General features: G+C 49.0%; 121 protein-coding genes, 1 tRNA gene and 1 pseudogene (1 of these 123 running past the window's edge). 52 read left to right on the top strand and 71 right to left on the bottom strand.

Annotated elements, in window-relative coordinates; translation table 11 throughout:
- The 22 genes from BMX14_RS03390 to BMX14_RS03285 all read left to right on the top strand — a co-directional run.
- Positions 1 to 180, top strand: partial view of a tail protein X gene (locus BMX14_RS03390; RefSeq protein WP_092672807.1) — the 3' portion only. The gene continues 24 nt to the left of window position 1, outside the view; only the last 180 of its 204 coding nucleotides appear in the window; its start codon lies off the left edge, out of view; the stop codon is at positions 178 to 180.
- Between the two features lie 4 nt (positions 181 to 184).
- Positions 185 to 397 (top strand): HP1 family phage holin, encoded by a 213-nt coding sequence (locus BMX14_RS03385; RefSeq protein ID WP_071431267.1) that lies wholly within the window; start codon positions 185 to 187, stop codon positions 395 to 397.
- Positions 378 to 890, top strand: a complete 513-nt coding sequence (locus BMX14_RS03380; RefSeq protein WP_092672804.1) for a lysozyme — start codon at positions 378 to 380, stop codon at positions 888 to 890. The genes BMX14_RS03385 and BMX14_RS03380 overlap by 20 nt, the downstream gene beginning before the upstream one ends.
- Positions 890 to 1225 carry a hypothetical protein gene (locus BMX14_RS03375; protein ID WP_092672802.1) on the top strand — a complete coding sequence of 112 codons (336 nt, stop codon included), beginning with the start codon at positions 890 to 892 and terminating at the stop codon, positions 1223 to 1225. The genes BMX14_RS03380 and BMX14_RS03375 overlap by 1 nt, the downstream gene beginning before the upstream one ends.
- Before the next feature lie 43 nt (positions 1226 to 1268).
- On the top strand, positions 1269 to 1679 hold the full coding sequence (lysB, locus tag BMX14_RS03370) for an Rz-like lysis system protein LysB (RefSeq protein WP_092672799.1): 411 nt from the start codon (positions 1269 to 1271) through the stop codon (positions 1677 to 1679).
- Positions 1585 to 1863 (top strand): Rz1-like lysis system protein LysC, encoded by a 279-nt coding sequence (gene lysC, locus BMX14_RS16765; RefSeq protein WP_230527262.1) that lies wholly within the window; start codon positions 1585 to 1587, stop codon positions 1861 to 1863. The genes lysB and lysC overlap by 95 nt, the downstream gene beginning before the upstream one ends.
- Positions 1793 to 2224, top strand: coding sequence for a phage tail protein (locus BMX14_RS03360; protein ID WP_092672796.1), 432 nt, complete (start codon positions 1793 to 1795; stop codon positions 2222 to 2224). The genes lysC and BMX14_RS03360 overlap by 71 nt, the downstream gene beginning before the upstream one ends.
- On the top strand, positions 2217 to 2663 hold the full coding sequence (locus tag BMX14_RS03355) for a phage virion morphogenesis protein (RefSeq protein WP_092672793.1): 447 nt from the start codon (positions 2217 to 2219) through the stop codon (positions 2661 to 2663). Before BMX14_RS03360 ends, BMX14_RS03355 begins: the two co-directional genes overlap by 8 nt.
- 68 nt (positions 2664 to 2731) lie before the next feature.
- Positions 2732 to 3310 carry a phage baseplate assembly protein V gene (locus BMX14_RS03350; protein WP_092672790.1) on the top strand — a complete coding sequence of 193 codons (579 nt, stop codon included), beginning with the start codon at positions 2732 to 2734 and terminating at the stop codon, positions 3308 to 3310.
- The gene (locus BMX14_RS03345) at positions 3307 to 3651 is read left to right on the top strand and encodes a GPW/gp25 family protein (RefSeq protein ID WP_092672787.1); all 345 of its coding nucleotides are present in this window, start codon (positions 3307 to 3309) and stop codon (positions 3649 to 3651) included. The genes BMX14_RS03350 and BMX14_RS03345 overlap by 4 nt, the downstream gene beginning before the upstream one ends.
- 1 nt (position 3652) lies before the next feature.
- Positions 3653 to 4561 carry a baseplate assembly protein gene (locus tag BMX14_RS03340; protein ID WP_092672784.1) on the top strand — a complete coding sequence of 303 codons (909 nt, stop codon included), beginning with the start codon at positions 3653 to 3655 and terminating at the stop codon, positions 4559 to 4561.
- A complete protein-coding gene (locus tag BMX14_RS03335) occupies positions 4554 to 5159 on the top strand; it encodes a phage tail protein I (protein ID WP_092672781.1) in 606 nt (201 codons plus the stop codon). The genes BMX14_RS03340 and BMX14_RS03335 overlap by 8 nt, the downstream gene beginning before the upstream one ends.
- Positions 5156 to 6565, top strand: coding sequence for a phage tail protein (locus BMX14_RS03330; protein WP_092672778.1), 1410 nt, complete (start codon positions 5156 to 5158; stop codon positions 6563 to 6565). Before BMX14_RS03335 ends, BMX14_RS03330 begins: the two co-directional genes overlap by 4 nt.
- Positions 6565 to 7185 (top strand): tail fiber assembly protein, encoded by a 621-nt coding sequence (locus tag BMX14_RS03325; RefSeq protein WP_092672775.1) that lies wholly within the window; start codon positions 6565 to 6567, stop codon positions 7183 to 7185. The genes BMX14_RS03330 and BMX14_RS03325 overlap by 1 nt, the downstream gene beginning before the upstream one ends.
- A 115-nt stretch (positions 7186 to 7300) precedes the next feature.
- Positions 7301 to 8473: a phage tail sheath protein gene (locus BMX14_RS03320; RefSeq protein ID WP_092672772.1), complete on the top strand. Its 1173-nt coding sequence runs from the start codon at positions 7301 to 7303 to the stop codon at positions 8471 to 8473.
- 8 nt (positions 8474 to 8481) lie between these two features.
- The gene (locus BMX14_RS03315) at positions 8482 to 8997 is read left to right on the top strand and encodes a phage major tail tube protein (RefSeq protein WP_071431241.1); all 516 of its coding nucleotides are present in this window, start codon (positions 8482 to 8484) and stop codon (positions 8995 to 8997) included.
- A gap of 42 nt (positions 8998 to 9039) precedes the next feature.
- Positions 9040 to 9342, top strand: coding sequence for a phage tail assembly protein (locus BMX14_RS03310; RefSeq protein ID WP_092672769.1), 303 nt, complete (start codon positions 9040 to 9042; stop codon positions 9340 to 9342).
- Positions 9343 to 9356: 14 nt separating this feature from the next.
- Positions 9357 to 9476, top strand: a complete 120-nt coding sequence (locus BMX14_RS03305; RefSeq protein WP_092672766.1) for a GpE family phage tail protein — start codon at positions 9357 to 9359, stop codon at positions 9474 to 9476.
- Entirely contained in the window at positions 9469 to 12153 is a 2685-nt protein-coding gene (locus BMX14_RS03300; protein ID WP_092672763.1) for a phage tail tape measure protein, read from the top strand. The genes BMX14_RS03305 and BMX14_RS03300 overlap by 8 nt, the downstream gene beginning before the upstream one ends.
- Entirely contained in the window at positions 12150 to 12623 is a 474-nt protein-coding gene (locus tag BMX14_RS03295; RefSeq protein WP_092672760.1) for a phage tail protein, read from the top strand. The genes BMX14_RS03300 and BMX14_RS03295 overlap by 4 nt, the downstream gene beginning before the upstream one ends.
- A complete protein-coding gene (locus BMX14_RS03290; RefSeq protein ID WP_408011856.1) occupies positions 12620 to 13672 on the top strand; it encodes a phage late control D family protein in 1053 nt (350 codons plus the stop codon). The genes BMX14_RS03295 and BMX14_RS03290 overlap by 4 nt, the downstream gene beginning before the upstream one ends.
- Before the next feature lie 70 nt (positions 13673 to 13742).
- Positions 13743 to 13961 carry an ogr/Delta-like zinc finger family protein gene (locus BMX14_RS03285; RefSeq protein ID WP_092672754.1) on the top strand — a complete coding sequence of 73 codons (219 nt, stop codon included), beginning with the start codon at positions 13743 to 13745 and terminating at the stop codon, positions 13959 to 13961.
- A gap of 155 nt (positions 13962 to 14116) precedes the next feature.
- Here the strand turns inward: BMX14_RS03285 and BMX14_RS03280 are convergent.
- A tRNA-Ile gene (locus tag BMX14_RS03280) sits at positions 14117 to 14193 on the bottom strand.
- A 121-nt stretch (positions 14194 to 14314) separates the two neighbouring features.
- A complete protein-coding gene (locus tag BMX14_RS03275; RefSeq protein ID WP_092672751.1) occupies positions 14315 to 14650 on the bottom strand; it encodes a gamma-glutamylcyclotransferase family protein in 336 nt (111 codons plus the stop codon).
- A gap of 158 nt (positions 14651 to 14808) precedes the next feature.
- Here BMX14_RS03275 and BMX14_RS03270 point away from each other — a divergent pair, with 158 nt between their 5' ends.
- The gene (locus BMX14_RS03270) at positions 14809 to 15594 is read left to right on the top strand and encodes a deaminated glutathione amidase (RefSeq protein ID WP_092672748.1); all 786 of its coding nucleotides are present in this window, start codon (positions 14809 to 14811) and stop codon (positions 15592 to 15594) included.
- Positions 15595 to 15603: 9 nt separating this feature from the next.
- Here BMX14_RS03270 and BMX14_RS03265 read toward each other — a convergent pair whose 3' ends face one another.
- On the bottom strand, positions 15604 to 16377 hold the full coding sequence (locus BMX14_RS03265; RefSeq protein WP_092672745.1) for a DUF3472 domain-containing protein: 774 nt from the start codon (positions 16375 to 16377) through the stop codon (positions 15604 to 15606).
- 326 nt (positions 16378 to 16703) lie between these two features.
- Between BMX14_RS03265 and BMX14_RS03260 the strand changes: the two genes are divergently transcribed.
- Genes BMX14_RS03260 through gsiD form a run of 4 tightly spaced genes read left to right on the top strand, consistent with a single transcriptional unit; the run spans position 16704 to position 22028 of the window.
- A complete protein-coding gene (locus BMX14_RS03260) occupies positions 16704 to 18614 on the top strand; it encodes a dipeptide ABC transporter ATP-binding protein (protein WP_092672742.1) in 1911 nt (636 codons plus the stop codon).
- The gene (gene gsiB / locus BMX14_RS03255) at positions 18611 to 20149 is read left to right on the top strand and encodes a glutathione ABC transporter substrate-binding protein GsiB (protein ID WP_092672739.1); all 1539 of its coding nucleotides are present in this window, start codon (positions 18611 to 18613) and stop codon (positions 20147 to 20149) included. Before BMX14_RS03260 ends, gsiB begins: the two co-directional genes overlap by 4 nt.
- Before the next feature lie 43 nt (positions 20150 to 20192).
- Positions 20193 to 21113, top strand: coding sequence for a glutathione ABC transporter permease GsiC (gene gsiC, locus BMX14_RS03250; RefSeq protein WP_092672736.1), 921 nt, complete (start codon positions 20193 to 20195; stop codon positions 21111 to 21113).
- Positions 21114 to 21122: 9 nt separating this feature from the next.
- A complete protein-coding gene (gsiD, locus tag BMX14_RS03245) occupies positions 21123 to 22028 on the top strand; it encodes a glutathione ABC transporter permease GsiD (protein ID WP_092672733.1) in 906 nt (301 codons plus the stop codon).
- Between the two features lie 315 nt (positions 22029 to 22343).
- Here the strand turns inward: gsiD and BMX14_RS03240 are convergent, their stop codons facing one another.
- The 4 genes from BMX14_RS03240 to BMX14_RS03230 form a co-directional block, all read right to left on the bottom strand.
- A complete protein-coding gene (locus tag BMX14_RS03240; protein ID WP_092672730.1) occupies positions 22344 to 22643 on the bottom strand; it encodes a helix-turn-helix domain-containing protein in 300 nt (99 codons plus the stop codon).
- 3 nt (positions 22644 to 22646) lie between these two features.
- The gene (locus tag BMX14_RS03235; protein WP_092672727.1) at positions 22647 to 23000 is read right to left on the bottom strand and encodes a type II toxin-antitoxin system RelE/ParE family toxin; all 354 of its coding nucleotides are present in this window, start codon (positions 22998 to 23000) and stop codon (positions 22647 to 22649) included.
- Positions 23001 to 23106: 106 nt separating this feature from the next.
- Positions 23107 to 23490 carry a phosphatase domain-containing protein gene (locus tag BMX14_RS17240; protein WP_456238912.1) on the bottom strand — a complete coding sequence of 128 codons (384 nt, stop codon included), beginning with the start codon at positions 23488 to 23490 and terminating at the stop codon, positions 23107 to 23109.
- A 98-nt stretch (positions 23491 to 23588) separates the two neighbouring features.
- Positions 23589 to 24377, bottom strand: a complete 789-nt coding sequence (locus BMX14_RS03230) for an HD domain-containing protein (RefSeq protein WP_092672724.1) — start codon at positions 24375 to 24377, stop codon at positions 23589 to 23591.
- Positions 24378 to 24648: 271 nt separating this feature from the next.
- On the opposite strand from BMX14_RS03230, the gene BMX14_RS03225 reads away from it, so the two are divergent.
- Complete coding sequence (locus BMX14_RS03225; protein WP_092672721.1) at positions 24649 to 25110, top strand: hypothetical protein; 462 nt, start codon at positions 24649 to 24651, stop codon at positions 25108 to 25110.
- A 37-nt stretch (positions 25111 to 25147) separates the two neighbouring features.
- Here BMX14_RS03225 and BMX14_RS03220 read toward each other — a convergent pair whose 3' ends face one another.
- The 5 genes and pseudogenes from BMX14_RS03220 to BMX14_RS03200 form a co-directional block, all read right to left on the bottom strand.
- Positions 25148 to 25639, bottom strand: a complete 492-nt coding sequence (locus BMX14_RS03220; RefSeq protein ID WP_092672718.1) for a GNAT family N-acetyltransferase — start codon at positions 25637 to 25639, stop codon at positions 25148 to 25150.
- Between the two features lie 90 nt (positions 25640 to 25729).
- On the bottom strand, positions 25730 to 26653 hold the full coding sequence (gene lpxP / locus BMX14_RS03215) for a kdo(2)-lipid IV(A) palmitoleoyltransferase (protein WP_092672715.1): 924 nt from the start codon (positions 26651 to 26653) through the stop codon (positions 25730 to 25732).
- Positions 26654 to 26795: 142 nt separating this feature from the next.
- Positions 26796 to 27362, bottom strand: coding sequence for a YceI family protein (locus BMX14_RS03210; RefSeq protein WP_092672712.1), 567 nt, complete (start codon positions 27360 to 27362; stop codon positions 26796 to 26798).
- Positions 27363 to 27428: 66 nt separating this feature from the next.
- A complete protein-coding gene (locus BMX14_RS03205) occupies positions 27429 to 28325 on the bottom strand; it encodes a transporter substrate-binding domain-containing protein (protein ID WP_092672710.1) in 897 nt (298 codons plus the stop codon).
- 8 nt (positions 28326 to 28333) lie between these two features.
- Positions 28334 to 28591: pseudogene (locus BMX14_RS03200) on the bottom strand (ectoine/hydroxyectoine ABC transporter ATP-binding protein EhuA); the annotation flags it as partial.
- A gap of 304 nt (positions 28592 to 28895) precedes the next feature.
- Between BMX14_RS03200 and BMX14_RS03195 the strand changes: the two are divergent.
- The 3 genes from BMX14_RS03195 (at position 28896) to BMX14_RS16525 (ending at position 32344) form a co-directional block, all read left to right on the top strand.
- Entirely contained in the window at positions 28896 to 29852 is a 957-nt protein-coding gene (locus tag BMX14_RS03195) for a LysR substrate-binding domain-containing protein (RefSeq protein WP_092672707.1), read from the top strand.
- Between the two features lie 77 nt (positions 29853 to 29929).
- A complete protein-coding gene (locus BMX14_RS03190) occupies positions 29930 to 32083 on the top strand; it encodes a beta-glucosidase family protein (RefSeq protein ID WP_092672704.1) in 2154 nt (717 codons plus the stop codon).
- A 120-nt stretch (positions 32084 to 32203) separates the two neighbouring features.
- Positions 32204 to 32344 carry a hypothetical protein gene (locus BMX14_RS16525; protein WP_177173070.1) on the top strand — a complete coding sequence of 47 codons (141 nt, stop codon included), beginning with the start codon at positions 32204 to 32206 and terminating at the stop codon, positions 32342 to 32344.
- Between the two features lie 4 nt (positions 32345 to 32348).
- On the opposite strand, the gene BMX14_RS03185 is transcribed toward BMX14_RS16525, so the two are convergent.
- Genes BMX14_RS03185 through BMX14_RS03165 form a run of 5 tightly spaced genes read right to left on the bottom strand, consistent with a single transcriptional unit; the run spans position 32349 to position 38369 of the window.
- Positions 32349 to 33128, bottom strand: coding sequence for a heme ABC transporter ATP-binding protein (locus BMX14_RS03185; protein WP_092672702.1), 780 nt, complete (start codon positions 33126 to 33128; stop codon positions 32349 to 32351).
- Positions 33121 to 34131: a FecCD family ABC transporter permease gene (locus tag BMX14_RS03180; RefSeq protein ID WP_092672699.1), complete on the bottom strand. Its 1011-nt coding sequence runs from the start codon at positions 34129 to 34131 to the stop codon at positions 33121 to 33123. The genes BMX14_RS03185 and BMX14_RS03180 overlap by 8 nt, the downstream gene beginning before the upstream one ends.
- Positions 34115 to 34948 carry a heme/hemin ABC transporter substrate-binding protein gene (locus BMX14_RS03175; RefSeq protein WP_092672696.1) on the bottom strand — a complete coding sequence of 278 codons (834 nt, stop codon included), beginning with the start codon at positions 34946 to 34948 and terminating at the stop codon, positions 34115 to 34117. Before BMX14_RS03175 ends, BMX14_RS03180 begins: the two co-directional genes overlap by 17 nt.
- Positions 34948 to 35973, bottom strand: a complete 1026-nt coding sequence (locus BMX14_RS03170; protein ID WP_092672693.1) for a hemin-degrading factor — start codon at positions 35971 to 35973, stop codon at positions 34948 to 34950. The genes BMX14_RS03175 and BMX14_RS03170 overlap by 1 nt, the downstream gene beginning before the upstream one ends.
- A 44-nt stretch (positions 35974 to 36017) precedes the next feature.
- A complete protein-coding gene (locus BMX14_RS03165) occupies positions 36018 to 38369 on the bottom strand; it encodes a TonB-dependent receptor domain-containing protein (protein WP_230527260.1) in 2352 nt (783 codons plus the stop codon).
- 221 nt (positions 38370 to 38590) lie between these two features.
- Here BMX14_RS03165 and BMX14_RS03160 point away from each other — a divergent pair, with 221 nt between their 5' ends.
- From BMX14_RS03160 to BMX14_RS03135, 6 genes are all read left to right on the top strand, one after another.
- Positions 38591 to 39709, top strand: a complete 1119-nt coding sequence (locus BMX14_RS03160) for a metallophosphoesterase (RefSeq protein ID WP_092672690.1) — start codon at positions 38591 to 38593, stop codon at positions 39707 to 39709.
- Between the two features lie 102 nt (positions 39710 to 39811).
- On the top strand, positions 39812 to 40222 hold the full coding sequence (locus tag BMX14_RS03155) for an NUDIX hydrolase (RefSeq protein WP_092672687.1): 411 nt from the start codon (positions 39812 to 39814) through the stop codon (positions 40220 to 40222).
- Positions 40223 to 40646: 424 nt separating this feature from the next.
- The gene (locus BMX14_RS03150; RefSeq protein ID WP_092672684.1) at positions 40647 to 41114 is read left to right on the top strand and encodes a cupin domain-containing protein; all 468 of its coding nucleotides are present in this window, start codon (positions 40647 to 40649) and stop codon (positions 41112 to 41114) included.
- Positions 41115 to 41280: 166 nt separating this feature from the next.
- Positions 41281 to 42132, top strand: coding sequence for a glyoxalase III HchA (gene hchA, locus BMX14_RS03145; RefSeq protein WP_092672681.1), 852 nt, complete (start codon positions 41281 to 41283; stop codon positions 42130 to 42132).
- Between the two features lie 3 nt (positions 42133 to 42135).
- The gene (locus BMX14_RS03140) at positions 42136 to 43113 is read left to right on the top strand and encodes an NAD(P)H-quinone oxidoreductase (protein ID WP_092672678.1); all 978 of its coding nucleotides are present in this window, start codon (positions 42136 to 42138) and stop codon (positions 43111 to 43113) included.
- Positions 43114 to 43708: 595 nt separating this feature from the next.
- Positions 43709 to 44158, top strand: coding sequence for a class I SAM-dependent methyltransferase (locus BMX14_RS03135; RefSeq protein ID WP_092672675.1), 450 nt, complete (start codon positions 43709 to 43711; stop codon positions 44156 to 44158).
- Positions 44159 to 44189: 31 nt separating this feature from the next.
- Here the strand turns inward: BMX14_RS03135 and BMX14_RS03130 are convergent, their stop codons facing one another.
- The 3 genes from BMX14_RS03130 to BMX14_RS03115 all read right to left on the bottom strand — a co-directional run bounded on the left by BMX14_RS03130 (position 44190) and on the right by BMX14_RS03115 (position 47781).
- Positions 44190 to 44504, bottom strand: coding sequence for an ArsR/SmtB family transcription factor (locus BMX14_RS03130; RefSeq protein WP_092672672.1), 315 nt, complete (start codon positions 44502 to 44504; stop codon positions 44190 to 44192).
- Positions 44505 to 44517: 13 nt separating this feature from the next.
- Positions 44518 to 45639 (bottom strand): alkene reductase, encoded by a 1122-nt coding sequence (locus tag BMX14_RS03125; protein ID WP_230527256.1) that lies wholly within the window; start codon positions 45637 to 45639, stop codon positions 44518 to 44520.
- 501 nt (positions 45640 to 46140) lie between these two features.
- A complete protein-coding gene (locus BMX14_RS03115) occupies positions 46141 to 47781 on the bottom strand; it encodes a dihydroxyacetone kinase subunit DhaK (RefSeq protein ID WP_092672663.1) in 1641 nt (546 codons plus the stop codon).
- Positions 47782 to 47961: 180 nt separating this feature from the next.
- On the opposite strand from BMX14_RS03115, the gene BMX14_RS03110 reads away from it, so the two are divergent.
- Positions 47962 to 48840: an SDR family oxidoreductase gene (locus tag BMX14_RS03110; protein ID WP_371316081.1), complete on the top strand. Its 879-nt coding sequence runs from the start codon at positions 47962 to 47964 to the stop codon at positions 48838 to 48840.
- A gap of 65 nt (positions 48841 to 48905) precedes the next feature.
- Here BMX14_RS03110 and BMX14_RS03105 read toward each other — a convergent pair whose 3' ends face one another.
- Entirely contained in the window at positions 48906 to 49586 is a 681-nt protein-coding gene (locus BMX14_RS03105; protein ID WP_092672659.1) for a TerC family protein, read from the bottom strand.
- Positions 49587 to 49790: 204 nt separating this feature from the next.
- On the opposite strand from BMX14_RS03105, the gene dalD reads away from it, so the two are divergent.
- The 4 genes from dalD (at position 49791) to BMX14_RS03085 (ending at position 53576) form a co-directional block, all read left to right on the top strand.
- Positions 49791 to 51203, top strand: coding sequence for a D-arabinitol 4-dehydrogenase (gene dalD / locus BMX14_RS03100; RefSeq protein WP_092672656.1), 1413 nt, complete (start codon positions 49791 to 49793; stop codon positions 51201 to 51203).
- Positions 51200 to 51682, top strand: coding sequence for a SemiSWEET family sugar transporter (locus BMX14_RS03095; RefSeq protein WP_092672653.1), 483 nt, complete (start codon positions 51200 to 51202; stop codon positions 51680 to 51682). The genes dalD and BMX14_RS03095 overlap by 4 nt, the downstream gene beginning before the upstream one ends.
- 67 nt (positions 51683 to 51749) lie before the next feature.
- Positions 51750 to 52502, top strand: a complete 753-nt coding sequence (locus BMX14_RS03090; protein ID WP_092672650.1) for a YoaK family protein — start codon at positions 51750 to 51752, stop codon at positions 52500 to 52502.
- An 81-nt stretch (positions 52503 to 52583) separates the two neighbouring features.
- Positions 52584 to 53576, top strand: coding sequence for a cation diffusion facilitator family transporter (locus tag BMX14_RS03085; RefSeq protein ID WP_092672647.1), 993 nt, complete (start codon positions 52584 to 52586; stop codon positions 53574 to 53576).
- On the opposite strand, the gene BMX14_RS03080 is transcribed toward BMX14_RS03085, so the two are convergent.
- Positions 53573 to 53926 carry an ArsR/SmtB family transcription factor gene (locus BMX14_RS03080; protein WP_092672643.1) on the bottom strand — a complete coding sequence of 118 codons (354 nt, stop codon included), beginning with the start codon at positions 53924 to 53926 and terminating at the stop codon, positions 53573 to 53575. The genes BMX14_RS03085 and BMX14_RS03080 overlap by 4 nt on opposite strands.
- Positions 53927 to 54063: 137 nt before the next feature.
- On the opposite strand from BMX14_RS03080, the gene BMX14_RS03075 reads away from it, so the two are divergent.
- Positions 54064 to 56337, top strand: a complete 2274-nt coding sequence (locus BMX14_RS03075; protein WP_092672640.1) for a heavy metal translocating P-type ATPase — start codon at positions 54064 to 54066, stop codon at positions 56335 to 56337.
- Between the two features lie 36 nt (positions 56338 to 56373).
- On the opposite strand, the gene BMX14_RS03070 is transcribed toward BMX14_RS03075, so the two are convergent.
- From BMX14_RS03070 to BMX14_RS03050, 5 genes are all read right to left on the bottom strand, one after another.
- Complete coding sequence (locus BMX14_RS03070) at positions 56374 to 57627, bottom strand: AGE family epimerase/isomerase (RefSeq protein WP_092672637.1); 1254 nt, start codon at positions 57625 to 57627, stop codon at positions 56374 to 56376.
- 27 nt (positions 57628 to 57654) lie between these two features.
- Positions 57655 to 58530 (bottom strand): SDR family oxidoreductase, encoded by an 876-nt coding sequence (locus tag BMX14_RS03065; protein WP_092672634.1) that lies wholly within the window; start codon positions 58528 to 58530, stop codon positions 57655 to 57657.
- Between the two features lie 127 nt (positions 58531 to 58657).
- Entirely contained in the window at positions 58658 to 61057 is a 2400-nt protein-coding gene (locus tag BMX14_RS03060) for a membrane-bound PQQ-dependent dehydrogenase, glucose/quinate/shikimate family (protein ID WP_092672631.1), read from the bottom strand.
- 146 nt (positions 61058 to 61203) lie between these two features.
- Entirely contained in the window at positions 61204 to 62124 is a 921-nt protein-coding gene (locus tag BMX14_RS03055; RefSeq protein WP_092672628.1) for a 2-hydroxyacid dehydrogenase, read from the bottom strand.
- A 293-nt stretch (positions 62125 to 62417) separates the two neighbouring features.
- Positions 62418 to 63359, bottom strand: coding sequence for a DMT family transporter (locus tag BMX14_RS03050; protein ID WP_092672625.1), 942 nt, complete (start codon positions 63357 to 63359; stop codon positions 62418 to 62420).
- Between the two features lie 177 nt (positions 63360 to 63536).
- On the opposite strand from BMX14_RS03050, the gene BMX14_RS03045 reads away from it, so the two are divergent.
- Positions 63537 to 64400, top strand: a complete 864-nt coding sequence (locus BMX14_RS03045) for a helix-turn-helix domain-containing protein (RefSeq protein ID WP_092672622.1) — start codon at positions 63537 to 63539, stop codon at positions 64398 to 64400.
- Between the two features lie 199 nt (positions 64401 to 64599).
- Positions 64600 to 64866, top strand: coding sequence for a YdgH/BhsA/McbA family protein (locus BMX14_RS03040; RefSeq protein WP_092673426.1), 267 nt, complete (start codon positions 64600 to 64602; stop codon positions 64864 to 64866).
- A gap of 66 nt (positions 64867 to 64932) precedes the next feature.
- Here the strand turns inward: BMX14_RS03040 and mdtI are convergent, their stop codons facing one another.
- The 5 genes from mdtI to BMX14_RS03015 form a co-directional block, all read right to left on the bottom strand.
- Entirely contained in the window at positions 64933 to 65268 is a 336-nt protein-coding gene (gene mdtI, locus BMX14_RS03035) for a multidrug/spermidine efflux SMR transporter subunit MdtI (RefSeq protein ID WP_092672619.1), read from the bottom strand.
- Positions 65265 to 65618, bottom strand: a complete 354-nt coding sequence (mdtJ, locus tag BMX14_RS03030) for a multidrug/spermidine efflux SMR transporter subunit MdtJ (RefSeq protein WP_092672616.1) — start codon at positions 65616 to 65618, stop codon at positions 65265 to 65267. The genes mdtI and mdtJ overlap by 4 nt, the downstream gene beginning before the upstream one ends.
- Positions 65619 to 65954: 336 nt before the next feature.
- Positions 65955 to 66266: a cupin gene (locus BMX14_RS03025; RefSeq protein WP_092672613.1), complete on the bottom strand. Its 312-nt coding sequence runs from the start codon at positions 66264 to 66266 to the stop codon at positions 65955 to 65957.
- Complete coding sequence (locus tag BMX14_RS03020; RefSeq protein ID WP_092672611.1) at positions 66247 to 66804, bottom strand: isochorismatase family protein; 558 nt, start codon at positions 66802 to 66804, stop codon at positions 66247 to 66249. Before BMX14_RS03020 ends, BMX14_RS03025 begins: the two co-directional genes overlap by 20 nt.
- 85 nt (positions 66805 to 66889) lie before the next feature.
- Complete coding sequence (locus BMX14_RS03015) at positions 66890 to 67081, bottom strand: putative quinol monooxygenase (protein ID WP_230527253.1); 192 nt, start codon at positions 67079 to 67081, stop codon at positions 66890 to 66892.
- Positions 67082 to 67161: 80 nt separating this feature from the next.
- Between BMX14_RS03015 and BMX14_RS03010 the strand changes: the two genes are divergently transcribed.
- Positions 67162 to 67800 (top strand): glutathione S-transferase family protein, encoded by a 639-nt coding sequence (locus tag BMX14_RS03010; RefSeq protein WP_092672608.1) that lies wholly within the window; start codon positions 67162 to 67164, stop codon positions 67798 to 67800.
- Here BMX14_RS03010 and BMX14_RS03005 read toward each other — a convergent pair.
- The gene (locus BMX14_RS03005; protein WP_092672605.1) at positions 67789 to 68211 is read right to left on the bottom strand and encodes a GNAT family N-acetyltransferase; all 423 of its coding nucleotides are present in this window, start codon (positions 68209 to 68211) and stop codon (positions 67789 to 67791) included. The genes BMX14_RS03010 and BMX14_RS03005 overlap by 12 nt on opposite strands.
- A gap of 168 nt (positions 68212 to 68379) precedes the next feature.
- Here BMX14_RS03005 and BMX14_RS03000 point away from each other — a divergent pair, with 168 nt between their 5' ends.
- Complete coding sequence (locus tag BMX14_RS03000; protein ID WP_230527251.1) at positions 68380 to 69840, top strand: peptide MFS transporter; 1461 nt, start codon at positions 68380 to 68382, stop codon at positions 69838 to 69840.
- 46 nt (positions 69841 to 69886) lie between these two features.
- Here BMX14_RS03000 and BMX14_RS02995 read toward each other — a convergent pair whose 3' ends face one another.
- The 6 genes from BMX14_RS02995 to BMX14_RS02970 all read right to left on the bottom strand — a co-directional run bounded on the left by BMX14_RS02995 (position 69887) and on the right by BMX14_RS02970 (position 78684).
- Complete coding sequence (locus BMX14_RS02995; RefSeq protein ID WP_092672599.1) at positions 69887 to 71344, bottom strand: MdtP family multidrug efflux transporter outer membrane subunit; 1458 nt, start codon at positions 71342 to 71344, stop codon at positions 69887 to 69889.
- Positions 71334 to 73253 carry an FUSC family protein gene (locus BMX14_RS02990; RefSeq protein WP_092672596.1) on the bottom strand — a complete coding sequence of 640 codons (1920 nt, stop codon included), beginning with the start codon at positions 73251 to 73253 and terminating at the stop codon, positions 71334 to 71336. Before BMX14_RS02990 ends, BMX14_RS02995 begins: the two co-directional genes overlap by 11 nt.
- Positions 73250 to 74290, bottom strand: a complete 1041-nt coding sequence (gene mdtN, locus BMX14_RS02985; RefSeq protein WP_092672593.1) for a multidrug transporter subunit MdtN — start codon at positions 74288 to 74290, stop codon at positions 73250 to 73252. The genes BMX14_RS02990 and mdtN overlap by 4 nt, the downstream gene beginning before the upstream one ends.
- Positions 74291 to 74296: 6 nt before the next feature.
- Positions 74297 to 74569, bottom strand: coding sequence for a YtcA family lipoprotein (locus BMX14_RS02980; RefSeq protein WP_092672590.1), 273 nt, complete (start codon positions 74567 to 74569; stop codon positions 74297 to 74299).
- A 358-nt stretch (positions 74570 to 74927) separates the two neighbouring features.
- Positions 74928 to 77567 (bottom strand): type VI secretion system ATPase TssH, encoded by a 2640-nt coding sequence (gene tssH / locus BMX14_RS02975; protein WP_092672587.1) that lies wholly within the window; start codon positions 77565 to 77567, stop codon positions 74928 to 74930.
- Between the two features lie 586 nt (positions 77568 to 78153).
- Entirely contained in the window at positions 78154 to 78684 is a 531-nt protein-coding gene (locus BMX14_RS02970; RefSeq protein ID WP_092672584.1) for a single-stranded DNA-binding protein, read from the bottom strand.
- Positions 78685 to 78908: 224 nt separating this feature from the next.
- Between BMX14_RS02970 and uvrA the strand changes: the two genes are divergently transcribed.
- Together uvrA and BMX14_RS02960 are read left to right on the top strand one after the other, a co-directional pair.
- A complete protein-coding gene (uvrA, locus tag BMX14_RS02965; RefSeq protein WP_092672581.1) occupies positions 78909 to 81737 on the top strand; it encodes an excinuclease ABC subunit UvrA in 2829 nt (942 codons plus the stop codon).
- A 54-nt stretch (positions 81738 to 81791) separates the two neighbouring features.
- A complete protein-coding gene (locus BMX14_RS02960; protein WP_092672578.1) occupies positions 81792 to 82844 on the top strand; it encodes an NAD(P)-dependent alcohol dehydrogenase in 1053 nt (350 codons plus the stop codon).
- Positions 82845 to 82882: 38 nt separating this feature from the next.
- On the opposite strand, the gene BMX14_RS02955 is transcribed toward BMX14_RS02960, so the two are convergent.
- The 3 genes from BMX14_RS02955 to BMX14_RS02945 form a co-directional block, all read right to left on the bottom strand.
- The gene (locus BMX14_RS02955) at positions 82883 to 83305 is read right to left on the bottom strand and encodes a secondary thiamine-phosphate synthase enzyme YjbQ (RefSeq protein ID WP_092672575.1); all 423 of its coding nucleotides are present in this window, start codon (positions 83303 to 83305) and stop codon (positions 82883 to 82885) included.
- A gap of 112 nt (positions 83306 to 83417) precedes the next feature.
- Positions 83418 to 84398, bottom strand: coding sequence for an isopenicillin N synthase family dioxygenase (locus tag BMX14_RS02950; protein WP_092672572.1), 981 nt, complete (start codon positions 84396 to 84398; stop codon positions 83418 to 83420).
- 136 nt (positions 84399 to 84534) lie between these two features.
- Entirely contained in the window at positions 84535 to 85464 is a 930-nt protein-coding gene (locus tag BMX14_RS02945; RefSeq protein WP_092672569.1) for a LysR family transcriptional regulator, read from the bottom strand.
- Between the two features lie 547 nt (positions 85465 to 86011).
- On the opposite strand from BMX14_RS02945, the gene fhuE reads away from it, so the two are divergent.
- Positions 86012 to 88144, top strand: coding sequence for a ferric-rhodotorulic acid/ferric-coprogen receptor FhuE (gene fhuE, locus BMX14_RS02940; protein ID WP_092672566.1), 2133 nt, complete (start codon positions 86012 to 86014; stop codon positions 88142 to 88144).
- Positions 88145 to 88225: 81 nt separating this feature from the next.
- Here fhuE and BMX14_RS02935 read toward each other — a convergent pair whose 3' ends face one another.
- The 7 genes from BMX14_RS02935 to BMX14_RS02905 form a co-directional block, all read right to left on the bottom strand.
- A complete protein-coding gene (locus BMX14_RS02935) occupies positions 88226 to 88534 on the bottom strand; it encodes a hypothetical protein (protein ID WP_092672563.1) in 309 nt (102 codons plus the stop codon).
- 9 nt (positions 88535 to 88543) lie between these two features.
- Positions 88544 to 89827 carry a phage tail fiber protein gene (locus tag BMX14_RS02930; RefSeq protein WP_092672560.1) on the bottom strand — a complete coding sequence of 428 codons (1284 nt, stop codon included), beginning with the start codon at positions 89825 to 89827 and terminating at the stop codon, positions 88544 to 88546.
- 64 nt (positions 89828 to 89891) lie between these two features.
- Complete coding sequence (locus BMX14_RS02925; RefSeq protein WP_092672557.1) at positions 89892 to 90821, bottom strand: hypothetical protein; 930 nt, start codon at positions 90819 to 90821, stop codon at positions 89892 to 89894.
- Positions 90821 to 94015, bottom strand: coding sequence for a host specificity protein J (locus tag BMX14_RS02920; RefSeq protein WP_092672554.1), 3195 nt, complete (start codon positions 94013 to 94015; stop codon positions 90821 to 90823). The genes BMX14_RS02925 and BMX14_RS02920 overlap by 1 nt, the downstream gene beginning before the upstream one ends.
- A gap of 51 nt (positions 94016 to 94066) precedes the next feature.
- Entirely contained in the window at positions 94067 to 94678 is a 612-nt protein-coding gene (locus BMX14_RS02915) for a tail assembly protein (protein WP_092672551.1), read from the bottom strand.
- Positions 94671 to 95384 (bottom strand): C40 family peptidase, encoded by a 714-nt coding sequence (locus BMX14_RS02910; protein WP_092672548.1) that lies wholly within the window; start codon positions 95382 to 95384, stop codon positions 94671 to 94673. Before BMX14_RS02910 ends, BMX14_RS02915 begins: the two co-directional genes overlap by 8 nt.
- A 2-nt stretch (positions 95385 to 95386) precedes the next feature.
- The gene (locus tag BMX14_RS02905) at positions 95387 to 96124 is read right to left on the bottom strand and encodes a phage minor tail protein L (RefSeq protein ID WP_092672545.1); all 738 of its coding nucleotides are present in this window, start codon (positions 96122 to 96124) and stop codon (positions 95387 to 95389) included.
- A gap of 162 nt (positions 96125 to 96286) precedes the next feature.
- Between BMX14_RS02905 and BMX14_RS02900 the strand changes: the two genes are divergently transcribed.
- Positions 96287 to 96529, top strand: a complete 243-nt coding sequence (locus BMX14_RS02900) for a hypothetical protein (protein ID WP_092672542.1) — start codon at positions 96287 to 96289, stop codon at positions 96527 to 96529.
- 3 nt (positions 96530 to 96532) lie between these two features.
- Here the strand turns inward: BMX14_RS02900 and BMX14_RS02895 are convergent, their stop codons facing one another.
- From BMX14_RS02895 to BMX14_RS02860, 8 genes are all read right to left on the bottom strand, one after another.
- Positions 96533 to 96763 carry a DUF1327 domain-containing protein gene (locus BMX14_RS02895; protein ID WP_092672539.1) on the bottom strand — a complete coding sequence of 77 codons (231 nt, stop codon included), beginning with the start codon at positions 96761 to 96763 and terminating at the stop codon, positions 96533 to 96535.
- A gap of 14 nt (positions 96764 to 96777) precedes the next feature.
- Entirely contained in the window at positions 96778 to 97365 is a 588-nt protein-coding gene (locus tag BMX14_RS02890) for a hypothetical protein (RefSeq protein WP_092672536.1), read from the bottom strand.
- Positions 97366 to 97373: 8 nt separating this feature from the next.
- Positions 97374 to 97709 (bottom strand): phage tail protein, encoded by a 336-nt coding sequence (locus BMX14_RS02885; protein ID WP_092672533.1) that lies wholly within the window; start codon positions 97707 to 97709, stop codon positions 97374 to 97376.
- On the bottom strand, positions 97709 to 100564 hold the full coding sequence (locus BMX14_RS02880; protein ID WP_092672529.1) for a phage tail tape measure protein: 2856 nt from the start codon (positions 100562 to 100564) through the stop codon (positions 97709 to 97711). Before BMX14_RS02880 ends, BMX14_RS02885 begins: the two co-directional genes overlap by 1 nt.
- A 59-nt stretch (positions 100565 to 100623) precedes the next feature.
- Entirely contained in the window at positions 100624 to 100857 is a 234-nt protein-coding gene (locus BMX14_RS02875) for a hypothetical protein (RefSeq protein ID WP_092672526.1), read from the bottom strand.
- Between the two features lie 107 nt (positions 100858 to 100964).
- Positions 100965 to 101756 (bottom strand): ORF6N domain-containing protein, encoded by a 792-nt coding sequence (locus BMX14_RS02870; protein WP_092672523.1) that lies wholly within the window; start codon positions 101754 to 101756, stop codon positions 100965 to 100967.
- A gap of 79 nt (positions 101757 to 101835) precedes the next feature.
- On the bottom strand, positions 101836 to 102561 hold the full coding sequence (locus tag BMX14_RS02865) for a P22AR C-terminal domain-containing protein (protein WP_092672520.1): 726 nt from the start codon (positions 102559 to 102561) through the stop codon (positions 101836 to 101838).
- The gene (locus BMX14_RS02860; RefSeq protein ID WP_092672517.1) at positions 102542 to 102709 is read right to left on the bottom strand and encodes an Arc family DNA-binding protein; all 168 of its coding nucleotides are present in this window, start codon (positions 102707 to 102709) and stop codon (positions 102542 to 102544) included. The genes BMX14_RS02865 and BMX14_RS02860 overlap by 20 nt, the downstream gene beginning before the upstream one ends.
- Positions 102710 to 102819: 110 nt before the next feature.
- On the opposite strand from BMX14_RS02860, the gene BMX14_RS02855 reads away from it, so the two are divergent.
- Positions 102820 to 103107 carry an Arc family DNA-binding protein gene (locus BMX14_RS02855; RefSeq protein WP_092672514.1) on the top strand — a complete coding sequence of 96 codons (288 nt, stop codon included), beginning with the start codon at positions 102820 to 102822 and terminating at the stop codon, positions 103105 to 103107.
- Here BMX14_RS02855 and BMX14_RS02850 read toward each other — a convergent pair whose 3' ends face one another.
- The 14 genes from BMX14_RS02850 to BMX14_RS02785 form a co-directional block, all read right to left on the bottom strand.
- Positions 103108 to 103377: a hypothetical protein gene (locus BMX14_RS02850; RefSeq protein ID WP_092672511.1), complete on the bottom strand. Its 270-nt coding sequence runs from the start codon at positions 103375 to 103377 to the stop codon at positions 103108 to 103110. It lies immediately after the preceding gene.
- A gap of 68 nt (positions 103378 to 103445) precedes the next feature.
- A complete protein-coding gene (locus BMX14_RS02845; RefSeq protein ID WP_092672508.1) occupies positions 103446 to 103877 on the bottom strand; it encodes a hypothetical protein in 432 nt (143 codons plus the stop codon).
- Positions 103878 to 103939: 62 nt separating this feature from the next.
- Complete coding sequence (locus BMX14_RS02840; RefSeq protein WP_092672505.1) at positions 103940 to 104890, bottom strand: phage tail tube protein; 951 nt, start codon at positions 104888 to 104890, stop codon at positions 103940 to 103942.
- Between the two features lie 17 nt (positions 104891 to 104907).
- Complete coding sequence (locus BMX14_RS02835; RefSeq protein WP_092672502.1) at positions 104908 to 105300, bottom strand: phage tail terminator-like protein; 393 nt, start codon at positions 105298 to 105300, stop codon at positions 104908 to 104910.
- A complete protein-coding gene (locus BMX14_RS02830; RefSeq protein WP_092672499.1) occupies positions 105297 to 105677 on the bottom strand; it encodes a hypothetical protein in 381 nt (126 codons plus the stop codon). Before BMX14_RS02830 ends, BMX14_RS02835 begins: the two co-directional genes overlap by 4 nt.
- Position 105678: 1 nt before the next feature.
- A complete protein-coding gene (locus tag BMX14_RS02825; protein WP_092672496.1) occupies positions 105679 to 106062 on the bottom strand; it encodes a glutamate 5-kinase in 384 nt (127 codons plus the stop codon).
- Positions 106062 to 106457 carry a protein singed gene (locus BMX14_RS02820; RefSeq protein WP_092672493.1) on the bottom strand — a complete coding sequence of 132 codons (396 nt, stop codon included), beginning with the start codon at positions 106455 to 106457 and terminating at the stop codon, positions 106062 to 106064. The genes BMX14_RS02825 and BMX14_RS02820 overlap by 1 nt, the downstream gene beginning before the upstream one ends.
- Before the next feature lie 40 nt (positions 106458 to 106497).
- Entirely contained in the window at positions 106498 to 106719 is a 222-nt protein-coding gene (locus tag BMX14_RS02815) for a hypothetical protein (RefSeq protein ID WP_092672490.1), read from the bottom strand.
- Between the two features lie 11 nt (positions 106720 to 106730).
- Complete coding sequence (locus BMX14_RS02810; protein ID WP_092672487.1) at positions 106731 to 107753, bottom strand: hypothetical protein; 1023 nt, start codon at positions 107751 to 107753, stop codon at positions 106731 to 106733.
- Positions 107754 to 107766: 13 nt separating this feature from the next.
- Entirely contained in the window at positions 107767 to 108462 is a 696-nt protein-coding gene (locus BMX14_RS02805) for a hypothetical protein (protein ID WP_092672484.1), read from the bottom strand.
- 50 nt (positions 108463 to 108512) lie between these two features.
- Positions 108513 to 109562: a structural protein gene (locus tag BMX14_RS02800; RefSeq protein WP_092672481.1), complete on the bottom strand. Its 1050-nt coding sequence runs from the start codon at positions 109560 to 109562 to the stop codon at positions 108513 to 108515.
- A 2-nt stretch (positions 109563 to 109564) separates the two neighbouring features.
- Positions 109565 to 111010 carry a DUF4055 domain-containing protein gene (locus BMX14_RS02795; RefSeq protein WP_092672479.1) on the bottom strand — a complete coding sequence of 482 codons (1446 nt, stop codon included), beginning with the start codon at positions 111008 to 111010 and terminating at the stop codon, positions 109565 to 109567.
- Positions 111011 to 111014: 4 nt separating this feature from the next.
- The gene (locus tag BMX14_RS02790) at positions 111015 to 112499 is read right to left on the bottom strand and encodes a terminase (protein WP_092672476.1); all 1485 of its coding nucleotides are present in this window, start codon (positions 112497 to 112499) and stop codon (positions 111015 to 111017) included.
- Between the two features lie 2 nt (positions 112500 to 112501).
- Positions 112502 to 113014, bottom strand: a complete 513-nt coding sequence (locus tag BMX14_RS02785; protein ID WP_092672473.1) for a hypothetical protein — start codon at positions 113012 to 113014, stop codon at positions 112502 to 112504.
- Positions 113015 to 113072: the final 58 nt, after the last annotated feature.

Below are 113072 nucleotides of genomic sequence, written 5' to 3'. Positions count from 1 at the left end.
GACACGGTGGACGAGCTTTGCTGGCGTCATTATGGACGCACGCAAGGCGTAACCGAACAGGTACTTGCGGCCAATCCGGGACTCTGCGAGCACACACCTTTTTTACCGCACGGGCTACTCGTCGAGTTACCGGACAGTGTGACAACACCGACGCGCCAGACCGTGCAATTGTGGGATTAACACGATGTGGGAAAAAATTCGCACCTTTATCGTCTGGTTTATCTCTGTGGGGATGGCGTGGATTGGTGATTTATCGCTGAAAGATATTTCAACAATTGTCGGGTTGGCGCTGGGCGTCGTAACGGTATTAATCAATGCGTACTACAAGCGCCAAACCTTAGCCTTACTACGCAGTGGAAAAGTGACACGGGAGGAGTATGACGCCGCAAATCGTTAAGCGCTGTATGGTCGGCGCGGTGCTGGCGATTGTCGCCACCTTGCCACAGATGCAAACGCTGCATACCTCGCCGCAAGGGTTAAGACTCATTGCCGACTTTGAAGGCTGTCGGCTACAGCCTTATCAATGCAGTGCCGGAGTGTGGACCGATGGGATCGGCAACACAAAGGGCGTAATACCCGGCAAAACTATTAGCGAGCGACAAGCGGCGCATAACTTCATTACCAACGTAATGAACACCGAGAGCGCGTTAACGCGCTGTTTGCTGGTCACGCCGCCGCAAAAAGTCTATGACGCGATAGTCTCATTTTCTTTTAACGTCGGCACGAAAAAAGCCTGTGATTCAACCTTAATCAAACTCGCCAATCAAAGACGCTTCACTGATGCCTGTTTGCAGCTCCCGCGCTGGGTATATGTCAAAGGGGTATTCAATCAGGGTGTCGATAATCGGCGGCAACGCGAAATGATCTGGTGCTTACAAGGAGCGCAATAATGCAATTTAAATTTATCAATTGGGCTTTCGCTACAACTTTGCTGGTATTGATGCTTATCCCCCTGCTTGAGCCGCAGAGTGTCTATGCGTCGTGGTTTGTTCCGGTGGTTGGCATAAGTATTTTATATCGATTCAGGATAATAATTATTGCGATAAGAATAATGTTACTTGAGAGCGAGAAAAGGCACTGGCTAAAAGGTCAGCTGCAATATTGCTTCCCTCGCTATCAATCAGAGATGGAAACCTTATTTCGAATATTTTTCATTCTAGTAGTGACTGGGGAGCTAATCGTCTGTGGTTGGTTTATCGTGGCTAATATTTATTTACCGCCATAGCTAAAGCAATGATACAAATTGAATTAACTCAGGTGGCAGACAGATGCTGAAGTTAATTTCACTGCTTTGCACGGCGGCACTCGTTGCCTTACTTTTTATCTCATGGCGACTTCATGAAGCCCATCACATCATCGGCCTACAGCAACAGGACTTGAAGAGCAATAAAGAGAAAATAGCCGATAAGAATAGCCAACTGATCGCGCTCTCAATACTCACTGAAACCAATAGCCAAGCACTTGCCGCACTCACTGCTAACGCCGAGAAAAACGGCGTGTTATTGCGCGAACGGCTACACACCATAGAGGCGCTCACCCGTGAAAATGAAACCCTGCGCAATTGGGCTGCTACTAAGCTGCCTGATGATGTTATCCGCTTGCAGCAACGACCGACCTTCACCCGAGGTGAAGATTACCGTCAATGGCTGTCCGACAATCACCCGCTGCCAGCTCCCTAAATCAGCCCCCAACGATAACGGTCAATTGTGGACGGCACTCAGTGAGAGCGAGGCCGCATGGGCAAGCTGTGCCGATAAGGTCGATATGATTGTTACCTGTCAGGAGAAAATGAGTGAACAAACCAAAACACTTACGCCAAGCGCTCAGCAAAGCCGTACCGTACCTGCAAGCCAATCCCGATAAGCTGCACGTTTTTATTGATAATGGCTCGCTGGTCACCACTGCCGCGCCGTCAATGTCGTGGGAATATCGCTATGTGTTAAACCTTGTGATTGAGGATTTTAGCGGCGACCAAAATCTTTTAATGGCCCCGATTATCGCTTGGCTACAGGTCAATCAATCGGATGCGATTAATAACCCGGAACTGCGCGAAAAATTATTCAGCTTTGAGGTCGATATTCTCAATAACGAGGCGTGCGACATTAGCATTAACTTACACCTCACTGAGCGGGTGATCGTTAATAGCGATGGCAGTATCTCAAGCGTTATGGCCGTTGACGAACCTGAGCCGCCCGAAGAAATGTGGACGGTGAAGCATGGCTGAACTCAGCGAGGTTGATGCGTGGCTGTCAGCACTTGTTGAGAATCTGCAACCCACCGCGCGCAAGAAAATGTTGCGCGAGTTGGCGCAAGAGGTGCGGCGTAATCAGCAAGCCAATATTCGGCTACAACGTGATCCGGATGGACAAGCCTTTTCCCCACGTAAAGTCACCGCCCGCAGCAAGAAAGGTCGCATTAAACGCCAGATGTTTAGCAAGCTGCGTAGGGCGAAATACCTTAAAGCGACGGCTGACACCAGTACCGCAACCGTCGGGTTTATCAGCCAAGTGCAACACACGGCGCGAGTACACCATTACGGATTACGCGACCGGGTGCGACGTAATGGGCCAATGGCGCAATATCCCGCAAGGCGTTTACTCGGGGTTAATGACAGCGTAGAAACCTTAACAAAAGATACGTTAATCCGTTTTCTATCCCGCTAGGCATTGTGCTATCGCTCAGACAATGCCGAGCACTGCCGCTTTCCCTCCACTTTTGGCACCCTCATTCCATGAACGCACAACTCAACGAACTCTTACGCCTTATCACCAATCTGATCCGCACCGGAGTGATTTCCGAGGTCGATCCGGATAGCTGGCTATGCCGCGTCAAAGTAGGTGAACTTGAAACCAATTGGATTAATTGGCTGACCTTTCGCGCCGGAAAAACCCGCTCTTGGTGGTGCCCGTCTGTGGGCGAGCAAGTCGTGCTACTAAGTCTGGGCGGCAATCTCGATACCGCCTTTGCGCTGCCCGCGATTTACTCCAACCAGTTTTCGCCGCCGAGTAACAGTCTTACCGCTGAGGCCATTGAGTATGACGATGGCGCGCTGTTTAGTTATGACCCGGCGACAGGGCAATTACAGGTCACGGGCATTAAATCGCTACTAGTCGAAGCGAGCGTAAGTGCGACCTATAAAACGCCGCAGTTTCATATTGAGGCCGAGCAAACCCGCATTAACAGCGATGTGGTGATTAACGGTGCCGTAACACAGGGCGGCGGTGCGATGTCGTCTAATGGCGTCGTGGTGGATAAACACCAACATAGCGCGGTGAAGTCTGGCGGCGATCTCAGTGGAGGCCCTGTATGAGTCGTTATTTGGGGATGAACAGCGCAGACGGTCGAGCCATTGAGGACATTGCCCATCTGCGCCAATCGGTCAGCGATATTTTATTAACCCCGCAAGGCTCACGCCTCGCGCGCCGCACTTATGGATCGCTACTGTTTGAACTGATTGACCAACCGCAAAACCCCGCATTGCGCTTACAGGTAATGGCGGCAGTGTATACCGCGCTCACTCGCTGGGAGCCGCGTTTAACCTTGAGCAGTGTGACGATAAGCAGTAGCAAAGATGGCTCAATGGTCGTTGAAATCACGGGGCAGCAAGCCTCCGGGCAATCCGTTTCACTCTCTATTAATACAGGGGCATAAGATGGCCGTTATTGATTTATCTCAACTGCCCGCACCGCAAATCGTTGAGGTGCCCGATTTTGAAACGCTACTTACCGAGCGCAAGGCGGCATTGATTGCCCTCTATCCTGCCGACCAACAGGACGCGATTAGCCGTACCTTGGCACTAGAATCGGAACCCATCACCAAGCTATTACAAGAAAGTGTTTATCGCGAATTGCTGTTGCGCCAACGCCTCAACGAAGCCGCGCAAGCCGTGATGGTCGCCTACTCGCTGACCAGTGACCTTGACCAGTTAGCGGCTAACTACAATGTTCAGCGCCTGACCATTACCCCTGCCGATAACACCACAACCCCGCCGACCGCTGCGGTCATGGAAACCGACGATGATTTACGGCTGCGTATTCCGGCAGCCTTTGAGGGCTTATCTGTGGCCGGGCCGACCGCTGCGTATGAGTTCCATGCTAAGAGTACGGACGGGCGGGTCGCCGATGCCAGCGCTATCAGCCCAAACCCTGCCGAAGTGGTGGTAACGATTTTAAGCCGCGAGGGGGATGGCAGCGCAGACAGTGAATTACTCGCACTGGTTGATAAAGCCCTGAATGACGAGAGCGTGCGACCTGTAGCTGACCGTCTAACGGTGAAAAGTGCGCAGATTATTCCTTATCGGATTGATGCCACACTCTATTTTTATCCGGGGCCAGAAGCCGAGCCTATCATGAGTGCGGCAAAGCAGAGCCTACAAACCTATATCAACAGCCAAACCCGACTTGGGCGCGATATTCGCCTCAGTGCTATTTATGCCGCCCTGCATGTGGAAGGTGTGCAGCGTGTCGAACTCGCCGCACCCTTGGCCGATGTAGTGCTGGATAAAACCCAAGCGGCATCCTGTACCGGTTGGACGGTGACAAGCGGGGGCACGGATGAATAGCCTACTGCCTAAAAGTGCCAGCGTCCTAGAGCGTCGACTCGCCGAAGTCTGTAGCGATATGGCGGATTTATCGGTGCCGCTGCGCGACCTGTGGAACCCTGCGAGCTGTCCGGTCAATTTCTTACCTTATCTGGCGTGGGCGTTCTCGGTTGATCGCTGGGACGAAAGCTGGGAGGAGAGCGTTAAACGGCAAATCGTCAAAGATGCCTTTTATATTCACCAACATAAAGGCACGACCAGTGCCATTCGCCGCGTCGTCGAGCCGTTCGGCTTTCTTATCCGCATTATTGAATGGTGGCAAACCGGAGAAGCCCCCGGCACCTTTCGCCTAGATATTGGCGTGCAAGACAAGGGGATTACCGAGGAGACCTACGCCGAGCTTGAGCGACTTATCAGTGATGCAAAACCCTGTAGCCGTCATTTAATTGGTATGTCGATAAACCTGCAAACCAATGGCGCAGTGGTTATCGGTGCCGCGAATTATCTGGGCGATGAAATCACCGTTTATCCCTATATCAATGAAGTCATTCTGTCCGCAGGTACCGATTATCTCGGGAGTGCGATCCACCTTATCGACACGATGAGAGTTAACCCATGAGCACAAAATTTTATACCTTACTGACCGATATTGGTGCCGCTAAACTTGCCAACGCCACAGCGTTAGGGGTGCCACTGAAAATCACCCAAATGGCGGTCGGCGACGGCGGCGGCACATTACCGACACCGAGCGCCCAGCAAACTAAGCTCGTTGGCGAAAAGCGCCGGGCGGCATTAAACCAATTATACATCGACCCGCAGAACGCCAGCCAAATCATCGCCGAGCAAGTTATTCCTGAAAACGAGGGTGGATGGTGGATTAGAGAAGTCGGATTATTTGACGAGTCCGGGGCGTTGATTGCGGTCGGTAACTGTGCCGAAAGTTATAAACCGCTGCTTGCCGAGGGGAGTGGCCGCACGCAAACTGTGAGAATGATTTTAATCACCAGTAGCACCGATAATATTACGCTTAAAATTGACCCTTCTATTGTGCTCGCTACACGTAAATATGCAGATGATAAAGCGGATGAAGCGAAAAATTATACTGATGCTCAGTTAAAAGGACATGTTGAGGCCAGTGATCCCCACGCACAGTATTTACGAAAAAACGCTAACCTCTCTGACATTAGCGATAAAGATAAGGCGCGAGCGAATTTAGCTTTGAAATCGGCAGCTTTGCGTGATGTGGGGAAGAATTCTGGAAATGTCATGGAAGTTGGCGCGTTTGGGGTTGGTAGTACCACGGGCGATAATATAGCAGCTCCTGATAATAACGATTTAAAAACAGGGTTTTACTTTGGCGCGGGCACTGTTGTCGGGCTAGAGGATATGAGCAGCACGCTAAGTATTCTCCAGATGGGGAGTTATAGTGGATGGCGAGGACAGTTGATACTAAGCGATGCGAAAGACAGATTGTACTACCGCACCGAGTCGGGTGGGAAATTTAAAAAAACCGTGGCGGTGTATTCTGAAAACAATAAACCCAAGGCATCGGATGTTGGAGCATTAGACAGAACCGACTTCCCCATCGGTATTCCATTGCCGTGGCCGTCAAGCACTGCACCTTCAGGATGGCTAAAGTGTAATGGTGCGCCCTTCGATAAAACAAAATACCCCGCTCTCGCCTCAGCCTACCCGTCAGGAAATCTCCCCGATTTAAGGGGGGAGTTTATCCGTGGCTGGGACGATGGCCGAGGTGTGGACAGTGGGCGAGGCATGCTCAGCACCCAAGGTTACGGTATGCCAAAACTCGCGGGTAACTTTCAATCTTATGATATTGGCGGCTATGAAGGAGCGTCAGGGATTTTTTCAGCCAATAAATTTAGCGGCTATATCGCCGCAGTCAATGGAGAACAGGGGTATGGCACGGATATTCGCGTTTCGATGGACTCATCAACGGTCACCCCGGAAGCAAATGAAGTCCGCCCCCGTAATATTGCCTTTAACTACATTGTGAGAGCAGCATAATGACAAAATATAATACTGAATTACCCTTAGCGAAGCTGAATGAAAGCGGTATCGCTGTGCAGGCTGGATGGCTTACCGTTTACTGTATTGAACCAAGCCAGAACGAATTTGCCTCTGTAACAATGGAATATCTGCCTGTAGGCGTTGGTTTACCCGCACTAGGGTTCAGTGATAAACCCGAACTTCCTGGCGCGGGTTTTGCGCTTATTCGTAGTCAAGATGGTAAATCATGGGAGTCAAAACCCGACTACCGAGGAGAAACAGCCTACAACACGACAGATCGCCAGCCTGAAATCATTCAATTCATTGGCGAGTTGCCGGGCGGTATGACATTACTAACACCTAAAACAAATTTTGATAACTGGAATGGGCAGGAGTGGGTAACAGATATAAAGGCCATTCAGGCTGCGGCTATTAGCGCAGCAGATAACGATAAAGCCACGCGACTACGTGAAGCACAAAATAGAATATCCGACTGGCAAACAGAACTACAACTCGACGTCATTAGCGAAGGAGATAAAGCAAAACTAGTCGATTGGATGAGCTATATCAAAGCCCTAAATGCCATTGATACCTCAACCGCACCCGACATTAACTGGCCGCAAGCGCCCACTGCCTAAACCTCACCCCGCGTTATGCGGGGTTGTTGTACCATCCATGACACATTCCCCATTAAGTGCAATCTCTGACCAGACACCCGAATATAGGACTACCCTGTAAACCGGAGATTTTCTGATGGCCCAAGACTATCACCACGGCGTGCGCGTCATCGAAGTTAACGACGGCACCCGTACTATTTCAACAGTCAGTACCGCGATTGTCGGCATTGTCTGTACAGCGGATGATGCCGACGCCGCCACCTTCCCCCTTAATACCCCCGTACTGATCACGGACGTGTTAACCGCCAGTGGCAAAGCGGGTAAAACGGGCACACTGGCTCGCACCCTTGATGCGATTGGCGACCAATCCAAGCCCGTCACCGTCGTGGTGCGTGTCGCGCAAGGTGAGAGCGAAGCCGAAACCACATCCAATATTATTGGCGGTGTCACCGCTGACGGAAAGCGTACAGGCATGAAAGCCTTACTCGCCGCCCCGGCACAACTTGGCGTTAAGCCGCGCATCCTTGGGGTGCCCGGTCACGATACCCAAGCCGTCGCCACGGAATTACTCAGTGTGGCGCAAAGTCTGCGGGCCTTTGCCTATCTCTCCGCCTATGGCTGTAAAACGGTGCAAGAGGCTATCGCCTATCGTGCCAACTTCTCACAACGCGAAGGTATGGTGATTTGGCCGGACTTTATCAGTTTTGACACGGTACTCAATGCCGATGCCACGGCCTATGCCACGGCACGCGCGTTAGGGCTACGCGCCAAGATTGACGAGCAGACGGGCTGGCACAAGTCGCTGTCAAACGTTGGCGTTAATGGCGTGACCGGGATTTCTGCGGATGTGTTTTGGGACTTACAAGACCCAGCGACCGACGCGGGATTACTCAACCAAAACGACGTCACCACGTTAATTCGCAAAGACGGCTTTCGCTTTTGGGGATCGCGTTGCTTGAGTGACGACCCGTTATTTGCCTTTGAAAGCTACACCCGCACCGCGCAAGTGCTGGCGGATACGATGGCCGAAGGGCAAATGTGGGCGGTTGATGGCGCGCTAAATCCGTCACTGGCCCGCGACATTATCGAAGGGTTACGCGCGAAACTGCGAAGCCTCGTCACGCAAGGCTATCTCATTGGGGCCGATTGCTGGCTGGATGAGTCAGTCAATGATAAGGACTCGCTCAAAGCGGGGAAACTGACCATTGATTACGATTACACGCCAGTGCCGCCATTAGAGAACCTGATGCTACGCCAGCGCATTACTGACCAGTATCTACTGGATTTCTCAAGCCAAGTAAGCGCCTAGGGGGAAACATGGCACTACCACGCAAGCTCAAGCACTTAAACCTGTTTAACGACGGAAATAACTACGTCGGCATTGTTGAATCAATCACCTTGCCGAAGTTTACCCGCAAGTTTGAAAAGTATCGCGGCGGCGGAATGCCCGGTGCCGTTGATGTCGATTTAGGCTTGGATGATGGCGCACTCGACACGGAATTTTCTATCGGCGGCACCGAGTTATTGCTGTTTAAGCAGATGAGCCAAGCCACAGCCGACGGTATTCAACTGCGCTTTACCGGGTCAATTCAACGGGATGACACCGGAGAGGTGCAAGCGGTCGAGCTGGTGACACGCGGGCGCTATAAAGAGCTGGATTCGGGGGAATGGAAAACAGGTGACAGCAACACCACGAAAGTGACCTGTACCAATAGCTACGCCAAGCTGACCATTAACGGCGAAGTGCTTTACGAGGTTGACCTTATCAACATGATTGAACTGGTCGGCGGTAAAGACATGCTTGACGCCCATCGCAAGGCAATTGGCCTATAAACTCACTCGGCACCCTCGCGGTGCCTTATCGGATGAACTGTTATGAACGATAAAACTCAAGAAAAAATCATTACCCTCGATACACCGATTACGCGTGGCGAGACCACAATCAGCGAAGTGACATTGCGAAAACCCCTTGCGGGCGCACTGCGCGGCACGCGCCTTAATGCGGTGATGGAAATGGACGTCGCAGCGTTGATGACCATTATCCCGCGTATCTCAACGCCCGCCCTGACAGCGCCCGAGCTGGGAGCAATGGACCCGGCAGATTTAACCGCAATAGGGGTTGAGGTAGTCAGTTTTTTGTTACCGAAATCGGTGCTTGCCGATTTGCCGACGACCTAACGGTCACGGACTTAGTGGCAGATATTGCCACTGTTTTTCATTGGCCGCCCTCTGTCACGCAAGATATGCCACTCAGTGAGGTGATGGAGTGGCGCGAGAAAGCCGTCAAGCGCAGCGGGGCATACGATGAGTGATAGAAATTTACGATTACAGGTGGTGCTGGGCGCGGTGGATAAACTCACTCGCCCTTTTAAGCAAGCGCAACAAGGCACTAAATCTCTCGCAAGCGAAATTCAAAAAACGCGTAACCAATTAAAAAAACTGGATGCGGCGGGCAGTGATTTACAGCGGTTTACTAAGCTGTCACAAAGCCTTAAAGAAACGAGTAGCGCACTCGAAAAAGCGAAAATCAGTGCGCAATCTATGTCGCAAGAATATTCCGCGCTCACTACTCCTACCAAGAAGCAAACCGACGCGCTCGAAAAGCAGTGGCGTGCGGTATCAAAATTACAAGACGCCGAGCAAAAAGAAACCCGACAGATGGCATTGGTGCGGGCAGAGCTTTATCGCCTTGGCGTCTCGGCTAATGGCGGCTCGCGGGAAACCGCGCGCATTCGTCAAGAAACGCAACGCTATAATCAACAGCTTTCGGAACAAGAACGCCGATTACAGCAAGTTGGTGAGCGTCAACGTAAGTTGAACGCCATCAAAGCCCGTAGCGAAAAAAGCCTTGAACTGAGAAACAACCTCGCCGGAACCGGAGCGGGAGCAATGGCCGCAGGAGTAACAACGGGATTAAGTTTACTCGCCCCGGTGAGAGCCTATACCGACTCAGAAAATGCCTCAACACAACTTGCCGCCTCCATGATGGGACCGGGCGCAAAAGTCTTGCCCGAATTTAAGCAAATTAATGAGCTGGCGACCCGCCTGGGCGATAAGTTGCCGGGCACGACGGCAGACTTTCAAAACATGATGACCATGCTCCGCCGTCAAGGGATGAGCGCACAAACCATTCTCGGCGGGTTGGGTGAGGCAACGGCTTACCTTGGCGTGCAACTGCGCATGGCCCCAACTGATGCGGCAGAGTTTGCGGCGAAGCTGCAAGACGCCACGCAAACCAGTGAAAAGGACATGATGGCGCTAACCGACATCATCCAAAAGGGATTTTACGCCGGGGTTGATCCTGACAACATGCTGCAAGGCTACGCGAAAATTGGTAGCGCGATGGATATTATTCGCAAAAAGGGAATAGATGCCGCCAAGGTTTTCGCTCCGTTGTTAGTCATGGCCGACCAGTCAAGCATGGCCGGGGAATCAGCCGGTAATGCCTATCGAAAAGTATTCCAATCAATGCTCGACGTAAAAAGCGTTAAAGCCGCGAACGCCCAAACCAAAGGAACCGGAATACATTTTGATTTTACCGACGGTCACGGTGAGTTTGGCGGGATCGACAAGATGTATCAGCAGTTGGCCCAACTCAGTAAGCTGAATACTCAAACAAAGAAATCAATAATAAAAACGCTATTTGGTGATGATGCAGAAACCTTACAAGTGGTGGGAATTTTAACTGATAAAGGAATGGACGGTTATAAAGATGCCGCCAATAAGCTATCACAGCAAGCGAGCTTACGAGAAAGGGTTGATGCTTCACTTAGTACACTGGCGAATAAATGGGAAGCGGCTGGCGGTTCTTTTACTAACGCCCTGTCGAGTATCGGTGCGACCGTTGCACCACAGCTAAAAGTGATTGCTGATTGGTTGGGCGATCTTGCTTCAAGGCTAGACGTATTTGTCAAAGCACACCCGCAATTTGTTCGCGCATTATTTGTAATGGGTGCTGTCTTTACTGTCGCTGCAATTGGAGCCGGAGCACTATCATTAGCTCTCGCCTCAGTGCTGGGGCCGATGGCTTTAGTCAGGATGAGTGCGAGCGTATTGAGCCTAAAATTCACATCTGGATTTGGGCTGATCCGTAACGTATTAAATCTTGTCGGTAACGGTATTTTATGGTTAGGCCGTTTGATGCTCGCCAACCCCATTTTAGCTGTTATCGGCTTAATCGCAGCAGGTGCGTTATTAATTTGGCAGCATTGGGGCACCATTGGCCCTAAATTCCATGCGTTATGGGACAGCATCGCTAATGCGGTATCTTCTCGATGGGAAGCCATTAAGCAAGGCTTTAGCCAATTGTGGTCCGCTATTATTACTGAGATTGCCGCACTCCCTCAACAATTTGCCTCATTCGGTGGCGCACTGATTGATAGCCTACTGGCTGGAATTAACAGCAAGTGGGAAGCCCTGAAAACTAAGCTCTCGTCATTGAGTGATTATCTGCCTGATTGGCTGACAGGCAAAGGCTCCGCACCAACACTCCCTAAAGCCCCAAATATAGCCAGTACCGATAAGACAGGAAAAGCAGTGCTCCCTGCGGGCGGCTTTCCACCGATGGGCTATGCGGGCATGTACGACACGGGCGGGAGGATTGGACGCGGACAATTTGGCATTGTGGGCGAGAATGGCCCCGAGATTGTTAATGGCCCAGCGAATATCACCAGTCGGCGTAAAACCGCCGCACTGGCCTCAGTGGTGGCGGGCTTTATGGGTGTCACACTTCCGCAAGCCGATGCGCAAGCCAAACCATTGATTACGGCCACACCTAATCAGGCAAGTACGGTGGCTCGTACACCTAGCCAGCCGAGCGTCATTACCCATCGTTATGACATTAACGCGCCGATAACCATCTACGCGCAGCCGGGACAGTCAGCGAGTGATATTGCTAGCGAAGTCGCACGGCAATTAGATGCTAGAGAGCGAAAAGCTCAAGCCAAGGCCCGCAGTAATTTTAGTGACCAAGGAGGACTCGACCTATGATGATGGTACTTGGATTATACATTTTTACGCTTCGCACTGTGCCCTATCAGGAGTTGCAATATCAGCGAAACTGGCGACACGCCACCAATGGACGGGTTAATCGCCGTCCCTCAACGCAATACCTTGGCCCGGATAATGACAGTCTCACACTTTCGGGCGTGCTACTGCCTGAAATCACAGGCGGGCGCTTATCGTTACTCGCCCTTGAGGTGATGGCAGAACAGGGCAAAGCGTGGCCGCTGATTGAGGGAAGCGGCACCATTTACGGCATGTATGTGATCGAAGGGCTAAGTCAGACTAAAACAGAGTTTTTTGACAGTGGGATGCCAAAACGTATCGAATTCACCTTAACCTTAAAACGGGTCGATGAGTCGTTATCGGAAATGTTCGGTGATCTCGGTGAGCAACTGAACAGCTTGAAAGACACGGCAAGTTCAGCGCTGGGCAGCGTCGGGGAGCTATGGCAATGACGAATAAATCACCCGATTTTAGCGTCACGATTGAAGGTAAAGACAGGACAATAACACTGGCTAATCGCCTGATGAATTTAACCCTTACCGATAACCGAGGCTTTGAGGCCGATCAGCTTGATATTGAGTTAGACGATGCTGACGGGCTGTTAGAAATGCCTCGCCGTGGGGCGGTAATTAATTTAGCGCTGGGCTGGAAAGGCTCGCCTTTGTTTAATAAAGGCTCGTTCACTGTCGATGAGATAGAACATGGCGGCGCACCGGATAAGCTGACCATTCGTGCACGCAGTGCTGATTTTCGACAAACCTTAAATGTGCGTCGCGACAAGTCATGGCATAACACAACACTGCAAGACGTGGTGAGTGCGATAGCGAGTAAGCATAGTCTCAAACTCGCACTCGGTCAGGATATTGCGATCACAGCGATTGACCATATCGACCAAACGAACGAAAGTGACGGCAGCTTTTTAATGCGTCTTGCTCGTTTGCACGGGGCAATTGCCAGCGTCAAAAACGGTAACTTACTCTTTATCCGCCAAGGTCAAGCCAAAACAGCCAGCGGTAAAGCACTACCGGTTATCACCCTCACGCGACAGTCAGGTGATAGTCACAGATTCTCACTGGCGGACAGGGATGCTTACACCGGAGTAATTGCAAGCTGGCTTGATACCCGCGACCCAAGCGAGAAAAAAACCACAACCGCCAAGCGTAAAACAACTATTAAGAAAAACACTGACAGCAAACAGGGTGATTACCTTGTCGGCACTGACGATAACGTATTGGTGCTAAGTCGTACCTACGCCAGCCGGGATAATGCCGCCAGAGCCGCTAAGGCACAGTGGGAGAAGTTACAACGCGGTGTCGCAACGTTCTCACTGCAATTAGCAGAGGGCCGCGCCGATCTCTACACCGAAATGCCCGTTAAGGTGACAGGATTTAAGCAGCAGATTGATGATGCGGAATGGGTGATCACTACGCTCACGCATACCGTGAGCAGTGACGGGGGATTTACGACAAGTATTGAATTAGAAGTGAAATTAACTAGCTAAAAACTACAAATAAAACTACCCTAGAGGTACATAAAAATAATGTTTATTAATAATTATTTGAGGTGAAAGAATGATGAATTGCCCGTTGTGCCAACAAGCAGCGCACACTCGTAGCAGCGCACAAATAACCAGTGATACAAAAGAGCGCTATAACCAGTGCCAAAACATCAATTGCGGTTGCACTTTTAAATCTCATGAAACAGTGACGGCAATAATTGCGGCACCAAAAGTCGTCAATCCTGTACCCCCTCACCCGTCCAGAAGTGGTCAACAACATTTATTCATGTAAAAAAACCCGCATCTGCGGGTTTTTTTATATCTATGAAAGCGAAACTAAATGACCATAGAAAAAAATAGCGCGACACTTTTGCGACAACGAGTAAAACCAAAACAAAAAAGCCACTCAACTGAGTGGCTTAATGTCCTGATTTAACAGGTAAAATTTGGTGGCCCCTCCCAGACTTGAACTGGGGACCAAACGATTATGAGTCGTCTGCTCTAACCGACTGAGCTAAGGGGCCTTTATGTGGCAGGGAGTATAAAGCATCCGATTAGTCTAATCCAGTGCTGTCGAATTAGTTGCTGTTTTTTAAGGCAGTTGGTAAAAGCATCCGACATAAGGCCTAGAAATAAACAATATTCTTACCCCTGTTCTTGCGGTTGTAACTGATAAATCCAAGCGGTGACCTCACGCCCCTCATCGGTGACCGCCATTACCGTCACACGGTCATAGCCGTCTTCAAATTCGTCTAGGCTGGACCAATGGTTAACCAGATTATCACTGCTAAAAAGAAATCCAGGAACTGAGTCGCCGTGCGGATCAAGCACGATGCCTGGAAAATCTGCCGCAGCGCCCCAGCCGCGAGGGTAATAAATGCCTTGTACTGTCGCGGCCTGCCACTTACCCCCTATCTCATTGAGAATATGTGCATTTTCACGTTCTGGTTGTAACGTACCATAAACAAATAGCGGCAACATCGCACCCTCCTGCTCAGTTCATCAACTCAGCCCTATCTTGCAATGACTCTGTAATCTAATGCAATCGCTTTGACGCTGGTGGCAATAGAGAGTATTACTGACGAGTTAACGTGAAATACCCATTATTCAGCGAGATAACTGTCGTTAAGGGGATGTGTATGAAAGTTGCCGTGGGTCAGTGGCCAGTGAAACGTGAGTGGCAACACAATGCTGCTCAAATCAGTGAATTTATGCGCAGTGCTGAACAACAGGGTGCAGAACTTTTAGTCCTTCCTGAGGCGGTACTTGCGCGGGATAATGATCAAAGCCACTGGGTGATTGAGGCGGCGCAACCGCTTGACGGCCCCTTTGTGACACAACTCTTAGCGGTATCGCAATCACTCAGCATAACGACTATTCTCACCCTGCATGTTCCTGCGGCAGAGGGTAAGGCACGCAACGTGCTGATTGTATTGCAGGGTGGGGAGATCGTCCTAACCTATGACAAGATTCATCTTTATGATGCCTTTACCTTGCGTGAATCAGATAACGTGGTCGCAGGCAAACACCTGCCTCCACTAGTAATGGTCGGCGAGTTTACGCTTGGGGTGATGACCTGCTACGACCTGCGCTTCCCGGAGATGGCTCGTGCCTTGGCGAGGCAAGGGGCTGATTTACTTATCCTACCTGCCGCGTGGTTAAAAGGGGCGAATAAGGAGCTACATTGGGAGCTGTTAACCCGTGCACGGGCCTTAGAAAATACCTGTTATCTTATCGCGGCAGGAGAGTGTGGCCCGAAAAATATAGGCCATAGCATGGTGGTCGACCCGCTAGGCTTGGTCATCGCGCAAGCGGGGGAACGAACACAATTACTGTATAGCGAGATAGCGAAAGACCATATTGATAACGTGCGTCAGCAGTTACCCGTGTTGGCTAACTGCCGGCTGTCCGCTCTGCCCTCTTAAGCAATCAGGTTATTGCTTAGCGGATGGGCTAAAAATACCGGTTTCTACGCTGTGATAGTCGCTACCTAGGGTTAACCGAACATTGGGTGCCCCCTGTTCGACGGCGCACTTATCCTGCCCAGAAGTGATACGAGACCCTTTCACACTCGAGACGGTTTGCTCGCCTTGGCGGATAAATACCGGATTCCACGTCAACAATTTTGCATAAGGGACACAATCGCGTTTGGCAGGATCTTTTGGCCCGGCGTTAAACGGAAACCACTCATCAAAAAAGGTCGCTTTACGCCATAGTTTTCCCCAAGAGGTGGGGGTCATATATTCGCCAATCGTCGTGGTTTTTCCCTGATCGAGGTCGGTGATTGTCCCCCGCCATAAATTGAATCCGGCTTCGCTGTTTGGCTGCTGTGTAATACTCAGTTGATAATTTACACCCGGTACGAACTCATACTGTACCCGACAAGACACACCCGAGCCGCCATCAGCGCCACTATTACAATTCGGCGAGCTAGATTTGGCACCACTGCCAAACACGCTAAATATCGCTAAATTTTGACTGCCTGACTCACGAGGTTGGATCCCCATATAGCCTTGATGATTCCCTTCGTAAAAAATAAAGGTATTTGCCCAATAATAGCCTTTTTGCTTGGTCATCTTCTCGACCTTGACCTTGACTGATAGTCCATCGTAATCATGGCCATTTGGTGCTTCATAATGAATGGTCGGATCAGCGAATGCTAAAGAGGTGACAAATAGCGGTAAAAGTCCAAATGAAAGTCTTTTCATCAGCGTGCGTCCTATAGTAAGTAAAAGTGATTTTCCGTTCACCAACACTAGGCGAATACATCTCAACTGATCTCGTCACCCTATTTATCGGCCAAGTTAGCGGGATCATTATATTGTTTACATTAGATTATTTTCAGCTCGAACATAATAAAATATTATCAATGTGAAAATGTTAAGCATTTACTTCCTGACTGGGACTTTTTATAGTCAAAATAGCCTATCATTAAACCTATCACTGTTTTTCTCTCAGTATTTTTCCTGAGATAAGGCGAGCTTATTCAGGGAATGGGCGTCTTTTAGCATAGCAATTAAAGGGAGAGTCAACGTTGTCGGAAACGAATAATCAGCGACATCACGCAAAGCGCGTTTTGCAGGTCGACAATCTTAATATCACCTTTCCTGGCGAGGCTCAGCCCTATACTGTGGTCGAGGATCTACACTTAACGATAGACCGCGGTGAAACCCTCGCATTAGTCGGTGAATCCGGATCGGGTAAATCGGTGAGTTCACTTGCGCTAATGGGGCTGTTACCTAATCAGGCGCGAGTCAGCGGTCAGCGTTGGTTACAGCGCCGTAATGGACAACAGATTGACTTAAGCGCGCTAAATGAGACGGCTTGGCAGAAGGTACGAGGGGCCGATGTGGCCATGATCTTTCAAGAACCCATGACCTCGTTAAACCCGGTATTCACAGTGGGTAACCAACTGATTGAATCGTTACGCCAGCATCAACCGCTCAGCCAAGCACAGGCCCATCAACAAAGTATTGAATTATTAGAACGCGTGCGGATCCCCGCTGCTAAAGAGATTTTGCAACGTTACCCGCATCAACTTTCTGGCGGTATGCGCCAGCGCGTGATGATCGCTATGGCACTCAGCTGTAAACCCGCTTTACTTATTGCCGATGAGCCAACAACAGCGCTTGATGTCACGCTCCAAGCACAGATACTGACCTTGATCCGTGAGCTTCAACAAGAACTCGATACCGGCGTCTTATTCATCACCCATGACATGGGCGTGGTAGCAGAGATGGCCGACCGCGTGACCGTTCTACGACAAGGTAAAACCGTTGAAACCGCAGCGGTTAACGCGTTGTTCCATGCACCGCAGCATACCTACACTCGCCAGCTGTTAGCAGCCGTCCCGCGCTTAGGGGATATGCAGGGTAAGCACTATCCACAGAAATTTGAGCTGATTAATGCCCCAACCTCTTCACTGTCTCCCCTCCCAGAGAGAGATACCGTGGATCATCAAGGCGCTCCTCTTCTGCAAGTGCGAGATTTAGTTACCCGCTTTCCACTACGTGGTGGCTTCCTTAATCGCGTCGTCAGCGAAGTGCATGCAGTAGAACACCTAAGCTTCGATCTGCGTGCGGGCGAAACCTTGGCGCTAGTGGGTGAATCCGGCTGCGGTAAATCGACGACTGGTCGTGCGCTACTACAATTGGTCAATAGCCAGCAGGGCGCGATCACCTTTAATGGGCAGCGTATCGATCAGTTAACCGGCTCGGCGCTGAATACCTTACGCCAGCAAATTCAGTTTATTTTCCAAGATCCCTATGCGTCACTCGACCCACGTAAAACTGTGGGCTATTCGATTATGGAGCCACTGTTGGTACATAAGCTGGCTTCGCCAGCCCAAGCTCAACAGCGCGTCCATCAGCTATTGGAAAAAGTCGGCCTCTTAGCAGAACATGCGTTGCGTTACCCGCATCAATTTTCCGGTGGGCAGCGCCAACGTATCTGTATTGCCCGCTCGCTAGCCTCTAATCCTAAACTGATCGTTGCTGACGAGTCCGTCTCAGCCTTAGATGTCTCGGTGCAGGCCCAAATTATCAATCTGCTTCTCGACTTACAGCGCGAGCAGGGACTGGCTTTCCTCTTTATTTCCCATGATATGGCGGTTGTCGAGCGTATTAGCCACCGTGTGGCCGTCATGTATCAAGGACAAATCGTGGAGATGGGGCCCCGTGCGGCGATCTTCGCCGCGCCTCAACACCCTTATACTCAAAAGTTACTTAATGCTGTGCCGGTTGCTGACCCAAGAAGTCAGCGCCCCCTGACCTCTTCAGCGGTTGAAGAGATCCCTAGCGCCATCTATCCCTTAGGAAAAGGCCCCGAACGCGTAACCTTCAATGAAGTGGCCCCTGGGCATTATGTTGCGACAAACGCGTCGACCTCACCTTTATCGCCGACCCATGCGGCACCCCCTTCATTGCAGACAGGAGAGACTTTATGATCACCAAACGCCAGCTCCCTTGGCTTATTGCGGTAGGTATGACCGCAAGCCTAGTCAGTGTATCGAGCTTCGCGGCTAAAAATATCGTTGTCGCGGTGGGCTCGAACTTCACGACGCTTGATCCTTACGATGCGAATGACACCCTTTCGCAAAGCGTTGCCAAGTCGTTTTATCAAGGGCTTTACGGCTTTGATGAGAACATGAAGATCAAACCGGTGCTGGCGGAAGGCTATAAAGTCAGCAACGATGGACTGACCTATACACTTACCCTACGGCCTAATGTCACTTTCCAAGATGGAACCCCGTTTGATGCACAAGCCGTTAAGGTCAATCTTGATCGTGCCAGCAATCCGGATAGTCATTTAAAACGCTACAATTTATTTAATGATATCGCTAAGACCGAGGCTGTCGATGCCCATACCGTTAAAATCACGCTGAAAAAGCCATTCTCGGCCTTTATCAATACCTTGGCTCACCCTTCTGCCGTGATGATTTCGCCTACCGCCCTACAAAAATACGGTAAGCAGATTGGCTTTCATCCGGTCGGGACCGGCCCTTATCAATTTGTAAGCTGGAACCAGACCGACGCCATGACGGTAAAAAAATGGCCTAATTATTGGCAGAAAGGGTTACCTAAATTAGACAGTATCGTCTGGCGTCCCGTCGCCGATAACAATACCCGTGCGGCGATGTTACAAACCGGAGAAGCGGACTTCGCTTATCCGATCCCTTACGAGCAAGCGCCACGCTTAAAGGCAAACAGTAAGCTGGATGTGGTGAGCTGGCCATCGATTATGCAGCGCTACATCAGCCTTAACGTAACCCAAAAGCCTTTCGATAATCCGAAAGTCCGCGAAGCCTTAAACTATGCGATCAACCGTGAAGCCTTAGCTAAGGTGGCGTTTGCAGGCTATGCCACCCCCGCTACTGGGATTGTGCCACCTGCGATTGCCGATGCCCAACACTACCCGGCCATTCCTTATGACCCGGCGAAAGCGCGTCAACTGTTAAAAGAAGCCGGCTACCCACAAGGGTTCCAAACCACCTTATGGTCGTCACATAACCACTCGACCGCGCAGAAAGTGTTACAATTTACCCAGCAACAGCTCGCCATGGTGGGAATTAAAGCTCAGGTGACGGCAATGGATGCAGGGCAACGTGCTGCACAGGTTGAAGATAAGGGACAAAAAGAGAGCGGCGTACGGATGTTCTATACTGGTTGGACCGCCTCGACAGGCGAGGCTAACTGGGCGTTAACGCCACTGTTTGCGACCCGCTCTTGGCCACCCGCCATCTTTAATACCGCTTTCTATAGTAACCCTCAGGTGGATAAAGATTTAGCCGATGCCTTGAATGCGATCGATGCCGCCAAGAAAAATGCTTTCTATAAAGACGCGCAAGATAAGATTTGGCATGACCAACCTTGGATCCCATTGGTGGTTGAAAAGTTAGTTTCGGCCAACAATAAGGCCCTTACTCATTTCAATGTCATGCCAGATACCGGTTTTGATTTTGATAATGCCGACCTGAAGTGATTGTCTCGGGCAGGCCCCCCCTGCCCACAACTCGAGAATACGCATGCTCAATTATTTTCTAAAACGCTTGCTAGGGATGCTGCCGACGTTATTGATTGTCGCCATTCTCGTCTTTCTGTTTGTCCACCTACTCCCTGGCGATCCGGCTCGCCTGTTAGCGGGGCCTAATGCTGACGGCACCGTCGTGGCGATGGTACGCCATCAATTGGGGCTAGATTTACCTCTGCCGCAGCAGTTTTGGCACTATATCGTTCGTTTACTGCATGGCGATTTTGGTCACTCGATGTCGTCACAACGCCCGGTGAGTGAAGAGATCGCCAGCCGCTTTACGCCGACGTTACTGTTAACCCTCTGTAGCATGGCGTGGTCATGCCTCTTTGGCTTATTTATCGGTGTAGCGTCTGCAGTATGGCGTAACCGTTGGCCAGATAAGCTCGGGATGTTGATTGCCGTGTCCGGTATCTCCTTTCCCGCCTTTGCATTAGGGATACTCCTTATGCAAATTTTCTCCGTACAGCTCGGCTGGTTACCAACGGTCGGGGCCGATAGCTGGCGTCACTATATCCTGCCGTCTCTTACTCTCGGCGCTTCAGTTGCCTCGGTGATGGCTCGTTTCACCCGTGCGTCGTTTATCGAGGTATTGGGGGAAGACTATATGCGCACGGCGCGCGCGAAAGGGTTAACTCCCCGTCGCGTTATCTTTAAACATGGCTTACGTAACGCGCTAATCCCAGTCATTACCATGATGGGACTTCAGTTCGGCTTACTCTTAGGTGGCGCGATCGTCGTTGAGGTGGTATTTAACTGGCCAGGGCTTGGACGTCTACTGATCGATTCTGTCGAAAACCGTGATTACCCAGTCATTCAGGCGCTAGTCCTGCTATTTTCCTGTGAGTTTATCGTGATCAATTTAGTCGTCGATATCCTTTATGCTGTGGTTAACCCCACCATCCGCTACCGCTGAGGAGATGTCATGAAAAATTGGCGCCGCGAAGCGGCTTTGAAGTCCTTACCAACCCTTGACCCGGCTACGCCACAGCCGCCTTTGCGCGAATTCTGGCGACGCTTTCGCCAGCAACCCGTCGCGGTGATTGCCGCGTTATTTGTCATAATACTTTTTATCATTGCAATTTTTGCACCTTGGCTGACACCTTTTGATGCCGAGAACTACTTCGATTATGACCGTATAGACCAAGGCCCTAGCCTGATGCACTGGTTCGGCGTGGATGCATTGGGGCGAGATATCTTCAGCCGAGTCATCTTGGGAACGCGTATTTCGCTCTTAGCGGGGGTCTTTTCCGTTGCACTGGGGTCGATTATTGGAACAATATTGGGCTTAATTGCTGGGTATTACGAGGGATGGGCAGATAGGATTATTATGCGTATCTGTGACGTATTATTTGCCTTTCCGGGGATCCTATTAGCGATTGCAGTGGTTGCCTTGATGGGACCCGGCATGTCTAACGTTGTGATAGCGGTCGCCATTTTCAGTATCCCCGCCTTTGCTCGACTGGTTCGTGGCAATACCTTGGTGTTGAAACAACTCACCTGGGTAGAGTCGGCACGCAGCATAGGTGCCTCGACTACTCATATTTTACTCAAGCATATTCTACCGGGCACCTTCTCCTCAGTTGTGGTCTTTTTTACCCTGCGCATCGGCGTCTCGATTATCTCTGCCGCCAGCCTGTCATTTATTGGATTAGGGGCTCAACCGCCGACGCCTGAATGGGGCGCGATGCTCAATGAGGCACGTTCAGATATGGTCATGGCGCCGCATGTCGCACTATTTCCTATTCTGGCCATCTTTCTCACCGTGCTGGCATTTAACTTATTAGGAGATGGCTTACGCGATGCGCTTGACCCCAAGTTACGTAAATAAGTCGCTGACTTGCACGACATCTTCTCTTCAGGGCCGCTTCAGGCCCTTTTTCTTTTATCGACCTTCTTTGGTGTTTACGAGCCATTATCGACAAATCAGATCATCTAAACTGGACACCCGAATGTTTATGGGTATTTTACCTGGAAAATAAAGAAATCCCTTCGCAGTGGTGCGATCGGATGATTCGCGCTGCGAAAACTGGCGATGAAGCTATGGCTTATTTCAAATTAAAAGAGATATGGGAGTCACTGTTAAAGCAATCTGAGCGGTGATAGCAAACCCTAGCGAGGACATGCTCGCTATAGTCTTTACGCGTTACAGGCTCAGTGTGATTCGCCGACCGTCAGGTAAAGATACCTCGAGGTTAAGCTCTCCGCCCAAGCCTGATACGTAGCGCTTAAGAGTGGATAGTTTCGGGTCACTGTCCTCCCTTTCCATCTTAACCACAGAAGGCTGAGTAACGCCCATGCTACGTGCGAGATTAACCTGAGAAACCTCAAGCTCTTTACGTAGCGTACGTAAGGTGATTTCTCGTCTCATCTCAACGACGCGCTGATCGACTTGCTCCTGAGCTTCTTTTGGAAGTCGGGCCCTTAGTTCTGCGAGTTTCGACATAATTTAATCCTCCAAACTTGCCAAGTGATCATCAAACTCACTATCAGCCGTTTTAATCATTTTTTTATAAAACTTTTTCTCGTCCTTACCTTTCTTGTCACCAGCACAACACACGATAGCGCGCCGCGTTGGGTCGAAAGCATAAAAGGCCCTAAAAGGGTGGCCGTTAATCTGAACGATCAGCTCTTTCATATTGGCGTGCTTAGAGCCGTTTATTGTGTCTGCGTAGGGCCTAGATAACTGTGGGCCAAACTTCTCAACAATGGTTAAGGCCGCGACAAATTCAACCTGTACACTCTCTTCTTGAGTAAAGAGCCAGTCATCAAACAACTCTCGGGTTTCTACTTCCCAATCCATAGCCTACATCCATTATATAAACTATAGGCTATATAATATACCCTGCAGGTGATATTTCAATGGGTTTTAACAGAAGGTATTAGCCACCTAGCGGGTGGCTTTTTATTTAGCTTGCCAAGCTTGAGCACTTAGTAGGTGGCGTAAACGTAGGGATGCCAAGCGCGTTGTAAGCGGTGCAAACGTCCGGATCGTCGTCTACAGTAAATAGAATGTTATGGCCACCAGCCATAAATCGTTCAACCAACCCCACTTTGAACTCAGCTGGTGGGCACGAGACATCGTTAGGCCGCGTAAAGAACTGGAGCTTACTTAACTTATGGTCAACGTGGGTATGAATCCACTGCGTAGTTTCCTGTCTAAAAAGGTCCTGACGGCTCGTTATGATAATTGCGTAGTGAACGCTATCGATCGCCCGAAACATCTCAATAGCAGGTGCTAGCGGGACGTCATTACCGCACTGTGCGACGTACTGGTGCCAAGATTCATTGATATGCTGAACATACTTTGGTAGTACTAGGTACGCTCAGTGAGAGTTATCACACATCACACCGTCTAAATCGAAATTACTACGTCCAGAAAACATCCTTGTTATTTAAAATTACGTTCCGCGCTGTTCCAGCTATCGATACCTTGTTGAGCTGTTAAACCGAACGGGCCGCGGCAACCGCACGCCGGGCAGTCTACGAAGTTCCATTTTTTACCGTAAACAGTCTTATTCTCGCTAAACCCTAAAATTGAATTCCCGCAAAACGAACAACGCTTAATGTCGTTGCTGTTCCTCGCTTCCATTTGTGCCGGTGTAATGGGTTTTTTAATATCTGGATCCTGCAATAAAGCGTCACCTAAACTTTTTATAGCCGAGGCGTGATCATCTTTGTGGGTACCCTCTAGCTTATCCACGCTTGCGAATAAAACTAATTTAGCCTCATCGAGTAGACCAAGGAAATGAGAATCAAATTCCGCACTATCGCGAAAAACTAAATTAACCGTCAGTATTTTCCCTGCCAGAGACACAGCCGAAAAAGCCTTATCACCATTAACGACAGTTGATGTGTTATCTATGATATCGGCAAGTTTGATAGCCAGAGCTTGTATGTCGCTAACTTTTACTAAGCGCTTTACTTCATCAACGAATCGCTGGGACCTTGATAGCCCTTTTATTTTTGGTGGCTTGGTTACCGCATGCACCATATCAGCAATACGCTCATTGAAGTTATCCTTGATGTATTCATAGGTAACTGCGGTATCTTCTATCGTGTCATGGAGGTAGGCTGCTGCTATGGTTTCTTCATTCCCACCGAAGTCTTCAATTATGTTAGCGGCAGCGACCGGGTGATGAATATAATCAACTATCCTATCACGTCCAGAGGTTAGCAAGCCGCGCGCAGGCTGCGCTCACACCTAAGCCATTCCCCTTTTACTTCAGAACAGTGACTGAACGTGAGAAAGTTCGTTTGATGAGTGATGTTACCCCCCCTAAGTCGGCGCCTGACGCGAACGACAACTCCCCCCTCATCGAGATAACGTTGAGATTACTTGAATATTTTTAAGTTTTTTCCGCCGAGAACTTCGAGTGACAGAAAGAATCGGCTTCACAAGGATTACTTCAACTTTCATACTATTGCTCCACTCAACGCAAGGAGCGATTATGAATAACCGGAATATCCCACGTTTACATAGTGTCAGACCCTTCTTTTTAGCCTTTACAACACTACTCCTCTTAAGCTTATTTACCCAGATGAGTTATGCCGATTCACGACCACCGGTTGCCGAACGAGTGATTGGTTACATTGGCGACCTCGGGGTTAAGGTCTGGACCTTAAGAATTGGCGATCGCAAAGCGCAAGAAGCCTTAGTACAAATTGAGGATGCCGATCATGATTGGAATCTCGCCATTCAGAAAATGAAGATTACCCGGGTCAATGACGCGCTTCATTATTCAGTAAGCCAAGGGAATAAACGTCACGTCGTGTTAATCTTAAAACAAAATAGCGGGCTGCTATTCCTACCTAACGAGCCTAACGCGATCACCCTACATTACAGCGATGCGCTATCGCAGAGCGGCGATGCGCAGATGTTTCTCAATCACTATCTGGCGAATAGTAAATAGTCCCTATTTACTGCGTGTGAGGTTTTGGCCTCACCGGCTACGATGACTCGGAATGGGTCGCGAGCTGTGCTAAAAAGTGTTGATCGAGACGATGATAATTCACCTCTTCAACGACCTTTGCGCCAAGGGAGGCATAAAAGCCTTGCGCTGTACTGTCTTCACGTACTGATAACCAATCTAATCGGCTACAGGACTTTTCTTGGGCGCGCTGTGCGATAAAGCCCATCATTTGGCGGCCAAGACCTTTTCGCCGATAGTGCTCAGAGACAAACAACTCTTTGATAAACATCTGCCCGCTGTAACGGGGAACAGGATAGAGGATAGTCACGCAGGCGTAGGCGACGATACGTCCGTCACGCATACCTTTATAAATTTCGGTCCCGGAATGAGCAGGAAAAACCCTGTCTTTTAAATATTTAGCCATCTGCTCAGCGGCAATGATGGCTTGCGGGTGGTGATAACGCTCCATCTCGGAGAAAATATCAACCAAATCGGCCCACTCGTCCGGCCCACACTGCGTAATGTCCATGGAAATTCCAGGTTAATTCATGATGGATAAACTATAGACGAGACCAAGGCTCCTAGCATAAAAAAAGCGCCCTGAAGGCGCTCTTTCTGATTAACCGTAGAGGGAAACTTCACCCGGTGGGCGAGTTTTAAACCGACGGTGTAGCCAGAGGTATTGCTCTGGGGCACGGAGTATTTCTGTTTCAATTACCTTATTCATATAGCTTGCCGCGGCTTGCGAGTCTTCATAAGGATAATCTTGGAGTGGCGGTTGTATAATTAACTGATAACCGCTTTTATTAGTGTTACGAATTAGGACAATGGTGAGCATGGACGGCTTAGCCAACCGCGACAACACAAAAGTCCCGTTAGTGGTCGCAACTTTATCTACCGCAAACAGAGGTGCGAACACACTGCCTTTGGGGCCGTAATCTTGGTCTGGTGCGAACCATACGGCTTCGCCTTGTTTCAATGCGTGGACCATCCCGCGTAAATCGCGGCGGTCAATCATCGCTTTATTCGAACGCATCCGACCTTTAGTCTGTGCCCATTCCATTGCTTGATTATTATGCGGCCGATACATCGCCATCATCGGCTGGCAAAGACCGGAAATGCGCCCGCCCAACTCCAGCGACATAAAATGCACGCCAATTACCATTACACCACGCTGCTCTTGCTGCGCTTGTTGCAAATTATTTAGCCCTGACACGGAGTACAGTTTGCGTACCCGCTTGTCCGACCAGAACCATGCGATACCGGTCTCGACCAAAGCCATCCCCAACGATTCGAAGTTTTTAGCAATCAGCGCTTCTAACTCTTGCTCTTGGATATTGGGAAAACAGAGTTGTACGTTACGCCGCGTAATCGACTCGCGTCGTTTCAAGACACGACGTGAAATTTTACCGGCCTTCGCCCCCAATCGGATTAACATTGGATAAGGAAGTTGCACTAACAGCCACAGTACGGCGAGTCCAAACCAAGTAAACCAGTACCGAGGATGTAAAATTTTAAGCTGAAATTGCCCAGTTTTTTTCATAAAGCCTTCAATAAAAGAAGCCTCTACGCCAGAAACTCCACATTTCTTGGCAACGTATGGCCTCAGTAATAAGTTTGACCGCAGAAAGCAGAGAATGTCACCGAAATATTACGTGAAATAATGAAAGCAAATGTATCCAAGATTAAGGTGTCATTGCAACGAGAACAATATCAACTTGGATAGGGTCTGCCACCAGCGCAGGATATTGTCCCATACCAAAGGCTTGGCGCGATAGAGTAATAGTACCAGAAAGACGTAAATATCCGCCGCTGGACTGTAATCGTGAATCGTCGCTGCGCTTACCGTAAAGCATCACAGGCCGAGTCATCTCTTTGATTTTTAAGGATCCTAATACTCGATAATGCCCTTGTCCCATGTCGATAATACGACTACTTGTGAAGGTTACATTAGGGTATTGGGCTTGATCAAAAAATTGATGGCTTTTCAACGCCCAAGTCAGCACGCGGTGGTGGGCATCGAGATTTGCGATCGGCATATCGATGCGCAGTCGGTCTGCAACGTCATGCTGCGGGTCGACAACAATATCCCCCCGCAGGCCGGTGATCCGCGCATGATAGTCGGATTTACCAATCATGTTCCACCGCAGCAAGACATAGCTGCTATCAGCCAACTGAAAAGGAATAGGGGCGGCAAAGGTCGGAATAATTCCCCCCAAGATGCCAAGTAACAACAATCCTATACGTAACATAACTGCCCCCGAAGTAACACGCTGAGACTATAGCTTAGCGTTTAGTATGCCACCGAGAGAAATTATTTATCGATAGGTGATGCCGGGAGGATTACTCTGCGAATACGCGACGCCCTCCTGCGCTTCTCCCCACCGTGACAGAATTTTTTGATAGTGCCCAGAGGCTATCGCATCGTTCAAGGCTTGGTTGAGTGCCTTGACTAAGCCGTTCCCCTTGAGGGTGGTCGTTGCGACCCAAGCCTTATAAGGACTATTCCCGACCACTTTGGTTCGCCCATTTAGTGCCGCCTTCCATGCCGCCGCTGCCTGTGGCCCGAAGTTGACCTCCGCACGGCCTGACTGGAGGAATAAGGTTGTGGTAGCATCGTCAGTAAGATAAATCGGTATCGCCGGTTTCAGGTGCTGTTGGCGTAGTTGCGCATTCCAGTCAAGCAAAATGCGCTCTTGATTCGTGCCTGATCCGACAATCACGCGCTGACCGGCAATATCTTTCGCGGTGGCGATATGCGTGATTGGACTGTCATGCTTCACGCTAAAGGCCAGCGAGTCTGTTCGGTAAGTAGCAAAATCATATTTCTGTTTACGTGGTTCCGTCACGGCAATATTGACTAGCGCAACGTCATAACGCCCACTGCTCAGACCTAAAGGCCACTCTTCCCACGACACCGGCACGATATTCAGGGGTAATCCCAGGCTTTGCGCCAGCAGGCGGGCGATATCGATGTCACTGCCTATGCGGGTACGATTATCACTCGCGACTAAAGATAACGGTGGTGAGTTTTGAGCGGAAACGGCAACGGTCAGTTGCCCGGCATGCGCCAGCCGATAGTGGGCAGGAAGTAACGCTATCGCTTTAGGATCAACCGGCGTATTCAGCGGGGTTTCATTCGCCTTAAGGTCTACCGCGGCTTGCGTGTGTACCGCGAAGAGCAGTAATAGCGAGGCTAAGCTTGTATAACGCATCCGGCCTCCTAGAGCACACTTGCCAAGAAATGGCGTGTTCGACTATGTTGGGGGTTATCCAGTACTTGCTCAACCGGCCCTTGCTCAACAATCTCGCCCTCCACCATAAACACAACCTTATCGGCGACTTTTCGGGCAAAGGCAATTTCGTGGGTAACTATCACTAAGGTTTTGCCGGAGCGAGCGAGCTGTTCAATCACCGTCAGGACTTCTCCCACTAATTCGGGGTCCAAGGCCGATGTCAGCTCATCAAATACCAGCCATCGCACTGATCCCCCATTGGTAATGTTCGGCCGTTGCCTTATCAATCATGTTGCCCCCTCCCTTTTTGGTTAATAACACAAATAATGCTAACCATTTCGGTTAATTTGCTAAAGACTTATTCCCTACGAACAGGGTTTTATGCTGTATTTTTAATATACTGACTGCCTTTAACTAATAAAAGAAGACTATTTTACGTTAATTATCGTCGTTATATCTTTGTGGTATAACGTTTGCGTTTTAATTATTTATTTAATTGAGCACAATTTACTACTGTGGGGGTTATTCGACGCCGAAAGAGCAAGCCTTATGAATTTCCAGCAACTTAAAATTATTCGCGAAGCTGCCCGCTGCCAGTGCAACTTAACTGAGGTAGCAAAAATTCTTTATACCTCCCAATCTGGGATCAGTCGCCATATTCGTGAGTTGGAAGACGAATTAGGCGTCGAATTATTTATTCGTCATGGTAAACGTATGCTCGGGCTGACTGGACCGGGAAAAGAGATGTTAGTGATTGCTCAACGGATCTTAGATGAGTCGGCAAAGGCCAAGCGGTTGGGCCAGTTATTCACCGCCCAAGAGGCCGGAATATTAACCATTGCCACCACCCACACTCAAGCACGCTACTCCTTACCGGCCATCCTAAAGCAGTTTCGTAGCCGCTATCCGCATATTCAAGTCGTGCTGAATCAAGCAACACCAGAAGAGATCCGCGATCAGGTTATTTCCGGTGAAGCTGATATTGGTCTCGCATCCGAAGGGTTGGCTCACAGTGGTAAGTTAACGACGTTTCCGTGGTTTAAATGGAACCACCGTATTTTAGTGCCACGCGAACACCCTCTCGCGCAGGAAGATAAACTCAGTCTTGAGCAGCTGGCAAACTGGCCATTGGTGACTTATCGCGCGGGAATGACTGGGCGTTCGGTGATTGATGAGGCTTTTCAGGCCGTCTCACTACTGCCTAATGTAGTGCTTAGCGCGCAAGATTCCGACGTCGTGAAAACCTATGTTCGCTTGGGAATGGGGATCGGTATTATTGCCGAGACCGCAGCGGATCATGATGATCCTGAGCTGATCTCGTTAGAGGCTCGCCACCTATTTAATAGCAATACCGTCTGGTTAGGGGTGAAGCAAGGACAGCTGCAGCGCGACTATCTATGGCAGTTTATGACGCTCTGTAACCCTAATCTTTCTGAAGACGAGTTAAAGCTGATGGCGCGCGGTATCAGCGAAAATGCAGAACTCGGTTACGATTTCCAGATTTAAGCGCACGGATCCCTCCTCCCCTCTCTCATAGGCGACTAAGCTAAGAGAACACCCCTTTACGCTTAGGAGCTTATGTGATGTCTTTCCCCTGGCAAAAACCTGGCTTAACCGCCGATCAGCAAGCAGCCGCTGTTATCGCCGAAATGACGACAGATGAAAAGTTTGCGTGGCTCTCTGGGCCGATGGCAATCCCGTTAAAAAAAGGCGACACACTGCCACCCGAGGCAATAGGCTCAGCCGCTTACTATCCGGCTATTCCTCGTTTAGGCATCCCAGCTTTGCAACAGAGTGATGCCAGTTTAGGGGTCAGTGCATTGGGAGGGGTGCGTCCGGGGGATCACGCTACCGCACTTGCTAGCAGTCTAGCCTTAGGCGCGTCTTTCGACCCAGACTTGGCGCAAGCCACGGGCGAAATGCTTGGACGCGAAGCGTTTGGTAAAGGATTCAATGTGCAACTTGCCGGCGGTGCCAACCTGATCCGCGAACCTCGCGGTGGCCGTAACTTTGAGTATATCTCCGAAGACCCGTTGCTAACAGGCGTGATGGCGGGTCACAGTGTGCGGGGTATCCAATCTCAACATGTGGTTTCAACCGTGAAACATTTCGCGGTCAATGCTCAAGAAACTGGCAGAGTGCTGGCTGACTCACGGATCAGCGAGTCGGCATTGCGCGAGTCCGATTTGCTCGCGTTTGAACTAGCCATTGATATCGGTAAGCCCGGCGCGGTGATGCCCGGCTATAACTTAGTTAACGGCGATTGGGCCTCTGAAAACCATTTCCTCTTATCGCAGGTATTAAAAGGTGATTGGCAATATCCTGGCTGGGTAATGTCTGATTGGGGAGCGACCCATTCCGCGACAAAAGCGGTACGGGCGGGATTGGATGTTCAATCAGGTGCTAATCTCGATAAATGTGTGTGGTTCGATCAACCACTTCGCGAGGCTATTGCGCAAGGTGAGATCACAACGGTGCAGATTGATAACATGATCCAGCGGATCTTACGTAGCCTTTTTGCCTGCGGCGCTATCCAACATCCCGCCCAACGCGGTAATCATCTCGACTATAGCTGGCATCAATTGATTGCCCAGCGTGAAGCCGAACAAGGCATCGTCTTGCTGAAGAATGACCATCAGACTTTACCCCTACCACCAGAATTAACCCGCATCGTGGTGATAGGGCCTCATGCTGATAAAGGCGTGTTGGCCGGTGGCGGCTCCTCCGCGGTGACGCCGCAAGGGAGCTTACAGCAAGAGGGGGTCGATTTTATGGGGATCCAAACCCCAAAAGTCTACCACCCCAGTTCTCCGCTGGCAGCTATTCGCCGAAACTCGCTCGCAAAACAGGTTGATTTTGTGTCGGGAGAGTCGATCGACGCCGCGCTGGATGCCAGCCAGGGGAGTGATGCCGTGATTATTTTTGCTGAGGAGTGGCGTTCAGAGGCGTTCGATGCGCAAGGGCTAGATCTTAGTGATCACCAAAATCGATTAATTGATCGGCTTTCCGCCGCCCATCCCAAGGTCGTCGTGGTACTGGAAACGGGTGGAGCGGTGACCTTACCGTGGCTCGATAATGTCCCTGCCCTGCTCGAAGCCTGGTATCCCGGTTCGGGTGGCGGTGAAGCTGTTGCCGGGGTGTTATTCGGCCGCGTTAATCCTGCCGGGCGCTTGCCTATTACCTTCCCCGCTAACGCGCAACAGCTCCCCCATCCCGAGCAAGTCGATCCTAGCACGACCACCTCGCTGCCCGGCGTTGAGGTAAAAGGTGAGATCTTCAGGATTGATTATGACGTTGAGGGGGCCGATGTTGGCTATCGATGGTTTGAACGCCAACAGCAAAAACCGTTATTCCCTTTCGGTTTCGGTCTTTCTTATACGCAATTTCGCTACGAGGATTTACAGCTTTGTCAGACCTCTGGCGAAATCACGGCCAGCTTAACCTTGACCAACTGTGGTGAAAGGGGAGGCAGCGATGTTGTACAGATCTATCTGCGCCCAACATCTGGACGTTATCCCTCACGACTCGTGGCCTTTCGTAAAGTCACCCTCGCGCCGGGAGAGTCACAACGCATCAGTCTGTGTATTGAACCACGTGTGGTGGCGCAATGGGATAGCACTCAACAGCACTGGTCGATTACCGAGGAGGAATATGACATCTATCAAGCCACCGATGCGGCCACGCCAGTGCTCAGGGGTAAGCTGACGCTGACAGCACAGACTTTCGGGTATCGCTAAGCGACTCGGTCTGCCTACTTTGAGGGGACGCAGACCGAACTAAACCTGGTTGTGTCATTAATCTGTCATCTGTGTGCGGCAAGCTAGCGATAGTCATCGGCACATTGAAGAGGTTTACCTATGAGCGATTATGATAACGATCTTTATGAAACGCTGTTTGCCACCCGTCAACGCCCTTTTCCCGAAGAATCGAGCGCGCCGATACGCCGGCGCCATACGTCTGATGAAGGGGAGTACCATGAACTCCAGTTCAATGATTAAGCGATCACTTATTCAGTAAAACGATTGGGTGAGAGGATGAAGCAGGCTGAATAACGCTTAATTCAGCCTGATACCACGCCGTAAGCTGCGATTCGGTGAGTACCTGCTGAACCGAACCGTCGGCCACCAATGCACCCTGCCGCATCACCACGATCCTATCTGACCAGGTCGCGGCCAAATTGACATCATGCAACACCGCGCAGACCATCAGCTTTCCGTTTCGTGTTAATCGATGAAGTAAACGTAGCAAATGCTGTTGGTGAAAGAGATCGAGAGCCGATGTCGGCTCATCAAGGAATAGCCACCCCTCCGGCTCGTCATCTTTCCATAATTGTGCCAGCACCCTCGCCAACTGAATTTGCTGCTGCTCGCCACCTGATAGGGTTGCATAATTGCGATCACATAACGCTTGGCAACCGATTAGTGCGACGACTTGTTCCAAGATCGTGCGTTGTCGTCGCGTAGCGTACTGACTGATCCCCAACAAGATCACCTCTTCAGCCGACATGGCAAAGGCTAGCTGATTATGTTGGCGCATAACGGCCCGCTGGCTGGCTAGCTGACTCCTGTCCCACTGTACGTAAGGCTTACCGGCCAACAAACACTCTCCTTCTGTTGCGCTGAGAAAACCGGTCAATAACCTGAGTAAAGTCGACTTTCCTGCACCATTTGGCCCCATAATCGTCACAAACTCGCCCAGTTCAAGCTTGAGATCCAAGGGTGTGATTAAGGTACGCGATCCTATCTGCAGCCCAAGCTGCCTCGCGGTAAGCGTTTTATGCATAACTGGCCTTTAAGCGTTTGAGGATCAACATAAAAAACCACGGCGCGCCTAATAAGCTGGTCAATAGACCCACTGGCATTTCAGCGGGTTGGACTAAGGTTCGCGCTAAGGTATCCGACAGCAGCAGTAATAATCCACCGACAATCATCGATCCAGGCAGTAACCAGCGATGATCGCTACCAAATACCATTCTTACCAGATGCGGGATGACTAATCCGATAAAGCCAATAATACCGGTGAACGAAACGGCGGTACCCACCAGTAGGGCGTTACCGATCAATAAATACTGCTGAGTACGTAACACATCTAAGCCACTATAAAAGGCATCCTCTTCGCCTAACTGTAAGAGGTTTAAGGCTCGCGCAGAACGGAGGAGTAACAGAGAGGTCGGGATAATGATCAGCGCGCAGATCCCCACGACTGGCCATTGGGCTTGGGCTAAGGATCCCATGCCCCAGAGTGACAGCTGCCGCAGCTGTTGATCGTTACTTAGCCACGACAGTATACCGATGAACGATCCAGACAATGCATTGATCGCGATCCCTAAAAGCAGTAATCGGGAGAGCTGCCCTTGACTCACCTTGTTCAATTGGAAGATCAATAACGTGACCAACAGGCTACCAATAAAGGCTGCAATCACCGGCAGCCACAAACTGGCAAATAGCGGTAATTGCAGCGGTAAGAGTAACGCCAACGCGACCATAAGGCCCGCACCACTGCTAATTCCGAGTAACCCAGGGTCCGCTAGGGGGTTACGGAAAAGCCCCTGCATAATGGTGCCCGATACGGCTAGCGCGGCACCAATAAGCAGGGCGAGTAGCACACGGGGGACACGAATGGTTAGCCAGACTTGCCAGACAATACTGTCGAAGGGTTGCTGCCAAATCTCGGTTAACGACAGTTTCATCGCCCCGAGCTGAGTCGCCGCAATAGCACTGATCACCAGTAAGATAACCAAGATCAGCAACGTTGTTTGGCGGTTAAGGCTAAGGCTGACGCGCATAGCTATCTGCCACATCTTGACGAAGTTTAAGGATAGCCTGCGGGGTATCGAGCCCGAAACCTAATAGCGCCATCTGGTCGATCACCACCACCCGATGGGCTTTGCCTGCAGGCGTTAAGGCTAAACCGGGCAACTTCCATAGTTGACTTTCCCCCCCCATCTGCTGCAGCGAGTGCTGGTCTATAATGATGACCTCAGGCGCTGCGGCAATCACACCTTCTTGCGACATCTGCTGATAATGCGCCACCTGCCCCATGGCATTGGTCAATCCAGCGCTACGTAAGGCGATATCTGCGGCGGTCTCTTTGCCGGCAATCAAGCTTTGCATACCGTGATTAGCCATAATATAAAGGGCTTTATGGCGACCCCCTGCCGGTGGCTGGTTCAGCGCGCTTAACTGCTGAGCGAGTCGCTGTAAAATAGGCTGCGCTTGCGCTGTTTTTCCTAGCGCTTGTGCAATCGTGCTGACCTTTACCGCAATCTCTGACAACTCTGGCGTTGCAGGAACCGTGACGACTTTAACGCCGACCTTTTCGATTTGCTGGAAGACTTGAGAGGGCTGCGCCAGCGCATTGGTCAGAACTAACGTCGGCTTGAGCGCCAATATTCCTTCACTGTTTAATTGGCGCATATAGCCAATATCGGGAAGCTTAAGGCTTGCTTCAGGACGCTGACTGGTGGTATCCCGTCCCACCAGTTGGTCACCGCTGCCCAGCGCATAAATAATCTCGGTCACATCACCGCCAATCGAGACTAGCCGTTGCGCCGCCGTGACCGGCAGCGTAACTAAACAGAGTAGCAATATGGCGAATTTCATTAGCAGAGCTCTCCGGCTAATTCCTCAAGCTGTTGACGCCAAATTTCCTGTTCCGGCTGGCCTTCGGTCCTCTGTCCATAAAGTTGGGCGATCTGCGTACCCTCTTCAGCAAAGAGCTCCAGGCTGGTGACATGTCCGTCCTTGGTAGGCTTACGAGTAATCCAGGTTTCAGCAATTTTTTTATCTTGCAGATGCAGAGTAAAGTGGTCGTTAAAAATATTTAGCCAACCTTTCATTTCAACCACTTTGGCTAAGCGTCCAGTGAAGATCTGCGTACAACCGCGATTACCGACAAAAATCATGATCTCGTTTTGCTGCTGTTGAACACGATCTAGCAATAAAGCGAAGCTATCGTTACTGACTTGGCGCGCCAAGTCATCGCTCACGACCTTAAAGGCGTGTTGGCGGGTAAGCTGATGACGACGTAATAATTGGAAGAATTGATGCACATCGGTCATCGCTCGCCACTCTTGTTCCACTGTTTGCGGGTCAATATTGGCCGGTTTAGTCACTGCGGGACGAGATTGTAGGGTAAGCGTCGCAGGGGCCACCTGCTGCCACTGACTAATTAGTGCTTGCCAGGCAACGGTATCGGTTTTCGAGGTCGTATAAATTTTAACCACCGCATCCCCTTGCATATCGAAGATTTGTAGGCTTCGACGCTCACCCGAAGCACTCAGCTCCGTTAAGGCAAAAACACTATGCCATTGTTGGGGGAAGAAACGTTGATCGAGGGCTCGTGGGTTTAATACTAAACCAGCATGCGGGCCAAAGTGCAGATTCTCATAACGCCCAATTTGCTCATGGACGGCGTAATCGTTGCGTACCAAGCTTTTGATTTCGCCAACCGCAGCCAACCCCTTAAGGAGTGCTTCAAATTCGGGTTGCAGGAATTGTGCATCGTGACCGCAACGGGTTAACGTTAATTCAGCCTCACTGATTGCCATCATTGCCGCGAGGTCGCGTGCATATAAGTGTGGGTGCTCCGTTTTTAACGCTAAATAATCAAGATACTGTTTATTCATCGGTTACATCCTCTATAACGCCCCAGCGAACTGGGGCAAAAACATTAGAAATCAACATTAAGCCCAAGTTGGAAAGTGCGTCCCGGCATGGTTGCCAGCGCAATATCCGCTTGGTGTTGTGCTGTGTCGGTCGTTAAATCACGGCTACTCAAATAATCCCAATATTGACGATTGGTGAGGTTATACAACCCGCCGCTAAGTTTGACCGTTGGCGTGATACGCCAGTAGGCGGTCATATCCACCATACCGTAGCCAGGGATACGCAAGTATTTACTGCTATCACTTTCTGTCGCGCTACCTGTCGAGGTGGTATCACGCGTCGTTTGTTTTGCCTGTTTCCCTTTCACAAAGGTAGCAGTAACCGCGGCACCGTAGCGTTGCGTAGGATCATCCCATGCGACACCGACCACCGCTTTCATCGGGGCCACACTGTCTAAATCGACATACTTATCGCCTTGTAACGAGGACTTAGACATACCTTTGGTGTAACCCAAGGCAAAACTCGTGCTTAACCCATTCACCGCAGGGAACCACTCGCCGTAATGGATTTTAGTGGTCAGTTCTCCACCATAGATAAAGGCTTTATCGCGATTTTCTGCTTGATAAACGGTATAGATATTCGACGGAACATTGGTAAATTTGCTCGGTGAGCCGCTACGCGTATAACGGTTATAAGCGATAAAATTATCGTAATCGTTGTAGAACATGGAACCGTGGATATCGATTCCCGGTACGGCTTGTCCCTTTATCCCCCACTCAAGATCATTGCTGGTCTCGGTCTTAAGGGAATTATTACCGATCAAGGCATATTGTTGGGTGCCAGCATAGCTGGAGCCTAGGTTCCAAGATCCGTACAGCTGGCTCGCTTCAGGGAATTGGGCGCCGCGCTGGTAACGGATATAAGTTAACAGTTGTGGCGTCAGTGAGTACTCGAAACTCAGCGACGGTAAGAACTGGGTATCACTTTGACTACTATAAAGGGTCGAGACACTCTCTTCGGTTAATACGCTACTTCCCGCCGCTAAGCGACTAAGATTACGAGGCTTATTTTTCACATAAGCAACACGTATACCCGGCGTGAGTGCCACATGGTGTCCCTGCCAGTCGCCATTAATTTTATCCTCAACAAAGCCGCCCAGTGTGGTGGTTTGACTATCGGCTTGCGGTTGCATGACGCGGTAATAAACCAGAGGGGTCGGAGATTGTGAGAAGGGTCGTTCGGTCCGCGTGAAATCGCCATTTAACCCGGCGCGGAAATCGTGACGTCCAACGGTTTTTGCCAGTTCTGAAGATAAACCGAATTTATTGGTATTGAAATCAGATAGCGTTCGAGTCGGTACCAAGGTGTCGCTCGGACCAAAGGTATTATCATGCGCTTGCGTTTTTTGCCAATAGACTTGGCTAGTCAGCTGATCGACCCATTGATTTAGTGGCGTGTATTCATCTTGTAAGGCGACGCCAAAGCGACGGGTTTGGCTTGACTGTTGACTGGTACCGATGACCGCTTTACCGCCTGAATCCCACGTATCAAAGTGGGTATGGCTACTTTTTTGGTAGTAATTTCCACTGGCCGTCAGTTTATGTTCATCATTCGCCTGCCAAATCGTACTGGCCGCGAAGGCATCAGAATGCCAATTTTCTGGCCATGCTTGATTATTGCCTTGCGTCCGGGTCTCTTGCCCATCACGTCGGCTGTAAACAAAGATCCCTCTTAATTGATCATCGCCAGCGGCGGCAGTGATACCATTATGCCAGGCACGATTTGACGAGTCGTAATCGGTTTGGTAACCGAAATAATGCTGCCGAGAAGGAGATAAGTAGTCATCTGCTGATTTTGTATGAAAAGCGACTAATCCACCAATCGAGGTATTGGGTTGCGATACCCCTGTCGCCCCTGCTTCAATATCCATCTGGCTGAAAAGATAGGGGTCGATATAATCGCGGCCAATACCAAAGCTATTGACGCCGGTACGCCCTGCATAAGGCCGTCCAGTCGCTTGTGGCATAGAGACGCCATCGACATTAATCCCGACACGGTTACTTTCTAAACCACGAATGTTATAGCCGGTATAGCCCCCACGGTCGAAACCACTCTTTCCGCTGCCTGACCCCCCGCTACTCCCGGTCGCGCTAACTAGCGGTTGGTAACGCATCAGTGTACCGAAATCGTTCGAGCCATTTTTTTGCATCTGCTGGGCGCTGACAATAACTTTATTGTTGGCCTCAATTTTTGGCGTCACGCCAGTGACGACTAAGGTATCGCTCTGTTTGCCTTGAGCCGTGAGCGGAAGGTTGTCGGCTGTCGCCGTATAACAGTAAAAGCCACTGAGGCTGAGCGCTAACAGGGATAAGCGGGGTCGAGCCGCAGGCATGTGAGTTTTGAAGTGTTTACGCATAGAGGCTGTGTATTCCTAAAGGTGCGGCAATCCGCAAAAGGTGACAAATGACTGGTATGGGCAGTCTTTATTTTATTGAATGCGAATCTATATCATTACGATAATGATTATCAATAGCAATCTATGTAAAAGTTCTGTTTTTTTTTATTCTTTATACTTTACTTACATTGCCTTGGTGCGATGCTACAGTAAGTGAATCGATACCATTTTTTGGAGGCTATGTGTTTGCCTGGATAACACTTTTACCTGCGCTGTATATTGGTGGGCGATTTATCTTGCCACTCCCTCTTCCTTTCATCCTTCGGTTACTGTGTTTTCTTGCCGTGGTGCTCGTGGCCGAGTGTCACCTCGTTTATAAAGTTGTGTTCGGGAATCGTTTCGCACCGGAGTTCCCGCATGGCGTGATGGTCGCGATTAACTTTTTATTCGGGACGATGATCGCTCTTACGCTATTACTGATCCTCTGCGATATCGTCAGCATCGGGCAGTTTGCGTCACGAGGAACATGGCCGACTCATCAAACCACTCATACTGTTTTGCTCGCTATTTCGCTCGTCACTGCGGCCTATGCCACCCACCAAGCGGTCAAGGTGCCTCGCGTTAAAACGGTCACGTTAACGTTACAAAATCTACCGAAAGCCTTCGATGGCTATCGTGTCGTGCAATTGACCGATTTACATGCCAGTACCCTGTTTACCGGGCGTTGGATGAAGAAAGTCGTCGACCGCACTAATCAGCTGCAAGCAGATGTTGTCTTGTTTACGGGCGATGTCGCCGACGGTAGCATCGAGAAGCGGTATCACGATGTGGCTCCGCTTGCCGAGTTAAAGGCTAAACAAGGCCGTTTTGCTATTCCCGGTAACCACGAGTATTACTCTGGTTATTCGCCGTGGATGCACCGGATGCAGCAGTTAGGCTTTCATGAATTAATCAACAGCTCAGTGGCCGTCGAAAAAGAGGGAAGTAAGCTCTATATTGCAGGAGTAACTGATGAAGCAGCCTTACGTTACGGTCAAGCAGGTCCTGACTTAGCGTTAGCGCTTAGTGGTGTTGATCGCCAAGCGCCGATTATTCTGCTGGATCATCGTCCAGAAAATGCCCGGAAGAATCTCGCCGAAGGCGTTGATTTACAGCTCTCTGGGCACACTCACGGTGGTATGGTTTACGGTCTTGCGACCATCGTTAAGCGTGCCAACCAGGGATTTTCATCCGGGCTTTACCCCGTTGGTCACCGCTATCTTTACGTCAGTAACGGCACAGGACTATGGAATGGATTTGCCTTACGCTTGGGCTACCCTTCTGAGATCACTTTATTTATATTGAAGACCGATAAGACGTAGGCTGAATAATCTCTGTGGGCTAGAGGTAGGAAAGACACTGCCTCTAGTTGATAATAGCGAGTGCGAATTCGCTTACTTACACAACCCTAATTAGGTAATCGAATGTCCAACACGCCCCACATCATTATTGCTGCCGCACTATTGCTTGATAATCGTCAGAACATCCTACTGGTGAGAAAGCGCGGTTCACCTTTCTTTATGCAGCCTGGAGGTAAAATCGATCCCGGTGAAACACCTGAAGAGGCATTAATAAGAGAGCTGAATGAGGAACTGCAGCTAGATATTGGTAAAGATGAGCTTGTCGCTATGGGATGTTTCCATGATGTCGCGGCGAATGAAGCACAGCATCAGCTCACTGCACATCTATTTCGTATACAGAGAGAGTCTTTTACTCCCATTCCTGCCGCCGAGATAGAAGAGGCATGCTGGTTATCGGAGGAAGCATGTCGTGATATCACGTTAGCGCCGCTCACCCAGCGCCAGATCTTACCCCTAGCTTGGCCGAAGCGCTAAGCGAGTAGAACACCCTGGACAAGCGCGAACAATCCAACCGACAGCGGCATAATCGCCAACCCTGAATTGTGCCACGACTTCACCAACCGCCGTGACGCAGCCAACTATTTCATGAAGTTCAGAGTGGCAAATCCCATAATATAAAATATCTATCGCGACCTCGTCGGGCTATCATACTCGATAAGAGCTTCAATGAAGGAGACGCTAATTCAATCCCTAAAGCGTTGATGCTACTTTGCATAAAGTAGTTTTTTAACTATTGGAAGTTTAGTGGATGGGAAAGATAAATAATTTTCCTTGTAGAGCGAGCAAATCGTATTTCTATTTTTATGGAATGGATAGAGATAAAGTATCAACAACTTAACTCGATAATGCTGTCAGTGGCTTCTATCTTTATAGATATCAATCATAAAAGGAGTCACTAATGAAAAAATCACTCAAAAGCCTAGTGTTAGCCTCATTAATCGTTCCTCTACTAGCAAGTGCCGCTCAGGCTGCCGACCCCAAATACCCTGTTGAATCCGGAAAAAAACACGTCCTAGTGCAATCTGATCATTCTTGGAATGGTGGGACTTATAAACCCTATCCGCAAGGAACTCCGCAGCTAACGGTGATTAAGCTTCATATCCAGAAGGGCCATGCTTTGCCTTGGCACAAACACATCGCCCCTAATGCGGGTTATGTTGAGCAGGGACAGTTAACCCTTGAAGACCAGAAGACCGGAGAAAAGAAAGTCTTTAAACAAGGTGAGGCTTTTGCGGAATCTGTCGACCAATATCACAGAGGTATCGCCACGGATCCCAATCAAGATACGGTGTTAATCCTTACCTACGCGGGAACCTCGAAAACGCCTCTTTCCGTACCAGCCCCTGGTGAAAAAAACGAATACTAAGGATTGTCTGCTATAGGCATTCTGTGTCGTCTGCGCTTATCTGAGAGTTCCTACCAATCCCTCATCATGTTAAGCGCAGATCTTCTAATTGAACTATTGTTAAAGTGACTCAATCAATGAACCATTTCATTTTGTATGTCACACACTCGCCACTAGGTAAATAATGATGAAAGATAGTGAAAATAAAGCCCCACAGATTGATCCTGCTGAACGTAATGCTTACTTCCCGTCGCAATACTCTCTCTCTCAATTTACCTCGTCGGTGTCTGATCTCAGCGACGATGAATACAGCGATAAGTACCAAGGTAAAGCAAAAGTATTGGTCATTGCGACCGATGAACGCTACGTAAAAACCGATAACGGTAAATTATTTTCGACGGGTAATCACCCTGTCGAAACGCTATTACCCATGTATCACCTGCATGCGGCGGGCTTTGATTTCGATATCGCCACCCCTTCAGGGCGAATGACGAAATTCGAATACTGGGCGATGCCAAATGATGACAAAAAGGTCATACCATTCTTTGAGAAATACCATGAAAAATTTCTCAATCCCTTATCCCTTCCTGACGTCGTCGCACAGTTAGCCGATAATGACTATGCTGCCGTCTTTATTCCGGGTGGCCATGGGGCATTAATTGGTTTACCGAATGATCCTAACGTGGCTAAAGTTTTACGTTGGGCATTAGAAAAAGATAAATTTATCCTATCAATCTGTCATGGCCCAGCAGCGTTCTTGGCGCTACGTGACGGTGATAACCCGCTGAGTGGCTATTCAATTTGCGCCTTCCCAGATAGTGCAGATAAACAAACCCCGGATATCGGATATATGCCGGGTGGGCTAACGTGGTTCTTCGGAAAAGAGTTAAAAGAGATGGGACTGACCTTAGTCAATGATGAAATTAGCGGCAAGGTTCACTCTGACCGTAAAGTGATCACTGGTGATAGTCCTTTTGCTGCCAATGAACTCGGTAAAGTTGCGGCGAAGACATTAGTCGATTATTTCAACAAAGGATAAGGTATGAAGTTCGTCGAAATCACTCAACCCGGCGGCCCCGAAGTCCTTAACATTGTTGAGGGTGAACGTCCTACCATTGATCGACATGAAGTATTGATCAAGGTGCAGGCTGCCGGGGTTAATCGTCCAGATATTCTACAACGTCAAGGGAAATACCCGATGCCTAAGGGGTTAACCCCTATTCCTGGCTTAGAAGTGTCAGGAATCGTCGAAGAGATAGGGGCAGACGTAACAGAGTTCAAGGTAGGAGATGCCGTCTGTGCATTGACTAACGGTGGCGGTTACGCCGAGTTTTGTGCCGTTCCCGCAGCACAAACACTGCCTATTCCTAAGGGGATAAGCTTCGAAGAAGCGGCGGCGATACCTGAGACCTTCTTTACCGTCTGGGCTAACCTATTTCAGATCGGCAAGGCAAAGCCTAATGAAAGCGTATTAATCCACGGTGGTGCGAGCGGCATCGGTACGACGGCCATTGCTTTAGGTAAAGAGTTTGGCCTGAACGTTTTCGCCACGGTAGGGGATGACAATAAGGTCGAAGAATTGAAACATTCAGCTACCGTCATCAACTACAAAAAAGAGGATTTTGAAGAGAAAATTAACGCGCTGACTGAAGGTGAAGGGGTCGACATCATCTTGGATATCGTGGGTGCATCCTATTTCAATAAGAATATGAACTTACTGAAAAAAGAGGGCAGATTGGTGATCATTGGCTTTATGGGTGGCAACCTAGTCGATAACTTCGATATCACTCATATGATGGTCAAGCGTATTACGGTCACTGGCTCGACAATGCGTGGACGTAATCTTGAAGAAAAAAGAGAGATTGCTGAGCAGTTAAAAGAGAAAGTCTGGCCAGCCTTACAAAAAGGCCGTTGTAAACCCATTATCTATGCCACCTATCCTTTGGAGGAGATCGCTAAAGCCCATGAGTGTTTGGACACCGGATCACATATCGGGAAAGTTGTTATTACGCTGTCATAATCTACAACTAAATACCCATACTTAATGTAGGTTTTTTTAACGAGGAGGATAAACCTTTTTAGGTAAGGGCTTTTCTCCTCACTCCGCCTTTCTATTGTTAAGCCCCCTCACTTTCTGTCGCCTCGCTGCACGCCGATAGAAGGCAACATTAATGACAGTCCCACATTAGTCGCGATTTACTACATAAGCTAATATCGGCCATCTTCGCCGATAATGAGCCAATCTATCCTGAGCTTGCCATTACATTCAATGGTTACTCATTCTGCTGGGTGAGGGTCATGATGAGAAAAGGCGTAGCATAAGGTAATGCCTACGGTCTTGGTCTCCTCTCCGCGTATAAGTCACTCACTCACAAACAGCGGTATAAGCGTAACGAGCTTAGTCGTGGGATCGGGGGCTAACTGCCAATCCAACACGCTCCGGGCTAAGCTGCTCTCGTCTAAGGCGCAAGAACTCACCCAATTGCTATGCAGGATCCTGATGTTTCTCCGCCATAGCCTATTACCTCTTATACTAGGATAACTACAGGTATTGTACCGGTATAATAGGTTGAGTAGCCTACCCTCAACAACCAGGTAAACATTAGGGGTACTCTATGACTCACACCGCACATGCTAAGCGAATTTCCGACCAATTTAGTCCACAAGCTAACGCTTATTTAACCAGCCCTGTGCATGCAGCAGGTGAAGAATTACAACGTCTACAACAGTGGCTAGCCCCTTTTGATAATGGACATATTCTTGATATTGGCTGTGGTGCCGGGCATGCCAGCTTTACGGCTTCACCTCTGGTCACACAGGTCACAGCCTACGATCTGTCTAACGAAATGCTAAGAGTCGTTAAAGAGACGGCCGACAATCGGCAGATGACGAACATCGATTGTCAGCAGGGGGTCAGTAGAATGAAAACGCCTGCCCCGACCGTAGCAGCGATTCGCGGCTTACAACAGGCGGTCTCTGGTCAGGTACAATCTTATTTTCAACTTCAAGAAGATGGATCTTTCTCTACCGATACCGTGATGTTTTGCGCACAACGTCGACGCTAACAGTAGGGTAGTCGTTCGAAGGACGGCTACCCTAGAGTTGCTGTAATTGCTGAGTGATGGTTTCAACTAATGCCTGAATATTAATGTCGTTTCGGCGATAATAGGTCCATTTACCCACCTTTTGGGCCTCAACTACACCCAATTCATGTAACGATTTTAAACAGAGAGAAATGGCTGGTTGCGAAAGCCCCGCTTTATCCTGAATTAAACTTGCACACACACCATACTGATCGTAGGGATACAGCTGGCTATAGGCGGCGAAGGCGACATCCGGCTGCTTTAACCAGGTTAAAATAGCCACCCGCAGTGGATTGGCTAAAAGTTTCATTGCATTTTCAGCAAGCATTGGCTCTCGTCATTTATCCGTCGATGGTCGGATAGTCAGTATACCCTCTCGCCGTCCCACCATACAAAGAACTTAATTCGACGCTATTTAAGGCCAACCCACGCTGTAAGCGCTCCGGAAGATCCGGGTTGGCGATAAACGTTCGTCCAAACCCGACTAAATCTGCCCAACCCTGCGATAAAACATGCTGTGCTTTAGCTTGATCGTAACGGCCCGCCACCATAATCACCGAGGTAAATGTCTTACGCAGTGCGGTACGGAAACTTTCCGGTAACCCCGGGCTGTTATCCCAGTCGGCTTCGGCAATAGAAAGATAGCCGATTTTCATTTCGTCTAACATTTTCGCCGCGGTCAGGTAAGTCTCTGCTGGGTCCGGCTCGACTAAGCCCAAATAAACTCGGTCTTCCTCGGTAGTAGAAAATAATGGCGAGAAGCGTACTCCTACCCGACGGCTATCGAACACTGTCGAGACCGCTGCAACAACCTCTTTAAGAAAACGTAATCGATTCGCCAAACTACCACCATATTGATCAGTGCGCAGATTGGTGTGTGCCGAAAGAAATTGGTTGATGAGATAGCCATTGGCGGCGTGGAGTTCAATCCCCTCAAACCCAGCTTGCTTGGCATTCACTGCCGCTTGTCGGTACAGTTCCACTAGTTGCGAAATTTCTTCTGTCTCCAGTGCTCGCGGTTCACTGGGTGCGACCAGCTCGCCTTCGCCGGGGGCTGTTTCAATAAAGACACGCACGTTGGTTGCCGCGATTGCCGAAGGGGCTATGGGGGCCTGCTGCTGAGGTTGTAACGCCCGATGCGAGACTCGCCCGACATGCCATAACTGACAAAATAGCGTGCCGCCTTGCGCGCTAACTGCTTGAATCACTTTTTGCCAGCCAGCAATCTGTTCGGCGCTGTAGATCCCAGGCGTCCACGCATATCCCTGTCCCCGAGGCTCGATCTGCGTGCCTTCCGTCACCATAAAACCGGCGCTGGAACGCTGAACATAGTACTCACGCATCATATCATTGGGAATGTTGCCTGGCTGAGCACTGCGACAGCGAGTTAATGCGGGGAGTGCGATACGGTTACGTAAAGAGATTTCGCCCAGTACGAGTGGCCTGAAGAGTGAAGATTGCATGATGATCTCAATGAGTAGTAAATTTACGACCATTATATTTATGTATTTAAATATGTAAATACATATTCACTCCGCGATCGATGAGAGAAACCCTTACCTCGTCAGCATCATTTTGGTGCAAAAACCGTAATAACTACGGGGATATTTTTACATAATAGTGGCGGTTGTTAATTAAACTGATGGATCATATGAATAGAATTATTAATGTATTGCCAAGTGTAAAGCATGCTTGCGTCACAACGCAGATTCGCTATGCTAGAGATGTAGTGACTTTTGGGTACTGGAGGGAAATTATGACTAAACGCCATTTCACGCTCGCATTTGAAATCGGTTCCATTGCAATATTTGCTATTGTTCTAGCTTTTTTTGGTTATTGCGCAGTCCATGCTTATCTAGGTTTAGGGGATCAGTTCCCTCATTTAAACGTCTAATATAATGGCATAGCGATCTTTCACCGCTATGCCATTTTTTTATCTTATCGCCAAACAATAATTAGTATTTTTAATCCTTTAACGACTCAAAGACTTTACTCACCGCACAGGCTCCTGGGTCAATATGTCCTTTTAGGCTCTCTGCATTCAAGTAGGACGAACGCCCAGCCTTCGCTTTCTCCATTTTTTTCGTCGACTCCGCGCCTGACGTTGCCGCCTTACTGACCGCTGACCAACTTTTCCCTGCTTCCATGGCTTCAAAAGCCGGTTGCAGGGCATCGATCATCGTGCGATCGCCTTGATCGGCCCCACCGTAATCTTTCATTTTCTGCAGCCCCGCCGATAAACTTGCGCCTAAATTTTTAGCGCCGGGGTACGCGGCAGCTGAAGCACTGAAAAGCAGCGAAAGTAACACCCCCCCGGAGCCTCCCATCGGAGTGGTAATCTTCTCACCCAACCAGTGTAATAGCGCTTGCGTATCGTTTAAGGGGAGTTTTTTCTGTTTCAGGGCCTTCAATACAAAATTTGCGCCAGTCGCCAAGGTTGATCCGGTATCACCGTCGCCCACTTGCCCATCGAGTTTGTTTAACTCATCCTCGTTGTCGATCAGTGCTTGGCAAAGCTGTTTGACCACTTGCGCAGCGTGCGTATTCTGTGAGGGTTTTGCTAATTCGACTTCAGGAAGGGACTCCGCTTCTTGCCACTGCAAGGTTTGGCAAGGCGTTATGGGTAACCATCCTGCAACCGCAACAGGGGCTTCAAGCGCTGTCAGTAATTTATTATCGAGAGGCAGAACGGTAAGCGAAAGTCCTTTCATATCTAGCGCACTGACAAGGGTGCCCGGGCCTTGGATATGACTCACGCGATCGGCGAGAGGCGTTCGTAAAACCTCCTGCGTGGCAAGGGCCATCTCTAGCACTGAAAGGCCGCCGAGATTATTGATCAGCAACAGTAAATTATCATCATCACCAATATGGCTGAGTAAATTTTTAGCCAATTGTTTAGCAATTTTACTGCTGTTTTGGGTATCTAGGGTGGCTACACCATGTTCGCCGTGGATCCCCATCCCAAGTTCACTTTTGCCTTTCGGGATCCCTTCTGACTCGTCGCTACCCGGAAGATGGCAGGAAGAAAGCGCCACCCCAATTGTCGCGACGTTATCGAGCATCTGTTGGGTGTGTTCGACAATGTCTTTGAGCGATTTACCTTTCTCAGCATGATAGCCCGCTACTTTATGTGCCAGTATCGTCCCCGCCAGACCGCGTGGCTGAGGATTTTTTGGCAGCGAAATATCGTCTTTAACCAAAATCATTTCGACCTTATAGCCTAGCGCTCGGGCTTTTTCAGCGGCTAACCCAAAGTTCAGGCGATCTCCCGTATAATTTTTCACGACGAGTAGGCATCCACCTTTACCGCTCACCGTGACGATAGCATGCAAAATCGCGTCAACACCTGGCGAGGCGAAAATATCGCCACACACTGCTGCCGTTAACATTCCCTTCCCCACAAAACCGACGTGCATCGGCTCATGCCCAGAGCCACCACCAGAGATGATGGCCACTTTCGATTTATCCCAATCTCGACGCACAACAATGCGCAGCCCCTCGACCGTGTTAAGTCGCGCTAAATTTTGATGGGGTGAAGTACGGATAAGACCTTCTATTGCTTGATCGACGATTGTTGCTTTCTTGTTGAAGAAAAAGTGGCTCACCGGAAGCTCCTCGAAGTGATTGTCAGCTCATTAAGTGTGGCTAATAATCACAATTTCGTGTCGTTTCTCCCTATCATCAGTGATCAAGATCACAAAATAAATTTTGCTAACTTGGCTACATCCCGCGCAATTGTGTCTACCCTTAACGGAGGTTCTTTTTTTTCACATTTTAGGGAGTTAATGATGTCCACTGAAAAAACACGTTTTCCACGTCCGCCTTTTGACAAACAGCCTCAGCAATTTCCTGGCTTAGCGTCCGCGATGCACCCCCTACCCGATCATGGTGAAAAAAGTTATCAAGGACATAACCGTTTAACCGGTAAAAAAGCACTGATCACTGGTGGGGATTCAGGTATCGGCCGTGCAGTCGCTATCGCCTATGCCCGTGAAGGTGCCGATGTAGCGATTAACTATCTGCCCGCAGAAGAAAGTGATGCAAAAGAAGTCATTGACCTAATCAAGGCTGAAGGTCGCAAAGCCATCGCCATTCCGGGGGATATTACCGACGAAGCATTCTGCAAAACCTTGGTGGATAAGGCCGTTCAGGAGCTTGGCGGGTTAGACATTCTGGTCAATAACGCCGGTCGGCAACAGTTCTGCGAGAGCATCAGCGAACTGAGCACCGAGTCGTTCGATGCTACCTTTAAAACCAACGTTTACGCGCCGTTCTGGATCACCCGTGCAGCGGTCGCCCATTTAGGTGAAGGCGCAGCAATCATTAATACCTCGTCCGTTCAGGCCTTTAAACCTAGCGATATTCTTCTCGATTACGCGCAGACCAAAGCCTGTAATGTTGCCTTCACGAAAGCGTTAGCGAAACAGTTAGGACCAAAAGGTATCCGCGTCAATGCGGTCGCCCCTGGCCCTTATTGGACAGCCTTACAAGTCTGCGGCGGACAACCTCAAGAAAAAGTGGCTCATTTCGGTGAAGAGGCGCCACTGGCTCGCCCTGGCCAGCCTGTCGAAATTGCGCCGCTCTACGTGACCCTCGCGTCGGATGAGAACTCGTTTGCCTCTGGCCAAGTGTGGTGTTCTGATGGCGGAACCGGCACAGCATAATGCGGGTTAGTCGATAAAAAAAGGGTGAATCACCTCCAGGTTGATTCACCCTTTTTTATAGTGCGTTAGGCACTTTTACGCGTTTTAAACCAACCGATAATAAAGATAAGCACTGCACAGACCGCCCCCGCACAGTGTTCATAAAATGCCAGGTCTTTACCTGCCACATAAGGGTGTAATAGTGGGTCGGTCAGTAGCATACTGCCGGCAATCCATCCGATTAACGCCCCGCCCACCAGAATAATGACCGGCCAACGATCTAATAAGTGCAGGACTAATCGACTACCTGCGACAATGATTGGGATACTCAATAACACCCCCACTGCGACAATGATAAGGTGACCCCGACCTGCAGCCGCAACTGCCAGTACATTATCTAAGGACATGATGACATCGGCGATGGTAATGGTGAGTGCGGTTTTCCAAAGACTTGACGACGTTTTCCCCTGCTCGTCACCCTCTTCTTCACCGGAGACCAACTTGTAGCCAATCCATAACAACAACAACCCGCCAACTAATTTCAGCCCCGGTAGCGTTAACAGATAGACGGCGACCCCCAACAAAACAATCCTTGCCACTATTGCGCCTAGTGTGCCAATGATGATGGCTTTACGGCGCAAGTTTTCTGGTAGCCCGCGGCAAGCCATGGCGATAACGACGGCATTATCACCGCCCAACAATAAATCTATTAATAGGATTTGCGCTAAGATCGCGACCCAATCCCAGTGCTGGAAAATTTCACCCATATTACCCTCGAAGCCGGCTGAACCTGTCTATAATTAAGTTAGGCTACTGTTTATCAAACTTTGTTACAAAGTAAAGCCTTAGTTTTACTGCATGCCGTAATTCATCACTTATTTCGGTCTAAAACTTTGCATTTTGACTAATTGTGCTATGGTTACCAGTAACATTCTAACGTAACAATTGTCGATTGCGACTAAGGATGCCCTTTGCAAACTTCATCACACAGTACACCTTCTACCCAGTCAACATGGCTGCATTTAGGCGCCGGTGCTTTTCATCGTGCTCACCAAAGTTGGTATCTTAACCAGCTGCACCAGCTCGGTGATACCCGCTGGTCATTAGCTCTTGGTAATATCCGTAACAGCGCGAGTCAAGCCACTCTCGATCAACTTGGACGTCAGCAAGGTGTCTACACTCTTGAAGTGATCAGCCCTGATGGCGATATCGATTACCACACTATCACCGCGATAAAAAAAGTTATTCCTTGGGATGCTAATCTCTCGCAGCTGATTCAAATCGGTGCAGATCCTGAAACAAAGCTTATCTCTTTTACAGTGACCGAAGGCGGTTATTTCCTGAAAGATGATGGACACCTCGACCTTAACCATCCCGTCATCGTTCAAGAGTTGGCCGAACCCAACACCTTTGCCACGGTCTACGGCGTTCTCGTTGCGATTTTACGCCAACGCTTAGCCACGCAAGCGGGTCCCATTACCTTACTTAATTGCGATAACCTACGTCACAACGGCGACTGCTTACGTACCGGGCTCAATGAGTACATTGCAGCACTAGGCGATAAAGCGTTAGCCGCATGGTGTGATAACGCGATCAGCACGCCAAACAGCATGGTTGACCGTATCACTCCTCAAAGTGATGAGGCGCTACTCGAGCGTTTGGTCGAGCAAGGCATCGATAACGATCAGGTCCCCGTTGCGTGCGAAGCTTTCTCGCAATGGGTGATTGAAGATGATTTTATCGCCGGTCGTCCTGAGTTAGAACGTGTTGGCGTTGAATTTGTAAAGAACGTGATCCCCTTCGAAGAAGCTAAGATCCGTGTCTTGAATGCCAGCCACAGTGGTATTGCTTGGGCCGGTGCGCTATTAGGTGCACAGTCTATTGACGAGAGCCTTACCCCGCAAGTCCGTGAATGGATACGTAATTATGTCGCACAAGATGTCAGTGCAGCACTGCCTAAAGGACCAATCGACCTTGATGAGTACTGTAAGACCACGTTACACCGTTTCAGTAACGCCAAGGTCCGAGACACTAATCAGCGTGTATCCTCCGATAGTATTGCCAAGTTACAGCAATTTATTTTGCCAACGCTGAAAACGCGCTACCAACAAGCTGAAGTTCCTCAGGCAACACTGGTGTTAGTAGCTTTATGGTATCTCTTCATGCAACGCCGTGCGGCCGGAACCCTTCCTTTTGAGTACCAAGATCGAGCGATTGAGAGTGTTCCTTTCGAGACGATTTTTGCTGAACAGGATAGTCTTAAGGCGTTCGCACAATCCTCTGCTTTGATGGGCAGCTTAGCTGAACATCCGACCTTCACCGAGGATCTACGTGATGTCGTGAAGCAGGTTGAAAGCACTTTAGCGGAATCTTCAACATCATGAAAAATATCTTTATTGTCGCTACTACCATCGCCTTAGCTCTGCTGTCGATTGCGGTGCTTACTCCCTGGCCTGTGTGGCTGGGCACGTTGGCGGCATGGGTCACTACTGGCTCGTTTTGCCTTCAGGTGCTACACATCGTTAAGAATAAAGAAACCAAAGCCCTCTCTTTGGCCATGTGGTCGGCACTGTTCTTCGGCGTTGCCTGCTGGACTGGCTATGGTTTCCGCGTTCATGATATTCCCGTGATGATGGCCAACGGCATAACTGCGCTGTTGGCGATTACGGTGATTGGCTTGAAATTATGGTTAGAACGCCCTCGCTTAATTAAACGGGGTCGACGGGTCCGCCGGATGCATCGTGTTGTATTAAAACCACGAATACATAGTCTGCGTCCTCTACAACGAACGCTTAATGCACGCGCGGCTAAGAAAAGTAAGAAAAGTAAGAAAAGTCAGGCTGCTACTGAACTTACTGAATAATTAGGTGACTTATTTATTATGAAGTTGGTTTTTGTAACGCTCCCCACTTTGATAGGGAAGGTAAATTATGCTTATTGATAAAAAGTCTGGCCGTACCGGTAACGAAGACCGCCAGCTTGCTGTTGCGTTAGCGGGGTGCGCAGGGATGCTCAATGTATTGGCATTGGGCGCATTTGGTCTGTTTCCCTCGAATATGACCGGTAACGCGACGCAACTTTCTCAAGAATTGCTGCAGTGGAACAAACTTGAGATGATCCCGCTGATATTACTGCTGACGTGTTTTCTTTCCGGCGCATTTACCTCACGTGTCGCGGTATCCTTTGCTAAAAAAGTCAATTTACGAACCATCTATGCCCATATTCTGTTAGTTGAAGGCGTACTACTGATTGCCCCGGTGGTCGTTGGCTTTTGGTATCCGCAGGACCTGCAACATGGCTACTATTTATTTGGCTTGAGCTTCCTTCTAGGTGTGCATAACGCCACCTCTACCCAACTCTCGCAAGGTAAAGTTCGTACCACACATGTTACGGGAACCTTAACCGACGCGGGGATTGTACTGGCTAACCTACTCTTACACCCGATCATGCGCTATCCTCCCGCGCAAATGAAGCAATTCCGTTATCTGCTGAGTGTCTACTTCACTTCCTTTATTTCCTTCTTTATAGGGGGATTGATCGGCATTTTGGGTTACGAGTGGTTCGGGATGAAGGCCTTTATTTTGGCTGGGTCTATTTTACTTGCCGTCTCCTTACTCACCTTAATCCGCGTGTTGTGTCGTAAACGCACTAAAGCATTCCAAGGCTGTACACTACAACGATAACCAGAAATACCTCTTCCTCTACTGCCCGCTATATATTAATATGTGTTCATATATTAGTTTGTTATCTATAGCGAGGCAGTAATGTCATCCCACTCTCACCATGATGATCATGACCACCATGACCATTCTCACGTTCCAAAAGTGAATCAAGCTAATCAGAAGAAAGTTCTACTCTCTTTTGTGCTGATATTTACCTTTATGATTGTCGAGTTTGTGGGGGGAGTGTACGCCGGGTCACTTGCCTTAATAGCCGATGCTGGCCATATGTTAACCGATGCCTTCGCCCTTGCGCTGGCGTGGGCAGCGTTTCATTTTGGACAGCGCCAACCTAATAACCGTCTCACCTTCGGGTATATTCGCTTTGAAGTCTTGGCGAGCTTATTTAACGCCATGACACTGTTCTTGATTGCGATCTTTATTATCTACGAGGCATGGCAACGTCTCACTGCACCCGCTACTGTCATGCCCTGGCCAATGTTTATCGTCGCGTGCGCCGGATTGATTATTAATCTTACCGTGTTGTGGATTATGACCCGTGGCGAAACGGAAAACGTGAATATTAAAGGCGTTATCTTACATGTGATGGGCGATCTGCTTGGTTCGTTTGCGGCGATTGTTGCGGCAGTCGTGATTGGACTAACAGGCTGGGCCCCCATTGACCCGATACTGTCTGTACTCGTGGCGGTATTAATCCTGCGTGGGGCTTGGAAGCTGATACGAAAAACATCGCACATTCTGCTGGAAGGTGCGCCTGATGAGGCCGCGCCGAGCTTAATCAGCGCTTATCTATTAGAGCAGGTTTCAGGACTGAGTGAGGTCTCGCATATCCACGTCTGGCAGATCAGTACCGGTTATACACTGGCCACTTTACATATTCGGGCAGTGGATGACGCTCAGGCGAAACAGGTCGTACGGGCGGTAGAAGTTGCTTTAGAAGAAAAATTCTCTATTGGCCACAGCACCATTGCGATTGATTGGGCGGACGAGCCATCTTCACCACAGTGTCTATTGAGTGAAGCTAGCAATCATCACGACTGCGACGAAGCGCCCCATCCCCCTACTCACTCGCATTAATCTTGCGTAGGCTCTTCCGTCAGGTGGATAGCCATGTCGCGCAGAACATGGCTAACATGATTGTCGGCGACGCGGTAATAGACATGGCGAGCACTCCGCTCGCCAATCACTAATCGAGCGGCTTTTAATAGCCGTAAGTGATGACTCACCAAGGATTGTGACAGCTGTAAAGCTCCTGCAATATCATTCACTGCAGCCGGTTGAGCCAGGCACTGAAGCAAAATGCGTAAGCGTGAGGGATCACCCAATAATTTAAACGTGTCTGCCAGCAGGGCAATATCTTGGCGACTTAACACCGGTAATGGCGGGTGCTCTGCAGTGTGCGGCGCAATACATGGATCAGTACGCATAGTCTGTTCCCTAACAGGTGCTCTCTTCATACCCAATATTACAGCGTAGATAGTATAGTGCGTCCAGCTTTTCCTCACTTGACCTTTCCCTTGCTGGAAGCTGTAGGCTAGGCTTAATCGAACAAGAGGAGTTGATCATGTCTAGTCAATCATCTGCCACTCGCCACTCCCCACCCACCTTACAACTTACGGTCGAGGGGATGTCTTGTGCAAGTTGTGTCGGACGCGTAGAGCGTGTGCTAGCTGCTCAACCCGGCGTTGAACAAGCTAGCGTTAATTTAGCGACTGAACGCGCAACCATTATCGGCGATGTGGCTGCCGAAAGTGTGGCGCAAGCGGTCACCGCCGCCGGGTATCCCGCGAAGATATTCGTCGATGCAGCAAAGGCCCGTGCCTTACAGCAGCAAAAAAAGCAGCACCATATCCAAGCACTGCAGCGTAACGTCTTGATTGCTGTTGTACTGACACTGCCTATTTTTGTCGTAGAGATGGCGATGCACCTTAGTCAGGCTATACAGAGCTGGGTCGATTATTACCTCCCTGTACCGGGCCGATGGGTGGCAGAGGCAGTGCTCTCAACCTCAGTGCTGCTCGGCCCTGGCCGACAATTCTACCGTTTAGGCTTGCCCGCCCTATGGCATCGTGCGCCTGATATGAACGCCTTAGTCGCGATAGGGACCCTTGCTGCATGGGGCTATTCACTATTTGCCACGTTCGCCCCACAGTGGCTACCGGCGCAAAGCGTTCATGTCTATTATGAAGCGGCAGCGATGATTGTCTGTTTGGTGTTAATTGGGCGCTTACTTGAAGCTCGCGCGAAAGGGAAGACCTCACAAGCCATGCAACGCTTGCTGCAACTGCAGCCGAATATTGCCCACCGCTGGCAGAACGACCAAAGTGAAGAGGTCGCCACCGAGAGCCTCGTTGTGGGCGATATCGTCGAAGTCAGGCCGGGCGAAAAGATCCCTATCGACGGTGAAGTGGTTGCGGGGGAGAGCCATGTGGAAGAATCGATGGTGACCGGCGAACCCCTCGCGGTGCGTAAACGCCCCGGCGATGCGTTGACCGGCGGTACCCTGAATCAACAAGGCTATCTACGCTTCAAAGTCACCGCAACGGGAGAGCAAACCGTACTGGCACAAATCGTTCAGGCGGTAGAACAGGCACAAACAGCGAAACTGCCTATTCAAGGCGTGGTCGATAAAGTTACCCTTTGGTTTGTACCGGTGGTATTCGTGGCAGCGCTGTTAACCTTGATGGGTTGGCTTTATTTTGCGCCACAAGGGGGGATCAGTCTCGCCATCGTGAATGCTGTGGCCGTGCTGATTATTGCTTGCCCCTGTGCGATGGGCTTAGCGACGCCTACCTCAATCATGGTCGCCACGGGACGCGCCGCTGAAAAAGGCATTTTATTCCGCCAAGGCCGAGCCTTACAGCAGTTACGTGAAACGACGCTTATCGCCTTCGATAAAACAGGGACCTTAACCGAAGGGCAGCCTGCCCTAACCGATATACAGCCTGCCGAGGGTTTCAGCACACAACAGCTGTTGACCTATGCCGCCGCGGTTGAGCGTTACTCTGAGCACCCTCTGGCAAGTGCGGTCGTGAATGCCGCGAACGCTCAGCAGCTTGAACGGGTATCTGCGACGGATTTCACCACAAGCAGTGGAATGGGCGTGAGTGCTAAAGTTAATGACCAGCAGGTACATATTGGTACCCAACGTTACCTAGAGAGCCTGTTTATAGCGTCTAGTGGCCTCGAACCTCTCGAGACACACTACGCTGAGCAAGGAAAGAGTCCATTTTACATCGCGATTGGCGAGCAGCTGGCAGGGATAATCGCTGTTACCGACCCGATAAAAGCGTCTAGCCAAGCGGTAGTCAGTCAACTGCAGGCTCAGGGGATCACCGTGGCGATGGTCACTGGGGATAACCGTGTGACTGCGCAATCGGTCGCAAAACAGCTCGGTATCCGCGAGGTCGTTGCCGAAGTAAAACCTCAAGGGAAGGTCGAGGCGATTCAGAATTGGCAGCAGCATTTCGCCAGTGTCAGTTTTGTTGGGGACGGAATAAACGATGCACCGGCTCTAGCAGCGGCAGATGTGGGAATTGCTCTAGGCAGCGGTACGGATATCGCAATAGAATCTGCCGATGTGGTGTTGATGTCCGACTCACTGACTAATGTGCTGAACGCACGACATGTCTCGCAAGTGACCATGACAAATATCCACCAGAATCTTTTTTGGGCCTTTATCTATAACTTAGTTCTCATCCCGGTAGCCGCGGGGGCGCTCTATCCTGCCTTTGGGATACAGCTTTCTCCTATCCTCGCCGCCGGGGCAATGGCGCTTTCCAGCGTATTTGTCTTGGGGAATGCCTTACGCTTGAAACGTACCACTTTTATTCATTAACTAAAAAGGCCTTGAAACGGTTCAGGGCCTAGAGACTTAACGTTGATGATGCCCGTTTTTAATCGACAAACCAATCATCGGCGTTAGGGGTAGGCGAGAAATTTGAGTGAGCTGCCAAGCATGGTATAAGTCAGGTTTTCCTGACCATATTTCAGTGGAAGGATGCTGCTGCTGATCCAACTCTTGCCACCAGCTACCATTTTGGGGATCGATTAGGTAGCAACTGATATAGTCCCAGAGACGCCGATACCACTCTTCGTAGACCTGCTCTCCGGTACGCTTAAGTAGACTTGCCGCGGTACCGCAGCTTTCTGCTAACGTCCAGTGTACACGACTATGGGCGACAGGTTTACCTTCCCAATCGTGGGTGTAGACGATGCCTGGCGTGCCATCGACATGCCAGCCGTGGGCCATACCAGCGTGAAATAACCCCTTAGCATCAATGAGCAACCACTCCGGAACCGGTTCCCCAGCAGCTTGTAATGCGGCCTCAAGATGCAGCAGAAGCCTCGCCCATTCACTAGCATGTCCTGGCGTTACCCCATAAGGATGGAAGCTGTCGGTCGGTTTATCCTTATTGTAATCATGCCACTCTTGCCAATCTTCGTGAAAGTGTTCAACCAAGAAATAGTTATTGGCTGGAGCATGCTGATGGATCACTTTATCGACGATCGCTAACGCACGGGCGCGCCAGATGGGATTTTCGGTAAAGTCCGCCAACTGCAGGAACAATTCGGTACAGTGCATGTTGCTGTTACCACCGCGATAGGCTTCACAATCTTGCCAGTCACGGGTATAACTTTCACATAAGGCCTCTTCGTCAGCCATCCAGAAATAGGTTTCTAAGGTCTCGACCGCTTGCTGATAGAGTTCGTCAGCCCGAGGGATCCCCGCGAGACTGGCACTGCATCCGGCCAGCGTCACGAAGACATGCAGGTAAGAGGCTTTTCGCTCGTCTGCAACCTTTTCAGGTAATGTGCTTAACCAGCCACCGTGCTGAGTATCTTTCAACACGCCGAGTAACGAGTCCACGCCCCACTGCGCCAACTCTGCTGCCCCAGGTTCGCCTTGGAGTGAAGCCAGGGCGAAGCAATGGGTCATCCGTGCGGTCTGCATGGTGTCGGGTTGACTATCTTTTGCTTGATAGCCTTTGTTGTCGAGGGCCGTGAAACCGCCGCGTTCACATCTGGCGCGTTTGTAGAACGCGAGTAGTTGCCGACCTTGATCTTCCAACCAGTGATGATGATATTCCTTGCTTAGCCAACTGTGACTAAATTGCGTAAATAACATAACAACACCTCATAGAGAACGTAAAAATCAGCCACCCACCATGGTGCCGCCGTTAGGGTGGATCACCTGGCCGCTGATATAAGAGGAGTCTAGGCTTGCGAGGAAGACGTAAATCGGGCCAAGTTCAGACGGTTGCCCTGCGCGTCCCATTGGCGTTTCGTGGCCAAAGTTTTCCAGCAGCTCTGGGTTGTAATCGCCCAACGTCGCAGGTTGTAGTGGTGTCCAGACGGGACCGGGTGCCACAGCATTTACGCGGATACCTTTGCCTGCAACTTGGTTAGACAGCGCGCGGGTAAAGCTGACAATTGCTCCTTTCGTCGCGGTGTAGTCAATTAGCATTTGTGGACCAATGTAGGCATTCACTGAGGTGGTATTGATGATGCTGTCGTCTTCTTTTAGGTGCGGAAGGGCCGCCTTGGTCAGGAAGAAGATACTATGGATGTTGGTATCAAAGGTATTGAGCCACTGTTCGTCGCTTAATGTCGTGAGGTCTTCGTTAGGATATTGCGTCCCGGCATTATTGACCAACACATTCAATTTACCGAAAGCTTCAACCACGTCGGCAATTAATTTACGGCAATTTTCGGCTTTACGTAAATCGACTGGGTAGATCGCGCATTGTTGCCCTTCTTGCTCAATCAAGGCTTTGATTGAACGCGCATCCGCGGCTTCATCCTCATTGTTAGGAAGATAGGTGATGGCAACATCGGCACCTTCACGGGCAAAGTGCAGTGCTGCGGAACGACCTATACCACTATCGCCGCCGGTCACTAGGGCCACTTTCCCGGCAAGCTTACCGCTGCCACGATAGTCTTCACGGATCATTTCCGCTTTAGGTGACAATTTTGCTTCAGAACCCGGTAATTTTTGTGATTGCGCGTGTATTTCAACTTTCTTGACCATTTGTTAGCTCCGTTGTCAAATAAAATAGGCTTAGGTTAATAACTATAGTTGACGAAGATCACACTGGTCGGATGAATTGATGAAAACTTTTTATCAATATGTAAACGGCCCCGCAGGGCCGTAACGATTAGTGGTTATCAGGAAGGGTGTAGGCAATGACATAATCGCCAACATGAGTACGCATAAAGTGGTGGCCACCCGCCATAATGACCAGATACTGTTTACCTCCAGCAGAATAGGTCATAGGAGTAGCTTGCCCTCCCGCAGGTAAGGTATCGCTCCAGACTTCTTTACCGGTACGGTTATCGAAGGCACGGATTTTATTATCGGTCGTTGCGGCAACAAAGGTTAGCCCCCCCGCCGTAATGATTGGACCACCATTATTAGGTGTACCGACAGTGATCGGCATATGAGTAGGAAGACCGAATGGACCGTTCTTCTCACCACTCCCTAACGGATGTTGCCATAATACTTTACGGGTGTGCATATCGATCGCCGTAATCATGCCGTAAGGCGGTTCATTACACAGCATCTGCGTGCTCTCTAAATAGAACGGAGAGACTTGGATCGCATACGGTGTATCCGCCATGGCACCATTACCTTCTGCACCGCCGCCGCCAGGCTTATACTTCGGCGAGTCAATCGATTGTAGATCTAACTTGTCGGCTTTTTTACGTGTGATCAACTGGTCATACATTGGCGTATTATTCCAGTTAGCGATCAGCACACCATTTTGTGGGTTGTAGGCCACACTGCCCCAGTCGCTTCCGCCATTGTAGCCCGGGTATTCGATCCACGGCTTATCTAAACTTGGCGGGGTAAATTCACCTTCGTAACGGGCTTGACGGAACTTAATACGGCAGGCAAGCTGATCGAACATCGTTAGGCCCCACATTTTCCGCTCGCTCAGATCAGGAAAACCTAGGCGAGGCATACCGACTGACCAAGGCTGTGTTGGCGCACGGGGGTCCTCTTTAACAACCGCCGCTGGCGCCGCTTTTTCTTCAACCGGTGTTAAGGGCTTACCGGTTTCGCGGTTGAGGACGAAAGTTTGGCCACGTTTAGTCGGTACAATTATCGCAGGGATCGTCGATCCATTAGGTCCAGGGAAATCGAATAACGTAGGTTGTGAACCGATGTCGTAATCCCACACATCTTTATGCACGGTTTGGAAGACCCAACGGACGTCACCGGTTTTCACATCGATGGCAACGATGGATGAGGAAACCTTATTCTCATTCGCCGAGCGTAATTGACTGTAGTAATCAGCAGCAGAGTTACCGGTTGGGACGTACACTACTCCCAGACGGTTATCCCCCACCATGGTCGCCCAAGAGTTAGGCGTGCCACGACTATATTCTTTACCTGCTGCCGGTTCTTTGTGATCCGTAGGATTATTCACATCCCACGCCCATTTGAACTGTCCCGTTTCCGCATCATATCCGCGGATAACACCTGAAGGAGCCCAACGACGTTGTCCATCCAGAACTTCGTGATTAACAACGATGGTGCCATTGATAATAGGCACTGGCGCGGTCACGGCAACGAAACCCGGAACGGTATAACCTAAACCTTTTAGTAAGTTTGTTTGGCCTTGATCACCAAAATTTTGGCAAGACTGTCCTGTTTCGCTGTCGACGGCCACAAGACGCTCATCCAAGGTTCCCACGATAAGACGAGTGTGACAGGCTTGACCAGCGGGCGTATGGGTCGATGTATAGTAGCTTAAGCCCTTACACGCAGCGGTATAAGGAATGCTCTCATATTTTACGCCAGTGTTGTGCTCCCAGATTTTTTTACCGGTTTTAGCATCCAGCTTGATGATGTTATTCCGTGCAGAACAGACATAGACGGCATCACCGACCTTGATGGGGGTATTTTCAGCCGCCCATTTATTGACCTGTCCACGTGCAGGTAAGTCACCTGTCCGATAAGTCCAGGCACGTTTAAGCTGTCCTACGTTATCTGGGGTAATTTGGCTTAAGGGGGAGAAGCGTGAGGCATCGGCATCTCGGCCATAATAGGTCCAGTCGCTATCCGGTTGTTCCGCCTGCGAAGGCGTAGGCGTCTTAACCAGAGGCTGTTGTGGCAGGGCATCCCCAGAGTTAAAACTATGCGTTGGTATAAACGCCATGCCAAAGGCGACCGCAAAGATCACGATAAAAATCCCGGCTAAGCCGAAACTGAGTTTATTCGACGGTTGGCGCTGCAGGGCCGGCAAGCTTAATGCCAAGAGGAAACCATAAACGGTGAGTAAAGATAAGCGAGGCACCCATCCCCAATAGTCGGTACCACTCTCATCAATGGTCCAGAGGATAGTGGCAACGTACACGATAAAAAACAGTATCGCGCCGGAAGATTTACGGCGAAAGAGTTGAATCGCGCTGATCAGCAGGAAGATCCCTGCAACCAAGTAATATGAAGATCCTGATAAAGAGAGCAAATAGCCCCCACCCGCTATCATGACGATACTGGTGAGCAGCAGCAAGACAGACACGATCCTTAGTAATAGCAATTTACCTTTCATGGCGATGACCTGTGCGAAATAGTGAGTGGAAAAGTTGTCGTGTGAGCGATAGGTTAAATAAATGTAAAGTCATATAAGTAATTGTGGATAATAGAACTGACACGACAGCTTTTCCGCTCCAAAAATGCCACTTCGAGCGAAATTGATTAATATCCCTGATGTAAATCGATCGCTCCCTCGACCTCACCTTGTGCAAACCAGCGTGTAATTTGCGGCACGACCTGAGCCAAGACGTGGTCGACCTGTGTTTTACCGGCAATATGGGGAGTAATACGAATTTGCGGGACTTGCCAGAGAGGATCCCTATCGCTCAAGGGTTCATTCTGTGTCACGTCTAGCGTTGCGCCACGTATTTTCCCTTCCTTGATCAACTGGATAAGGTCCTCCTCAATCAGATGACCGCCTCGAGCGACATTGATTACGTAGCCATCGTCTTTAAGTAGAGAGAGATGTTGAGTATTAAGGATCCCTCGTGTTTTATCGGTAAGAGGCAGTACACAAATCAGTATTCGTGACGCGCGTAAGAAGGCCTCTAACTGCTGTCCATCGTAGCAAGTCACCCCAGGGATCGCTTTGCGGCTATGACTCCAGCCATTAACCGGGTAATCAAACTGGCGCAGAGATTGCGCTATTTTTTCCCCCAGCACACCCAGTCCCATCACGCCGACTGGGTAATCCTCGCGGTTATTAAGTAAGTTGTTTTGCCACTTATGTTGCTGACGTTGTTGCTCATATTGCGGAAACTCGCGATAAAACCGAATCACTGCTTCACAACAGTACTCCGCTAATTGCACGGCCATCCCGCCATCTTTTACACGTATGACCGCGATATCCTTGGGTAACGTTAGAGATAAAATGGCATCCACCCCGGCCCCCATATTAAAAATCACTTTAAGGTTCGGATGGGCATCAATAAAGGCTTGATCAGGTGCCCAGGTGAGCGCAACCGTCGCCCGTTCGTCGTGAACAGGCCAAACATTTAGGGTGACGTCAGGGAGTGCAGCGTGTAAAGGAGCTAGCCATAAATCAGTTTCAGCATGACGACTATAAAAAGCGATGGGGTGCATGGAGCGTGCCTCCGTCAGAATCAGAAGTAGAATATTTTTTTATGTTATAACCCTTTGCTACTTGTTAAAAATACTAATTGAGTTGATATCAATCAATCTCCACCCCGTATCAGATATTGCTGCGTTATCCTGCTATCTCTATAATTCTGCCCTGAGTCTTTATCGTCGATTAAAAATTATTGTGCAAGAGACCCAAAATTTGCGCTGTCGGGTTTTGGGTCATCAGCCTCACCAGGGCAAGAAGAGCGTTATCTTCTGTTGCAACAGCTAAAGCTGCTGATAACTGATAAGACTCAGGGAAGGTCGCTCCGTTTCCCTTCTATCGTTGCAGAAGCGAGGGGGGAACGGAGCCGGCTTTTTCCAAACTTGTGTAAGGGGAAAAACATAATGAAATTTCCCAATAAAACCACGCCCAACCCAACCACCGCATGGGGATGCCACTGATACCCCTCGAACCGGGTTGAGATGGCTAAAGCGACTAAGGGAAACAGTACCGTAGTATAGGCAGCTTGCCCGGCACCGATTCGCCCTACCAATAAATAGTAAGCGCCAAAGCCAATCACCGAGCCAAATAGCGCGAGATAGAATAACGCACCGAGATAAAGAGGCTGTGCGGGTAAGATAAAAGAGTTACCGAGAAAATAAGAGAGCGCTCCCGCCACTGCCGCGCCATAACACATCGCCCAACTATTGGTCGTCAGTATTGCTAAGCCTTTTCGCTGATGTCTAATGCTCAACATATTCCCTAAAGAGAAACCGTAGGTTCCCAATAAGCTTAGCGCTACGCCTAAGCCAAGCGACGCCGAGAAATGTTTGGTTCCCCACTGATCGCTAAAGAGTATGGCAATGCCAACAATCCCCAGCGCCGCAGCGGGCCAAAAACGTTTTACCGGCGTAATACGGTAAAATAGCGCTTGGTTGATGGCATTAAACAAGATTGCCATCGAAAAGATAACGGACTCTATCCCTGTGGTGATGTGTGCTGCGGCAAGATAAAAACAGTAAAAATTAAGACTAAAGGCACAAAGGCCCTGTATTAGGCAAAAACCATGATCACGCCACGATAATGGGTTTTTGCCTAACCGCCAGCGGCTAATCAATAACAATAGGCCGCCCGCCAGTGCGAAACGCCAAAAAATCGAGACCAGAATAGGCACCTCACCTTGCTGTAACGCAATTGCGAACCACGTTGTGCCCCAAATTGCCACTACACATAAATATAATAATCCGTTCATCGGCATCCCCACTAAGTTTACACCGCCACTGTGCGCTCAGCCCAAGCAAAATGCTGTCATCTTCATGAGGATGATTTATATATTCTTGCGGTTTTTGTTAGGCAAAGACGCTAAAAGCTAGTAATAATCCTTTCCGATTCATACACTGGATTATTCCCTGATTATCTGGAGCGTTGCATGCATTACCAAACGTTCGATACCTTAAGCCAGCAGCGAGCGACCTTGCATCAAAAGGTCGCGCTCAATACAGGTATTCAGTTGGCCTCGTGGTCAAACCAGTGCGATCAAATCAAGGTATTAAGTGATCACCATACCCTCAGCCTCTATACGCACGGCGGCTATCAAAGTTTTCAAAAATGTCGTGGCGGTTGGCAAAACGGCGGGGGGCCAGATAAGCTCTGTATCATGCCTAAAGATGTGGAGAGCCATTGGGATATCCGGGGGCCATTATCCTTCGTACATCTCTATTGTACTCAGCAGCATCTTCGGCACATTGGCGAGCAGATTTGGGATCGTAGCCCAGCCGAATTTAGCTTAGTGGAAACTAGTTTTCAGCGTGATGATAGGGTCACGGCGCTGTATCGTCACTTTTTACTCAGCTACGATTGGCAGGATAACGCAAACCAGCTGGCACTCAGTTCAGCAAGCTCGCTATTATTAACTCACCTCATTCAGCATTACAGCCAAGTAAAATGGCGTCTACCGACGGTGACGGGAGGCTTATCGCCTTATGTTTTACGCAACGTTTGCGACTACATCGACGCCCACCTCGCCGAGCCGCTGACATTAACCGTCTTGGCACAACAGGCGGCGTTAAGTGAATACCATTTTGCGCGGATGTTTACCGCCTCAATGTCTACCCCGCCCCATCACTATGTAATGCAACGCCGTTTGCAGCGTGCCAAGCAGCTCCTTGCGACCAGCCGATGCAGTATGACGGATATTGCCTATCAATGTGGTTTTAGTTCAGCGAGCCATTTAAGCCTAAGGATTAAACGAGATACCGGGATCACGCCGACAGCGTTTCGCCAGCAGCGGTAAAAAATACCTGACGGAGATCAATGCCTGTTGTGATTGAACTCACAAATACTTTACGAGAAATGCTAATTTTATCTCGATTATTACAACAGTTGTTTAATTATAAAGAATCATCTTATCTTGCTTGGCCGGATAACGATGCAATGATGCTAGCCCATGCTTCTCTACCTAGAGGAAGGAAAAAATGAAAATAACACGTTCGATGCTTTTTGCAGGTCTGTTCGGTTTAACCTGCTGTGTTGCTGCACAAGCTGCCCAAAATATTTCAAAAGAAGAAGTCAAACATTTTAAATTAACTAAAGTAGGATCAATCTCAGTGGCCGAAACGGGAGGAAGCATCTCTTCGCCTTCCGATCTACATCAGGAGATCTCTAAACGTGCGGATGAGAAAGGTGCGAAGTATTACGTCGTCATCGCTGCACGTGAACACGGCCCGAACTTCGATGCCGTAGTCGATCTGTACAAATAAGTAAGATTTGGGGGGATAATTCCCCCCATTTTTAGGTGAGAGGGCGTACAATAACCGGCATTAAACTTAGGCTAATTTAATGACCGCCATACCAAGCAGCAGCAGAAAGATCCCTACGCCGCCGATCCAATTAAGTCGTTGACCAAATAAGATCCAGCCAAAGGTAATCGTTGCCAGTAGCCCCAATCCGCCCCACAGTGCATACGCCACCGCTAAATCGATCCCCTTTACCGCTTGCCCTAGCGCACTAAACGCCGCCAGCACCGCAATCAGTGACAATATGCCGTAGCCTTTCTTTTGAAATCCATTGGAGAGTTTAAGTAAAACGTTAGCGATGATTTCGAGGATCACCGCCAGTAACAACCATAAGCTGTGTTGCCACTCAAGTAAGAAAGCGATCATTGCATCACTCCTTGCTCTTTGGGGGCTGTCGCGCGTGTCCCAATCTTGATCAAGGTGATCCCGAGGATCAATAGCACTAGACCAAAGAGTTGCCCAGCCGATAATGTTTCGTCAAATAGCCATAGGCTACATAAAGAGATCAGAATAATGCCTACCCCTTCCCACATCGCGTAGGCGACCCCTAAGGCGATTTTTTTTATCGCAATAGATAACGAGAGGTAAGAACATCCAATCATTAATAACATAATGTAATAACCACTGGCGGCCCCACTGAGGGTTGACCACTTCATCGATAATGTCCCAGTGACTTCAAAAACAATCGCGAGTACTAATAGCATCCAATAAAACATGGTGATTCTTCCAAATCATGGCATAGGTGCTCTGCACCCCAAGTGGGTGAGAGATAATTTTAAAAACGATCAGGAAGAGTGGAGCTAAAGCGCAGAGCGCCAGTGTTGATCACTCGCAGAGTAGGAGAAAGGAGATAAAACAGTCGAACAAAAGAATCCTTCTTTATGGATCGGCATACGCATAAAAATTACAATTTATCCGCGGGGTTGCTTCTCATCGTTGCGGAAAAAATTTGTCCTCGGTAATGGTGTTATTGTAATTCTGGCACAGTAATGGCGATAAATCCCGCAGCTTTGCGAATCTTTACCTGGCATTTTAGCGCCTTAGGGCAGTGATTAGACTGAACCGGCTTTTTCTACCACTAAAACTCGCGCTTCCCCGCGGGGATGGGCGACATGTTCAGTACCGACACTGGCATAAAAGATATCGCCGACCTCTAGCATCACCGATTTTTCTTCCCCCGCCACTCGGTAGAACATCTCAACGCGGCCCTGCATTACTGCGAATACCTCTTGGCCATCGTTGATGTGCCATTTATAGGGTTGATCGGTCCAATGTAATCGGACGGAAGTTCCCTCAAAATCTGCAATATCAAGCGCTTGCCAAGCACGCTCCCCAGTAAAGCGACTACTCGATACTATTTTCATTTTCACTCCGCCACTGCGCTAGACTGCTGAGCGCTGCGAAATCCGCCGCAAGAAGGGCTAACGTCGTATTCCATAATAATTCGGCGTTATACGACGTTCCAGCGAGGGCAAAGCTAAGTACGGCATCGTCAACGAGCGTAACGCTTAACCCCAGATCACTTGCCGCCCGTACCGTAGAATTCACACAGAACCCTGCCACCGCACCGATAACTGTGAGGTGTGAGATCCCTTCAGCGAGTAAATGCTGATAAAGCCCGGTATGACTAAAGGCGGAAGAGCCATGTTTAATAAAAAATTTTTCATTCGGTAGCGGTTGAAAACCCTCGAGCGGCATGGCTGCCAACTGATCGGGATGTAATGTTCCGTTACTATCGTGATCGTGGTGATAGATATGAATGACTGGCCGCTGGCGTTGTCGATAAGCGTTGAGTATCAATAGCCCATTCTCTATCGCTTGGGGGGGGAAAGTGTCGATACCCTGATCGATACGTTGCTGCACAAATTGCTGCATATCAATAATTAAAAGCGCATCTGCCATTATTCTAGCCCTCGCTAATCGTGTAATCCCGAACGATACCAACCGTTTTACGGCCCCATTCTGAGTCAGTGACACGTTGCTGGTGTCAATCAAACGTATGATTGTCCGTGAACGATTCTTCTACTCGCCAGACCAAGGGATCGGAGGTTTGGGTAACAGAAAAAGACAGGCAGCCTGCTTCAGCCCGCGATAGCTGTTGGTGTTTAGGAAGGTAATGACTCACCGTTTGCGACTCTTCGGGTGTGCGACAACGTAAAAAACCACTCAATATAATCATTCGTTTTTCTTTACCTCATGCCATGAAGCTTCTACGTTAAGAGATAACGCGTAAAAAGGCTATAGCTCTGGAGGCTAAATATGTTGCAGGTATGGGGAAGAGAAACCTCTTCAAATGTCCAAGCCGTTATGTGGTGTATTGGGGAATTAGGGCTCGACTTTCAACGTTACGATTACGGCCATCACTTTGGTGGGCTGGACAGTGACGCGTTCTATCAACTGAATCCCAATCGTACCATCCCGGTGTTGCAGGATGATGATCATGCTCCGCTATGGGAAAGTGGGGCAATCCTCCGCTATTTAGCCAGTCGTTATGCCCCAGAGACGTTTTGGCCTGAAGAGATTTTTGCTCGATGTGAAGTGGATCGCTGGGCAGAATGGGCAAAAGTCAGTGTGACGTCACTCTTCACCCAACCCATTTTTTGGCAATTGGTTCGTACCCCGGCCGAAGATCGCGATCTGCCCGCGATTGAGCGAGCGATTAGCCGTTTTGAGCATAAATTAGCCATCGCCGAGCAACAGCTTAACCAATATCCCTATTTAGCCGGTGAGCACTTTAGTCTGGCCGATATTCAATTAGGCCATCTTCTCTACCGCTATTATCAGTTAGGGATTGGCCAACAACACTTCCCCGCGCTAGAAGAATATTACCACCGGCTGATCCAACGGCCTGCATACCAACGTCATGTTATGGTCAGTTATCAATCGCTACAAGTTTAAGTCTTTACGTAAGTAGTGGCGTTGCATGCCGACCTTAGGGAAATCTTGCAACGTCATGACGGTCTGATAGCCAAGCTTTGTGTAGAACAGGGGCGCTTGGAAGCTGAATGTATCGACTAAACTTAATTGGCACCCTAGGTGCTGAGCGTGGCCTTCCGCTTGCTGCAATAACCGTCCCCCCATTCCCTGCCCCCGAACTGACTCATCCACCCACAAATAATCAATGCATAACCACTGACCTTTAATGGAGGCATTCAGTCCACCCAACATTACGCCCTGCGCATCACGGCAATATACCCCGAAATGCCCTACGTCTTGCGGTGGCAGAAAAGTGTGATTGTAGCGTCGTAACCCAAAAAGTAGCTCTTGCTGGTCGGTCGTATTAAGCGTTGGAGTAAGAATATATTGCATCGCTAATCCTCACTTATTGGCTACGGTAATAAAAAATTACAGTTAAAGTCTCTGATATAAGTTATTTACAGCGCTTTTTATCCTATTGACAGTTGTTTGAGCGTTCAAAAACTGGCAATTTTCCTAATCAGCTTTTGGTAATAACGAAATTAGCGTTAAGGGGTTAGGTTGGACGTTACACTTCAAAAACAGAATAAAATCGCTGGAGCAAATATTCTTTGCTTCATACAGATGTTTTCCACCATGGGGTTCGCGGTACTCTATTCTTCGCTAGTACTTTACGCCACCAAAAAATTAGGCTTCAGTGAACACTCGGCCAACGCCATTATGGGGATCTTTGGTGCCTTTAATTATGGGCTGCATTTATTCGGCGGCTACCTTGGCGGGCGGTTCCTCAGTAACCGTAATCTGTTTGTCATCGGTATGGTATTACAGGTCATCGGTTGTTATCTGCTATCGAGTGCCCAGATGGACGGTCTATATTGGGGCCTGGCGCTATTTTTAACCGGTAGTGGCCTGAATGTTACCTGTATAAACATGATGCTGACCCAACGATTTACCCCCAATGATCCCCGTCGCGAATCGGCCTTTCTGTGGAATTATGCTGGGATGAATTTGGGCTTTTTTATGGGCTTTACCGCTGCCGGTTATTTTCAGTTGAGCCTGGATTATCATGCCCTATTTTTATTTGCGACCCTCGGTAACCTTATCGCCATCGTACTTACTGGGATCTTCTGGCGTCATTTGGCCGACCTCAATACACCACTGAGTCACACTTCACGGCCGGTGATGCGCCAACGGCTGGTGATCGGCTGTGTGATCTTATTGCTGTTGCTTCCCGTGGTGAAGGTCATGCTTACTCATTCCGAAGTAAGTAGTTACTTCGTTTTGGGCCTTGGTACTTTAGTCCTTATTGCTCTCTGTATTATTACAGGTCGACATAAGGTCGCCGCAGAACGTTCCCGAATGATTGCCTACCTCATCCTGACCCTCGGGTCATTGGTCTTTTGGTCTCTGTATCAACTTGCTCCGATGGGTCTGATGTTGTTCGCCGAAAATAACCTTAATTTACAACTCTTTGGCTGGCATATCGCCCCACAGTGGATACAAGATATCAATACGCTGGTCATTGTCTTAGGCGGACCGCTACTTGCCCTGCTCTTTAAACGGCTCCGTGCGCGTGGAATAACCATCGATATTCCCAGTCAATTTGCCGCATCCTTACTCTTTATGGGTGGAGGCATGTTAGTACTTCCTATCGGTATAGGTCTTGCCGGTTCTAATGGATTAGTGGATTTTCAATGGATAGTTTGGAGTTACTTACTGCAAAGTATTGGCGAACTGCTGATCTCACCGATAGGCTACGCCATGATTGGTCGTCTGGCTCCGCAACAATACCAAGGCTTGTTGATGGGAACCTGGATGATGATTTCCGGGATTGCCTCTATCCTTGCGGGCTATTTATCGCAAGCGATGCCGACCGCACAAGGCTCGACTCCCCTGTTCACCAACCCAGGATATAGCCATCTGTTTATCTTACTGGCAATCGCTTCTGGAGTAACCGCATTAGTGCTTGCGCTATTAATCCCGTTATTACGCCGCTTGATTGGGCCGGTGCAGGCCGGTTAATAAGGTGGGGAAGTCCCTTGGCGACCCTAGGTCGGCCAAGGGATAATTAGGGTTTAACACCTAAAATAGCAGGCTGTTCGGCACGATACCCGCCCCCCAGTGCTTTGATTAATAGCAGATCACAGCTTAGCTGCTGGGCATCAAGATCAACCAATAATAATTGCTGGGTTAATGTGGCACGTCTCGCTTCTTGAGCCAGATAAAGACTGGTCAATCCCCGTTGATAATGTGCTTGCACGCTGTCGGTCGTCAGCTGCGCGGCAGCCACTTTCTGTTGCTGTAATATGACTTGTTGGTTGAGATCATTCAATTGTTGCGAAGTGATCGCCACATCCCTCACGGCATTTAATACCGCTTGGTTGTACTGTTTAATTAGAATGTTACTGGCGGTTCGGGTTGAACGGAGCGCCGCATTTAACCGTCCCCCATCGAAGAGCGGTAAATAGAGCCCTGGCAAGATAGTAAATTGTTGAAAAGAACTTTTAAACAAATCGCCGATACTCAGCGCGTTGTAGCCCCAAAAGGCTTTGATATCGATATGCGGGTAAAACGCTGCTTTCGCGGCATCCACACGGCTTAACGAAGCCTGGACAGTGTGGCTCATCGCTTGCAGATCTGGCCTGCGGGCCAGTAAATCGAAAGAGAGTGACGCGGGTAGGCTTTGCTGTAGCTGTGGCCAAGGTTGCTGCGCGATGACTAGCGGTTGCTGAGCGATCATTCCCGTTAACGCGCGCAGGTTTTCTCGATCACGCATAATAGTGCTCTGCGCGGCGATACGTTGCTGCTGAGCGCTATACCACTCCGATTGCGCGGAGGCGATGTTAACCTGGTCTTCAAGACCGCGCGCCGCACGCTGTTGATGGGCTTTGAGAGAAAACGCGGCAATCGCTTCCTGCTGTGTTAATAACGCCACACGCCGGTAATTCGCTTGGAGAGAAAAGTAGAGCTGAGCAATACTCGAGGCCAAATCTAATTGTATTCCTGCGGTCTGCGCTAATTGCGCGTTTTGCTCACCCATGGCAGCCGCTACACCCGCTCGATTCGCCCCCCATAGATCGATATTGAGATCGGCCCCCACCCCCACCGTACTGAGGGTGTACCATGGGCCACGTTTATCGGTGGGGAGCGAGATGGAATAAGGCCACGTCGTTTGTCGATTGGTCACTCTCATATAATTTTGTGCGGCAATGCCGGTTGCCTGGATGCCTAATGTCGATTGGGCGACCTCAACCGAAGATTGCGACTGTTGAATACGCAGTTTAGCCGCTTGGAAGGTAGGCGAGTTGGCTAAACCGAGCACAATCAAGCTGGAGAGTTGCGGGTCATGATAAGCCTCCCACCACCGTGCTTGCGGCCACTGACTATTCGCCAGATGGATAACCTGAGAGAGTTGCGCCTGCTGTGCAGGTAACTGTTCGACCTGCACCGGTTCATCATGAATTAGGGCGCAGCCGCTGAGCAGCACGATGCCAAGCGTTAATGAGAACCCTTTTTTAAGCGCCATCACTGACTTCCTGAGTTGTTTGAAAAGCGGTTAGGCGACGTAAAGCGTTACCCAGTTCCGTGGCATAAGGATTATGCTTATCAGGATAGGGAATTGCCCGGACAGGATACTCCCCCTGTTTTGCGAGATGGGTTGCATAATCCTCTAACCAGGTTGCCGCATCAGTCAGAAAATAGTCCTCACTGTCAGCATAATAGCGATACCCCGTGGCCAGTACGGCGAGCTGTTGGGCGAGATCGACACTCTGCTCAATCGGCCACCGTGCAGCATCCTGATAGGGATGGGTGGTACTGCCCAACGGTTCAGCGTGAAGCCGAGTCGCGAGCGCGGTGACCTGCTCCACGGATTGGTAAATCGGTAAAGAAGTGGCCTGTTGCGCGGAGTGAGCAAAATAGCGGGACAATTGTCGATAGAGCGTAGCCATTTTCCCGCGTAGCCGCGGAGCATCACTGTCTGGCCATAAGTAGAGATAGACGAGGGAGGCGACAATGACGCCCAGTACAATACCAATCATTCTGTCTCGTAATTCCGTCAGATTACTCATCGGACCAAACCCGGACAGAAAAAGCAGCGCAAAGGTAAAACCCAGCTGTATCCCTGCATAAGCAATACGTTCACTGCCCGCCGCCAGCCAAGCCGAAAGCGCGAAAATCGGTAAACACATCAACAGCAGCCCGACAATCGTGTCGAGATGGGGCTGAATAAAGACCATACAGCCTACTGCGGCGGCAGCGGCGGCAAACGCACCAATGATGCGTAAGCCCGCTTTTTGATACGTCGCGCCCAATCCAGGCTGTGCGACGATGACACAACTGAGCATAATGGTATGTACGCCTTGCCACGCTGTCGCGGTATAGAAGAGGTAGCAAATAAAGCTGGCCAATAAGGTCTTCAGGGCAAACTGTAAATAAACCGGATTACGCCAAGCATCAGCGGCCATCACGGGTAGCTTTTCGGTCTCGCCGGGCGGTGCGGCGATAGACCGCCCGCGAGTAAATTGATGATATAGCGTACTTATTTCAGTGAGTATTGGGTCTTCAGCTATTATCTCTATGCTGGTGGGTGTTGATAACTGTCGCCGACGAGTTTGCCCGGCTAGTTGACGCAAACAATGTGCGAGCGTGGCGGCGTGACCGGAATCATTTTTATCAGGGTTGAGTCGATAGATTTCCGCTAATTCTGAACATCTCATGGCCATATTTGATAGTGAGCACCAACTTTCTTTATTTTTTTGGAAACCACTGTTGGTTAAGCTCGCCAGCGTAAATAGCGTCTGAATTTGACTGAGATGCTCAGCAATAATGATGCCTGCATGCCCCTTGATAGCCTGAGTGGGTTGTAATCTATCGGCTGCCTGCTCATAAAGATCGGCAACCTGCTGAGCAAACTGATAGTGTGGATAGGCCTGTATGAAGCAAGCATTCACTAACACGGTAACCCCTATGGCAATAACCATCGACATCCATAACCATAGAATAAGCCGAACGATAATTTCACTTTCACCCGTCATGGAGGGGAAGGTTTGTGCGTAGATAAGTACCAAGGCAACGACAAAAAAAGCTAAGCCCAGTTTGCCCAACACCCGCATAAAAAACATCGCCCAGAAAAACAGGAATAGCGAGGCCACTAAGCGAATTAACGGGTAATCGTAAGTGTACTTGATGATCAGTAGCATTCCGCCCAAAGCGAACAGCGCAACCACAATAAAACCCAGCCCAATGCCTGCAGTGAGGACAACGTTTTTTTGGGTAACATAAAAGACGACGATGATCGCGACGGCTAAAAAAGGCAACTGTAGGCTGAGAAAGAGTAAGGTCATAACCAAACATGAAAGGGTGATCCGTAGCGCAGCGTGACAGCGCTCGCTAGAGACCTCACTGGCTTGTACTCGCCATGACCGAGCGCTCATGGCTGAGATGGCCACAGCTGTAAGGTCGCCGTAGCCGAAGCGCCTAAGCGAAACAGGCGAGGATCGGCATCCGTTACCACAATTTTTACCGGGAAGCGTTGTGAAACATGAACCCAATTAATACTTTTTTGGATAACGGGTAAACCTTCAATCACACTATCGCCGCTGGCGAGCACTCCTGCCCCTACTGAGTCGACACGCCCTGAAAAGACATGGTGGTGATCGGTCATCACGCGAATTGTCGCGGCCGTTCCGGGGTGAATATCATTGAGATCAGTTTCTCTGAAGTTCGCCACCACATACCAGTGATCACTATCAATCAGTGTGAAAACAGGTTTTATCGCCGAAGCAAATTGGCCTGTGGTCGTTTTTAGGGCCACCACGGTACCTGAGAAGGGAGCCCTCACTTCGGTGCGCTCAAGATTAATGGTCGCTAAGGCAATCTGTGCAAGCGCACCTTCACGCTGGGCCACCAGTGCATCCACGCCTGATACTGCAGCCGTCGCTTGTTTCGCTTGGAGTAAGGTTGCATTCAGCTCTGCCCGCGCAGCTTTTTCAGCGGTACGGGCTTGGTCCAGCTCCTCTTGTGAGGCAAATCCTTGCGGGACGAGCGGTTCTAGCCGCTGACGAGAAGAGGTTGTTTGCTGTACCAGGGCTTGCGCCCTGGCTACCGCCGCGGTAACGGACTGGGCGTTATACTCTTGAGCTTTGACCGTTCGCCCGGTCAGTCGAATTTGAGCATCTAAAGCGGCTAATCGCGACTGTGCATCCAGTAACATTGCCCGGTATTGCCGATCATCAATTTTGAAGAGTAGATCGCCTTTTTTCACCCGCTGATTATCCTGAATAGGCATCTCAACAATCTGGCCACTCACCTCCGGGACGACATCAATGGTATCCGCATAGACATAGGCATCATTCGTCTGGGGAGAGGTTTGCAAATAGGCGATAACGCCAATCAACGCTACGATTGCCAAACAGACCACGACTAATAGTGGCCATTTTCGTCGAATAAAGGCGGTATTCGATGTTGTCATGATGACTCAACCCATAAAGAAAAGTAGCCATACAATGACGGCATAGATAAACATTAAGGCCAGATAACTGATGACCAGTGGGGAAAATGCACGTAGCCACCCTTGGCGAGCTAACAGAAGATGAGTCGGGATTAACAGAAACGCACCCGCCAGGCTACAAAAGAGCCAAGCGGGAAAAGCCGCCCCCAGTACTGGGATTGCTGGCGAGAGCGTGCAGCCAGTCAGTAACCCAGCCAGCATTAAGAGCAGAGGCTTTTTCCATTGATCACGCTGACGCATAATCGTTACTCCCTTAACTATTAAGATGCTTGATTGTTAACTTTTTTTGGTGAGATTGGAAGTAAAAGCGCGGCAGAATAGGATAAGAATGGGACGTGTAAACAACGGAGTGTTTATCGACAATCGTTATGGAATAGCGGCGAAGGCTGCGGGTAGTAAATTTTTTATTTATCGTCTAGCGTTAAGTTGTTTCGAAAAGGAGGCAGTAATATAAAAAAATAAAATAAAAATAATTTAAATAGAGTATTAAGTAAGAAGACTATTACTCGATACCCTATTTAAATGCCTCATTAACTATCGCTGCAGAATATCAATACTCTGCTGAGAGAATTATTCGACTCACAAATTAATGACTCCCCTAGGTATTATGTAATGCATTTTGAAAACTGACTTGATCCTCGTGATTGGGGGTAAACTGACAACGGAATTCGCCCTGCTCAACACCAAGGTGTAACGATTGATACTGTTGCTCGTCACGGCGTGCAGTCAGTAGCTTCTGACTGATTTGAGGCAATAAGGTGTTAGTAATAATTGCATCGACCATCCGCCCGCCCGATTCCACTTCCGTACAACGTTGGACGATTTGCATGGCCACGCTGTCGTCGATTTCTGTGACGATGTGGTGATTTTCAAGTAAACGCCGCTGAATGCGGGCTAATTGTAGGCGGACAATTTCGCCGAGCATCTGATCACTCAATGGATAATAAGGCACCACCCAGAGTCGCCCTAACAATGCAGGCGGAAAGACCTGCAATAGTGGGCTGCGTAAGGCGGAGGCAAGCGTCTCGGCATCAGGCAGCCGTTCCGGATCAGTACACATTCCGGTAACGAGTTCCGTTCCCACATTGGAGGTCAGGATAATTAGCGTATTACGAAAATCAATGTGTCGCCCTTCCCCATCTTCCATCCAACCTTTATCAAAAACTTGAAAGAAAATTTCGTGGACATCGGGATGCGCTTTTTCGATTTCGTCGAGTAATACCACGCTATAAGGACGACGGCGAACAGCTTCGGTTAAGACGCCTCCCTCTCCGTATCCGACATAACCAGGAGGTGCGCCCTTCAAGGTTGATACAGTGTGGGATTCTTGGAACTCACTCATATTAATGGTGATCACATTTTGCTCACCACCGTATAAAGATTCCGCTAATGCCAAGGCAGTTTCCGTTTTTCCGACACCGGATGGCCCGCACAGCATAAAGACCCCCAGCGGTTTATGCGGATCATCGAGGCGCGCACGTGCGGTACAAACACGCTTGGCAATCAGTTCCAATCCATGGCGTTGCCCGATAACGCGTTGACTTAAGGTGTCCGCGAGAGTTAATACCGCATCGATTTCGTTTTTCACCATGCGTCCCAAGGGAATACCGGTCCACTCTGATACCACGGTAGCCACAACGTTTTCATCGACCACGGCATACAATAGCGGAGCTTCCCCCTGTAGTGCGGTCAATTGCTGCTGTGTCGCCCGTAATTGCTGGCGAAGCCCAGGATTTTCTTGGTGAAGCTGCGCACGTAGCCCAATAAGTTGGCTCACTAATGCTCTCTCTTGCTGCCAACGTGACGTCAACGCCACACACTCGGTTTGGCAGGCGCCTAATGCACTTTCTAACTGCTCGACGCGCAGCTCATCGCCAAACGCGACACGTACTTCCCGTTTTGCAATCTCAATCTCGACCTCAAGGGCCGCAATCTGCTGGTGACAATAGGCGAGTTGCGCGGGAGGGACACTCTGACTGACTGCGACTCGAGCGCAGGCCGTATCCAATAAGGCAATCGCTTTATCAGGGAGCTGTCGTGCAGGAATATAACGGTGAGAGAGCTTAACCGCTGCCGTGACCGCTTCATCCAATAGCAGGACTTGGTGATGTTTTTCTAACGGTGATACCGTACTGCGTAGCATCTGAACGGCTTTGGTCTCATCCGGTTCAAGGACTTGAATCGGTTGAAAACGACGAGTCAGTGCGGGGTCTTTGTCAATATATTTTTTATACTCTGCCCAAGTGGTGGCACCAATCGTTCGCAGCTGGCCTCTCGCCAACGCAGGCTTAAGTAAATTTGCCGCGTCACCCGTACCTTGCTGGCCACCCGCGCCAATGAGGGTATGAATTTCATCAATAAACAGAATGATCGGCGTGGGACTGGATTGCACTTCATTAATCAGCGATTGCAAACGCGCTTCGAACTCACCCTTCATCCCCGCGCCAGCTTGTAATAGACCGATATCGATCAACCACAGCTGAACATTTTGTAAGGCCTCGGGCACATCGCCTGTTGCGATAAGGCGCGCAAAGCCTTCCACCACCGCCGTTTTACCCACTCCTGCCTCACCGGTAAGTAGAGGATTATTTTGCCGACGACGCATCAAGATATCGATCAGTTGCCGGATTTCTTCATCACGCCCGACAACCGGATCAATCTTCCCGTCGCGCGCGCGTTGAGTCATCTCTTGCCCATACTGCGTCAGCGTTGCTGCGGGGAGACTATGCTGTGGTATTGGCCCGACCGGGGCTTGCTGCGCTGCTTTGCTCTGCGACAACAGCGTGTCGAACTGTTCACTCAACCGTTCCACATTGATGCGGGTGAATTGCGGTGAGATCCCCTTTAGAACGGTGGCGAGGTTCCTGGTTTTCAGGATCCCGATAAGTAAATGCCCGGTACGCAGACGATCAACGCCAAAGTTAAGGGATCCAATTACCCAAGCACGTTCCACCGCACTATCGATATGTTCTGATAGATCGGAGACAGCGCTCGCCCCGCGAGGGAGTGCATCCAGCGCGGCAATAATATCGCAGGTTAACGCGGCCTCATCCACAGCAAAGTGCCGGATAATCTGCTGTAGATCGCCTTCCTGCTGCTGCATAAGTTGATGCAACCAATGCACCAGCTCGACGTAAGGATTGCCACGTAATCTACAAAATGCCGTCGCGCGCTCTAACGAGGAAAAGAGTAAGGGTTCCAGTTTGCCGAAAAGAACGGCTCGACTAATTTCTGACATGTTCAGTTCCATTGATAACATTTATCACTTAATAGGACAGCAAGGATATCGTCCTATGAGGGGTCGAAAGGATAGAGCAAAGTGGGGAATTCCGTCGTCTAAATCATTCCCCATCAATGGCGAAAAATCGCCAATACAACACAGCAATCTATTTCGTTATTTATTGATCTGCGCGCAGTATTTCCAACTGAATAACCAATCACTAAGAATAATTCCCCTGACGGGATGATTCCTATCCCTTAATTTTTTACTATTGACCATGGATGTTTTCAGTAATTGAACACGGTGACATGAATACCCCCTCACCTCAATCGGAAATATTTTATAAAAAAATAAAACATGGAAAAACAATCTAAATAGTTCGGCTGGCTGTTTTTAAATAAAATTTATTGACATAGCAATGTTAAATTATCGATTAAACTAGCCTGAATATTCCAATTAAAGATTAAACATACTTTTTATTCTGAACCATTATATGCTTTATAAAGCGTTCGTCCGAATTGGAGAGTGATAAAATAGTAATAATAAAATCCCATAAAAAAACCCTCGTCGTAACGAGGGCTTGTAGGCAAAGCGGTGTAGGATTTTAGAACGGGATATCGTCATCAAAATCCATTGGTGGCTCATTACCGCCCGCAGGAGCTTTTGGTGATTGCGGCGCTTGTCCGCCACCACTAAATTGCGCGCCTGAAGATTGAGGCTGTTGTGGTTGGCCCCAACCATTATTATTATTGGGTGCACCGCCGCCTTGAGGCGCGTTATTACCTTGACGCCCACCCAGCATTTGCATGGTGCCACCAACATTAACGACCACTTCAGTAGTGTAGCGATCTTGGCCACCCTGATCTTGCCATTTGCGCGTACGAAGTTGGCCTTCAATATAAACTTGAGAACCTTTATGCAAATATTCGCCAGCAACTTCCGCTAACTTGCCGAATAACACGACACGGTGCCATTCAGTGATCTCTTTATTTTCACCGGTTTGCTTATCACGCCAGCTTTCAGAGGTTGCCAGTGTAATGTTTGTCACAGCTCCTCCATTTGGCATATACCGGACTTCTGGATCTTGACCCAAATTACCGACAAGAATCACTTTGTTTACGCCGCGACTGGCCATTGCACTCTCTCCTGATGAAAAATTACACAGATACTATCTAACGGATGATAGCACGTCACTGCTTAAGATGGATAGTTTAGAGCAACTGCACAAAGGCAATCATTATAGTAAAAAGTACTGGACATTTATTCAGGTTATTTTTTGTGCCATACTATAGAGTCTGCTTGAAATCGATGCAGAGCGATGTCATCTCAGCGTATAGGCAATCAAATTGGGAAATGTGAATGGATAAGATCGAAGTACGGGGTGCACGAACCCATAATTTAAAAAATATTAACCTCACCATCCCCCGTGACAAGCTAGTGGTCGTCACTGGTCTTTCTGGATCAGGTAAATCCTCGCTGGCCTTTGATACCCTTTACGCCGAAGGGCAGCGACGCTATGTCGAATCATTATCGGCCTATGCGCGGCAGTTTCTCTCGTTGATGGAGAAACCGGATGTCGATCATATCGAGGGGCTATCTCCTGCTATTTCTATTGAGCAGAAATCGACTTCCCATAACCCACGTTCAACTGTGGGAACCATTACCGAAATTCACGACTATTTGCGCTTACTGTTTGCGCGAGTCGGCGAACCGCGCTGTCCGACGCATCACCAACCGCTGGCGGCACAAACCGTCAGCCAGATGGTTGATCAGGTGTTGAAGCAACCCGAAGGGCAACGCTTAATGCTGCTGGCACCGGTTGTCAAAGATCGTAAGGGTGAGCATGTCAAAACCCTAGAAAGCTTAGCCGCCCAGGGCTATATTCGCGCGCGGATCGATGGAGAGGTCTGCGATCTGTCCGATCCACCAAAGCTTGAGCTACAGAAAAAACACACGATTGAAGTCGTGGTGGATCGCTTTAAGGTTCGTGACGATATCGGCACGCGTTTAGCTGAATCTTTCGAAACCACCCTCACCTTATCGGGCGGTACGGCGGTAGTTGCCGATATGGACGATAGTAAAGCAGAAGAACTCCTCTTCTCCGCTAACTTTGCGTGTCCGGTGTGTGGTTATAGTATGCGTGAGCTTGAGCCGCGCCTATTCTCGTTTAATAACCCCGCTGGAGCGTGTCAAACCTGTGACGGGCTTGGCGTACAACAATACTTTGATCCTGAGCGTGTAATTCAAAATCGCGAAATTTCCCTTGCTAACGGTGCCATTCGCGGCTGGGACCGCCGTAACTTCTATTATTATCAGATGCTACGTTCGCTCAGCGAACATTATAAATTTGATATTGAAGCGCCTTTTGAATCGTTAAGTGCTGAAACACAGAAGGTCATCCTTTATGGTTCAGGTAAAACCAATATCGAATTTAACTATGTTAACGACCGCGGCGATACCTCAGTTCGACGCCATGCCTTCGAAGGTGTACTCCATAATATGGAGCGCCGCTATAAAGAGACCGAATCGACTGCAGTTCGCGAAGAATTAGCAAAGTTTATCAGCAACTGTGCTTGTAGCAGCTGCCACGGGACTCGATTGAAGGAAGAAGCACGTAACGTGTTCGTTGCGGAGAACACGCTGCCCGAAATTTCAGAAATGAGCATTGGCCACGCCAGTGACTTCTTTGAACAACTCGCGTTAAACGGTCAAAAAGCACAGATCGCAGAAAAAATTCTTAAAGAGATCCGTGAGCGGCTCGGCTTCTTGGTGAATGTCGGACTGAATTATTTATCCTTATCGCGCTCGGCCGAAACCCTTTCTGGCGGTGAGGCGCAGCGTATTCGTCTAGCCAGCCAAATTGGTGCCGGACTGGTAGGGGTAATGTATGTACTTGATGAACCCTCTATTGGCTTACATCAACGTGATAACGAACGTCTGCTGAGTACGCTGATTCATTTACGTGATCTCGGTAATACCGTCATTGTGGTTGAACATGACGAAGATGCCATTCGTGCCGCGGATCACGTGATCGATATTGGCCCGGGGGCCGGAGTACATGGCGGCTCAGTGGTCGCCGAAGGGAATGTTGATCAGATTATGGCTAACGAAGATTCTCTTACAGGTCAATACCTTAGCGGCAAAAAAGCGATCGAGGTACCAAAAGAACGCGTTAAAGCCGATCCGGAGAAAATGCTACGTATTGCAGGCGCTCGCGGTAACAACTTAAAAAATGTCACGCTTTCGCTGCCGGTAGGACTGTTTACCTGTGTAACGGGCGTATCCGGTTCCGGTAAATCGACCTTAATCAACGATACCCTATTCCCTATCGCCCAACGGCAACTGAATGGCGCGACCATTGCTGAACCGGCACCTTATCATGAGGTCAAGGGTCTCGAACATTTTGATAAAGTCATCGATATTGACCAAAGCCCTATCGGTCGAACCCCTCGCTCGAACCCTGCAACCTATACCGGTATCTTTACGCCAGTACGGGAGCTATTTGCGGGAGTGCCTGAAGCGCGTTCACGTGGCTATACCCCTGGTCGTTTTAGTTTCAACGTCAAAGGGGGTCGCTGTGAAGCTTGTCAGGGCGATGGCGTGATTAAAGTTGAGATGCACTTTCTCCCCGATGTGTATGTACCCTGCGATCAGTGCCAAGGAAAGCGTTACAACCGTGAGACCTTGGAAATCAAATATAAAGGGAAGAATATTCACGAAGTGCTGGAGATGACCATCGAAGAAGCGAAAGACTTTTTCGAGGCGGTTCCTGCACTCGCGCGTAAGTTGCAAACCCTAATCAGTGTCGGCCTTTCTTATATCCGCTTAGGGCAATCGGCAACGACTCTATCGGGCGGGGAGGCACAGCGGGTGAAACTTTCGCGTGAACTGTCTAAACGCGGGACGGGTCAGACGCTGTATATCCTCGATGAGCCGACGACAGGGTTACACTTTGCGGATATTCAACAGCTGCTGGTGGTATTACATCAGTTACGTGACCAAGGTAATACCATCGTGGTTATCGAACATAATCTGGACGTCGTTAAAACGGCAGACTGGATTGTTGACCTCGGTCCAGAAGGGGGAAGCGGCGGTGGAGAGATTCTGATTGCTGGGTCTCCAGAGACTGTTGCGGAATGCGAGAAGTCCCACACAGCTCGCTTCCTGAAACCCCTACTCACTAAGTAAGACGAGATGCCCAGAGATCCTGGGCAATTTTTTATTTCACTATGAGGAGTTATCATGGCAGATATTCATGCTTATGCGGCACAGGATGAAAAATCCCCCCTAACCCCATTTGACTATTCATCAAGGGACGTGCGCGATAACGACGTCAAGATTGAGATTCTCTACTGCGGCGTTTGTCACTCTGATCTGCATATGGCGCGTAATGAGTGGAAAAGCACGCAATACCCTATCGTCCCAGGCCACGAAATTGTTGGCCGTATCGTCGAGGCTGGCGCCTCAGCCAAAAAATTTAAGAAAGGTGATCTCGTTGGGGTCGGTTGTATGGTCGACTCCTGTCGTAGCTGTTCAAGCTGTGATGAAGGCGAGGAAAACTATTGTGAAAATGGCTTCGTGGCTACATACAACAGTAAAGACCGTCATTCAGAAGCGATAACTTACGGTGGCTATGCTACGGATATCGTGGTTGACCAAGATTTTGTGCTGAAAGTGCCTGAAAACTTAGATCCTGCCGGTGTCGCTCCGTTATTGTGTGCGGGTGTCACCACCTATGCGCCACTGCGCCATTGGAAAGTGGGACCGGGTCAAAAAGTCGGTATTGTCGGCTTAGGCGGTCTGGGTCATATGGGTGTTAAGTTAGCCCATGCGATGGGCGCCAAGGTGGTGCTGTTTACCACCTCTGCCTCGAAAATTGAAGATGGAAAGCGCTTAGGGGCTGACGAAGTCGTTATCTCTAAAGATGCTGAGCAGATGGAAGCGCAAGTGAATAGCTTCGATCTGATCCTCAATACGGTGGCGGCTCAACATGACTTAACGCAATTTATCCGATTACTGAAACGTGATGGGCACTTAGCGTTAGTGGGGGTTCCAGAACACGACCATCCAGCACCGAGCGTCGCGGAATTAGTCTTTAAACGTCGGACTGTCGGTGGCTCACTGATTGGCAGCATAGCGGAAACCCAAGAGATGCTCGATTTCTGTGGCGAGCACAACATTACCGCGGATATTGAGTTAATCAATATCGACCAAATCAATGAAGCCTATGAGCGTATGTTGAAAAGCGATGTGAAGTACCGCTTTGTTATCGATAATAACTCATTAAGAAAGTAAGTCATTACTTACCGTTCCCTGATTAGGGAACGGTGTTCTTATCTCGACTCACCTTGTAGTGTGGCGATAATTCTACGGCTCCCACCATGAAATCGGTGCTCTCCAAGCCAGATCCCCTGCCATGTCCCTAACATCACCTTTCCCCGTGAGATCGGTAATAATAGAGAAACCCCTAATAGTGATGATTTGATATGGGCAGGCATATCATCTGCGCCCTCGTAATCATGTTGATACGCGGCATTATCCGGTACGGTGCGTAAGAAATGTTGCTCCATGTCCTCGCGAACGGTCACATCACAATTTTCATTCAGCGTCAGCGATGCCGAGGTATGTTGGAGAAATAGTTGCAGTTGTCCGCTAGACACGCTGGAAATTTCAGGTATTGCTCGCAAAATCTCATCAGTCACCAGATGAAAGCCACGGCGTTTTTCAGTTAAGGTAATAGTTTTCTGGTACCACATGCGATCGCCTCCTAAGTGTACTGAGTAATAGTGTAGCAAATCACGCCTGCACTTAAGATAAATCGGCTGACCCGTCAACGGTTGTTGGGGAAGCCCCCTCCCCAACGATCTGTTAGCCATAGGTTTTTTTGTACATATTTTTAAGATGATCCTCGACTGTAGTCGGTGGATACTTCGCCTCTTCACCAGGCGTCAAGCATTGTGTTAGACATGCCACTTGATGATCAGGATTGCCGCTGAAGAAGAAAGGTACAGAGTAACGCGCAGCCCCGCTGATATTGATCACGCGGTGTAACGTCGATTTATAGTGGTCATTGGTCCAGCGAGCAATCATGTCCCCAAGATTGACGATAAAACTGCCTGGGATCGGTGCGGCCTGTAACCACTCGCCACATTCGTGATCCCAAACTTGTAGTCCACCATTTTTATCCTGTAGCAATAGCGTTAACCCTCCAAAGTCGGTGTGCGCGCCACACCCTTTTTCGCCTGGGCGTGGGTTAGCCGGCTGAGGCGGGTAATGGAGCATCCTCAATACCATCAGGGGATCGCGGCAAAAGTGGGCGAAATAATCATGGTGGAGGTCGAGGGATAATGCGATCAGGCCCATTAGCCTGGTCGCAAGCGTGGCAAGATCATTAATATATTTCAGAGTAACAGATTTAAATTCAGGTAAGCTTTCTGGCCACTGATTTGCGCCAAAATTAAATTTACCTGCTTTCACTAAGGGATGCTCCGCAGGTAACTCAGGCCCGATGTAAAAGCCCTCTTTTAGATCGGGGGCGGCCCCTGCTTCTAGCGTCTGATTCCCCAAGGGTTCATAACCCCGATTAACCGGAGAGAGATATTTACTGACCTTGCGTTTCTCATCGTCGGGTAGAGAGAAAAATCGTTTGGCCTGCTCGAGTAGCGTCTCTTGTACAGAAGTCTCTATACCATGGCCTGTAATATAAAAAAAACCTTTATCTTGGCAGGCTGCCTTAACCTGTAACGCCAGTTCCCTTAAACGATGCATATCGGCATTCTCAAGACCGGTTATATCAATTATCGGTAATTCACGCAGGGCAACAGAACGGGCTAAAAGCGAGTGAGTCATGGCAATACTCCAGCGAATTATCAGGATGTCTGAAGCATCCTATCCCTCCTTTCTGCTGCAGAAAAGCATCAGTATTCGCACAGCGTGATGCCAAAAACGCATCACAACCGACTAGGGGTGACCACCCAGAGCGTAATCAGTTAGGTCTATCCGTATCCCCACGCCGAGTCATCTCATCTATTAATGCGCGGGCAAAATAGTCTACCGCCACGGGTAATAGCCGACCGGCACGGGCATAAATGCCTAATTCAGAGATAATGGGCTGCCGATGCGAGAGGGGAACATGGACAAGTCTTCTACTACTCAGGTCATCTTCAATACCGAGTGTCGTCTGGAAGGCAAGACCGATTCCTCGAACTGCCATTTGCCGAGAAAACTCAACGGATCCGGACTCCATCACTGCCCGTGCAGGAGTAAGATGCCCCAGCATCGGCGCGATTGAATGATAAATCGACAGTTCAGGCTTGGGCATAATGAGCGGATACTGTGCACAGGTGGCGAGGCTGACCTCTTTTCGCCCTGCTAAAGGATGGTCAGGTGTCATAATAGCGCCGAGGCGAAAACGGTGGCGCGATAATTGTTGCAACGCTTGTGTTTCTGGAATACCAAATGCCACCCCCAGGTCGGCTGCCCCGCTGATTACCGCTTCAGGAATATCCCGCGACCCCAGCTTACTTAACCCAACCGTAATAGAGGGGTAACGTTGATGCATGCGCGCCAGTAATTCTGGGATAAGCCCTTGCGCCGGCCCTTCAACACTCACAATCTCAATATGGCCTTTATACATGCCTTGTAGTAGATCGAGCTCTGAGTAGGCACGATCTGCATCTTGTAATACCGTACGCACGTGGCGTGAAAATATCTCACCCGCACTGGTTAATTGTAATTTCCCAGGAAGGCGTTCGAAGAGAGGGACACCTAACTCCTCCTCTAATTTTATAATCTGCCGGCTAACCGCTGAGGAAGCGACATGTAAGCGTCGGGCCGCCTCACGCATAGACATATGTCGACAGACCATATCGAAATAATAGATTGCATTGGAATGTAATCGTTGCCTTTTAACCACGTCGTTTCACCGCTATAGAGTAAAATGAGATCACTGTTGATGTTCTTATGCCGCACACTCTTTATTGATTATCCCAACACCCCTTGTCTGTTATTCACAATGTTAGGCTTGAACACTCTACCCGCCCCATATGCAATCATAACCTATCTTATTGATTTAACAACATATATCATCTATTACATCTCAAAAACTACGCCTCTTTTCCCTCGTTGGCAAAGTGATTAAATAAGATGTCATTGATAAAGTCTGGATATGTGGGGCGAGTTGCCCCATCAAGGCTTAGCGATACGCTATCGGGTAACCCTGACTGTCGTGGGTAACAGTGATTGTTTCAACGGCTAAAGATGTCAGCAAGCACTTACCCACCATTTACATTTTGTAACCTTTTAACTCTCTTAGAAATCAAATCGAACCATTTCTTTATCTTGATAATGAAAATAATTGTCATTAGTATTCGCTCTCACGTGTTGACACGTGATGAAAATAACAACAAAAAAATGCAGCATAAACCTGCCTGCATGAAAATAATAATAAACAGGAATTACGCATGACATCGCAATATTTGACACCAGCTAACCGTCACACTAAGCATTCACTGCTTACTCTTTACATCAGCTTAGCACTCGCCTCTCCGGCAGTGTTTGCGCAGACTAGCGCTTCATCCTCTACGTCGACCCTCGTCGTTACCGGACAGGGCGATGCACAAGGAAATAGCGATACGGCAGCGCAAGAACATAGCTATACCGTCCCCATCACCCGCAGTGGCACGAAGATGAATCTGACCAACCGCGATGTTCCTCAAGCGGTCAGTGTGATCACCGAACAGCGGATGAAAGATCAAGATTTACGGACGCTTAATGATGTTTTGAAACAAAGCCCTGGCATCTCCTCAAATCAGAGTGATAGCGAGCGATATTCCTATTTTGCTCGCGGGTTCTATATCAATAATTATAGCTACGATGATATTCCCGTTACGCAATCAGCTCCATGGAACTTCGGAGAAACCGATGACGATATGGCGAAATATCAACGGGTTGATATTATTCGTGGCGCAAGTGGCTTGATGTCAGGTACGGGCAACCCGTCCGCCACCATCAACTTAATTCGAAAGAAAGCAGAGAGGAAAACCTTTACTGGGGACCTCAGTGCGAGTTACGGTAGCTGGAATAACCAACGTTATGTTGCGGATCTGCAAGGGCCGCTTAATGAAAGTGGCACCTTACGCGGCCGTTTCGTCAGTGGTTACCAAGACCAAGACAGCAATTTAGACCGCTATCATAAATCCTCGAAGTTCTTCTACGCCGATATCGCCGCAGATTTAACCGATAACACGACTTTAGACATTGGGTATGATTATCAAGAAAGGAATACCGGAAATCCAACGTGGGGAGGATTACCAACATGGTACACCAATGGCGATAAAACCCATTACAGTCGTAGCACCAATGCGGCGGCGGATTGGACCCACTACAATACGCTGGCGCGTAGACAATTCGCGAATTTAGTCACTCGCTTCGATAATGGCTGGGAGACCCATATCAACGCGATGCATGGCGAAACGCAGATGGATAGCCGCTTATTTTATTTAAGTGGTTTCCCGGATCAAACCACCGGTGTCTTACAATCTACGGGCTATGGTTATGCCGGCTGGTATAAAGGGATCCGTACGCAAACCGCCGTCGATGCTTTTGCTACCGGGCCGTTTAAGCTATTTGGTCGCCAACATCAGCTCGTTGCCGGCGTCGATTATAGCCGTCAACGCAATCGCTATGATTATTCTACTGCGATGTATACGCCGGAGCAGCTGGGTAACTACAATCAGTGGGACGGTAATATTCCACAACCGGATTGGCCGGCCTGGGCGCTTTCTTCAAATGATACGATTCGTCAACGCTCGGGTTATGTCGCGGCACGTTTCTCATTAGCCGATCCGCTCTCGTTAGTGACGGGTATGCGCTATACGGAATACACCACCAACGGCACCAGTGCCAACATGCAGAAAAATAATATTACCCCCTATGGTGGCTTGGTCTACGATATCACCGACTCGTTGTCTGCCTATGCGAGTTATACCTCGATTTTCCAACCGCAGACCTATCGTGACCGTACGGGCCATTACTTAAAACCCGTAACCGGTAAGAACTACGAAACAGGGTTGAAGGCTGACTGGTTAGATAGCCGCTTAACCTCAACCTTATCGGTATTCCGTATCGAGCAAACCAATCTCGGTCAAGAGATTACCGGGCAATACGTCAACAACAGCAGTGAGACGGCTTACCGAGCCGCGAGTGGGGTGGTCAGCCGTGGCGTAGAATTTGAGGTCAACGGCGCGGTCACCGATAATCTGAATATGACTTTCAGCGCATCACGCTACGTTGCGCAAGATAGTAGCAAAGACCGCGTTAATCCTGAGCTACCACAAACCCAGTTTAAATTATTCTCCAGCTATCTGGTCCCTGCTATACCCGACCTGACCATCGGTGGCGGTATTACCTGGCAAAATGCGACCTATCAAGATGCAACCGGCCCCAATGGCAATACGGTGCGTGTAGTCCGAGGCAGCTATCCGCTGGCAGATCTCTTTGCCCGCTACCAGCTGACTCGCCAGCTTTCGGTACAAGCTAACGTGAAAAACCTGTTCGATCGCGATTACGATAGTAATTTAAGCGATTATGGGTAGTTGAATTTAACAAAATGTTTTTTATAAAAAAATATCATACCCAACCACTTTTGGTACAATCCTTGGTACGAAACTCGTAATTTATCCTTCCCCTCTCGGCAACTCCTTCACCATAAAGGTCACTACTCCTAACACTCTGGCATCATCAAGAGCGTCACCCTCGATAATGCCATCGTTAGTCTTAAAGCCCCCATGCCCCACTTCGGCAAACATCAGCTTACCGTTTACGTCGAGTAGCACAGTTCTGCCCTTCGTCACCTTATAGCCCGGTTCGGCCACAGCATACCCCTCATCTGTCGGAATGATGATTGAGGATTGGGTAACGTGCATAAGTGACTCGGGGGTAAGTCGTGCTTCAACGTAATCTATTGCGGGGGATGGGAAAGCCATGGCTACCTCTTAGGATTTTGTCGAATTATCTTGCGTTGGCTGGATCTGTTTTTTATTCCAGATCGAATCATCGGGCATTTCTAGACGTACATCTATCCAAGTATTATCAGGTATATCTATGAGGTCACCTCGCCCTACTGTCAAGTCGCCGTCATCAGTAAGTGTATATTTCTGCTTGTAGCAATGAACTTCTATACCCGAATCTGTTTCAACTGCTTCGGCTAGAGCAATTATCCTACCCTGACCATTTCCGCAATCCATAACTTGCCACAGGTCCTTTGCCAATGAAGTGGCCCCAGTAACTAAATACTTACCTGTTTCTATTTTTGAGACGTTACATCCTTCCGATTCGTCATTGGTCAGTCCGAAATCTGACTCCCATGTGTATTCGTCGTTTTGAGTACCTAGCAAATCCTGCCTCGTATTTTTTTTATTATTAACTATTCTAACTATAGGTGAGGCTGGAACTAATGCGCCGCTAGAGTTAGTTGAAGTATTCATCGTCCCGTAAAGTTTGTCAGCACCGTATGCGCCATTTATATTCCTGACATGAGCAACAACCCCATCTGTTCCTAATGATAAATAATGTTGCCAAATATTGTCCCCAGCTGCATCACTAGAGTCACTACGATTACTCACTTGGATATTTGTTCCGTATTGAGAAAATCCATATGGCTTATTTGAGAAGTTCCAGACTCCTGCGCCAGCGGTGCTTTTTCCTCGTGTGGCGAATGAATACCTTTGAAGCTCTGTATTTAGCTCTGAATAAGATATTGAACTCTTCGCAGCCAAGCTGCCTAAGTCGGAGGTGTTTGCTTTTTTCGATAGAGCATCAGTTACATCAGATTGATTAGCTTTTTGCCCTAAAGAAGTGTTGATTCCACTTAAGGAGTTCGCCAGCGACAGCCAAGATGGCCCCGTGTACTGGCTGTAATCGTCAATCTTAACAGTGATATCACCGTCTACAGTTAAAATCTGCTGCCAATTAATCTTGTCGTAATTGGCCTTGCGAATTGCTAGTGCTGTTCTTGCTCCAAGCTCTGCATTAACACCGGTGTATGCCCCCCTGTCCAGCAAAGAGAATGATTGCCCTGCTACATTGCTGCCTTGGTATATTGTTGTGAGGTTTAATGCTGTATCGCTTGCAATGGAATCAATCACAAATGTGTAAGGTACATTGCCGATATAGGTTACAAGCGCCCCGCCCACCTGTGCTTCTGTGGTGAATTTAGTCCCTGAACCAGTGACTGAGAGTGAATTTGCGTTAAGCGCTATCGTGCCAGTTGCTGCCATGTGAGGCTCCTGAATTTAGGTAATAAAAAACCCGCCGAAGCGGGTTGTTTGTGTGACGCTTTGGTTAAAGACCTAGCGCCTGTTTGTAATACTGGTCATAAACGCTGGTGTCGATATAGCCAAGATTAGGAATGGTCCAACCACTTGGCGCTGGACCACTTACATTGAAGTTATGAACATATTCCCATCCTGACTTCTGGCAGGTGTATTGGCTATTTAGCGTGCCCGCTGCCGTCGCAAGGAATATTGAGTCATGATTGGACGGCGATGGTGCTGGGTTTAAGTTGGCTCCAATACAACTTATACAAGCTATCGGGTTACTTGAAGTGACTTGTGCTGCCGTGGAGCTAATGATATTTAATGGTAAACAATTACTGTGCCATACCACCTTATTATTCCAGTACATAAAGAAACCGCCGACAGGTTGATTAACAAGCTCATCAGAAAATATATAGAGCCTGATAGGTGTCGTACCATCGGCAAACAGAATATTAAGGCTTACTTTTCCGTTTGACGTTCCTTGTTGCAAAAGAACCTTACTCATTGCGCTGGAAGTGGCCCTATGGAAAGCAATGAATCTCCGACCCTGCGTAACGTTTGTGGTTATTATCTGCCCTTTGGTCGGTGTGACATCAATGACCTGCGCCAAAGATATGGGGGTATAATTGGGTGCAATTTTCACCGTTCCGTCACTGTTATATAGCTGAAAACCAACATAGGGGGCGCTAGATGTCGGGACAGCGTAAACAACAATTTTACACTCAACAGTTGAACTCCAGCTTAATGTGTTACCACTTTGCGAGTAAGAAAAAGAACGGCTACCTGTACCTTGATTGAATACTAGCTGCACCGCAGTGTAATTCATTGAAGGCCCGTCATAAGTCTTGCTGCCATTTCCCGCCGAGGCGTCGATAATATCCATTACAAAATTGAAGCTCATCGAGTTGATCACATCATAGTTAGTTCCTGTTAAGTAACTTGTAAATCCTGCCATTAACGACTCGCTCCCATAGAACAGACTAATTTCCCATTAGCGTCATACCAAGCTGCTCCCCTGTTATCGAGTAAGAACCTGCCTTGACCTGAAACGGACCCATTTAATTCCATCGAACCATCTTTACCGATTCTCCAACCAACGCTATTCGCCACATAGTTATTTGACTGGATATAGTCGCCAATCTTTGCAGAAGTGATCGTGCCGTCAGCAATGAAAGCCTGATTAATAAAGACTTGACCGTTTTGTATTGCGAACGGAGAGTAAGTTTTCCCTCCCGCTTGACTCATCATCGCAAATCTATCCGCAAGGAATAATACTTGCGAACTTACCCCACCGTCACCGGCAACTTGCACACCGATAGACATACCGGCAGAGTAATAAGTCCCTTTATAGGTCACGCCAGCATTAACACTAAAGACCGCTGAACCCGTGCCGTCTGTAGAGAATTGCGTCGTGGCTTTCTGAGAGATTGCCGCGGTATTTTCGCCGACACTTGCCTGTATTTGGTCAAACTTCTGAGCATAAGCGTGGTCGTTATCTGCGATAGTGGTTTTTACTGAGATAATGTCAGCGCGATTCTGTCCATTGACGACCATTTGATGATCGACAATCGCATTATTATCGAGCGCATTCTGTAGAATACCTTCAACGTTAGTGTCAGTCTTGGCAACTAGCTGTTTACCCGCTTCGCTTTGCAGCACTTGGTTGGTAATGTCGCCGAGTATTTCAGAGGCATCGATACTCGATTGACCTTCAACGAACGCCGTCCAATCTCCCTTATTGCCAATTTTGTCGATTATCCTTGCGCGATACCAACGGCGTACACCGGCTGGCATGGGGCCATGCTGATAATTACTCCCCGGATAAGGAACGAGTGTGAGAAGCTGAGGGTTTTGCCCGTCAGCAGTCGTAGCAACCTGTAATTCAGTGTACGCGGTGTCGCCAGAGCCATCAGGAAACGCCCATGTTAGGTTGATATTCCACACCACATCATCGGTAGCGAGTAGATTGACGGGTGTTCCGGGCTTGCCAACTTTACCGGATAGCGCGACCCCCTGAGCGTACCCCCATGGCGAGGACACATCAGCGGCGTTGATTGCCCGGACGCGGACATCGTAAACGCCAGCATAGATACCTTGTACAGAGAACCCCTGCGCGCTGGTCAAGCCGACATTCACCCAGTCGCCGTTATCTTTACGCCACTGGGCGGTGTAATTGATTGCCCCGTCGACCTTATCCCACGCCGCTTGTAGCGTTGCTACCGTGACACCTTGGGCGATATGGTCAACTTCAGTGACCACGATATTTTGTGGCGCACTCATCACACTGGTTGGTGTAACCGTCACGGGTGCCGGTTGGATTTTCACCCCGTCATCAATGTAGCGGAATTTGTTCGGGTCATACTGAACAGCGGCAACCGTAAAGGTTCCGTCGTCATTATCCGTAATCGAGGTTACCCGAAATTGTTGAGCCGCTAGGTTGTCACTATCGATAATCCACACCGCCCCGGGAACAGGGTCAGTTTTGTAGGCTGTGTTAACGGTGATGGTCTTCTTATCTGCCGCGATGCTGGCAATGGTGCGAGTCTGCGAGGTACCGTCAGGTAAGTTGAGGATAAGTCGGTCACCTGCCGAGAAATCCACCTCTCTATCAAGTTTGATGTTTAGGCCATTAACTGCTGAGATTCGTCCGCCGTTTTGTTTTCCGGCCCGATATGGGTCAGCTACGCCGATAATTGAAGTCGGTAGCGGAATGTGACCGTCTAAGCCAACACTGAATGACACGGTGGCGTCTTTCGCATTGGAGAGTAGCGCCCAACGACCACGCCGATGCGCCTCACTCTGGGATGTACAGCCGATAGCCGTTAAGCTCATTTGCTGCACGCCGTAACGCTCAACTAAATCGGAGTCGTAGACTGCCTCGATAGTGTCGGAGTAATGGTTGGCTGGGTCAGAATAGCTCACCTGACAGGAAGTATTGCGGTTCTTGTATGAGCCTCCGGCATAGCTAAACATCCCATCGACGACATTTGCTGCGGTGTAAGTCCACTCCAAATCTTCAACCGGAACGTCGGCATTGACGATGACTTGTGAGTTACCCCAGAAGGTAATGCCACGAAAGATAGCTGCAAAGTCTTGCATCACGGTAAAGGCTTCTTCTTGTGATTGCACGTAGGCATTACAGGTAAAGCGAGGCTCTGTACCGCCCGCGCCGTTCGATACCATATCGTCACAGTAGACCGCGATTTGATACAAGCCCCACTTATCAATCATTGAGGCATCGACACGGTTACCCATGCCGTAAATCTTATCGAGAATTAGGTCGTAGAATACCCATGCAGGGTTATTGCTATAAGCCAGCTTGAAATTACCGGACCAACTACCAGAATATGAGCGTGTTACCGGGTCATAGTTATCCGGTACGCGGATTAACTTACCCTTCATCTTCACCGTGACTTTCGGCGCGCCGTTGGTAAATTGCTCTGAATTAACCTCAACAAAAAGTAAGGAGGTATTCGGGTAACGAAGCTTGCTGTCGATGACCTCAGCGAAAGAGAAAACCTTAAAGGCATTGACCAGTTTAGTATCGGTAGAGTCGGCCGTGATACGTCTCACACGAATAGCCGAGGACTTAGCGCCACTTGCTAAATCAATGCGGTGGTCCCGCTGATACTCTGACGTCGTTTTACCGTCAAACTTCCCCTGTACAACCGTTTGATAGCTGTCGCCATCGGTAGATAGGTCAATTGCGTAATCGGTGACGGTACCCACCATATCGCCATTATCTTTATACTGGTATTGCACCGGAACACTGAGTTTAATGCGGATCGCATCCAGTGAGGTATCGGTAAACTGACGCGTCCACGGATTCGTGGTAGTAATTGTTTGCCCGACTGATAACTCGTTATCAATCTCTGGCATACCTTGAATGTATTCTTGGTCTTGTGTGCCGCGTCTAAACTCCCACTTTACCCCTGTGAAATTATACGAACCGTCATCATTGGCCAGCGGCGTATCATTGAGGTAGATTTGCTGCGCGGTGACCGTGCCTTCCACTTCCCCTTCACACACAGCTAGCAACATTTTAAGCTTGGCTTCAGAGAGTAAGTTATCAGCTTGCTCAACAGGAGTATGGGCTTTTGCAGCACCGCCCTTGCGGCCTTGTATCGGGTAATCTTGAATAAATGCCATGTTTCACCCATAAAAAAAGGCCACCGAAGTGACCTGATTGAATTCGTTAAGTTATTGCTGGTCGCTAGAGAATATCCCGGCACTAATCACCGCTCCGCCAACCTCTCGCTCACCGTACAGCACCGGCACCGGATAGCCCATTGCCACCGTATTCACCGGAGCGCCAAAGGCATAATTCGGTTTGTTGTCAGCACTGGAAGATGAGCCAACACTCATTTTAGGTTGCGGAGTGAGCATTTGAACCACGCCGCCAAGTGCCATAGATATTCCAATGCCGGTTAGCGCAGTTGAAGCCGCTGCCGAGGCTGAACCAAATCCGATTGCGGCAAAGCCAGCGGGTCCCGCCCATAGCGCAGCACCTAGTACAGCAGCACCGATAACTACTTGCAGTAACCCGCCACTTTTCGCGCCGCGGGGGATGGGCTGCATGGTGTAGGTATTTTCAGAGCGAGTCAGGTCAAATCCCTCCAGCCCGACATTGCTCTTGCCGGAAAAAAAAGCAAATCGAATACCGTCATGATGAGCAGTAGCTAGATACTTTTTAAAGCCTTTCACCTGTGAGCACATCGCTCGGATCATCTCGTTTAAATCGGCGACGTGAAACTGGTGCGTCTTACCGAAGCGCTTAGCCGCTTGGCCTTTAAGGGTGAGTGTTTTAAGCATCAGGAATATCCTTGTGTCGAACAATGCGCACGGTCCTGTCACGGAAGTATTGACCGTAGGGAACGCGCGTTGAGAGATTACCGAAGTTGTGATGAAGAATCAGGTTATCGCCAAGATAAATGGCTGCATGGTTGGTCACTGGTGCGCCGATTTGCATCATTATCATGTCACCGGGCTGCGGGGTCTGCACCTCGATAAATCCCTCATCGCGCCAGTTATCATCGTAGCGGTTTTCCTTGCCGCCGACCCACCATTCATAGGGTACCGACCAGTTACGCAGCTCTATACCATACTCTCGCTTGTGGTAGTCCATAATCAGCGACCAGCAATCAGCGTGACCGAGCACCCAAGGACGACCAACATAATCTCGGTCAGTGCGTGGCGAGAATGTGCAGAAATCCCCATCAGGCCACGACATGATACCCCACTCAAGGCCAGAGTAATCGCACTGAATTCTGTCCATTTCTGAGGGGATAAGCACCGGCACATCAGGGTGTGAATGGATAATCATAATTACCTCGCCCTCTTGTTCGGCTGACCGGTAATCACTATCACGCATAACAAAGGCATTCAGAGGGTCGTCGGCATCATTGTGACAAGGGATATAGGTTTGCTTATTCCCCTTCTGGATAATCACGCCACAGGCTTCATTCGGGTATTCAGCGATAACATGCTGGCGTATTGCATCAAGCAGCTTTTCACGCATGATTATTTTCCCTGTAAGTTGGCACCGGGGAAGCCACCAAATGGAAGAGGTGAGCTTTCGCCGATTCTACGCTTGCAATCATCCATCAGCCCCCCGCAGACATCCTTTGACGGGTCATCTGTAGGCGTTCCATCCTTAGTAAAATATTTACTCCCCGCATAATCACAACCCGTTCCTGAGCGATACCAGCCGCGCATACACCAGGTACAAACAGGGGTTATTTGGCGAGTCGGAAGTTGCAAGGATTGCAGATTAAACGGTGAGCACAGCTCGAATTCTACTTGGGCACGAGTTTCCGAGGTTTTAGCGTTGATATAGAAAAGCCGCTCTCGCTCTTCATTGGGATTAGCGTCTGGATTACCTTGCTTCCAGTTAGCTGCATCCAGATACTTTTTAAAGGTGTAATGAACTTTGACCTTGGCCTTTACCATGTCATCGTATTGCAGACAGAGTGCCGTCACGTAGTTCATCACATTCCCGACCGACAAGGTGGGTGTGGGCTGTGAGCCTTCACTCGATACATCTACACCTTCTAGCTTATACGGATGCGGGTCGTACTCATTACCCTGCCAGATAATCGACGGCAAGTTTTCCGCTGCGAAGGACTGCCAGCCCTCTTCGGAAATATTGTAGGCATGGAATCGAAGAACTTTATCCATGCCAAACTCGGTGCCGTCCACTTCAATGAGCTGAACAAGCGATCCGGGTTCTAATTGCTGTAAGTCTGCTGTGAATGACATATTTCACCCATAAAAAAACCGCCCGTAGGCGGCACTGATCAAATATCAGGATTATGTAAAGAATAAATCAGGCGTAAGTTACTGGCTCAGCCCATCAGTGATGACGCACTGATGTAACTCAATGATGAGGGATGGCTGATTACCTCTGAACAAGGAAGCGTGATGTTAGATCAAGAAGTAGCTCTGCATTTAGATGCAATAAAGAAACAGATAAAAGCAAATCAGATTGCGGTTCAGTTATTAGTTAGCCAAATGCTAAAAATAATTGAAACAAAGCCGAATTGTGAAAATATCATCAACGAAATAACAGACTCACTTGAAGAGATAAAATCTCAAGCTTGGTTTGGAAAAGAAGGAATTGATGCTGCCATATCGCTTACAAAAATCCCCGTGAAGTACAAATAAAAACTAGACCGCTTCTTTTAATTCATCAGCGATATCGATAATGATTGAAGCGGCTTTCTCAATAGCGGCCTTTTCGTAGGCGCGTAAACAATCTTCAGAATTACGATCGACTGATACGTTAATCCTGAAGCCTGCATACATGGGTAGCTTTGCATCACTAACATCGACAGCCGCCTCAACTTTGTCACCCGTAATTTCTAAGCCACGAAATAGTAATTCATACTTCTTACTCATAATCCATCCTTTCTCTAAATCGATTTCAATAGTTCAGTCGGCATTAAAGCTGCAACAAACATCAACTGAGCATCCACATCATAAGCTTTAAGCTCTTTAATTTTTTCTGATAATTCATGGTCAGATGGACGCTCCATTCTGCATGTCATCTGGCCTTTACCATCCACTATATGGATATCAACTGAAGTTGTTTTTAAACTTCCACTTTCAAGCTGACTTGATTCAATGCTGTCAGATTCGTTATCCACTGATTTTTTGCTTCTGTAGTCTTTGAATTTTAGACAAGTAGGTAATTGAGGTCCTTCTTTGTTGCCCCAGTTGAATGCCATGCTTCCATCAGGTCTATATGATGCAAATTGGCTACCAGCCTTGATTGAATATCCATCATCGCTGACGACTAGTAGCATTTCCGATCTATCATCTTGAAGTGATCGCTTAGGTGTGTCGGAGGCGGTACCTGAGATGATTTGTCCTAGCTTATTCATCTGCTGAGATATTTCATTAAATTGCTCTTGAACCTTCATAGTAAAGTCTTTTTGCTCTTGCTTATTTAAAGCCATAGCGTTATCAATAATGCCTTTAATTTCTTGCTCGATACTCATACCTACTCCTAAGGCGCAAAGGCCTGTTCAAATGTGAATGATAGCTCTACATACTGCCCGGTAACGAAATTAGGCGTAATGGAATCGGCTTTAACTCGATACATTTTTCTTTCGCCCCACGGGTTATTCCAATAGAAGGATGCTGTACAGTGAGAGGTGAGAAAATTCCTAACCTTCTGCATATCTGCCAGCGGCCCCTTACTCGTCAGGCTCCACGTTTCGGCAACTGAATTAATGCCAACACCGCTGACCTGCTTATACCCATCGTCGAACTGTGCCGAATTAACCTTCACCGGCACCGTTCCTGTCGCGCCTATTTGGACGCAATAGCTGAATGTATCCATTACCGCCCCTTAATGGCTCGCCAGAGTGGAGTTCCCTGCCTGTTGGCTTGGTCATTGATGGTGTTAATTACAGCGGCTTGAATCTGTTTAGCGATACCCTGACCGTCACTTACAGAACTGGAGGAGGCGTTGCCATTGCTGTCAATAGTGACGTTAATATCGCCCATGCTGAAACCACCACTATTACTTATTTGCTTACTGGTTGAAGGTGTTCTACCTGTCGGCGCACCAACATATCCGCCACTTGAATAGCCTTTCATTATCTGGGCTAGATTGTCTTTACCTATCCGGCTTGTGGCTTCTTTGGTGAACACAAATTCACCTTTATGAACAATGCCCGCTGGGTCGTATTTTCCGCCTTCACCAGTAAAGCCTCCGCCGTCATATCCGCCTTTCAAGTAACTTGTATAGCTAGTTGATAAACCTAGCGCACCGTTACCACTTAGCGCCGTTCCTGCGTTACCTGCGACTGATGGGCTGAATAAGCTACTAACTGCGCCGATAGCACTGCTGGCAATCCCTGATATAGCCATCCGCGCAGCGATACGAGCAATATCACTGATTACAGAGTTAGCAAAACCCTTGAAAGACAGCTTTCCAGATGTTGAGAAAGAAGCGATAGCGTCCTCCATACTTGAGAAAGCATCACTAAACAATGTTTGAGTCATGCCCGAAGCATTAGAGGCGCTGTCTGCGTATTCTTGCCACGCTTTTTCAGCACCATTTGACCATGAGCCACGCATAGCGGTCATGCGCTGAGTATGAGCATCATAATCTGCTAGCATCTTGTCATTCGCTGATTGCTGCATAGCAATCTCTTGGTCGATGGTCTGACGGTCAATCTCAGTAGTTGCCGAGGTTCTTTGTTGGCGCAACTGGATTATCTTGTCGTTTAGTTGCTGCTCAAGCGTGATCCTTTGCGTTAGGATTCCTTGCTGGTATGCGCTCCTAGCACCTGACGCCGCTGATTCATCGTTTGAGTATTGAGAGTTTCGGCTGCTAATGTCGCGGTTTAGATTGCCTTGATAACCTGATAACGCTGCCGTTTGCTTAACTAACTGTTGCTGCCTTTCTAGTGCTGCATTTTGCTGATATAGCGCTGTAATTTTATCCTGATTAGCCAGTAGCGATTTCTGGTCGGCGGTCAGAGTGGACTTACCCTTAATGTCAGCGAGTTGCTGCTCCCATTTCACTAACGCTTGTTGCGCAGCAGAAAGCTTATCAGTCGTATCAATCTGAGCGGAAAGAGCTGCGTGTTGCTGGTTGAGTTGGTCAATTAACCTTGAGCCTGCATCTTCGGAATACGCCTTAGTTGCGGGCGCTCTATCCTTCTTGGCTGCGGCACTCTCAGCGTCAGCAAGGTTTTGTGAGTATTTCGCCCTCAGAGCTAAATAATCGCTTCGTCCTTGGTCTTGAATGTTCTTTGGTTGCTGCTTAAATTGACTGTCTAACTTCGCTAATGCTTCCCGAGCCTTGGTGGTCGCGTCTGCATTGTTGCTCAGGTCGGTGTTAAGTTGCTTGAGGTAGCTTTGCTCTTGTAGTTTCTTCTGAGCATCACCTAAATTACTTAGCTGACTGACATAGGCTTTAATTATTGGCGTGTCATTGAGCATTTGATAGTGCTGCTCATTATCACTAGTCCATGTGCCGCTACTCATGGCGTTACTGCGCTGCTGTGTTCTCTGCTGGTATTTTCTAATATCAGCATTGTCTAAGTAGTTGCCGCCTGCTATTTCCTTGAATACTTCCCACGAGTTTGAAGCTCCAGAGCCTAGTGAGTGCCAAAAATTATTCCACCCAGTAGCGCCTTGGTTAAGTTTTGTAGTTAGCTCGCCTAACTTATCGGATAGAGCGCTAAAGGCTTGGCGCTGAGCATCGGCAGTGTTTCCACCTTCCAAGGCCGCATCAATCTGTTTTCTTTGCGCTGCGGTTAAGAACCCTAACTTATCGTCCAATTGGTCAATAGATTTACCGCTTGAATCGGAAAGCTGGCTGAACATTCCCACAACTGAATTTAGGTCTTGACCACTGGCGCTTGCGTAATCGCTCGATGCTTTGATGATTTGCGGGTACATATCAGCGTTTGTGCTTAGTGATTGCGTCAAGCTACCAACTGCTGATATTGCGTCACCGTATGAAACGCCTAGTGCTGATGCACTATGCGCTAGTGCGGTTATCTGTGATAGGTTTAATCCACTGACATTGTTTAACGTGTTGGCACTTTTATTAAGTGCGTCCATTTCTTCCTGTGCTTGATAGAATGCCACTCCATAGGCAGCTACTGCTCCCGCCGCAATGGTGAACGGACTAACTAATCCCATCACATATCCACCGACACCTCTAATGGCTGGACCGATACCGCCGAACATGTCCTTTAGCTGGCCACCTTGCTGCATAAGCACCATGAACGGTGATTGGCCTGTTGATAGCCCGACGACAATATCGGTCATCTGCGCGGGTATCATTCTCATAGCCCATGCTGCTTGCTTGGAAGATTGCCCTGTCTTAACTAACTGCTCAGACATTTGCCCCAATCTCAAGCGAGCGTCATCAATCTTTTTGCTGTAAGCATCGAAAGTATCTGTATCGAGAAATCCTTTAGCTTTAAATCCCGCCAATTGTCGCTGCTGCTGGTCTAACTTATTGAGCGCGGCATTAACCGGATCAATACGGTCAAGTAGTTGAGATAAAGCTTGTGATTCGTCCTGCGTGGCTTTCGTAACCTTACCAGCACCATCAGCGGCCTTTTGTCCAGCTTGAGTCAATTTAGCCAAAGAGCTTGCCAGCGAGTCGGTATTCTTCTGTGCGCCGGAGCTATCGATAATGACGGCGAGGCGGGATGTTTGTTCTGCCATTTACTTTTCCTCGGACATAAAAAAACCCGCCGAAGCGGGTTATATTTTTTAATGACGAACTATGGCGATACACCATGTTTTGTTTTGTAATCGTTTTCCATTTTCTCGCAAGCCCCAGCGATAAATCTAGCTTCTCCTGGAGTATTGGATTTTTTCCCTTGGTCATTCCAGCATAAGCTGATCGCGTCTCTCGCCTGTGACTTTTCTTTTTCTTCTGGCGAAGAACCAACGATTGCACTGAAAATAAAAAATACCACGGCCAAAATGATAATAATAAAAATAAACTGCCTCATATCCCAATCCCCATTAGTAAAGTTAAGAGCAATCCTAATGTTAATTAAGTGCAAAGGGAAGCAAGAAACCCGCAGTTAAGCGGGTTGATAGTGATTAAACTTAATGATTAGAACAGAGATTTAAGGTTTATTTCGTTAACAGCCTTCCATGCCTCGGCAGGCCAAGATTTAACAGTTCCGTAGGTTTCGTCTGGCACATCCTTCGGAGTTAACCCATTAGCTGCACACCATTTCTTCATAGGCCAGTGAGAGAATTTCTCTCCAGTCACTCGCTGCACTGCTTTAATGGTAGCGTGCTTCTTACACTCACCAAGTTTGTTGGCTAAAGCATTAGCCTTACGCTTTTCTGCCGAGGCGGTAGCCATTGCCGTTGCTTCACGCTTTTCACCTATCCAAGCCTTAGTTTGAATTGCTGCATCACGCTGCTCCGTGAGGATTCGATTCTCTTTTACCTTGGTAAGCAAGTCTTCCAGCGCTTGCTCATAGCTAAGAGGTAATGCGGCAGATGGTTGAGGTCTGAAATAAGAATCTTCGAGCTTTTCGAAGAAACTCCATGCCTTGTCTGTATCAATTATCTTAGACATTCTAGCTGCACCCTTCTCTGTCCAGAGGGTGATGCTTTTAGCTCTCTTACCAACAGAGTTACCGAAAGTTACTCTGTCCTTAAATTCCTTTAAATCTGAACCAGTTAAGAGGAAGTAGTGCTTTCCTTCTTCAAACCTTTCTTGATTGGAAGATAGGTTTTTCCTGATGTTAACTTCATCAGTCTCATATCCTGTAGCCAGCATTGCAGTTGTAATAACCTTTACACCACTCCATTCAATCACTGGGAATAAATCAGGATCGACAGATAAGTGAGGATTTGCTACATTTACACCAGTTGATATTGATTGTTGCATGTAAGTCTCCAATCTAAGTAAGTGATTAAGCCGCCAGCCCTACTGGCGGTTTTTCTTTTTACGCCATCCAATACGCCTATCAATGTAACTCCGGTATTCTTAAGTTTCTTAGCACTCGCCAATTATCTTCCGTTCTATGATCAGCTTTTATGTGCATTGTTTCTCGTTCCAACATTCTCCTAACTTTGTTTCGGATAAAGATGGTTTCTTTTGGGTATGAGACATAGGCAGGGGCTAGCCGATGCTCTGCCGCTGTCAAAATTGGCTCAACATCCATCATGTAACCAGCCATTCCAGTAGCGTGACGCCACAGCCAGCAAAGTTGGCATAATTCCTCGTCCGTGAACTGTTGAGCGATTGGTGACTGAGTGACTTCACGGTCAAGGATGTCTAATACCCATTTTCGGAATTCTTTAGCGATTGTTGTAGTTGCGAACATCGCTATCAGATGGCAGCCTCTTAACGAGAAAACACGCACTGATTTTTCACGTAAGTTATTGTTTATCCCGTTGGTCTTCATTTTGATGACCATTGACATGGCGTCTGTAAACTCATCTGAGTTACGAGAGTAAATAGTTGATACGCTCTTGCTTGATGCATACCCAAGAGCCTTGGCTATATCAGATGATGTAAGCCAAATATCATTCATCTGTTCTATTGGCTGTAACTGAATTCCGTGGAAGTTTAAGTCTGATTTCGCTACAATATTCATGTCGATATTTCCTAGCCGGTTATTTTCGATAGAGGCCCTGTTAGTGTTCGCGCACTTCAGGGCTTCGCTGTATTTAAGCTTTAATGAAGCCATCTTCTCTCAAGCTCCTTTCTAATCTCTTAATAACCTCACCATTAAAAGACCGACACTCATCCGTAGCAGCTTTTTTTAATGCTGCTTTAAGCCATTCTGGAAATCTAATTCCTGTCGGGGCTATATCTCTTATTTTTGAATCACTCATAACACATCCTCTTCATCGTGTAATCACTACACAAATAATACATCGTGAGTATAGATAGTCAATAAAATTATCATTACATTGTGTAGAAACTTAACTACACGGCAAAAAATATGAAAGTTCGAGATATAGCACCATATGGTGTACGGATGCCTGCTGAGCTAAAAGACAAGCTTCAAGAGATAGCAAAAAGGAACGGAAGATCTTTAAACTCAGAAATCGTGAAAATTCTCGAAGAGTATGTAACGCCACCAAAAATTGAAGATTTGAAGGCTCCAACCGCTGAGCAACTACAATCATTTGAGGAAATGCAAAAGTGGACGTCAGATGTCGCTGAAAAAATAAAACAAATGGACCGCGCTTTCCGCAAAAACTTCCCTGATTACGGTGAAGGTGAATGATTACTCTTCATCTTCCTCGGGCTCTCCGTCTCCTTTCATCACTTCTTCACGATAAACATCGTCGAGTGCAAATATCGCTTGCTCAAACATTTCTCGATTAACTTGAATGGGCCTACTGCGAAGATATGTGTCGATGTCACTCAGCGACAAGGGAAGCGGTGAGGCAGCCATGCCAGCATATTGCCTACCTCGGCTAATTACTGAGTAGGCTGAGAGAATAAGGGCAGTTAGTTCGTCAATCTCTGGCTCTTCGGCTGGCTTAAGCCCCAACCTTTCCTCTCGCCACCGGTTGCGCTCACCTTCTGGGCCAGAGTATCGGCTAAGCCACTTCTGCGCGGCTATGGCTTTCCCACGGCATCGTCTTTCTTCTCTTTGATGCCTTGAGCGATGTCAGAACCGGTCTTGAGGATTGACCAGTACAGATCTGGCTTCTGCTTTAACAGGGCTAACCCACTTTCCGGGGTGTATTCAATGGCTACTTCTTTGCCATCCACAATCTCACCAACTCCCTGCCAATCTAACAGTAAGTATTTTGAGCAGGTATCAAGCAGCAAGTCGTCGAGTGAATCCACATCACCAATAGTCGACAGGTCGAATTCCTTGGTGCCAACATTAAGCGCAGCATCCAATCTGTCGACATGGCGGCGGACGATGGCCTGACGTGACTTGTAATCGTGGGACTCAACGCTACCCACTTTTAATTTTAGGCCTTTGATTGGCTCAATCCAGCGGGTTTCGTCTGCGTCTAAACGTCTACTGATAATTAACATAGTACCTCTGCATAAAAAGGCCCGAGACGCTATGCAGAGCGAAACGGGCAAAGTTTTTTAGGTTATTGTGATGCGTCTTGTGCCGGTGGTGCTGGCTGAGTTGCTGGCTTGCGGGTGATAGTTGGCGGAGTATCGGAACCAGTGATATTCAACTGAACCTGAATGATGTCCGTGTTACCACCGTCAGGCCAGTCGCCGTCCACCTGAACCGATGGGAAGTTAAAGGTATAAGAGCCTTCTGCGTTCTCAAGCGTAAAGCTGAAAGGCATAGCCTCACCGGTCAGTGTTTTCTTCCATGCTTCATACGCACTCTTAGACCAAGACAACGTAACCTGTCCAGATGGCGTGAAGGTAGTCGGGATATTGGCACCCGCGAACCCTGATCCAGAACCGATACAGCGCTGCGTCTGCATGTTGTTATCGAACTGGATATTAAAGGTATCAACACAGAACCCATCACCACCCGTCACGCCATTTAGGCTGATTGCAGTAACGTTTTTGAATGAGTATCGAAGCTTACCGTCAGTATCTGTAGGCGTTCCAAAATAGCTCGTTCCGTCACCCTTATCCTGCCATCCTAGGCCAGCAAAGGTGACCGTGGTTTGCACGTCGCCATCGTTTGGGATTTGGATTTGCAAGGTAGATACCTGACAACCGGTAGCGATTGAGGCTACGCCAATATCAGAGGCGAATGTCGCCAGTGAGAAGGTAATACGGTCGTTACCCATATTTAGGGTATCGTTGACCCAATCAGCACCGAAACAGGAAGCCAAAAAGGAATCATGCTGGCCGTATCGGGTTTTACATACAACGTCACCGCCCACATCGGTTGTTCCAGGGGTTCGCCCCTGAGCCATCCGAGTACCACCGATTTCGTTGTTGTCGTTCATGTTTTGCGTTGGCTTAACACCGAAGGACGTGCGACGAAAAATATCCCATGTCGCGCTTGCAGGTGTCGTGCCGGGGGTTGTCTCACGGGTGTAAGCAACCGTTACTTTAGCGCCAGATGACATTTAATTGTCTCCTTAAATTATAAAGCGCGGTAAGGGATTTGAATATTTAGCTGTGACCAACCATCCGTTTCACCGGCATCGACCGCAGAAACAGCGAAGTAATCCAACGCACCGTCAGTCTTCCACTCGAACAACTCCCGCAACTTGTCGGCTGTTTCGGTGATAAGCAGTGAGCGAGAACCTACTGGAACAAATAGCTGAATGATGATAATTCCGCTGCGGTGAGTTACCGGACCGTCACCAATTTCGACAGCTGAAGCCATACTGGGCAAGTTAGTTAAACGCGCCCAGATAGTTTTTCCGCTTGGCTCGAAAGTCGGGTCGTTTGGGTAGGTCACAGAACTTGCAGGCATAGCAGCCTGCGCCGTCATACGCTTTATGACAGCGTTACGTATCTCTGTGAGTGTCATTTGTAAGCCTGTGATACTCCATGGAAGGAATTGGCGTAAACGCCCGTAGGTGCTTGCTTTGAGTGCCCGTTTTCAAGTGGTTCGGCGTAGGGTAAGTTGTTCTGAATATAAATAACCGAGAATGACTTACCTTTCGCGATAACTGCGCTGCCCTGCTGGATTGTTGCCGCACCAGATGCATCTACCGTTGCTAACTCAGAATAATCTGGAGACCCGATACTCACCTGGTTATTAGCCCTGAATTGACCAGTATCAACTGGTGACCGGGTAACAATTTCAGTAAGTAGCGCCATCGATATGATTCTCAGGTGTTTACCGACATCCTCCTCGACCTTTCCAGCAAAAGATGACGGGTCAAAATCCCAACCTTGCGCCATGCTACGCCCTCCGAAGTTGAACCGAGTAAGTAGCCTCGGCAGGGTCACTGCCAACGTTAATCACTTTGTATGATTGGCTAATATGCGTAACTAGGTCGGTCGTCGTGATGATATGGTCAACTTTGGGCGGCTCGCTTACCTCGTTTTGCAGCGCTGTAATCTTAATGTCACCGGTTAGGATGTTGACGCCATCAATGCGCTTAACATCATACTTCCCCAAGACACCGCGCCCAGTGTAGGTGTGAGTGACCTGATTGGATTGCTCGGTAACCGGGTCGTAATCACCCTCTGTCACATAGCTACCGGTGAAGGGGTAAACCGCATCAGATAGCTTGTTATTGAAAGCCTTAGCTACTTTCGATTGAACCTTGTCACGAATACCCATCAGCGATACACCCTAAATTTGAGTGGATTCGACCTCCAAGGAGCGAGCAGCGCCAAAGCGAGTTGCAAGTCAGGGTCCAGTAATGAATCAGCGTTAATAGTGCCGCCAGTGTAGTAGGTTTCAGTCACCTCTACATCGTCAGCCTTAACCGATTCACTCGCCAGAACACCGCTTGATTCCTTCTGCGTGTAAAGGTTGCCCGCCGCCGCAACCGATGCGACATAAGCGCCAGCCTGTTTCACTTCATCGGGAATATCTTCAAGGTTAATCCCCTGAAGGTTTAGCGCCGACAGCCAAGCATTCGCCATCAGAATTGCTTTAGGCTTTGTGCTGTCGTTTGCCCACTCGCCCCCTAACAACTTGTCTACTTCGGTTACTGTTATGTACTGTGCCATGCTAGCCCCAATAAAGCCCCATTGCTGGGGCTAAAGTAGATTAACCGCCCGTGGCACCATTATCTGAGGAGCCATTTGCAGCACCGCCAGCAGTAACCTTGACGGTGACAGCAGGGTCAGTGATGCCATAATCGGCACCTGATTTTGCAGGGTCATAGATGGTTTCCGCACCGAGAGCTGACGTTGATTCATCAGCGTAGGCTCGCTCACTTGGGTAGGTGTATTTGTAGTCTGGAGTTACCAGATTCTTTGGTGTAGACATTGCATACCTCCTTACAGGTTGCTAATTAGGAAGCGGAATCCGGTATCAAGCGGATCGAGAGTTAATTCCCAGTTCGCCGCTTTTTGCAGGTCACCCCATGAAGCAGACAGCGATTGACGCTCGGTACCACCGGTTAAGGTGTTTTCCGCTGCGATGAAGCTGAACCCTTGCGGATGGATAACCATATTGCGGCGAGTCCATAAAGCGCGGTCACCAGCACCGTTTGAGGTTCCAGCTGTACGGTCTACTTCTAGATCGTCATTACCTGCAATTTGTGCGTAGCTGAATGCACCAGCTCCAGCTAGAAGCGAAACGTATTTAGCGTTTGCACCTGTGCCAATTTTGGTACCCAGCTCAGACTCAACCAGTGTGCGACCGTTGTACACAGTGACTGGGGGAATGTTAGCCTGAGTTTGCAGAAGCTCTGCTTGGTTGTTCTTGCGGATTTTGGCAGCGAGTTGCGGGTGAACGACCATTACGCCATTGCCACGGTTGGCTGGGCGCATAGTTGCCTCGACATCAACGAAAGCGTCGAAAGAGAAGCCTGTTGCCGCTGTGGCGGTCGCCGCACTGATGTCAGTGGTTAGCTTTTTACCGTTGGCTTGGTCGTAGTTACGCAGGCCGACTAGAGTTGCACGAGCGCGGTTCTCCGCAGAGTTAAGCCATAACTGGTTTAACTTCCCACCAATCAACTCAAGGGAGTTCACTTGCGTCAGATAGCGCTGCAAAGATGCTTCGCGGAATGCTTCGTTAAGATAAGCAACACGGCCTTGCATTGAACCACCTTGAATATCACGAGGCATCGCAATATCGGTGTAGATGGTGTTTCCGTAGTTCGGCTCAAGTCCTGCATCAATGCCGCCGATATATGGGACAACGAATGTCGGTGAGCCGCCAGATAGCAGCGCACTCAAGCGAGAGTCTGCTACGAAAGCGCCTGACTGTACAAAAGGTGATGGTACGAGTGGGTCAACGTCCATATAGGACAGTACGACCGGGCGGTTAAAAACTTCTAAAAGTGAAACTGAAGCCATAATATTTTATTCCTTAATATTTGCCAAATTGCCCAGAGTTAAGAGCTTGCTGATAACCTTGGGGGTCGCGTTTTTCGAACTCAAGACGCTGCTCTTGAGTCATGGTTTTATATTCTTTCGTAGGACTCCCACGTAAAGGTGCGGCCCCGCCGCCGTTTGCTTTCGACCCTGTGACCAAAGAGGCCCAACGAGGATCGTTTTTAAACTCTTCTTTGAGCTGATCAACTGAGCTGACTGTCAAGTTACCGCTTGCATCAGTCACCCGAACTTGTCCGTCAACTAGCTTTAATCGGCGTGTAACGAACTCTGAGAGGATTTCAGCATTAGGGCCGTCTGCAATATCAGTAGCTAACTTGATAGCAGTCTGATTGATGCTGCTTTGCTCAATTTGCTGCTGTAGCGCCTGATACTTCTGCTGCCATTCAGCCGTAGCCGACTGGCTAGACTCGAATAGCTGCTTGTAGTTACCTTCTGCTGCCAGTCGCTCCTGCTCTATTTGCTGGGCCTCAGCTTCGGCCTTTCGCCGCTTTTCCTGTTCTGCCTTTTTCTCAGCTAGCAGCTCGTCACGCTGGCGCTTAAGGCCATCTACGTCAGGCTGTGGAATTCCTTCGACTGCCAGTTGATACACTTCGCCATTCTGCGTGTAGAAACCTTGCTGGCTTTCTTCGAGTTGTGCGAATTCCTCAGAGGTAATCTGATATTTGAGCATTACATTCTCCTGAATGAATGATTACTGGCTCTGCCAGTGGTTGGTATGGATTAATTCAGTCCAGCAAGCTCGAAAGCATGTGGCTCTAATTCTTTGAGTTGGCCTAGGGTGTATTGCTTGCCGGTTTCGCCGTCTACGAACCTATCCAGCGTTAAATCACCCTTGCTGAATAACTGGTAGCGCTTTTCGCCTAGCACTTCACGCTGGAAGCTAACAGGCTGTCTAGCAAGCCAGTCACCGTAAGTCGTTTTACTGCTAACTTGCTGCGCGCCATCGGGTCCGACTGCTGGGCGAACGGAGCCAGGTATCTCTCGGCGATATTCTGCTTTGAGTACGGGAACTTGAGTTGTTCGACAGCGCCAGTGATACGGCGGCGATGGACCATCTAGCGGAATTATTCGATGGTCGATTGAGCGACAGAATGCCGTTGTGCGACCGTCGAGTGTGGCGATATCCTGCTTACCTTCCAATATGTCGTCATTCTCGCTGAACGTCTTATTGCGAGCTGATGCCGATACATGGTTGGTTAACGTGCTGACTAGCGATGACGCTTGCTCTTCATGCGATACGCCGAGCGAGGTTAGCCGAGCCACAATCTGCCGTGAATCCTCGCCCATCGCAGCACCCAATCCGATTTCACTGATAATGTCAGCCGTCTTTTTGGTGCCGAACTGAGCAATAGCGCCAGCAATATTGATTGATTGACGGCCTTTGCCGACCAGTAAATCTAGCGGGTCACTTAGTACAGCTGCCGCAATCATTTCAACCGATGGCTCTGCCAGCTTCACCGAGGCTTTAACGACCTGACCGAGCAGCTTAGTGTTGAAAGTGAATTCGTATTGAGCAAAAACACCATAATCAATGCGCTGTCGCTCTGCCATATCGCCGTAGATAGCTCTCAAATCATTGCTGAGCGTTTCTATCTGCCTTTGGTATCTCGCACTCTGGTATTGACTCAACCCGCCCTGTACGGTCTTTTTAGCGCGGTTAATTGCTCTGCGCACAAATTTAACCGCCTTGGTGGTGAGGCCCGACCCGAAGCGCTGCACATAAACCTGATGCCGGACGGCGCTATCAGTAAGATGACCGTCTGCACTCATGGTTATTCATCCTCTTCGATTGTGTCAGTGTTCACGCCTGATACTGGCGGCTCCGCTTCCCGTTCCGTGTCGATATCTTTATCCGTCCGGTCGGCGTCAATAATCGCAGCCTGACGCAAGTTGGTACGAATATCAGACTTGGCAATGATACCTTGCTGCCAGAGTTGGACCTGCGCAAGAATCATCTGCGCATCCATGGCTTCATCAAAGAATTCTTGATTGAGCCAGAATACAATGGCGTCAGGTGTTGGAGTGCCGGACATATACAGCTGCACATCAAGTAAAGCCGACTTAATGGCCTCAGATACGTTGCCCGCAATCGTGCCAAGAACGCTGTTATCGCTGCTATATCGAATCCTCGCCGCTTCTGCCGTTTCGTTCTGGCCTGACTGCTGCACAATACGAGCGCCAATCATCAACATCTGGTTTTCTTTGTCCTGCATCAGTGTGCGGGATAAGTTTCCTTCGCTGGCTTGAAGCATTTGCGCCGTGCCGACTTTACCAAGGCAATAGCCGCTGGTTGAGCCAATCTGAATACCATTGGGGTTCCATTCTGAGAATTCTGATGGTTGGGCGTCAGTCGTGAAGATTAGTGTCGGCTGACTGCTGATGAATCCTGACTCTTCCACCGTGGCACTGTTGCCATAGTGAAGAATGTTCACCTCTGCCAAGTCCTCAAGCGGTGACTTGTCTATGCAGGCATCGTTATTCTCTGAGCCGTAGAAATAAAACGGGATGTGGTCGAATGTCTTGCCGTTGTAATCGGTTGGGCGAGTGTCGAGGATCGGCACATCTTCGCTTTCACGCCAAACACGGTGACGATAAACGCCATTCTCTAACGTCAATCCGCGATACTGCGTCTTCGTTTCGAACTGGAACTCGTCGCCATCATCAACGTGATAAAGCTCAGCAAAGGCGACCATCGTTAACTTTTTAATGCCGTTAATCACATCCTCGCGCCAGTTAATAATCTGGTCGGCAATGTAGTGATGAGCGTGTGCGTTATTACCCGCTGACTGCGCCTTGGTTGGCCTTACACCTGATTCTGTGTCAGTGTTAGGGTAATCAACGAAGAATCCGCCACGCCCCGTATCAAGACACTCACCGATAGCAGCCTTTGATAGCTGCTCGAGGCTGACGCCATCGCCGCTTGCGTTGGTCTGGACGTAATCAATGTCAGTGGGTAGGTTGATTTCTGCTGACTTGCGGAATACTGCGCCGATTAACCCTTGGCGAGTGCGTCCAGTAACGTTGAGGAACATCGCCCGGTTGAGTAAAGCCTGGTAGCGCGCTTTGTTTTCTTCGCTGCTATTTGTCGGGTCGGGCATCGGGAGATAAGCGGTCTGCTTTTTCTTCACTGCCCTGCTTCCAGTCACGCAATCCTTAACTAAATCCCATGACTTTTTTGCCTCGGAATATTCAGGATTGATGTATGCGTAATTTGCCATTGTTTTATCTTCTGAATGAGACAGGGACGGATGTAACGACTTTACGTTTAGCTCTCGTCACTGCGAAATATCGAAAGGCGTCAGCGCCGTGTGATGTATGGTCATGAAGTGGCTTATCTTTCCAGCAGCCTCGCTTGTCGTCCCACTCTTTGCGGTAGCCTTCAAGAGACAGCACTCCATCGGAGCACTTCTGCTCATCGAAAGCGCATTTAGGTAGGATTTCACGGACCTGTTCGATACCGTCAGCGACACCAATTTTCGGAACTACTTTGAATGTAAGGGTGTAATTCTCGCCGTCTATCTCATAACCTTCTTTAGCCAGCTCTCGTCGCGTTTTCGCGTCAGAACCAAACTCGCGATTATCTATATCGTGCGGCCCCCAATGCTCGGAATACTCATAGCCTTTATCCTTGAGCACCTTCATGTAATGACGTAGGCCTTCACCACTGTTTTCGTAATAATCGATGATGTGATACTCCTCACCAACGACACGAACGAACCAGATTGCCGTTGAGTCACTTACGCCAATATCCCAGATAGTCATCACTGGTAGGTGTGAGTTATTCGGTAATTCACCGATACGCTTGTTCTGATAAAGGGATCGAAATTGCTTAGCGTAGTAAGCGCCCTCAACCGACTGCTGGAATGCTTCGGCTGGAATGGTTGGATATTCCCTTTTCATATCATAGCCGAGCGTTTTCTCTTTGGCGTAATACCAAGCCCTCTGGCGCTCGTTTAACGATATGCCATGCTTTGCCTCAATCTCTGCGAAATAATCGCTCAGTCGCTGCGGTAGAGGCTCTACGGGGTCAATTGCGTAGAGCGGGTTCTTCCACCATGAGAAAAAGAAGAATTTCCAGTCGAGGTTAGATAGTCGCTTCCCCTGCATTTGCGCTTTTTCAGCGGTGTTGCAGTAATCGAAGAAGTACCCGGCCCGACCTTCTGCTGTGCTCTCAATTGTCGTGAAACAATCGGTAGATACCGCTTCGAATGCCCCAGTAACAATCTCACGGGCTTTGTCTGGAAACTTGGCGCATATCTTCCCGAACTCGGAAACGTGCAAATAACGAAGCGTACCGCCCCGGAATGATGTGCTGATGTAGAGAGAGCCACCCTTACTGAATACCAACTCACCCGCCGCATCATTACTGGCTGGGTTAGCTGCTTTGATTTCGTCAGGGAGCCTGTCGTAGGCGTACTTAATTTTTTCTCTGAACAGTCGTTTAGCGTCATTCAGCGTGTGAGCAATGAGAGCGCACTTAGCGGCTTCAAATAACGCCGCGTCAAGCTGGATAATACAGACCTCAGTCGTAAATCCTAATTGACGTGCTTTCAGAATCAGGTTGCGAGTATGCATACCTTCGAAGTATTCAAGCTGCTCCGGAGTCATCTTGAACCGAACTGGCTTACCCTCTTTGTCTGTTATCCAGTAGAGGTTATTCAGTCGCCAGAGCTTATCCCTCAGTAATGCGAGATGTTCTGGCTTCATGGTTACCCCTTAGATAATGAGTCCATCAAGTCAGATAAGGTATCGGTAGATGAATGCTTCTCGCCGCTATCGATGTTATAGGCCTCGCGCTCTGCTTTGATGACCTTGATTTGAGCGTCGACACCGGCCGTAATTGAGCGAGACATCGAAGCGTGATTGTCTTCGGTGATTTTAGTATCCTCGAGGAACACTCTTAGCTTATTGGTTATACCTCGCCATGCTGCCAATCCTTCACGATGGGCAAGCACAACAGAAGCAGCTTCATCAGAAGCCTGTTCAATTATTTGCTCATCGGTAACCACTCCTGCTTGGTTACCTTTGCTGGTTACCGATTTGGTTAACTTGGCATTAGTGGCTGTTCTTACCTGTTCGGTTAAGTCTCTTTGCCAGCCTTCTTTTTTTGCTTTCTTGATGATTGTTGCGTGATTTATCCCGTACTTTTCACCAATAGCTCTCAGTGGCAACGAGCCAGCACGGTAAGCCGACTCGATGGCCTCCCAATCTGGTGTCGCCATTATTTATTCCTTGTTGATTGCATTAAACAGCACCCGATAGGATGCTCTGTGATGCAGA

The sequence above is a fragment of the Rosenbergiella nectarea genome, from assembly GCF_900111105.1.
Classification (GTDB): Bacteria; Pseudomonadota; Gammaproteobacteria; order Enterobacterales; family Enterobacteriaceae; genus Rosenbergiella; species Rosenbergiella nectarea.
This window is presented reverse-complemented; position numbering and strand designations above follow the sequence as displayed.

What these genes read in the sequence shown, in the direction of transcription:
- BMX14_RS03385 (WP_071431267.1), top strand. Translation starts at nt 185, where the DNA reads ATGTGGGAAAAAATTCGCACCTTTATCGTCTGGTTTATCTCTGTGGGG.
- BMX14_RS03380 (WP_092672804.1), top strand. Translation starts at nt 378, where the DNA reads ATGACGCCGCAAATCGTTAAGCGCTGTATGGTCGGCGCGGTGCTGGCG.
- BMX14_RS03375 (WP_092672802.1), top strand. Translation starts at nt 890, where the DNA reads ATGCAATTTAAATTTATCAATTGGGCTTTCGCTACAACTTTGCTGGTA.
- lysB (WP_092672799.1), top strand. Translation starts at nt 1,269, where the DNA reads ATGCTGAAGTTAATTTCACTGCTTTGCACGGCGGCACTCGTTGCCTTA.
- lysC (WP_230527262.1), top strand. Translation starts at nt 1,585, where the DNA reads ATGATGTTATCCGCTTGCAGCAACGACCGACCTTCACCCGAGGTGAAG.
- BMX14_RS03355 (WP_092672793.1), top strand. Translation starts at nt 2,217, where the DNA reads ATGGCTGAACTCAGCGAGGTTGATGCGTGGCTGTCAGCACTTGTTGAG.
- BMX14_RS03350 (WP_092672790.1), top strand. Translation starts at nt 2,732, where the DNA reads ATGAACGCACAACTCAACGAACTCTTACGCCTTATCACCAATCTGATC.
- BMX14_RS03345 (WP_092672787.1), top strand. Translation starts at nt 3,307, where the DNA reads ATGAGTCGTTATTTGGGGATGAACAGCGCAGACGGTCGAGCCATTGAG.
- BMX14_RS03340 (WP_092672784.1), top strand. Translation starts at nt 3,653, where the DNA reads ATGGCCGTTATTGATTTATCTCAACTGCCCGCACCGCAAATCGTTGAG.
- BMX14_RS03335 (WP_092672781.1), top strand. Translation starts at nt 4,554, where the DNA reads ATGAATAGCCTACTGCCTAAAAGTGCCAGCGTCCTAGAGCGTCGACTC.
- BMX14_RS03330 (WP_092672778.1), top strand. Translation starts at nt 5,156, where the DNA reads ATGAGCACAAAATTTTATACCTTACTGACCGATATTGGTGCCGCTAAA.
- BMX14_RS03325 (WP_092672775.1), top strand. Translation starts at nt 6,565, where the DNA reads ATGACAAAATATAATACTGAATTACCCTTAGCGAAGCTGAATGAAAGC.
- BMX14_RS03320 (WP_092672772.1), top strand. Translation starts at nt 7,301, where the DNA reads ATGGCCCAAGACTATCACCACGGCGTGCGCGTCATCGAAGTTAACGAC.
- BMX14_RS03315 (WP_071431241.1), top strand. Translation starts at nt 8,482, where the DNA reads ATGGCACTACCACGCAAGCTCAAGCACTTAAACCTGTTTAACGACGGA.
- BMX14_RS03310 (WP_092672769.1), top strand. Translation starts at nt 9,040, where the DNA reads ATGAACGATAAAACTCAAGAAAAAATCATTACCCTCGATACACCGATT.
- BMX14_RS03300 (WP_092672763.1), top strand. Translation starts at nt 9,469, where the DNA reads ATGAGTGATAGAAATTTACGATTACAGGTGGTGCTGGGCGCGGTGGAT.
- BMX14_RS03295 (WP_092672760.1), top strand. Translation starts at nt 12,150, where the DNA reads ATGATGATGGTACTTGGATTATACATTTTTACGCTTCGCACTGTGCCC.
- BMX14_RS03290 (WP_408011856.1), top strand. Translation starts at nt 12,620, where the DNA reads ATGACGAATAAATCACCCGATTTTAGCGTCACGATTGAAGGTAAAGAC.
- BMX14_RS03285 (WP_092672754.1), top strand. Translation starts at nt 13,743, where the DNA reads ATGATGAATTGCCCGTTGTGCCAACAAGCAGCGCACACTCGTAGCAGC.
- BMX14_RS03275 (WP_092672751.1), bottom strand. Translation starts at nt 14,650, where the DNA reads ATGTTGCCGCTATTTGTTTATGGTACGTTACAACCAGAACGTGAAAAT.
- BMX14_RS03270 (WP_092672748.1), top strand. Translation starts at nt 14,809, where the DNA reads ATGAAAGTTGCCGTGGGTCAGTGGCCAGTGAAACGTGAGTGGCAACAC.
- BMX14_RS03265 (WP_092672745.1), bottom strand. Translation starts at nt 16,377, where the DNA reads ATGAAAAGACTTTCATTTGGACTTTTACCGCTATTTGTCACCTCTTTA.
- gsiB (WP_092672739.1), top strand. Translation starts at nt 18,611, where the DNA reads ATGATCACCAAACGCCAGCTCCCTTGGCTTATTGCGGTAGGTATGACC.
- gsiC (WP_092672736.1), top strand. Translation starts at nt 20,193, where the DNA reads ATGCTCAATTATTTTCTAAAACGCTTGCTAGGGATGCTGCCGACGTTA.
- gsiD (WP_092672733.1), top strand. Translation starts at nt 21,123, where the DNA reads ATGAAAAATTGGCGCCGCGAAGCGGCTTTGAAGTCCTTACCAACCCTT.
- BMX14_RS03240 (WP_092672730.1), bottom strand. Translation starts at nt 22,643, where the DNA reads ATGTCGAAACTCGCAGAACTAAGGGCCCGACTTCCAAAAGAAGCTCAG.
- BMX14_RS03235 (WP_092672727.1), bottom strand. Translation starts at nt 23,000, where the DNA reads ATGGATTGGGAAGTAGAAACCCGAGAGTTGTTTGATGACTGGCTCTTT.
- BMX14_RS03225 (WP_092672721.1), top strand. Translation starts at nt 24,649, where the DNA reads ATGAATAACCGGAATATCCCACGTTTACATAGTGTCAGACCCTTCTTT.
- BMX14_RS03220 (WP_092672718.1), bottom strand. Translation starts at nt 25,639, where the DNA reads ATGGACATTACGCAGTGTGGGCCGGACGAGTGGGCCGATTTGGTTGAT.
- lpxP (WP_092672715.1), bottom strand. Translation starts at nt 26,653, where the DNA reads ATGAAAAAAACTGGGCAATTTCAGCTTAAAATTTTACATCCTCGGTAC.
- BMX14_RS03210 (WP_092672712.1), bottom strand. Translation starts at nt 27,362, where the DNA reads ATGTTACGTATAGGATTGTTGTTACTTGGCATCTTGGGGGGAATTATT.
- BMX14_RS03205 (WP_092672710.1), bottom strand. Translation starts at nt 28,325, where the DNA reads ATGCGTTATACAAGCTTAGCCTCGCTATTACTGCTCTTCGCGGTACAC.
- BMX14_RS03195 (WP_092672707.1), top strand. Translation starts at nt 28,896, where the DNA reads ATGAATTTCCAGCAACTTAAAATTATTCGCGAAGCTGCCCGCTGCCAG.
- BMX14_RS03190 (WP_092672704.1), top strand. Translation starts at nt 29,930, where the DNA reads ATGTCTTTCCCCTGGCAAAAACCTGGCTTAACCGCCGATCAGCAAGCA.
- BMX14_RS16525 (WP_177173070.1), top strand. Translation starts at nt 32,204, where the DNA reads ATGAGCGATTATGATAACGATCTTTATGAAACGCTGTTTGCCACCCGT.
- BMX14_RS03185 (WP_092672702.1), bottom strand. Translation starts at nt 33,128, where the DNA reads ATGCATAAAACGCTTACCGCGAGGCAGCTTGGGCTGCAGATAGGATCG.
- BMX14_RS03180 (WP_092672699.1), bottom strand. Translation starts at nt 34,131, where the DNA reads ATGCGCGTCAGCCTTAGCCTTAACCGCCAAACAACGTTGCTGATCTTG.
- BMX14_RS03175 (WP_092672696.1), bottom strand. Translation starts at nt 34,948, where the DNA reads ATGAAATTCGCCATATTGCTACTCTGTTTAGTTACGCTGCCGGTCACG.
- BMX14_RS03170 (WP_092672693.1), bottom strand. Translation starts at nt 35,973, where the DNA reads ATGAATAAACAGTATCTTGATTATTTAGCGTTAAAAACGGAGCACCCA.
- BMX14_RS03165 (WP_230527260.1), bottom strand. Translation starts at nt 38,369, where the DNA reads ATGCGTAAACACTTCAAAACTCACATGCCTGCGGCTCGACCCCGCTTA.
- BMX14_RS03155 (WP_092672687.1), top strand. Translation starts at nt 39,812, where the DNA reads ATGTCCAACACGCCCCACATCATTATTGCTGCCGCACTATTGCTTGAT.
- BMX14_RS03150 (WP_092672684.1), top strand. Translation starts at nt 40,647, where the DNA reads ATGAAAAAATCACTCAAAAGCCTAGTGTTAGCCTCATTAATCGTTCCT.
- hchA (WP_092672681.1), top strand. Translation starts at nt 41,281, where the DNA reads ATGAAAGATAGTGAAAATAAAGCCCCACAGATTGATCCTGCTGAACGT.
- BMX14_RS03140 (WP_092672678.1), top strand. Translation starts at nt 42,136, where the DNA reads ATGAAGTTCGTCGAAATCACTCAACCCGGCGGCCCCGAAGTCCTTAAC.
- BMX14_RS03135 (WP_092672675.1), top strand. Translation starts at nt 43,709, where the DNA reads ATGACTCACACCGCACATGCTAAGCGAATTTCCGACCAATTTAGTCCA.
- BMX14_RS03130 (WP_092672672.1), bottom strand. Translation starts at nt 44,504, where the DNA reads ATGCTTGCTGAAAATGCAATGAAACTTTTAGCCAATCCACTGCGGGTG.
- BMX14_RS03125 (WP_230527256.1), bottom strand. Translation starts at nt 45,639, where the DNA reads ATGCAATCTTCACTCTTCAGGCCACTCGTACTGGGCGAAATCTCTTTA.
- BMX14_RS03110 (WP_371316081.1), top strand. Translation starts at nt 47,962, where the DNA reads ATGATGTCCACTGAAAAAACACGTTTTCCACGTCCGCCTTTTGACAAA.
- BMX14_RS03105 (WP_092672659.1), bottom strand. Translation starts at nt 49,586, where the DNA reads ATGGGTGAAATTTTCCAGCACTGGGATTGGGTCGCGATCTTAGCGCAA.
- BMX14_RS03095 (WP_092672653.1), top strand. Translation starts at nt 51,200, where the DNA reads ATGAAAAATATCTTTATTGTCGCTACTACCATCGCCTTAGCTCTGCTG.
- BMX14_RS03090 (WP_092672650.1), top strand. Translation starts at nt 51,750, where the DNA reads ATGCTTATTGATAAAAAGTCTGGCCGTACCGGTAACGAAGACCGCCAG.
- BMX14_RS03085 (WP_092672647.1), top strand. Translation starts at nt 52,584, where the DNA reads ATGTCATCCCACTCTCACCATGATGATCATGACCACCATGACCATTCT.
- BMX14_RS03080 (WP_092672643.1), bottom strand. Translation starts at nt 53,926, where the DNA reads ATGCGTACTGATCCATGTATTGCGCCGCACACTGCAGAGCACCCGCCA.
- BMX14_RS03075 (WP_092672640.1), top strand. Translation starts at nt 54,064, where the DNA reads ATGTCTAGTCAATCATCTGCCACTCGCCACTCCCCACCCACCTTACAA.
- BMX14_RS03070 (WP_092672637.1), bottom strand. Translation starts at nt 57,627, where the DNA reads ATGTTATTTACGCAATTTAGTCACAGTTGGCTAAGCAAGGAATATCAT.
- BMX14_RS03065 (WP_092672634.1), bottom strand. Translation starts at nt 58,530, where the DNA reads ATGGTCAAGAAAGTTGAAATACACGCGCAATCACAAAAATTACCGGGT.
- BMX14_RS03060 (WP_092672631.1), bottom strand. Translation starts at nt 61,057, where the DNA reads ATGAAAGGTAAATTGCTATTACTAAGGATCGTGTCTGTCTTGCTGCTG.
- BMX14_RS03055 (WP_092672628.1), bottom strand. Translation starts at nt 62,124, where the DNA reads ATGCACCCCATCGCTTTTTATAGTCGTCATGCTGAAACTGATTTATGG.
- BMX14_RS03050 (WP_092672625.1), bottom strand. Translation starts at nt 63,359, where the DNA reads ATGAACGGATTATTATATTTATGTGTAGTGGCAATTTGGGGCACAACG.
- BMX14_RS03045 (WP_092672622.1), top strand. Translation starts at nt 63,537, where the DNA reads ATGCATTACCAAACGTTCGATACCTTAAGCCAGCAGCGAGCGACCTTG.
- BMX14_RS03040 (WP_092673426.1), top strand. Translation starts at nt 64,600, where the DNA reads ATGCTTTTTGCAGGTCTGTTCGGTTTAACCTGCTGTGTTGCTGCACAA.
- mdtI (WP_092672619.1), bottom strand. Translation starts at nt 65,268, where the DNA reads ATGATCGCTTTCTTACTTGAGTGGCAACACAGCTTATGGTTGTTACTG.
- mdtJ (WP_092672616.1), bottom strand. Translation starts at nt 65,618, where the DNA reads ATGTTTTATTGGATGCTATTAGTACTCGCGATTGTTTTTGAAGTCACT.
- BMX14_RS03025 (WP_092672613.1), bottom strand. Translation starts at nt 66,266, where the DNA reads ATGAAAATAGTATCGAGTAGTCGCTTTACTGGGGAGCGTGCTTGGCAA.
- BMX14_RS03020 (WP_092672611.1), bottom strand. Translation starts at nt 66,804, where the DNA reads ATGGCAGATGCGCTTTTAATTATTGATATGCAGCAATTTGTGCAGCAA.
- BMX14_RS03015 (WP_230527253.1), bottom strand. Translation starts at nt 67,081, where the DNA reads ATGATTATATTGAGTGGTTTTTTACGTTGTCGCACACCCGAAGAGTCG.
- BMX14_RS03010 (WP_092672608.1), top strand. Translation starts at nt 67,162, where the DNA reads ATGTTGCAGGTATGGGGAAGAGAAACCTCTTCAAATGTCCAAGCCGTT.
- BMX14_RS03005 (WP_092672605.1), bottom strand. Translation starts at nt 68,211, where the DNA reads ATGCAATATATTCTTACTCCAACGCTTAATACGACCGACCAGCAAGAG.
- BMX14_RS02995 (WP_092672599.1), bottom strand. Translation starts at nt 71,344, where the DNA reads ATGGCGCTTAAAAAAGGGTTCTCATTAACGCTTGGCATCGTGCTGCTC.
- BMX14_RS02990 (WP_092672596.1), bottom strand. Translation starts at nt 73,253, where the DNA reads ATGAGCGCTCGGTCATGGCGAGTACAAGCCAGTGAGGTCTCTAGCGAG.
- mdtN (WP_092672593.1), bottom strand. Translation starts at nt 74,290, where the DNA reads ATGACAACATCGAATACCGCCTTTATTCGACGAAAATGGCCACTATTA.
- BMX14_RS02980 (WP_092672590.1), bottom strand. Translation starts at nt 74,569, where the DNA reads ATGCGTCAGCGTGATCAATGGAAAAAGCCTCTGCTCTTAATGCTGGCT.
- tssH (WP_092672587.1), bottom strand. Translation starts at nt 77,567, where the DNA reads ATGTCAGAAATTAGTCGAGCCGTTCTTTTCGGCAAACTGGAACCCTTA.
- BMX14_RS02970 (WP_092672584.1), bottom strand. Translation starts at nt 78,684, where the DNA reads ATGGCCAGTCGCGGCGTAAACAAAGTGATTCTTGTCGGTAATTTGGGT.
- uvrA (WP_092672581.1), top strand. Translation starts at nt 78,909, where the DNA reads ATGGATAAGATCGAAGTACGGGGTGCACGAACCCATAATTTAAAAAAT.
- BMX14_RS02960 (WP_092672578.1), top strand. Translation starts at nt 81,792, where the DNA reads ATGGCAGATATTCATGCTTATGCGGCACAGGATGAAAAATCCCCCCTA.
- BMX14_RS02955 (WP_092672575.1), bottom strand. Translation starts at nt 83,305, where the DNA reads ATGTGGTACCAGAAAACTATTACCTTAACTGAAAAACGCCGTGGCTTT.
- BMX14_RS02950 (WP_092672572.1), bottom strand. Translation starts at nt 84,398, where the DNA reads ATGACTCACTCGCTTTTAGCCCGTTCTGTTGCCCTGCGTGAATTACCG.
- fhuE (WP_092672566.1), top strand. Translation starts at nt 86,012, where the DNA reads ATGACATCGCAATATTTGACACCAGCTAACCGTCACACTAAGCATTCA.
- BMX14_RS02935 (WP_092672563.1), bottom strand. Translation starts at nt 88,534, where the DNA reads ATGGCTTTCCCATCCCCCGCAATAGATTACGTTGAAGCACGACTTACC.
- BMX14_RS02930 (WP_092672560.1), bottom strand. Translation starts at nt 89,827, where the DNA reads ATGGCAGCAACTGGCACGATAGCGCTTAACGCAAATTCACTCTCAGTC.
- BMX14_RS02925 (WP_092672557.1), bottom strand. Translation starts at nt 90,821, where the DNA reads ATGGCAGGATTTACAAGTTACTTAACAGGAACTAACTATGATGTGATC.
- BMX14_RS02920 (WP_092672554.1), bottom strand. Translation starts at nt 94,015, where the DNA reads ATGGCATTTATTCAAGATTACCCGATACAAGGCCGCAAGGGCGGTGCT.
- BMX14_RS02915 (WP_092672551.1), bottom strand. Translation starts at nt 94,678, where the DNA reads ATGCTTAAAACACTCACCCTTAAAGGCCAAGCGGCTAAGCGCTTCGGT.
- BMX14_RS02910 (WP_092672548.1), bottom strand. Translation starts at nt 95,384, where the DNA reads ATGCGTGAAAAGCTGCTTGATGCAATACGCCAGCATGTTATCGCTGAA.
- BMX14_RS02905 (WP_092672545.1), bottom strand. Translation starts at nt 96,124, where the DNA reads ATGTCATTCACAGCAGACTTACAGCAATTAGAACCCGGATCGCTTGTT.
- BMX14_RS02900 (WP_092672542.1), top strand. Translation starts at nt 96,287, where the DNA reads ATGTTAGATCAAGAAGTAGCTCTGCATTTAGATGCAATAAAGAAACAG.
- BMX14_RS02895 (WP_092672539.1), bottom strand. Translation starts at nt 96,763, where the DNA reads ATGAGTAAGAAGTATGAATTACTATTTCGTGGCTTAGAAATTACGGGT.
- BMX14_RS02890 (WP_092672536.1), bottom strand. Translation starts at nt 97,365, where the DNA reads ATGAGTATCGAGCAAGAAATTAAAGGCATTATTGATAACGCTATGGCT.
- BMX14_RS02885 (WP_092672533.1), bottom strand. Translation starts at nt 97,709, where the DNA reads ATGGATACATTCAGCTATTGCGTCCAAATAGGCGCGACAGGAACGGTG.
- BMX14_RS02880 (WP_092672529.1), bottom strand. Translation starts at nt 100,564, where the DNA reads ATGGCAGAACAAACATCCCGCCTCGCCGTCATTATCGATAGCTCCGGC.
- BMX14_RS02875 (WP_092672526.1), bottom strand. Translation starts at nt 100,857, where the DNA reads ATGAGGCAGTTTATTTTTATTATTATCATTTTGGCCGTGGTATTTTTT.
- BMX14_RS02870 (WP_092672523.1), bottom strand. Translation starts at nt 101,756, where the DNA reads ATGCAACAATCAATATCAACTGGTGTAAATGTAGCAAATCCTCACTTA.
- BMX14_RS02865 (WP_092672520.1), bottom strand. Translation starts at nt 102,561, where the DNA reads ATGGCTTCATTAAAGCTTAAATACAGCGAAGCCCTGAAGTGCGCGAAC.
- BMX14_RS02860 (WP_092672517.1), bottom strand. Translation starts at nt 102,709, where the DNA reads ATGAGTGATTCAAAAATAAGAGATATAGCCCCGACAGGAATTAGATTT.
- BMX14_RS02855 (WP_092672514.1), top strand. Translation starts at nt 102,820, where the DNA reads ATGAAAGTTCGAGATATAGCACCATATGGTGTACGGATGCCTGCTGAG.
- BMX14_RS02845 (WP_092672508.1), bottom strand. Translation starts at nt 103,877, where the DNA reads ATGTTAATTATCAGTAGACGTTTAGACGCAGACGAAACCCGCTGGATT.
- BMX14_RS02840 (WP_092672505.1), bottom strand. Translation starts at nt 104,890, where the DNA reads ATGTCATCTGGCGCTAAAGTAACGGTTGCTTACACCCGTGAGACAACC.
- BMX14_RS02835 (WP_092672502.1), bottom strand. Translation starts at nt 105,300, where the DNA reads ATGACACTCACAGAGATACGTAACGCTGTCATAAAGCGTATGACGGCG.
- BMX14_RS02830 (WP_092672499.1), bottom strand. Translation starts at nt 105,677, where the DNA reads ATGGCGCAAGGTTGGGATTTTGACCCGTCATCTTTTGCTGGAAAGGTC.
- BMX14_RS02825 (WP_092672496.1), bottom strand. Translation starts at nt 106,062, where the DNA reads ATGGGTATTCGTGACAAGGTTCAATCGAAAGTAGCTAAGGCTTTCAAT.
- BMX14_RS02820 (WP_092672493.1), bottom strand. Translation starts at nt 106,457, where the DNA reads ATGGCACAGTACATAACAGTAACCGAAGTAGACAAGTTGTTAGGGGGC.
- BMX14_RS02815 (WP_092672490.1), bottom strand. Translation starts at nt 106,719, where the DNA reads ATGTCTACACCAAAGAATCTGGTAACTCCAGACTACAAATACACCTAC.
- BMX14_RS02810 (WP_092672487.1), bottom strand. Translation starts at nt 107,753, where the DNA reads ATGGCTTCAGTTTCACTTTTAGAAGTTTTTAACCGCCCGGTCGTACTG.
- BMX14_RS02805 (WP_092672484.1), bottom strand. Translation starts at nt 108,462, where the DNA reads ATGCTCAAATATCAGATTACCTCTGAGGAATTCGCACAACTCGAAGAA.
- BMX14_RS02800 (WP_092672481.1), bottom strand. Translation starts at nt 109,562, where the DNA reads ATGAGTGCAGACGGTCATCTTACTGATAGCGCCGTCCGGCATCAGGTT.
- BMX14_RS02795 (WP_092672479.1), bottom strand. Translation starts at nt 111,010, where the DNA reads ATGGCAAATTACGCATACATCAATCCTGAATATTCCGAGGCAAAAAAG.
- BMX14_RS02790 (WP_092672476.1), bottom strand. Translation starts at nt 112,499, where the DNA reads ATGAAGCCAGAACATCTCGCATTACTGAGGGATAAGCTCTGGCGACTG.
- BMX14_RS02785 (WP_092672473.1), bottom strand. Translation starts at nt 113,014, where the DNA reads ATGGCGACACCAGATTGGGAGGCCATCGAGTCGGCTTACCGTGCTGGC.